Here is a 113,941-nt window from a genome sequence, read left to right on the forward strand (position 1 = left end):
TGCGCACCCTGCTCGCCGGGTTCCCCTCCACGGACGAGGCGGGCGCGGCCGTCTCGGCGATGATAGCCGCCGGAGTCACCCCGGCCGCCGTCGAGATGATGGACGCCCTGTCCATCACCGCGGCCGAACAGGCCGTTCGGTGCGGATACCCGGAAGGCGCCGGCGCCGTGCTCGTCGTCGAGCTGGACGGGCCGCGCCCCGAGGTGGAGCGGACGTTCACCGAGGTGTGGCAGCACTGCGACGAACACGGGGCGTTCGAGATCAGAACGGCCGCTGACGAAACCGAACGCGCGCTGATCTGGAAGGGACGCAAGTCGGCCTTCGCCGCGGTCGGCCGCATCAGCCGCGACTACATCGTCCAGGACGGCGTGATCCCCCGTACCGCGCTGCCCGAGGTGCTGCGGCGCATCGCTGAGCTGTCCGCGGAGTCGGGAGTGCGGGTCGCCAACGTCTTCCACGCGGGTGACGGCAACCTGCACCCGCTGGTGCTGTTCGACGGTTCGGAGCCCGGCGCCGCGGAACGCGCCGAAGAGGTCTCCGGAGCGATCCTGGAGCTGTGCGTGGAACAGGGCGGTTCGATCACGGGCGAACACGGCGTCGGAGCCGACAAGGTCCGCTACATGGGCCGAATGTTCACCGCCGAGGACCTGGACGTCATGCAGTGCGTGCGCTGTGCTTTCGACCCCGCCGGGTTGTGCAACCCGGGCAAGGTCTTCCCCACGCCGCGGCTGTGCGGCGAGGCGCCGGGGCGGCGGCGAGGAGTGCATCCACTGACCGAAGCGGGATTGGCCGAACAGTTCTGATGAGCACAGCTGCTGAGGAAACCGCCCTGAACGCCCTGTGCGGGGCTCTCGGGGACGAGTGGGTCACCGAGTCCTCCGAGGCGGACCGGGTCGGCGCCAGGCGTCCGAAGTGGGTGGTCCACGCGGACGGGACCGAACGGGCCTCGGCGGCGCTGCGCATCGCCGCCGAGCACGGGATGAGCGTGGTGCCTCGGGGCGGCGGCAGCAAACTCGACCGCGGCGAGTCGCCCGAACGAGTGGACCTGTTGCTCGACCTCTCAGCGGCCGACGAGGTCGTCGAGCACGCCGCGGGTGATCTCGTGGTGCGCGCCGAGGCGGGAGCACCGCTGCGGGAGGTGCAGCGCACCGTCGCCGCGGCCGGGCAGCAGTTGTCCGTCGAGGACCCGCACCCCGCGGCGACCCTCGGAGGGGTCATCGCCACCCGCTCCGCGGGACCGTGCCGCCACCTGCACGGCGGTGTGCGCGACCTGATCATCGGGATCACCGTGGTCTGCGCCGACGGAACGGTGGCGAGCTCGGGCGGAAAGGTCGTCAAGAACGTGGCAGGCTACGACCTGGGCAAACTGTTCACCGGGTCCTACGGGACGCTCGGCGTCGTCACCGAGGCGATATTCCGGCTGCACCCCCTGGCGGAAGAGCGCCGCTGGGTCGCGGTGACCCTTCCCGACCCGAGAGCCGCGGCCGAGGCCGCTCGGCTGCTCCGCATCTCCCGGGCGATGCCCACCGCCGTCGAGCTGGACCGTCCGGCGGGGCGGGCCCCGATCACCGTGTGCGCCGAGCTGGAGGGGCGTTCCGGGGTCACCCGTGAACGGGCCGCGGAGCTGGCGAGCTCGCTGGGCGAGGAGCTCGGACAGACGTGCGAGGTGAGCGGGACCGCCCCCGAGTGGTGGGGACGGCTCCCCGGGGAACCGGGTACGGGCACGGGAATCCGGATGGCGAGCAGGCCGGCCGATCTCGCGGAGCTGCTCGAAGGGGCCGGGCGGGTCGAGGACGAAACCGGTGTGGAGCTCCAGCTCCGGGGGGCGGCCGGACTCGGGGTGCTCGACGGCTGGGTCCCCGACGGCTCGCCCGACGAGTCCGTGGCCGCGCTCGTCGAGGGGGTCCGCGCACGAGCGGCGGCGCTCGACGGCTACACGACCGTGTCCCGGGCCCCGGAGAACGTGAAACGGCTCGTCGACGTGTGGGGACCGGTTCCGTCCGGAGCGCTCGCGCTGATGCGCCGCACCAAGGACCAGTTCGACCCCGAGCGCCGTCTCGCACCGGGACGGTTCGTTGGAGGGCTGTGATGACCGACCGAACACCCGAACCGGAATCCGCTCGGCAGGAACGACAACCGGTTCCCCCCACGGAGGCCGCGGCGAACCCGGACGGGGCCTTCGACGCGTTCAACCCGCCGCAGCGGGAGCTGATCGACGACTGCGTGCACTGTGGGTTCTGCCTGCCCTCCTGCCCCACGTACGAACTCTGGGGCGAGGAGATGGACTCGCCGCGCGGGCGCATCCACCTGATGGAGTCCGGCCTGGACGGTGAACCCCTCTCGGGGAGCATGGTCGAGCACTTCGACAACTGCCTCGGCTGCATGGCCTGCGTGACGGCCTGCCCGTCCGGGGTGCAGTACGGACCGCTGATCAACAGGACCAGGGCGCAGGTCGAGCGCAATCACCGCCGCGAACCGGGCCAGCGCTGGCTGCGCCGGCTGATCTTCGGGCTGTTCCCCTACAAGCGCAGGCTGAGCGCGCTGCGGCTGCCGCTCGCGCTGTACCAGCGGCTCCGGATCGACGCGCTGCTGCGCCGGTCCGGGTTGTTCGCCAAGATGCCCGCCCACCTGCGGGCCATGGAGTCGTTGGTTCCACCCGTCCGGCGCGCGTCCCGGTTGCCCGCCCGCGTCCCAGCCAGGGGGAGGCGCAGGGCCGTGGTCGGCATGCTCACCGGGTGCGTGCAGCACGCCTTCTTCCCCGACGTCAACAACGCCACCGCGCGAGTCCTGGCCGCCGAGGGGTGCGAGGTGGTGGTTCCGGAGAAGCAGGGCTGCTGCGGAGCGCTCAGCGAGCACTCCGGCCGCGAGCGGGAGGCCGTGGAGTTCGCGAAGAGGACGGTGGAGGCCTTCGACTCCGCCGGGGTCGACTACGTGGTGATCAATTCGGCCGGCTGCGGATCCACGTTGAAGGAGTACCCGCGGCTGCTCGCCGACGAACCGCGGTACGCCGCTGCCGCCGAACGGCTGTCCGCCAGGGTGCGCGACGTCGCGGAGCTGCTGGTCGAACTCGGACCGTCCGCGCGGCTCAACCCGCTGAACCTGACGGTCGCCTACCACGACGCCTGCCACCTGAGTCACGGTCAGGGAATACGGACACAGCCGCGCGAGCTGTTGCGCGGGATCCCCGGGCTGGAACTGCGCGAGATCAACCGCGGGGAGATCTGCTGCGGCTCCGCCGGGGTGTACAACCTGCTGCAGCCGAGGGCCGCGGCAGAGTTGGGCGACCTGAAGGCGCGGAACGTGCGGGACACCGGGGCCGATCTGCTCGTGACGGCCAACCCGGGGTGCTCGATGCAGATTCGCACCGCGCTGCGCGGGCGAGGAGCGGACCTGCCCGTCGCCCACACAGTTCAGATTCTCGACGCCGCCGTGCGCGGAGAAAGAGCGGAATCCCTGCTGAACCGCTGATGAGGATTCCTTTGATGAGGGTTCCTTTCCCGGCCGTCGTAGGTGCTCGCTGAGCGGAACCTCTCGCGGTCACTCACCCCGGCAGCGTGGATGTCTCGGATCCGCGGAGCCGAAGAAAAACCCCGCACCGCCATGCAGCACATTCCGCAGGTTCTCCGACTGGAATTTTTCCCCGGATCCTTGGAGGGATTCGTGTACCAGCAAACCCTCGATCCGCTCTTCGGATCGCTCGGTTGGAGTGCGTTGGTCGCGGCCTTACCGCTCCTCGTCCTGTTCGCGCTGCTGGGAATTTTCCGCGTGACGGCGTGGAAGGCCTCGCTGATCGCTCTCGCGGTGGCACTGGCGGTTTCGGTCGGAGCGTACGGAATGCCGCCGGGGCAGGCTCTGATGTCCGTTTCGCTCGGTGCGGCCTTCGGATTCTTCCCGATCCTGTGGATCGTCATAAACGCCATCTGGATCTACAACATGACCGTGGTCACCGGTGACTTCGAGGTGCTGCAGCGGTCTTTCGCCAGGGTCAGCGCCGACAGGCGGATCCAGGCCGTGATCATCGCCTTCTGCTTCGGGGCGTTGCTGGAGGCGTTGGCCGGTTTCGGGACCCCGGTGGCGATCACCACGGTCATGCTGCTCTCACTGGGCTTCCGGGCGTTGACGGCGGCCGTGGTCGCGCTGGTCGCCAACACGGCGCCGGTCGCCTACGGCGCCCTCGCGGCCCCGATCGTGACGCTGTCCAGTGTGACCGGACTTCCAATGTCCGAACTCGGGGCCGTGACGGGAAGGCAGACCCCGCTGCTGGCCGTGGTCGTGCCACTGGTGCTGGTGGGGATCATCGACGGGTGGCGCGGGATGCGCCAGACCCTGCCCGCCACGCTGGTCTGCGGCACCACCTTCGCGCTCGCGCAGTTCCTGTCCGCGAACTTCGTCTCGGTGCCGTTGACCGACATAATCGCCGCTCTGGTCTCGGCGGGGGCCACCGTGCTGCTGCTGCGCTGGTGGTCACCCGTGCACACCGCTAACGAGCGCGAGGTGGCCGAGGCCCCCGGAGCGGCCCGCACGGCCGACGGCGGGGGCACCGTGCTGCGAGCCTACGCGCCGTACCTGATCATAATCGCGGTCTTCGTCCTCGCGCAGCTCCGCCCGGTCGCCGACGCCCTGGACGCGGTGACCGTCTCCTTCCGCTGGCCGGGGCTGGAGGTGCTCGACCCCTCGGGGCAGCCCCTCGCGCTCGTCGAGTACGACTTCGCCTGGCTCTCCGGGGCGGGCTCGCTGCTGCTGATCGCGGGAGCGCTCACCACTCCGGTGCTGGGGATCGGCACCCGTACGGCCGCGACCCGGTACCTGGCCACTTACGCGCAGCTCAAGTGGCCGATCGTGACGGTGATGTCGGTGCTGGCCATCGCCTACGTCATGAACACTTCGGGGCAGACGGCCACGCTGGGCAACTGGATGGCGGCCGCGGGCGGCCTGTTCGCGTTGATCTCGCCGGTGCTCGGCTGGCTGGGCGTCGCGGTGACGGGTTCGGACACCTCCTCCAACTCGCTGTTCGGTGCCCTGCAGGTGACGGCGGCGAACAAAGCGGGGATCGACCCGGTGCTCGCCGCGGCCGCCAACGGTTCCGGCGGCGTGCTCGGCAAGATGATCTCGCCGCAGAATCTGGCCATCGCCGCGGGAGCGGTGGGGATGACCGGCGGGGAAGGCGACATCTTCCGCAGGGTGCTGCCGTGGAGCCTCGGGTTCCTGGCCGTGATGTGCCTGCTGGTTTATCTGCAGTCCACCCCGGTGCTGAGCTGGATGCTGCTGTGAACATCCGGCGGTTCGGCTGTCGCGGGCGGTGCCGACCGCGCAGGTGGTGGTTTCGGCTCCGCCCGCGCCGGAAGAAGAACCCGCGGCGGTGCGAGTAGCCCGGGGAGGCGCCGGACTCACCTGCCGAGGGCGACACCCTCGCGAGCGTTCTCCATTGACTGTGACAGTGTTGGTGTCACACTCTTCATGGAGGACCGCCGCAACGAGGAGGCACCCCACACATGTCCGAGGCGTTTGTCTACGATGCGATCCGCACCCCGCGCGGTCGCGGCAAGAAAACCGGTGCGCTGTACGGGACGAAACCCATCAGCCTCGTGGTCGGGCTCGTGGAGGAGCTGCGTCGCCGCCACCCGAACATGGATCCGGAGGTGCTCGACGATCTGGTGCTCGGAGTCGTCACCCCGGTGGGTGATCAGGGTGGCGACATAGCCAAGTCGGCCGCGCTCGCCGCGGGGCTGCCGGAAACGGTGAGCGGTGTCCAGCTCAACCGCTTCTGCGCCTCCGGGCTGGAAGCCGTGAACACCGCCGCCCAGAAGGTGCGCTCCGGCTGGGAGGACGCCGTGCTGGCGGGCGGGGTCGAGTCCATGTCCCGCATCCCGCTGGGCACCGACGGCGGAGCCTGGGCCATGGACCCCGAGACCAATCTCGACACCTCCTTCGTCCCGCAGGGGATCGGGGCCGACCTGATCGCGACCCTCGAGGGCTTCGACAGGGAGAAGGTGGACGCCTTCGCCGCGGAGTCCCAGACCCGCGCCGCCAAGGCCTGGGCGGACGGCCGCTTCTCCGAATCGGTCGTGCCGGTCACCGACCGCAACGGGATGACGGTGCTGGACCGCGACGAGCACGTGCGTCCGAGCACGACGGCCGAAGGGCTCGCCGGGCTGGAGCCCTCCTTCGCCGGGATCGGCGACATGGGCGGCTTCGACGCCGTCACGCTGCAGAAGTACCACTGGGTGGAGCGGATCGACCACGTGCACACCCCGGGCAACTCCTCGGGCATCGTCGACGGTGCCGCGCTCACGCTGGTCGGGGGCAGGCAGTTCGGCGAACGGAGCGGAATGCGCCCACGGGCGCGGATCGTCTCCGCCGCGCTGAGCGGGGCGGACCCGACGATCATGCTGACCGGCCCGGGACCCGCCGTGCGCAAGGCGCTGGGCAAGGCCGAACTGGACATCGGGGACATCGACCTCGTCGAGATCAACGAGGCCTTCGCGGCGGTGCCGCTGAAGTTCATGAAGGACTTCGGAGTCCCGCATGAGAAGGTCAACGTCAACGGCGGGGCGATCGCGATGGGCCACCCTCTCGGCGCCACGGGAGCGATGATCCTCGGCACGCTGGTCGACGAGCTCGAACGCCGCGGTCAGCGCTACGGACTGGCCACCCTGTGCATCGGGGGTGGCATGGGAATCGCCACGATCGTCGAACGAGTCACCGAGTGACGACCCCACGCCGGTGACCCCACGGTCACCGCCGCCCCGTCACGAGCACCAGCAGCCCCGCCCGATTCGCGCGCCGATTCCCGCACCCAGGTGCGGAGTCGAGGCCGCGCTCGGCGCGGACCAGCCAACTCCGAGTCTTCGAAGGACGGACCGATGAGCGAACAGAGCACCATTCGCTGGGACGAGCCCGAGTCCGACGGCATCGTCGTACTCACCCTCGACGATCCCGAACAACAGGCCAACACCATGAACGAGCGCTACCTGCGCTCGATGGAGACGACGGTGCAGCGCCTGGAGGAGGAGCGCGACCGCGTCTCCGGCGTCGTGATCACCTCGGCGAAGAGCACGTTCTTCGCCGGAGGGGACCTGCGCGAGCTGATCAAGGCGCGTCCGGAGAACGTGGACAGAACGGTCGAGACGAGCAACACGGCCAAACAACAGCTGCGCAGGCTGGAAACGCTCGGGATCCCCGTGGTCGCCGCGCTCAACGGCACCGCGCTCGGCGGGGGGCTGGAGATCGCGCTCGGATGCCACCACCGGATAGCGCTGGACGCCCCGAAGGCCCGCTTCGGCTTCCCCGAGGTGAGTCTCGGACTGCTGCCGGGAGCCGGTGGTGTCGTACGCACCGTGCGCATGCTCGGAATAGCCGACGCCCTGCTCGGGGTGCTCACCCAGGGACAGCGGCTGCGCCCGGGCAAGGCCCGCGATCTCGGTTTGATCGACGAGCTCGTCGAGGACACCGACACGCTGATGCGGCGTGCCAAGGAGTGGATCAGGGAGAACCCGGAGGCAAACCAGCCCTGGGACCGGAAGGGCTTCAAGGTACCCGGCGGAACTCCCTCCGACCCGAAGTTCGCCGCGAACCTGCCCGCCTTCCCGGCCAACCTGCGCAAGCAGCTCAAGGGAGCGGACCTGCCCGCCCCGAAGAACATCCTCTGCGCCGCGGTGGAGGGTGCCCAGGTGGACGTGGACACCGCGCTCACGATCGAGGGGCGCTACTTCGTCGAGCTGCTCTGCGGGCAGACCTCCAAGAACATGAGCAAGGCGTTCTTCTTCGATCTCGACCACGTCAACTCGGGCGGGAGCAGGCCGGGACAACAGCCCGAGTGGTCGGCGCGGAAGGTGGCCGTGCTGGGGGGCGGCATGATGGGCGCCGGAATCGCCCACGTCTGCGCCAAGGCGGGCATGGAGGTCGTGCTCAAGGACGTGTCCGCGGCCTCGGCCGCGAAGGGCAAGGAGTACTCGGCCGGAGTGCTCGAGAAGGATCTCGGGAAGGGCCGGATCACCGAGCGGGAACGCGACGAGGTGCTCGGCAGGATCACCCCGACCGAAAGCGGTGACCAGCTCGCCGGGTGCGATCTGGTGATCGAGGCGGTCTTCGAGGACCCCGAGGTCAAGCACCGGGTTTACGCCGAGGCGGAGCAGTGGATCTCGGAGGACGCGCTGATCGCGTCCAACACCTCCACGCTGCCGATCACCGACCTCGCGGAGGGGGTGAGCAGGCGGGAGGACTTCATCGGCCTGCACTTCTTCTCCCCGGTGGACAAGATGCCGCTGGTCGAGATCATCCGGGGCGAGCGGACCGGGGACGAGGCCCTGGCCAAGGCCTTCGACGTCGTCCGGCAGATCAACAAGACCCCGATAGTGGTCCAGGACAGCAGGGGGTTCTTCACCAGCCGGGTGATCGGGACCTTCCTGAACGAGGGCGTCGCGATGCTGGGCGAGGGGGTGTCGGCCGCTTCGGTCGAGCAGGCTTCCGCGCAGGCGGGCTTCCCCGCCCCGGTGCTGCAGCTTTTCGACGAGCTCACCCTGACGCTGCCCCGCAAGATCAGGGACGAGTCGAAGCGGGCGGTCGAGTCCGCCGGTGGCACGTGGACCGGGCACCCGGCCGATTCGGTGCTGGACAGGATGGTCGACGAGTTCGACCGCAGGGGACGTTCCTCCGGGGCCGGGTTCTACGAGTACTCCGCGGACGGCGAGCGCCTCGGCCTGTGGAACGGGCTCGCCGAGCACTTCGCAGCGGGCAGCACGGACCCGTCCGAGATCTCCTTCACCGATCTGAAGGAACGCATGCTGTTCGTGCAGGCGCTGGAGACCGTGAGGTGCCTGGACGAGGGAGTGCTCACCTCCGTGCCGGACGCCAACATCGGGTCGATCTTCGGGATCGGTTTCCCGCCGGCGACCGGGGGAGTCGTGCAGTACATGAACGGCTACCCGGGAGGGCTGCGCGGTTTCGTGGAGCGCTGTCGGCAACTCTCCGCGCGCTACGGCACCAGGTTCGAGCCCCCGGCCTCGCTGGTCGCCAAGGCGGAGTCCGGTGAGGTCTTCGACGTCGGGGAGCCCGACACCGAAGTGGTTTCGGCCACCGCTGGTGTTTGAGTTCGGCGGTGCCGGTTGCTTGGTGGGCCGTTTGACCGGGAGTTCCTGCCTGGGAGTCGGCGGTGCCGGTGACTCAGGCTGAAGCGCTCGCGTCGGATGGAGCCCTTCGGTGGGAAGTTTCGGCGTCGAAAGGGGCGAAACTCCGGACATCCGTTGCGAGGGCGGACGAGCGAGCTCGGGCGCGGACTTCGCCGTCCGCGCCCGAGCGTTTCGCCCGGTGGTTCCCTCAGTTCATCGTTCCCGCGGAACGCAGCACGTCGCCCACGGGCAGCGTGCGTTCGCCGAGGCTGGTGCCCTCACCCATGGAAAGGGTTTCGGAAGGGTTCTTCACCAGACCGGTGACCGCGTCGCGCACGGCCCCGGAGGGGTTGTCGTCCAGCTCGCGAACAGCGGGCACCTGCTTCGCGGCCGGGACCACGTGTCCCACCTCGGGCAGCTCGACCGGTTTCTGCGAGGTGCTCAGCGTGGACTCGCTCGCTGCCCGGGCGAGGGCGCCCACCGGGTTGGTCAGCGGCTTGGCCTCGTAGCCCTGGGCGATGGTGGCGTCCACGGCGGTGTCGGCGGCGGACATGCCCTCGTGGCTCGAACCACGCGGGCCGACCTCGGCGTTGAGCAGTTCGCCCTCGTCGCTCTTGCTCTTCAGGACGCCGGTGTTCTCGGGCCGCACGTTGACCCCGACCTCGGGCCGGGTCTTGCTCAGCTGGTTGACCTTCTTCGCGGCGGTCCCGACCTGGCCGAGCAGCCTGCTCGCCTCGCCGGACTCCAGCGCGGGCTCCTTGTCGCGCACCTCGTTGGCCAGGCCGTGGCTCGTCCTGGTTATCTCCTTGCCGACCTCCTTGAAGAGGTTCGGCGCGTTCGCGTGCAGTGTGGCGTCCGCACAGGGCACCTTCTCCTGTCCGGGAACACCGGGGTTCTGGCAGGTGTCGATCGGGGCGGTGAAGCCGATCTCGTCGGGTACCTGTGAGAGGTCCGGCTTGGTGAGGTCCGGCGTCGTGGGCTCCGGAGAGTCGGCCGTGGCCGTCCCCGCTCCGACTGCGGCGAACCCCGCGGCCACAACAACAGCGTTCAACGTGCGCGTGGTCCAGGGGCGCAAGATCAGTACTCCTTGAAATCCGAGGTAACGGGCTTGGTCATCGACACGCCGAGACCACATCGACCGGAAAGGCGTGTTCGGGCGTGACAATCGACCTACGCGCTCGCATCGGAAGTACCGTTGGCGATCTTGAGCTGTTATTGGCCTCTTACCCCTGATCGTGTGAGCCCGAGGCGGGGTCGTCCTTCTGGGCCAGTTCTCCCGAGAGGCTCGGCCAGATCAGCGCCATCAGGTGGTCGGTGACCGTTTCGGGGGTGATCTCCGGGCGGTTCTCCCGCCACAGCGCCATTCGCTCGCAGGCACCTATGATCGCTTCGGCGAAGGCCTCCAGGCGGGACTCCTCGGTCTCCGGTAGCGAGCTGCGCAGCATGTTCGCCGTGAAGTCGACCTGCTGCCTGCGAATGGCCTCCAGTTCGGTGTCCAGTCCCGTGCCGGGAACGGCCGACTCGTTGCGGAGCAGCGCCCAGGACTGCGCGTGCCCCTCGCCGAAGCGGAAGAAGGCGAGCAGGCCGTCGTGCAGCAGTTGCTCCGGATCGCTCGCGCTGGCGGCCGCGGCCGAGGTGCACTCCAGCAGTTCCCGCTTGGCCCGCTCCAGGCAGGCCAGCAGCAGCCCTTCCTTGGAACCGAAGTACTCGTAGAGCATCGGTTTGGACAGCCCGACCCGCTGTGCGATGTCGTCCATCGACGCAGCCTGGTATCCGCGGGTGGCGAACACCTCCTCGGCGGTTTCCAGGATCTGCTGCTCCCGCTCGGCTCTGGACATCCGTTTGCGACCGGAAGTGGGTTGCTGGGAGATCTCCACGAAAATCACCCTACCGCAAGTAACCCTACTCGTAGTAGCCTACTGGTTAGTAAGATCACAGCGCTCGACTCGGGAGGTATCGGGGGATGGGTAAGCGACAGCGGGAACAGCACCGGCACGACACCTCCGTCGTCATCGTCGGAAGCGGATTCTCCGGGCTCGGCACCGCGATCCGGTTGAAGAAGGAAGGCGTTCACGACTTCGTCCTGCTGGAGAAATCGGACGACCTCGGCGGGACCTGGCGGGACAACACGTATCCGGGCTGCGCCTGTGACGTCCCCTCGTTGATGTACTCCTTCTCCTTCGAGCAGAACCCCGACTGGTCGAGGATGTTCGCCGAACAGGGTGAGATCGAGGAGTACCTGCGGCGCTGCGTCGACAAGCACGGGGTGCACGAGCACATCCACTACGGCGTCGAGTTCACCGGCGCCGAGTGGGACGAGGACGGGCACGAGTGGCACGTGTCCACGGCCGACGGGACCGAATACGTCGCCAGGGCGCTGGTTTCCGGGCTTGGTGCGCTGCACATCCCGAACTACCCCGAGCTGCCCGGCCTGGAGAGGTTCCAGGGGGAGAGCTTCCACTCCGCGGACTGGAACCACGACTACGACCTCACGGACAAGCGCGTCGCGGTGGTGGGCACCGGTGCGAGTGCCATCCAGTTCGTCCCCAAGGTGGCCGAGGAGGTCTCGAAGCTGAACCTGTTCCAGCGGACCCCGCCGTGGATCCAGCCCAAACCCGACCGCCCGCTGTCCGAGCGGGTGCAGCGTGCTTTCCGCAGGGTTCCCCTGCTGCAGCGCGCGGTGCGGTTCGCCATCTACATGACCCTCGAGTTCCGCTCGGTCGCCGTGCTGCGGGAACCACGTCTGCAGCGGATATCGCAGTGGATGGCCAAACGGTTCATCCGCAAGCAGGTGCACGACAGGAAGACCCGCGAGGCCGTCACCCCCGACTACGCCATGGGCTGCAAGCGCATTCTGCTGTCCAGCGACTTCTACCCCGCGCTCAACCAGTCCAACGTGGAGCTCAACACCAGCGGGGTGACCGAGGTCCGCGAGAACTCGGTGGTCGACGGCGAGGGGGTCGAGCACCCGGTGGACGCGATCATCTTCGGTACCGGCTTCCACGTCACCGACGCGTTCGACCACCTGTCGATCGTGGGCCGCGGCGGGCGCAAGTTGCAGGACGCGTGGAAGGACGGCATGGAGGCGCACAAGGGGATAACCGTCTCCGGCTTCCCCAACCTGTACTTCCTGCTCGGACCGAACACGGGTCTCGGGCACAACTCGGTCGTGTTCATGATCGAGTGCCAGATCAACTACGTGCTCAGCATCCTCCGCCCCATGCTGCGCGGCGAGTTCACCCAGGCCGACGTGCGGCAGTCGGCGCAGAACGAGTTCAACTCGCGGATCCAGTCGCGTCTCAAGGGAGCGGTGTGGTCCGCGGGAGGCTGCCAGAGCTGGTACCTGGACGAGAACGGCGTGAACCGGACCCTGTGGCCGGGCTTCACCTGGAACTACTGGTGGCAGACACGCAAGGCCGATCCCAAGGACTACGAGATTCAGCGCGCGGGGGCACGTTGAGCATTCGCACGGACGTTCGATAAACTCGCGTCGTCAGTTCGTGTGAGCCCATTTCGGCAAACTCGCACGCCGCCGCCCGGCGGAGTGGATTCCGTGAGTCGCCGCACTCCGGGATCCACCGGCGTTCGGAGGTTCCGGCGGCTGTCGCGGGCGAATGTCGTTGTCCACTCGGGGGAAGCCGATGTCCGAGGCCCGTGCGCTGTCGTCCGAACAGATTCACGGTCTCCGTGAGGAACTGGATAACGGGACCACGCCGACCGTCTGGTTCACCTCTTCGGCCGTCGGCGTGGACGCCGAGCGCTCCGGCAAGGTCGTGTCCATGGACGAACCGGCCGAGGGCGAATTCCTGCAGGTGCGCCCAGCGGGCTCCAAGGACGTGCTCTCGTTCTCGGCGGCCGAGGTGACCCTGGACAAGCCCGCGCGCAAGCGCAAGGACAAGAGCTCCGGGCAGGCGAAGGACTCCGGGCGGCCGGCGGCGAAGAGCTCGGCGCGGAAGGAGTCCGGGAGCTCGGGGTCCGGTGGTGCGGCGGCAGCTTCCACGAGCGGTGGCTCCGCGGCGGCCAAGTCCGCGACGGCCGGTTCTCCCGGCTCCTCGCCGGCGGGGGCCTCGACGTCCGGGGCCTCGGCCGATTCGGGAGGTTCCACCGGATCCGCGAGCGGGCGGGGGAGTGGCTCGGCCGGTGCGGGACGCAACACCGCGGGCGCCTCCTCCGAGCGGTCGGGAGGGAACGAGGCGGCCGGGACCAAACGTTCGAGCACCTCCCGGAGCGGTGGCGCGGCGGCCAAGAGCGGATCCAGCCGCACCACGGGGGCCTCGGTGACCATGATCGCCGGCTCGAACGGGCAGTGGATGGTCGAGGTGAGCAACGGCAAGAAGCGGGTGCTGCGCCCCACCGAGATCCCCGCCTCGGCGGTGGGGCAGGCCGCCAAGGCGTTGCACGAGGACGTGGCCGCGGCGGTGGAGCCCCTGCTCGAAGCGGAACGGGAGCACCAGCGGGCCCGGGTCGAGCAACTGCAGCGCGAGCTCGAGGAAGCTCAGCGCAAGTTGAACGAACTCACTTGACGGAGAGTGCTCAGCTCGGTTTGCTCGCGGCGGTGCCGGTGACGCAGGCTCAGAGCACCTGCGTTGGAGTGGAGACTTTTTCGGGGACTCGGTCTGCGTGGCTGACCGGGTAGTCGGCACGTGAGTCGGAGCCTTGGGAGTGCTGGACCGCTGGCGAGTAGCGACCGAGTTACCGAGCCCGGCGGAAGCGCAGGTGCTGCCCGGGGCGGGCCTGGGCCGCCCTGTCGACGTCGGCGGAACGAACCACCGCGATGACGGGATAACCCCCGGTTACCGGGTGGTCGGCGAGAAACAACGTCGGTTCGCCCGAAGGCGGGACCTGCAGCGCTCCGGAGACCATGCCCTCGCTGGGCAGCTCCTCGGCACGGGAGCGCTCCAGCAGCGGGCCGTCGAGCCGCATCCCGACCCTGTCGCTCCGCGGAGTCACCCGGTACGTTCCACCGAGCAGCGTGGACAGCGCGTCGTCCGTGAACCAGTCGGCCCGCGGCCCCGGCACCACGGTCAGCACGAGATCCCCGGCGGGTGGCTCCGAAATCGGGGCGACGTCCACGGCGGGAAAGTCCTCGGGAGGAGTTCCCACGGGCAACAGGTCCCCGGTGCGCAGCGGATCCGGCCCCAGACCGGACAGCGTGTCCGTGGAGCGCGAACCGAGCACCGGTTCCACGTCGACACCGCCCCGCACGGCCAGATAAGCACGCGAACCGCGAGCCGGCGTCCCCGTCGTCAGCTCCGAACCGGCGGGCACGCGCAGCACCGCGTTCACGGCGGCTCCCCTTCCGCCCACAGTGATCGGACAGCCGGCTCCGGTCACGGCCACGGTGAGGTCCCGCCGAGCGCGCAGCGCCAGGCCGCCGAGGGTGATCTCGACTCCCGCCGCTTCCTCCCGGTTGCCGACGAGCCGGTTGGCCAGTCGCAGGGATCCCCGGTCGGCCGCACCGGAAACCCCCACCCCGATGTCGCCCACACCGGTGCGCCCCAGGTCCTGCACGGTCGCCAGCGGTCCGGTGGCGAGCACTCTCAAATCGTTCAACGGGCCTCCTCGAACCGCACACGGACCCCGGGCCGGAGCAGGGCCGGTGGTTGCCGGTCCGTGCGCCAGATCTCCAGCTCGGTCCGCCCGATCAGCCGCCATCCTCCGGGGGAGGAACGTGGGTAGATCCCGCTGAACCTCCCAGCCAGTCCGACCGCACCCCGGGGAACCCGGGTGCGCGACTCCGAGCGCCGCGGGACCTCGAGCTCGGGGGGTCCCCCGGCGAGATATCCGAATCCGGGGGCGAAGCCTCCGAAGGCCACCGTCCAGTCGGTGCCGGTGTGCTCGGAGATCACCTCGCGTTCGGTCAGCCCGGTCAGCTCGGCCACCTCGCCCAGGTCGGCCCCGTCGTAGACGACGGGAACCCGCACCAGCTCCTTCTCGGGAACCCCTCCCGGAACGGGGCTGGTCCCGCGCACCACGCGTTCGAGCTCGGCGGGGTCGGCGTGCCGCGGGTCCAGTTGCAGCAGCAGGGTCCGCGCCGCGGGAACGAGGTTCGTCACCCCGGGGAGGCGGGAGCGGGACAACGCGGCGTAGAGCGCGTGCACGCTTTCCAGGTCGTCCAGTTCGACGAGCAGTCCCGCGTCGGCGAGGGGAAGGATTCGCACGGGGTCACCTCCGGGACATCGGTGTCGGGGTGATGCCCTCGGCGGCCAGTCGGTCCCGCACCGCTCGCGCTATGGTCACGGCCTCCGGGGTGTCACCGTGCAGGCAGATCGACTCGGCCGCGACCTCTAGTTCGCTGCCGTCGACGGCCTCGATCGGTTCCGAACGAGCCAGCCGCAGGCAGCGCGCGGCGATGGCATCCGGGTCGGTCAGCACCGCGTTCGGCTCGCCGCGGGGGACCAGCGTGCCCTCGGGCGTGTAGGCACGGTCGGCGAAGGCCTCCCGGAAGGTACGCAGTCCGCGCTCCTCGGCCAGCCGGAGCCACAGCGAACCGGGCAGCCCCAGCGCGGCGAGATCCCGCCCGTAGCCGTGCACCGCCTCGACCACGGCCGCGGCCTGCTCGCGATGGCTCACGATCGTGTTGTAGAGGGCGCCGTGCGGCTTCACGTAGGAGACCTCGGTCCCCTCGGCTCCGGCGAGGGCCTCCAGGGCGCCGATCTGGTAGAGGACCTCGTCGGTGAGCTCGGCGGGTGCGACGTCGACGAAGCGCCGCCCGAAACCCAGCAGGTCCCGGTACCCGACCTGGGCGCCGATCGTGACGCCCTCCCGGGCCGCCCACGCGCACGCTCGCCGGATCACCCCCGGATCGCCGGCGTGGAACCCGCACGCCACGTTCGCGCTCGTGACGACGCGCAGCAGCGCCTCGTCGTCGCCCAGCTCCCAGCGGCCGAAGCTTTCGGCGAGGTCGGCGTTGAGATCCATGGCCAAGGTCCTTTCAGTAGGAGCCCGTTCGGATGGTCGGGGTCCTCGTGGAACTTTTCCACTCGGGCGTTGGTCGAGTCGGGGGTTCTTCGGCGCGGGTGGCGCCGAAACATCCCCCCGTCCGTCGGAGCCGCCGCGGGTTCTCCCGTGGTGCTCTCACGAGGAAGGCCCGACGTTGTGCAGGTGGCCACCCGATGTCGGGGCTCCCGGAGCGAGAGCCCGCGAGAGGTTCCGCCACGCGACCACCTACGGCGGGGGAGCGGAAAACATCGGTCAACTCCACAGGGCGGCTATCCCGCTCAGGGAGCTCACCCCGAGGTACAGCGTCAGCAGCCACGCGAGCACGCCGATCGTCAGCAACCAGCGCGGGTGGTGGTACCCGCCGAGCAGGTCCCGGCGACGGGCCGCCACCCACAGCAGTACCCCGAAACCGACCGGCAGGATCAGCCCGTTGAGGGCTCCGGCCAGCACGAGCAACGTGGTCGGCGCCTGCTCGAGCACCAGGAATATCACCGTGGACAGTGCGACGAAGCCGACCACCAGCCAGGAACGGGCCCGTTCCAGCGAGGGCGACAGGGTGGACAGGAAGGATATCGAGGTGTAAGCGGCGCCGATCACGGAGGTGATCCCTGCGGACCAGAGAATCACCCCGAACAGGCGCGTTCCCACGGCTCCGGCGGCGTGCCCGAAGGCCTCCGCGGTGGGGTTGTCCGTCGTGAGCGTGGCCCCTCCCGCGACCACGCCGAGCAGCGCCAGGAACAGCACGATGCGCATCACGCCTGTGACCAGCAGCGAGGTGACCGAGCTGCGCGTTATCTCCCCTGCGCGTTCGGGCCCGCTGATCCCGGCGTCGACCAGCCGGTGCGCTCCGGCGTAGGTGATGTAGCCGCCGACCGTGCCGCCTATCAGCGTGGTGATCGACAGGAAGTCGACCTGCTCCGGCAGCACCGTCTGCCGCAGCGCCTGCCCGACGGGTGGGGAGGAGGAGACGGCCACGTATCCGGTCAGCGCGATCATCAGCACGCCGAGCACCAGCACGAGGCGGTCCATGGCGACCCCCGCGCGTCTGCTCGCGAAGACGCCGACCGCGATCAGCGCCGAGACGGCGCCACCGATCTTCACGTTCAACCCGAGCAGCGCGTCCAGACCGAGTGACGCCCCGGCGATGTTGCCCACGTTGAACACCAGCCCGCCGAACACGACCAGCACGGCCATGACCGAACCGAGTCCGGGCAGCACCCGGTTCCCCAGGTCCTGCGCGCGTGTCCCCGAGACGCCGATGACCCGCCACACGTTGAGCTGCACCGCGATGTCCAGCAGGATCGACAGCACTATCGCGAAGGCGAACGCGGATCCGAGTCGTACGGTGAACTCGGTGGTCTGGGTGATGAAGCCCGGACCGATGGCGCTGGTCGCCATCAGGAACACCGCACCGAGCAGCGTCCCCCGTTTGGCCGCCGCTCCCGGCCGGCTCGTGCTCTCCTCGGCCACGGCGCTCCCATCCTCGCGTCGCCCGAAAGTGATTACAGCTGAACGAGTGAATTGTTGAACAATTCTGCTGTATGTCAAGAGATCGCTCCGGTAAACTCCCCTCGGTCCGTCGGTGCCGCCCGGCTGCGCACGCGACGGGCGCACCGGGGAGGACCACCACATCCGCTTGGGGGCACGATGGGCACCGCCGAGGACTGGGTGGAGCTGCTCGCCTCCGACCGGGAGTCGCTCGACCGCACGAGCACCGCCGAACGGGTGGCGGACCTGCTGCGTCAGCGCGTTCTCGAAGGGGGTCTGGCCCCGGGAACCCGGCTGTCCGAGGAGAGCGCGGGCCGTGCCCTCGCGGTGTCCCGGAACACGCTGCGCGAGGCGTTCCGGCTGCTGGTGCACGAGCGGCTGCTGGTGCACGAGTTCCACCGGGGAGTGTTCGTGCGGGTGCTGTCCGTCGACGAGGTCGTCGACCTGTACCGCGTACGGCGACTGCTCGAAACCGGTGCGCTGCGGAACTCGGAGGAGCCCGCTCCCGAGCGGGTCGCCGACCTCGGGCGTGCCGTCGACGAGGGGGAACGAGCGGCACGCGACCGCGAGTGGCACGAGGTGGGAACGGCGAACATGCGCTTTCACCAGGCCGTGGCCTCCCTGGCCGGGAGCCCGCGGGTCGACGAGACCATGCGTCAGCTGCTGGCCGAGCTGCGACTGGCCTTCCACGTGATGCCGGGGCTGCGGGAGTTCCACGAGCCCTACCTGGAGAACAACCGCCGGATCGCCGAGCTGGTCGGGGCGGGGCACCGCGCCGAGGCGGCGAACAGGCTCGACGAGTACCTGGACGCGGCCGAAACGCAGCTGGTCGCGGAATACCGCCGTTGTCCGGGGGGACCGCACCGTTGAGCACTCCGGAAGCGGGCACCGCCGGGACGGGCTACGGGCGCTCGTTCGGAATGCTGCTGGTCGTCACCCTGGGGGCTTTCACCGGCTATGTGCTGCTGCTGCCGGTGGTGCCGCTGTGGGCCGTGCGCGCGGGGGAGAACGAGACGGGGGCCGGGCTGACCAACGGCGTTTTCATGCTGGTCACGGTGCTGACGCAGCTGGCCATGCCCTGGCTGCTGCGCAGCTGCGACCCCCGGGTCCTCCTGGGCTGCGGAACACTGCTGCTCGGCCTGGGGGCACCGCTGTTCGGGCTGTTCACGCGACTGCCCGGCTTGCTGGCGATCTCCGGGCTGCGCGGAATCGGTTTCGGACTGCTCACCGTGACCGGCAGCGCGTTGGTGGCCGAGCTGGTGCCCGCGCACCACCGCGGGCGGGCTTCGGGGCTCTACGGATTGGCGGTGGGAGCTCCCCACGCGTTGATGCTGCCCGTCGGGGTCTGGCTGGCCGAGACGCTGGGGTTCGTGCCGCTGTTCTGGATCGCGGCGTCGGTTCCCGCCGTGGCCGCCGCGGCCGCGCTGTGGATCGGCAGGGTCGACATGTCGGCGGGCTCCTCGGGCAGGGCGGTGCGCGGCTTCCCGCTGCGTGGTCTCGCGGCGCCCTGGCTGGCGATGGCGCCGGTCTCGGTGGCCGCGGGCGGTCTCGTGGCCTTCCTGCCGCTCGCGACGGGGTCCGCGACTGGCTCGGCCGGGCTGCTCGCCTTCGGGATCGCCACCGTCGGGTTCCGGTGGGTGGCGGGACACGTCGGGGACCGCCTCGGTTCGGGACGCATACCGCTGCCCGCCATGTCGCTGGCCGCCGCTGGACTTGCCCTGCTCGCGCTGGGAAGCGCGGGCGCGGGCTGGCTCGCGGTGCTCGGGGCCCTGGGGCTGGGGGCCGGATTCGGCGGGCTGCAGAACGCGGCGCTGGTGTTGATGTTCGAACGTGCCGACCCCGGTGCGGCCAGCACCGCGTGGAACATCGCCTACGACGCGGGCAACGGGGTGGGCTCGGTGGGACTGGGGGCGGTCGTGGCCGCGAGCGGCTATCCCGTGGGGTTCGTGGCCTGCGCCGTGCTGGTCGCGGCCGCCTTCCCGGCGGCTGTAGCCGCTCGAAGAGGGGCGCCGCGGCGCGAGCCGGTGTGAGGTTCCGCCGACCAGCACCGCGGAGCGGACCGATCCGGCGAACCCCTGAGGAGCGGCTGAGCTGGGGACTCGCCGCGGTCCTACAATGGCGGTGTGAAGGGCAGGCTGGTTTCGCCGCGCTGGGTGCTGCTGCACCTGGTTTTCCTGGCCGCGGTCGTGGCCGCGGGCTGGTTGGGCTGGTGGCAGTGGGAACGCGCCCACGAGGCGGGCGGCAGTTTCCAGAACCTCGGGTACGCGTTGCAGTGGCCGCTGTTCGGCGGTTTCGCCCTGTTCCTGTGGTACCAGGTGGTTCGAACGCTCAACGGCACCGAGCCGCACGAGGAGGCCGAGCCGGTCGCGGAGTCGGCGGACCCCGGTGAAACCGGCTCCTCCGCGCCGGAGGCGGCTGGCCCACGGCGCTCTCCGGTCCCGCCCCCGGCGCCTCCGGTGACCGAGGACGAGGACCCCCAGCTCGCCGAGTACAACCGCTACCTGGCAGAGCTCAACGCCTCCCGTAGTGAGTGAGTGTTCGAATCGGCGGTGTCGGTTGCTTGGTGGGTCGTTTGGCGGAACCTCAGTCGGTGTCTCGCTGCGGGATCCTCGACATCGGGTAGCCACACCTACACAACGTCGAGGCTGTCCTCGCGAGACCCGCGACTGAGAACCCGCGGCGGTGCCGACTGCTCAGGCTCGTAAGCGCTTGCGTCGGTGTGGAGCTCTTGGTTGGGAGTGCCTGTCCGAGGCTTTGAGCGGCTCGGTTTGCTCGGTGGGTTTCGCAGCGGACCGACCGTTCCGAACGACGTGTCCGGGGCGCACTCGTGCGAGGATCCGGTCCCGGAGCGGGGGCGGGCGTCAGCTGTTGAACTCGATCCTGCCGAACTGCCTGCCCTGAACGACGTTGTTTGCGGTTCCGGAGAACTGGTTGTTGACCGCGTGGTTTCCGGAGGCCGTCAGCTCCTGGTGGATCGGAGCGCCCTCCGAGCGCAGCTTCTCGGAGAACTCGCCGTCGTCGGACTCCAGCCGGTCCAGGCGCCGCGCCAGTGCGGCGACCTTCGGGTGGTCGGCTGGACGGTCCTCGGCCGCTTCCAACGCCGCGGCGGTGTCCGGGTCCTCTTCGGACTTTCCGCGCAGCAGTTCACGCACCTTGGTCAACGCGGCGGAACCGGCGCTGCCGAGCGCCGCGGCCGCCTGTCCGGCGAGCGCGGCTGCGACGGATTCGAGGAACGGGTCGTTCATGCTGCCTCCGACGAGGTGTGCGCACCGGTTGTTCGCCGCCCAACCGGTCCGTTGCGGACGGTGTTGACTCGCTCAGTGTAGCCGCACGTGTGTCCGCCGTGTTCCGTGAAGCGATCACTCCGCACCGTTGACGAGCGCCCGTCGCGCGGTGATTTCGGTCACCGGACCGTGACCGCTCGGTGGTTTTCTCCGGCGCACGGGATCGCGATCGGTGCACAGCGGAGTTCCGGCGGGTCCGGATGTGATATCAAAGTGGCTGAGCGACGACGGGGGGAATCGGGGCGGTGCCCGATCCGACCCGGCGCCACGATCCCTCGTGGGTTCCAGGGTCCTCGCCGGTTTTGAGGACGCGGTTTGTGCCGGAACCCGATGTCGATGCTCTGCTCCGTGGACACGAGTGTGATTGGGGCTGGCGTGCGGCGCGGTGGCGTGCTGTTGAAACTGTTCGGACTTTGCGTGCTCGCCGGGGTGCTGGTGGCCAGCCTGATGCTGCCCGCCGCTCTCGGCGCCGGGGCCGCGGTGAACGAGACCACCTCGGCCATGTCGCGAATGTCCAAATCGCTCCAAAAGGCGCGAATGCCGTTGACCACCAAGGTGTTGGACAGGAACGGCGACCCGATCGCCTACTTCTACGACGACTACCGGATTCCGACTTCCGAGGACAAGATCTCGAAGACCATGAAGTCCGCGATCACCGCGATCGAGGACAAGCGGTTCTGGGAGCACAGCGGTGTCGACTGGCAGGGCACCATGCGCGCGCTCGCCACCAACGTCAGCAGCGGTTCGGTCGAGGAGGGCGCCTCCACCCTGACCCAGCAGTACGTGAAGAACTACCTGGTGCACGTGGTCGCGGACAGCAAGATGGAGCGGCACGACGCGAAGGAGACCACCGTCGCGCGGAAGCTCCGCGAGGCGCGGCTCGCGGTGGAACTGGAGCGCACCATGTCCAAGGAGGAGATCCTGACCTCCTATCTCAACGTGGTGCCCTTCGGGAACCAGACCTTCGGGGTCGGAGCGGCCGCGCAGACCTACTTCGGGACCACGCCGGACGAACTGACCGTCTCGCAGTCGGCGCTGCTGGCCGCGCTGGTCAACGCTCCGGGAGCCCTCAACCCGAACCTGAACCCCGATGACGCCAAGCACCGGCGCAACATGGTGATCGACCGGATGGCCAGTCCGAACAACGGGATCCGCATCACCGAGGAGGACGCCGAGCGCGCCAAGAAGAAACCGCTCGATGTGCTGGATCCGCTCGGGCGCCCGCCGAGCAGCTGCATCGGCGCGGGGGGCAGCGCCACCAACGGCTTCTTCTGCACCTACCTGCGGGACTACCTCAACCGGGCCGGTTTCAGCGACAAGGAACTGGACCAGGGCGGCTACACCATCCACAGCACGCTGGATCCGGAGGCGACCGAGGCGGCCAAGAAGGCGGCCGAGGCGCAGGTGCCCAAGCGGAGCGAGAACATCGCCAACCCGATGGCGATAGTCGAACCGGGCAAGGACAAGCACGAGGTCCGCGCGCTGGTGGCCAACCGGGACTTCGGCAACGACGCCAGCAAGGGGCAGACGGCCTACGACATCGTCAGCAAGGTTCAGACCAGAGGTGCGGGGTCGGTGTTCAAGATCTTCACGGCGGCCGCCGCCATCCAGCAGGGCATGAGCCCGTACGACGAGATCCCCGTGCCCGCCGAGTACACCACCCACCAGTTCGGCGGTGGGAAGCCGTGGACGGTGCACAACGCCGAGGGCGTGAGTTCGGGGTCCAGAACCCTGCAGGAGGCGCTGGCGACCTCGCCCAACACCGGATTCGTGATGCTGCTGGAAAAGGTCGGGCTGGACAACGCCGTGGACATGGCGACCAAGCTCGGGCTGCGCCGCAGCATGACCGAGGTGGACGAGAACGGCCGCTCGTTGGAGGAAGGCGAGCTGACCCAGGCGGAGGCGATCAAGCAGCACGACAAGGGCTCGTTCACGCTGGGTGTGGACTCGGTGAGCGTTTTGGAGCTGTCCAACGTGATGGCCACCATCGCCAGCGACGGCAAGTGGTGTCCGCCCACCCCGGTGACCTCGATGACCGATCGCAACGGTGATCCGGTCGGGATCAAGGGGCAGTCCTGTGAACAGGTGATCTCGCCGCACACCGCTCACGCCTTGGCTCAGGGGCTGGCCGACGACCACAAGCCGGGCGGTACCTCGCACGCGGCCGCCGAGTCCGCGGGGTGGAAGCGCCCGCTGATGGCCAAGACGGGAACCACCCAGTTCTACCGCTCGGCGGTGCTGGTCGGGGCCACCCCGCAGATGGCCGGAGCGGTGATGACTCTCGTGGACGGCCCTCCGTGGGAGGGGATCTGCGTCAACGGCAGCGCCCCGCCGTACCAGTGCGGGGACTCGGCGGGCAATCTCTACGGCGGCACGGTCCCGGCCCGGACCTTCTACCCCGCGATGAAGAAGATCCACGATGGGAAGCCGGTGAAGCAGCTGCCGAAGGTGGGCGAACGCTGACGGCCCCGCCGGCCGCGCCGGACTCGGTGCGGCCGGCGCAACCGGTCCTCCCCGCTCCGACCGGTGCTTTCCGGTGCGAGTTGATGTTGGCTCGGGTCCTTCCCCGGTGCTCCGAGCACCGAAGCGCTCCACCCGAGCAACTCGCACCGCCGCGGGCCCGCTCGTGGTGCTCTCGCGAGGAAGCCCCGACGTTGTGCAGGCCGCTACCCGGTGTCGGGGATCCCGCAGCCGGGCGCCGCCCGAGGTTCCGCCACCCGCACCCCTACGCGAACCGAGCCGGAAAATCGCTGCACATCAGCGGTGGTGGAAGCGGGGGACACCGCGGCTGATCCCCGGCTCGTCCGCCTCGCGTCCGGGGAACCGCACCGGAAGCTTCTGCAGCGCGATCAGCAGCAGGATCAGCAGGCCCAGCACGATCCAACCGGTCCAGCCGAGCAGCCCCACCGAGACGTTGGAAACCGGCTCGCCCGGTGCGTTGAACACCGTGGGCAGGATCGCCGCGGCGTTGAGGAAGCCGTGCGCGATCGCGGCGGGCCAGACGCTGCCGGAGGCCAGCCGCAGCCAGCCCAGCAGCGTGCCGACCAGCACGCAGAAGACGATCATCAGGAGGAAGGCGGCCACGCTGGGCACCGCCGGGTAGTTGTAGCCGAGCAGCAGCAGCGGGGCGTGCCACAGTCCCCACAGCACTCCGGTGACCAGGAACGCTCCCGGCTGTCCCAGCGGAAGCAGTGCCCTGTTCAGGTAACCGCGCCATCCCAGCTCCTCACCGGCAGCGGGAACGACGTTGAGCCACCCGAACACGAACACGTTCACCAGCAGGAGCAGCAGGCCCGTGATCGAGGAGTCCGGGGTCTGGTCGGTCAGGGCGAACTGCAGTTGTCCCGGAAGGTCCGTGAAATCCAGCCAGTGCGCGTCGTAGACGGTCAGCGCCCATCCGACGACCAGCGTCAGCATCATCGCCAGCGGCGCGCCGAACCAACCGAGCAGTCCGTACTTCCACCAACCGCGCAAGCCACGCGGGTGGGTGATGCCGATTTCGCGCAGTACGCGCCGGCCGGGACTGATCCACCTGCTCGTCACCAGGGCGGCGACGCTGGGCATGAACATCATGGCGATCAACAGGGGCGGGTACCAGGTCGAGTTCAACCCCTCCCCGGAAAGCCACAGCGGCAGGGTCAGCAACCACGCCGGGACGTAGGCGATCAGAACGAAGCCGACCGCACCGCGGACGTCCACTCGGTCGTACTCGGAGTCCATCCGCTCAATCATGCCAACCCTCCGACAGCGTGAGTAGCACAACCCTCCGCTTCCGTCCCGTGCCCGCTCGTGAACGTGGGAGCGGGCACGGGACCGGAGGAGCGCGGGATCAGGTGTTCAGCGAGTCACGCACCCGCCGCACCGCGGTGCGCATGTTGATCAGCGCCGCTTTCACCTCCTCGTACCCGCGGGTCTTGAGCCCGCAGTCCGGGTTGACCCACAGACGTTCGACCGGGACGGCTTCCAGCGCCGCGCGCAGCAGCTTCTCGATCTCGCCCACATCGGGAACCCGCGGGGAGTGGATGTCGTAGACGCCCGGCCCCACCCCGTTGGCGAAACCGACGGAGTTGAGGTCGTCCAGCACCTCCATCCTGGACCGCGCGGCCTCCAGGCTGGTCACGTCCGCGTCGAGATCCACGATCGCGTTGATGACCTCGCCGAACTCCGAGTAGCACAGATGGGTGTGAATCTGGGTGGCGTCGGAGACCCCCGAGGTGGCCAGGCGGAAGGAACGCACCGCCCAGTCCAGGTACTGCCCGTGCTGCTCGGAACGCAGCGGCAGCAGTTCGCGCAGCGCGGGCTCGTCGACCTGCACCACGCCGACACCCGCCGACTCGAGATCGGCCACCTCGTCGCGGATGGCCATGGCCACCTGGTTCGCGGTCTCGCCGAGCGGCTGGTCGTTCCGGACGAAGGACCAGGCGAGAATGGTGACGGGGCCGGTGAGCATTCCCTTGACCGGTTTGTCGGTCATGCTCCGGGCCCTTTCCGCCCACCCGACGGTGATCGGTTCGGGACGCGAGACGTCGCCGAACAGGATCGGCGGCCGCACGCACCGTGAACCGTAGGACTGCACCCAGCCGTTCTCGGTGCTGACGAAGCCCTCCATGTGCTCGGAGAAGTACTGCACCATGTCGTTGCGCTCGGGTTCGCCGTGCACGAGCACGTCGAGGCCGAGGGCCTCCTGGAGCTCGATCACACGCCGGATCTCGTCGGTCATCTCGGACTCGTAGGTGGCCCGGTCGATCCGGCCGTTGTTGAACCGCGCGCGTGCCTTGCGCACCTCGGAGGTCTGCGGGAAGGAGCCGATCGTGGTGGTGGGCAGCGGTGGCAGCCCGAGCACCCGCTGCTGATCCGCACGCCGTTTCGCGGGGTCGCCGCGCCGCGCGTGCTCGGGACGCAGCCTCGAGGTGCGCGAACGCACCCGCTCGTCACGCAACCTGGCCGCGGCACGGCGGTCCTCGACCGCGGCACGGCCCCTGTCGAGCTGGTCCCGAACGACATCGCGCCCCTCGTGCAGCGCGCGGTCGAGCAGCACGACCTCCTCGACCTTCTGCCGCGCGAAGGCCAGCCACGACTTGACCTGCGGGTCGATGTCCCGTTCGGCCGAGACGTCGTAGGGAACGTGCAGCAGCGAGCAGGAGGTCCCGATCGAGACCTCGCCCGCGATGCCGAGCAGGGTGGCCGCGGTGGACAGGGCCCCGTCGAGGTCGCAGCGCCAGATGTTGCGGCCGTCGACGAGCCCGGCGACCAGCGTCTTGTCCCGCAGCCCGGTCAACCCGGAAAGCACGTTCGTCGTGGTCGAACCCGCGACGAGGTCCACCCCGACGGCCTCGATCGGAGCCGAGGCGAGCACGCCGAGGGACTCGCCGGGGTCGCCGAAGTAGGTCGGTACGAACAGCTTCGGCCTGGCGGACAGCCCTCCCAGCTCCGCGTAGGCGGTGCGCAGCTTCTCCAGCTCGTCCGGACGGCGGTCCGCGGCGAAGGCGGGTTCGTCCAGCTGCACCCATTCGGCGCCCGCGCGGTGCAGCTCCTCCAGCAGTTCGGCGTAGACCGGCAGCAGGTCGTCCAGCCGGTCCGTGGGGGAGAAGGACGCGGGCGCGTCCTCGGCGCTCTTGGCCAGCAGCAGGAACGTCAACGGTCCGATGACCACCGGCCGGGTGGTGATTCCCAGCTCACCGGCTTCCCGGAACCGCTCGACCGGGGTGCGGTCGGAGAGGCCGAACCGGGTGTCGGGGCCGATCTCGGGGACGAGGTAGTGGTAGTTGGTGTCGAACCACTTCGTCATCTCCAGCGGAGGTGTGGACTCCACTCCCCGTGCCATCGCGAAGTAGGTGTCCAACGGGTCGAGACCGAGCTCGCGGTAGCGCTCGGGGACGGCCCCTAGAGTCACGGCGGTGTCCAGCACCTGGTCGTAGTAGGAGAACGTGTTGCTCGGGACGGATCCGAGTCCGGCCTCGTGCAGCTCCCGCCAGGTTCGTGCGCGCAGCTTCCCGGCCGTTTCGCGCAACCGGGCCCGGTCGGTCTCGCCGGACCAGTAGCTCTCCAGCGCCCGTTTGAGTTCACGGTGCGGCCCGATTCGGGGGTAGCCGAGTACGGTGGATCCGATTTGGCTGGTCAAAGCTCTCTCCTCGCGAGCTCGACGGCATGGTCGGCCGGAGGCCCCGAGGAAAGTGGCACACGTGTCGTGGTCGCGTGGGAGCGTGCGACCCGCCGTCCTGCCGGCCTTCCCGCGAGGCCCCGGACTCGCGCACCGGAGTGCGCGCCGATGGCAGGTCTTCGGACTCGTGGGCGCTACCGGCTCGGCCGGTTCTCCTACTCGCCGTCGGCTTCCCGGGCGGACTTCCCGCCCAGTGCCGTGCTCCGAACGCGGTCTTCATCGGCCGCGTGGGGACGGCGTTCGTTCCCACTCACCGCTGCGGGGCAGTCCCGGACTCGCACCGGGTTCCCTCTTGCCTCACCGGACCGGACGCTTCCGTCGCCGCCGGTGAACCATCGGCGAACGCATGGTTGCGCGCTCGGCGCGGTTTGGCAAGCCCCTCGTGGGTCCGCCCCCAACGGTCGCGGGGCCCCGCGGGACGGTTCGGCAGCGATTTCGACGCTCGGTGTATTTCCGGTCACAGTGCGCCGTACCCGGATCCCGCGCGGGAAATCGGCACCCCGGCAGGGCCGAGCGGCACGCTTTCCGCGGGGGGCGGGGACTCGCGGACGAACTTGCGAACGGGAGCTCCCGCGCGGAAACATGTCCTCATGCCGAGCGAACTGCTGCCCACGACCCGACGTGCGTTGTTGCGGCGACTGGCCGTCGAACAGTCCCACAACCGTGTTCCCTCGTTGATCGCGGGACTGGTCCGAGACGGCGAGACCCTCTGGGTGGACAGCCGGGGGTCGGTGCGCACCGAACCGCCCACCGCGAACACGCAGTACCGCATCGGTTCCATCACCAAGACGTTCGTGGCCGTTCTGGTGCTGCGACTGCGCGACGAGGGGAGGTTGGAGCTGTCCGACCGCTTCGGCGACCACGTCCCGGGGACCGCTGTGGACGATCGCCCGATCTGGCAGCTGCTGGCGCACAACAGCGGGTTGAGCTCCGAACCTGCGGGGCAGTGGTGGGAGCGTGTTCCCGGCGAGGAACCGGAGAGGTTCGTCGCCTCGGTGGACAGCGCACAGCTGCGCGAGGAGCCCAGGCACGTCCTCCACTACTCAAACACGGCTTTCGGGCTGCTGGGCGAGCTCGTCGCGCGGCTGCGCGGCGAGGACTTCGCAGGTGTGCTTCGCAGGGAGGTCCTCGACCCCCTCGGTATGCGGCGCACGACGATGGAGCCCGAGGAGCCCTGCGCCCCCGGGCTGGCCGTGCATCCGTGGGCCGACGTGCTGCAGCCGGAGCCCGCCGAGGACGCGGCCGCGATGGCGCCGGCCGGACAGCTCTGGTCCACGGTGGACGACATGATCCGCTGGCTGCGCTTCCTCGTCGGTGAGACCGGCGACGTGCTGCACCCCGACACGCTGGCGGAGATGCGTCAACCAGCCAGTGTGGACGACGGTTCCGAGTGGAACCGGGGGTTCGGCCTCGGTCTGCAGCTGGCGCGCCACCGGGGGCGCAGGCTGGTCGGGCACGGTGGATCGATGCCGGGGTTCCTCGCGAACGTGCTGGCCGATCCGGAGGAGGCCACCGGAGTGGTGTTCCTGGCCAACACCACGTCCGGAGTGGGAGCGCTGGCCACCGACCTGCTGGACGTCCTCGCCGAGCACGAGCCGCGCATCCCACCGGAGTGGCATCCGAGCACCGAGGTCTCGGAGGGGACGCTGGAACTGACCGGGCTGTGGTACTGGGGGCCGACCCCCCACCTGATGCGGGTGCTTCCGGACGGACTGCTCGAGCTGTCGGCCTGGAAGGGGCCGGGGCGGACCGCGAGGTTCCGCTACGCGGGCGAGGAGACCTGGATCGGCCTGGACGGTTACCACCGCGGCGAACCGCTGCGTGTCGTCCGCTCCGCGGACGGGACACCCGCCCACATCGATCTGAACACCTTCGTGTTCACCAGGGCGCCGTACGACCCGGACGCGCCCGTCCCGGGCGGGACGCTTCCCTGGAAGTGACCGGCTGATCCGACCGAGGGGCCGGGGACCATTCCGGCCCGGGGCACGGCGGCCCCGCATCGGGGCCGCCGTGAATCCTCCACCGGAGCGGGCGGGTCGGGGGCATCCGGTCCGGAATCCCCGCCGAACGGCCGGGACGAGCTTCAACCCGCTGTTCGGTCCGGGAGACTCGCGAAGAGGTCGACGTGGTTGCCGTCGGGGTCGAGCACGGTCGCGTAGCGCTGCCCCCACGGGGCGTCCCAGGGGGAGTGGTGCCCCCGGTGGCCGGCCGCGGTGATCTCCGCGTGCGCGCTGTCGACCCCCTCCGGCGAGCCGCAGTCGAAGGCGAGGGCGATGCGGTGCCCTCCGGAAGGCGGTGTCCACGCGGGATCAACGGCCCGCACCGCCTCCGCGCTGTCCCACATGAGACGGGTCCCCGCCGGAAGGGTCGTCTCCACGTGGGACTCCGTGTCGGCGGAGGCGGGGATGTCCAGGCCGAGCAGCCGGTAGAACGCGAGCGTTCGCGCCATGTCGTCGGCGACCATGCCGACGGCGCTGAATTCGATGGTCATGACGGCAAAGTAGCCGGTCGCCGGCTTCCCCGAGTTGAGCGAATCGGACAGGTCATCGCGAATTCGTTGAGTAATCGCGCGTGTCGGTCGCGTTCGCCGCTTCGACGGTCGAGTCACCTCCGATTTTCGTCGTTCGTGGGTCGGAGTGTCACTCGGGAGGCCGAGCGCCGGCCATGTGTTGACCGTCACCCGATCGTGTCGTAGGTTGTTCGAACAACGTTCGGCATACCGAACATGCGATTGGAGAGCCAACTCGCGGACGGCGACAGGATCGGACGACGATGCACACTCTGGCCGATGGGCTACGGCTGTCGATGAACTGGATGGACAGCCTCATTCTTGTCATCTATTTCGCGGTCGTTCTCGGGATCGCGTTTGCCGCAAAACGAAGCGTGCACACCACCCTGGACTTTTTCCTGTCCGGGCGCTCGTTGCCGGCATGGGTCACCGGACTCGCGTTCGTCTCGGCGAATCTGGGGGCGACCGAGATACTCGGGATGGCCGCGAACGGGGCACAATACGGTGCCTACACGATTCACTGGTACCTGATCGGCGCCATCCCCGCCATGGTCTTTCTCGGCCTGGTGATGATGCCGTTCTACTACAACTCCAAGGTGCGCAGTGTTCCCGAATTCCTGCTACTGCGGTTCAGCCGTTCCTCACACCTGCTGAGCTCGATCCTGTTCGCGGTGGCCTCGGTGCTCATAGCGGGTGTGAACCTCTATGCCCTGGCCATCGTTCTGCAGGCCCTGCTCGGCTGGCCGATTCCGGTCTCGATCGTGGTGGCGGGGCTCTTCGTGCTCGCCTACATCATCATCGGAGGACTCACCTCGGCCATTTACAACGAGGTGCTGCAGTTCTTCGTCATCGTCGCGGCGCTGGTTCCGCTCACCGTGCTCGGGCTGGTACGCGTCGGTGGCGTCGGAGGTCTGCTGGACAAGGTGACCGCCTCGGAGGGGGCGCAGTTCCTGAGCGCCTGGGGCGGAACCGGTTTCGGCCAGGACAATCCCCTGGGAGCGAACTGGCTGACCATCACCCTGGGACTCGGTTTCGCCATCTCGTTCGGCTACTGGACGACGAATTTCGCCGAGGTGCAGCGGTCCCTATCGGCGAAGAACCTCTCCGCCGCGCGGCGCACCCCGTTGATCGCGGCCTTCCCCAAGATGTTCATCCCGCTGATCGTGGTGCTTCCCGGGGTGATCGCGCTGCTCGTGCAGCCGAACATCGGTCAGCCGGGAAGCGAGTACGACTACAATTCCGCGATACCGCTGCTCATGGCCGAGTTGTTGCCGAACGGTGTTCTCGGGTTGGCCGTCACCGGGTTGATGGCCTCCTTCATGGCGGGCATGGCGGCCAACGTTTCCAGTTTCAACACGGTTTTCACCACCGATATCTGGCAGGCCTACATCAAGCCGGCGATGTCGGACGCGCACTACCTGATGATAGGCCGTGTCGTCACCGCAGTGGGAGTGCTGATCGGGATCGGAACGGCGTTCATCGCGTCGTCGTTCAGCAACATCATGAACTACATGCAGACGTTGTTCTCCTTCTTCAACGTCCCGCTGTTCGCCACTTTCATACTCGCCCTGTTCTGGAAGCGGATGACCGCCCAGGCCGGTTTCTGGGGCCTGTTGCTCGGAACGCTGGCCCCGGTCGGTTTCTACAGCCTCTACCGGGTGGGCATCGTGGAGATGGGCAGTGATCAGGCTGTCAACATGACCTCCTCGATCATCGCCTTCGCGGTCGACGTCGCGGTGAGCGTGCCCGTCGCCCTGGCCACCCGGCCGAAACCGGCCGAGGAACTGGTCGGGCTGGTCTACACGAAGGCCGATGCCAACACGCGGGGAGAACTGCAGAAGGGCGACGACGCCTGGTACCGCAAACCGGCTCTGCTCGGTTGGGGAGCGATCGTGCTCGCGGTGTTGTGCTACATCCCGTTCTCCATATGAGGTTTCGTCGCGAGTTCGGCGCGGCCGGGTGTTGCTCACCCGGCCGCGTGTCGGAGTTCCAAGTTTGGAGGTAACCGTTGTCCGAGCAAACGGATTCCGGAGAGGACCGGCGCGAAACCGGAAAGTCGGCCGCGTCGACGAAGTTGTTCGACATCCGGACGATCATCGGCGGACTCTTCGTCGTGTACGGCGTGCTGGTGGGGCTCGCCGGAATGTTTCCCACGGCGGAGGGGCTCGCCAAGTCCCAGGGCATCAACATCAACCTGTGGACGGGCCTGTCGATGCTGGCACTCGGGGGGCTCTTCCTGCTCTGGGTCAGACTTCGCCCGCTCGAAACCCCGGAGATGTCCTCGGAGGAGGGCTGACCTTCAGAGGTCGGCGGGGCCGGTTGCGTAGCGGTGCGGGTGGCGGAACCTCTCGCGGGCTCTCGCTCCGGGCAGGCCCGACATCGGGTGGCCACCTACACCACGTCGGGCCTTCCTCGCGAGAGCACCACGGGAGAACCCGCGGTCGGTCGGGTTGCTCAGGCTCAGCGCACCCGCGTTGAACGGAGCCCCTTGAGCGGGAATTTCGGTCCGAGGTTTCGAGGCGGCTCGAGCCGCTCGTGACCTGGGGTTATCGGTGCGAGCTCCGGCCTTCGGGCCGGGGTGAGCCGATCGGGAGTGTTTGTGGTCGGGCACACTGCGCAGGGCGTCGCTGGTTTTTCACGTACTGCCGGATGATGCTCAGTGGCGTCCCGCCGCATGAGGCTGCGAAGTAGGACGACGACCACAAATGTCCCCGGTAGGTACGTAGTCGGAAGTGCTGCTTCGGTCGCCGCGAGGACACGCCCTTCAGGCTGTTCACCAGCTTCGATACCGCCACCTGCGGCGGGTGTTCCACGAGGAGGTGCGCGTGGTCGTCTTCCCCGTTGCACTCGCTCAGGGTTGCCCCGAAGTCGGCGCAGACTTTCGCGAACACCTCACGGAGGAAGTCGTGGTGCTGTCCGGTGAGCACGTTCCCGCGGTACTTCGTCACGAAGACCAAGTGGGCATGTATCCCGAAAACGCAGTTCCGACCAGTGCGATAATCCTCAGTATTGGCCATAGACCAACATGCTGCAGTGATCAATGGGAGGGAGGTGATCAGCCGATGCAGCTGCGGTACCGATACCGGCTTTACCCGAGCGACGAGCAGCGCCGAGCGCTCGCGCAGGCGTTCGGCAACGCCCGTGTCGTCTACAACGACGCTGTGCGTGCCCGGCAGGACGCCTATGCGGCCGGGGAGACGTTTCCGAGTGGGACGCAGCTGCAGAAGCGGCTGATTGCCGACGCCAAGCACACCGACGAACGGCTGGCTCGGCCAGTGCTCCAACATCGTGCTGCAGCAGGCCATCCGCGACTGCGACCAGGCGTACAAGGACTTTTTCGACAGCTTGAAGAGCAAACGCGTCGGGAAGCGGGTGGGCGCACCCCGGTTCAAGTCCCGTAAGGACAACCGGCAAGCCATCCGACTGCGCACCGGAGGGTTTTCGATTCGAGCGAATGGGAAGCTGCGTCTTGCCCGGATCGGCGATGTCACTGTGTCCTGGTCGCGGGACCTGCCGTCCGCTCCGTCGTCGGTGACCGTGGTGAAAACGGCCGACGACCGGTATTTCGCGTCGTTCGTGGTCGAGGTCGGCGACGAAACCCTGCCGGAAGCTGTCGAGGAACACGGCCAGGACATCGAGGGTGGACTAGACCTGGGGCTGTCGGCGTTCGTGGTGGACCAGCACGGCCGGGTCATCGACAACCCGCGTTTCCTGCGGCGCGCGGAGCGGAAGCTCAAGCGGGCGCAGCGGGAACTCAGCCGCAAGCAGCGGGGCTCGAACAACCGCGCTAAAGCCAGGCGTCGTCTGGCCCGTCAGCACGCCAAAGTTGCCGACACCCGGTCGGACTGGCTGCACAAGGCCACTACCAGCATCGTTCAGGGGAATCAACTGGTCGTGCTGGAAGAGCTGGCCGTCTCCGGTCTCGCCCGAACCCGGCTGGCCAAGAGCGTGCATGACGCCAGCTGGGGCACCTTCCGGCGACTCCTGTCAGAGAAGGCCACGCGGTACGGCCGCGAGCTGATCGTGATCGACCGGTGGCTGCCCACCAGCCAAACGTGCTCCGCGTGCGGTCGCATCGACGGGGCCAAACCGCTATCGGTGCGTACCTGGTCGTGCCCGTGCGGCACGGTCCACGACCGTGACCGCAACGCCGCTATCAACATCCTCGCCGCAGGGCGTGCGGAGAGGCTAAACGCCTGTGGAGACCAGGTAAGACCCCACACCGGGGCACAGGTCGACGAAGCAGGAAGCAGCGCAACCCCGCGAGGGGACGCCGCTCCACGCGCGGCGTAAGCCGCGCCGGAAACCCCGCCGCCCACGGCGGGGAGCACGTCAAGGTGCCGAATGCGCGGGCTGAAGCACCTGCGTTGAGCGGAGCCCTCCGCATCGGGAGCTTTCCGTCATCCCGCGCGGTGCCCCAGGCGTTCGGACAGGTTGGCGGCACCGCGCACCACCGTCCCGGTGAGTTCCCGCTCGACTCGTTCGTCCCACCTGAGGATGGGAACAGCGATGCTCATCGCGGCCACCACCTCGGACGAGTGGTCGTACACGGGCGCCGCGACGCAGGCCACCGAATCGTTGGACTCGCAGTGCTCCCGGGCCTGTCCGGACCGTGCGCGGACCTCGGCGAGCTCGGAGAGCAGACTCCGGTAGTCGGTGATGCTGTTGGCGGTCATCGGCGGCAGGGTGCTCCCGCCGTAGAGCTCCTCTAGCTTTTCCGCGGAGAGCGGTGCCAGCAGAGCCTTGCCGACCGCCGTGCAGTGGGCGGGAAGACGCCTTCCCACCGCAGAGACCATGCGTACCGGGTGCCCGCTGTCCACCTTGGCCACGTAGAGCACTTCGGTGCCCTCGCGGATTCCGATGTGCACGGTCTCGTTGCACTCCCGCGAGGTCTCCTCGGCGGCGAGCTGTCCCTCGCGGGCGAGGTCCAGCCGGTCGGCGTAGGCGGACCCCAGCTGGAAGCCCCGGACACCCAGTCTGTACCTGGAACCGCTGCCGCCCGCGTGGGTGAGGTACCCCCGTTCCACGAGCGTGCCGAGCAGCTCGTGCACCGTCGTGCGGGGAAGTTCCAGCTTGGTGGTGATCTCCGGGGCGCTCAGCTCCGCTTCGTCCAGGAACAGTTCCAGTATGTCGAAAGCCCGCTGCAAAGCGGGTACCGCTCGTGCCACAGCGGTCGCCCCCCTCGGTTCTTCGACGGATGAGCTCCGATCGCACCGGATCCGTGAGCGAGTCCTTGGCCGACACGTGACCGGTATTTCGAACAGCTTACCGGAAATTGGGAGAAGTGGTTCGGGGGACTCGCCTATTGACCTGGTGAGGCATGTGCGGCTAAGTTGTCGAACAACGTCCGATATTTCGAACGGAGTGGGTGTTGGAAGCACGAACGTTCTTGCGATCCCAGGGGCTGCCCGCCGAGGACGCTGAAGAGCCCCCCGCGAGCCCCAAACGCTTCCCGGACGGGGCGCAGTACCGCGTGGAGATCCCGAGTACCGAGGGGCCCGAGGTGCTCGACGCCGTCCTGTCCGAAGCCGCGGACCGGGACGTCCCCGTGCACCGGATATCCCAGGGCAGCGGGGCCATGATGCTCACGGACGGGGAACTCGCCGAGATGGCCGCCACAGCGGGGCGGAACCACGCGGAGCTGAGCCTGTTCGCCCGTCCGCAGGCGGGCTGGCACACCGGGGCGATGGTGGGCTCCCGGGTCGGTGCTTCCATAGCGGCCCAGGCCCGTGGCACCGATCAACTCGCCCACGTGCTGGAGGACGTGCTCCGAGCCTCCGAAGCAGGCGTGCGCAGCGTGCTGATCACGGACCTCGGGGTGCTCTCGATCGCGGCGCGGATGCGGGAGGACGGGCAGTTGCCCGCGGACATGTGCTTCAAGTGCAGTGTCCAGATGGCACTGTCCAACCCGGTCTCCATCGCGATCGCGGAGCGGCTCGGCGCCGACACCTACAACGTGCCGACGGACCTCTCCACCGGTCAGCTGGCCTCCATACGCGCGGCCACCGACCTGCCGCTCGACATCTACATCGAGTCCCCGGACGATCTGGGCGGATTCGTCCGGCACTACGAGATCGCCGAGATAGTCCGGGTCACCGCGCCCGTCTACGTCAAGTTCGGACTGCGCAACGCTCCCGACATCTATCCCAGCGGTGGTCATCTGACCCCCACGGCCGTCGCGCTCGGCCGGGAACGCGTGCGCCGCGCCCGCATCGGCCTGGACATGTTGCACCGCTACATGCCGGAGGCCACGACCTCGGAGCTGCCTGCCCCAGGGCTCGCCGTCCCGCGCGGTGAGTCCGCGACGAGTGAGAAGGCGAGTGATCTCAGGTGAAAATCACGAAGATCGAACCCCTGGTCCTCGGGACTCCCTGGAGGGACCTGACCTACGTCCGCCTGCACACCGACGACGGACTCGTCGGTGTGGGGGAGACGCGGATGCTCGGACACACCGAGGCGTTGCTCGGCTACCTCAACGAGGCCGCGCGCAACCACGTCGTCGGCGCCGATCCGTTCAACATCGAAGCGCTGGTGTGGCGGATGAAGCGCGGCGACTACGGCCGAGCGGGCGAGGTCGTGATGTCCGGCATCGCCTGCGTGGAGATGGCGTGCTGGGACATCATCGGCAAGGCGCTGGGCGAACCGGTGTGGCGGCTGCTCGGCGGCAACGTCCGGGACCGGGTCAAGGCCTACGCCAACGGCTGGTACACGGTGGAGCGTGCTCCGGAGCAGTTCCACGAGGCGGCCCGTTCGGTGGTGGACAGCGGTTACCGGGCGTTGAAGTTCGACCCGTTCGGTCCGGGGCGCTGGGAGCTGGAGCCCGCGGAGTCCCGCCGCTCGGTCGAACTGGTGGAAGCGGTCCGGGACGCGGTGGGGCCCGACGTCGAGATCCTCATCGAGATGCACGGGCGGTTCACCCCGGCCGAGGCGACCCGGATGGCCGGTGAGCTGGCCCGCTTCGCGCCCAGTTGGATCGAGGAACCGGTCCCGCCGGAGAACGTCGAGGCGCTGAGCAAGGTCTCCGCGGAGACTTCGCTGGCGGTCGCGACCGGGGAGCGCATCCACGACCGCTTCGAGTACCGGGAACTGTTCTCCCGCCAGGCGGCCGACATAATCCAGCCCGACATAGGGCACTTCGGGGGGATATCGGAGGCCCGCAAGGTGGCCGCCACCGCGGAAACCCACTACGTGCTGCTCGCCCCGCACAACGTCGGCGGGCCGGTGCTCACGGCGGCGAACCTGCATCTCGCCGCGGTCACCGAGAACTTCAAGATCCAGGAGCACTTCAACGACTTCGCGGACGCGCACGTGAAGCAGGCAGCGCCCGGACTTCCCGAGGTCGAGGACGGTTACTTCGCACTGCCCTCCGGCCCCGGGCTCGGGGTGGAACTCGACGTGGACTTCGTGCGCGAACATCCGGCCAGCGGAGCACGTTTCGACCTTTACGCCGAGGACTGGCAGTTCCGCGGTACGAAGGAGAAGACCTCATGAGCGACTCCGCCCGAGAGGTGCGGATCGAGCGGCCGGAAGGCCTGCGGGTCGTTCCGAGCGAACCCACGCCCCCCGGGCCGCGCGAGGTCGTGGTCGAGGTCGTCCGCAGCGGAATCTGCGGATCGGACCGGGAGGTGTTCACCGGAGGTCGGCCGCCCGAGTTCGTGCGCTACCCGGTGGTCCCCGGGCACGAGTGGTCCGGGAGGGTCGTGGCCGTCGGCGCGGAGGTGGACGAGGGGCTGAACGGCCGCCTCGTCGTGGGCGAGGGCTTCCGGGGCTGCGGCGTGTGCTCGGCGTGCAGGCGCGGGGACAACAACCTCTGCGCCGACCAGTACGACGAAACCGGGTTCACCAGTCCGGGGGCCTGGGCCACCTACCTCACCCTGCCCGCGCGGCTGCTGCACGTGCTCCCCGACGACGCGGACGCACGCAGCGCCGCGGCGCTGGAACCCGCGGCCTGCGCCGCGGCGGCGACCCTCAAGCTCGCGGCGGTGCCCGGTGAACGGGTGGCGGTCGTCGGGGGCGGCAGTCTGGGGCTGCTCGCGACGCAGCTCATCGCATCGACCTCGCCCGCGGAGCTGACCCTGGTCGAGCCGAACGAGGCCCGTGCGGAGATCGCGGAGGCGTGCGGAGCGGGCAGGGTGTGCTCGCCCGAGGAGGCGAAGAGCCGGTTCGCGGGCTACGACGCCGTCGTGGAAGCCGCGGGGGCGTCGGGCACGGCGGACCTGGCCACGCGCCTGGCCCGCCCCGGCGGGCGCGTCGTGCTCACCGGGGTGGCCGCGGCGGACTCCGGACCGCCCGATCCGGCCCACCTGGTCCTGTCCCAGATCACGGTGCACACCGTGTTCGGAGCGCCCTCCCGTGCTTGGGGGCACGCGGTGTCGAGTTTCACCAGTGGTGCCCTCGATCCGGCGCTGATCATCACCCGGGAACTCGATCTCAGCGAGGCCGAAAGAGCCCTTCGGGAGCTGGGGGACGACCGCGGGCGTGATGTGAAGACGCTGCTCCGCCCCTGACCGGGGTTTTCCGTTCAGCGAGCTGTTCGGGTGGTGCTTGGGCGCAGCCTGCGCCCAAGCACCACACCAGAGCCATCAGCACGGCAAGGAAACATCACTGAGAAGCCCTCGTCCGAGAGCTCGCCGACTCCGGGAGGAGCCGGTGGCGTCCGGAGCGGTTCCCGCCGTTGGACGAACCGCCCGGGAAGAGGCCGCCCGTGTGATCCCCGGTCGAACGTTTCGCGCGAAACGTGCCACGAGCTCTCACCGAGGAACCGTCCGACGACGAACGAACCGAGGAGGTCGCGGAACTCCATGACATCGACACGTTCGACTCCGGCTCCGGCCGAGGAACTCGAAACCGTCCTCGACAACGCGAGGGCCGCCTCCGGAGAACTGGAGAGCGCTCGGCCGGGCGAGCTGGCCGGGCTGCTGCGCGGGGTGGCCGACGCGCTGGAAGGGGCCACCGAGGAACTCGTGCCGCTGGCTCAGCGGGAAAGCGGCCTGCCGGAGGGCAGGCTGCGTGGTGAGCTGGTCCGGACGACCTTCCAGCTGCGGCTGTTCGGCGACGTCGTCGAGGAGGGCTCCCACCTGGGGGCGACTCTCGACTCGCCCGCCTCGGACTGGCCGACGGGAGCCCGTCCCGACATGCGGCGCGTTTCCCTGCCGCTGGGTCCCGTTCTCGTGTTCGCCGCCAGCAACTTCCCCTTCGCCTTCAGCGTGGCCGGAGGCGACACCGCCTCGGCCCTGGCGGCGGGCTGTCCGGTCGTGGTCAAGGCACACCCGGGGCATCCGGAACTGTCCCGGCGCACCGCCGAGCTCGTGACCACCGCCCTGCGGGAGGCGGGCGCTCCGGAAGGAACGTTCGCCCTCATCGAGGGGACGGAGTCCGGCCGAGCGGCGGTGCTCGACGGGCGGATCAAGGCAGGCGCCTTCACCGGCTCGAACAGCGGAGGACGGGCACTGTTCGACCTGGCCTGCTCCAGGGCCGATCCCATCCCCTTCTACGCCGAGATGGGCAGCGTGAACCCGGCGTTCGTCACCCCGGAGGCCGCCGAGCAGCGCGGGGGCGAGATAGCACGCGGTTACCTCGACTCCTACACGCTGGGTGTCGGCCAGTTCTGCACCAAACCGGGGTTGCTGTTCGTCCCCCAGCAGGCGCTGCGGGAGTTCGAGGAAACCCTGGTTCCCGAGGTGCGGCAGCGCAACGCGGCGCCGATGCTCAGCTCGGGGATCGAGAACGCCTTCCGCGAGAGCCTGAACTCGCTGCGGGAGCACTCGGCCGTGCGGGAGCTGGTCACCGGTGGTCGTTCCGAGGAGGGCGTGACACCGACCCTGCTGAGCACGACGGCCGAAGAGCTGCTGGCCCACTCCGAGGAACTGATGGGGGAGTGCTTCGGCCCGGTTTCCCTGCTCGTGGGGTATTCGGACACCGACCAGCTGCTCGAGGCCGCCGCCGCCTTCTCCGGAGAGCTGACGGCCACCGTCCAGGGCGTGGAGGACGAGGACGTGGTCGAGTCGCTGTTCGGGGTCCTGCGCAGCAGGGCCGGGCGTCTGGTGTGGAACGGCTGGCCGACCGGGGTGAGCGTCAGCTACGCGATGCAGCACGGCGGTCCGTACCCGGCTACCACCGCTCCGACGCACACTTCGGTGGGCACGGCGGCCGTGGAGCGCTTCCTGCGTCCCGTCTCGTTCCAGAACGCCCCAGGGGCGGTGCTTCCGGAGGCGTTGCGCGACGACAACCCGCTCGGGATCCCGCGCCGGGTGGACGGGAAGCCGCACTCCGCGTGACCGGTCCGTCCGGGTCGACGGATACGGACGCGATCACGTGTGCGCCGGGTACGCGCGGGCGTGCCCGGCGCTGCTCCGTGCATCCGGCTCCGCCCGGTGCCGCGCTCTGTTCCCCCGGAGTTTTTCCCGATCCCGGGCGGGATCCAAGCGGAATCCTGTGGTTCTTTTTACGCATGGCGGCCGACGGTGGGCACACGGAACCGGGAAGCGGTGCGGAACCGGCTCGGCAGTCCCCGGTCGGGGGCGGGGGAGTCGCTGGGCGACGTGGCGATCGTCCGGCGGTGGCGGTGCGGCGGATCGTGCCGGCAAGCGCCCGGCGGGAGCGTCCCTCCGCCGCGCCCACCCGGCGCTCCGCCACGCCGGGTGGGCAGCAGCGGCTCGATCAGGAGCCGTTCGGCATCGATGACATCGGACGGGTGCTCGCGGGGCAGCTCCGCTGAACCGGGCCGACCGGTGGAGCGGTCCGAACCGGACCGGTCCGCCGCCGCTCCCGGTCACGAGCCGGCACCGCGATCACCGGTGAAGACCTCTCCCGTCCCCGGGCCGGGGTTCGGACAGCCCTTCCGCGGTTCCGCTCAGGATTCGCACTTCTTCCAGGAGAAGTGGTAGGTGGTCTCGATGTTTCCGTCGGTCGAGTCCATGGTCATGAAGCTGGTCTCGCCGGAGTCCGAGGTACCCGCGTCCACGCGCAGTTCGGTGTTGATGTTGAAGTTGCGCTGTACGCCGCAGGGCTTGTAGACGATGTCGGCGATCTCGGTCTCGTCGGTGACCTGCCAGTTGTCGCTGTACTCCCCTTCGAACGTCTTGCTGGAGTGCGTTGTTTGGGAGTCGCCCTGGAAGTAGTAACCGGCTTTCTGGGTGCCGGTGGCCCCTTCCGCGAGATGGGCGAAACCGCGGTAGTCGGCCTGGGCGATCCCGTAGGTGAATCCCTGGGGGACGTGCACGACGAGGTTGAGCTGACAGTTGCGTCTGAATGCCGTTGGATCGGAGTCCGGTCCGACTTCGGCGAGGTAGTCGCTGTAGGTGACGGTGAAGGCCTTGTTGTCCGGGGAGACGGCCACTTCTGCCGTGCCCTCGGGGCATCCGGAACCGTTCACGGTGGCGACGTCGATGACTATTTCGTCCGCAGGGGGATTCTCGAACTCGCCCGCGGCGGGAGCGAATAGAGTCGACAGCGCCATTCCGGAGGCGATCATGTGCGTGAGCATTTTTTCATCTCTCCGTTCTCGGAAAATTCCGCTTCTGTCCGCCTTCGTCGTGCGGATTTCTGGTCGCCTCGTTCGGGTGGGCGACCGGGTGTCATTGTATGGGAGCTTTTGCGGGGGTTACAGGTGCTTTCGGGTTAATCACGGTGGTGTGGCGGTGGCGCGGAAGTCGTTCTGATCCGATGGTCGGATGAATCGGAATTCCGGGAAATGTGTTTTCGGCGCGAAGGCCGAGCTGCGCTCTCCGGGGCGCACGGTTTTTCGGGTTCTTCCGCGATATGGGAACGCTTTCTCGCAGTTTCCCGGACGGTCGTTGTCGTGCTCCGCGCCGGTGGACGACGTTCGAGCCGTCCGCGACGGGATCCCGAACGGCTTCCGGGGAGCGGGTGCCGGGACCGGACCGGGGCGGCGGTGGGGATGGCCCACGACGAGGGCCCTGCGGCATCCTCTGGGCGTGCCCGAAGACCTGCGCGTGAACCGGCGAGTGACCATACCGGCCCCCGAGCTCGTGGAGCGCTTCTCCCGCTCCTCGGGGCCGGGGGGCCAGCACGTCAACACCACCGAGTCCCGCGTCGAGCTCTCCTTCGACCTGCGGGGGTCGCGGGCGCTGACGGAACAGCAGCGTGAGCACGCGATCTCCCGGCTCTCCGGGAGGCTTTCCGGGGGAGGGGTGCTCACCGTGGCCGCGGACCGGGAGCGAAGTCAGTTGGCCAACCGGAAGCAGGCCAGGCTCCGCCTCGCGGAGCTGCTGGCCGAGGCGCTGCGTCCCACCCCGCAGCCCCGGCGGCGCTCCGGCCCGAGCGCCGGAGCCAAGCGCAGGCGTCTGGAGGACAAGAGGCACCGCTCGAAGGTCAAGCGGACCAGGGGCAAGGGCCCTCCGGAACGGGAGTGAGATCGAGGGTTCGGCGGCTCGGGGCGCTCGGGTGGAGCTCCTGTGCTGGTGGTGCCGGGGAGGGGGTTCGGCATCTCCGCTGCGAGGCCCCTCGGGCCCGGTAGCCGTGCACCCGGAGCGGGACCGGATATCTTGGTGGCGTGGCCGGTGGGACCTCGCTGTCCCGCTTCGCGGGGTGGCTCCGCCGAGCGAACCCGCACGAACCATTCGAGGACGATTCCCGATGGGAGGGGACGCGGATGACGACGGCGTGGGTTCTTCCGGGCGGATCGACCTTCGGGGCCGTTCAGGCCGGTCTGGTCAGCGCGCTGTTCGACGCGGGGCACGGTCCGGACATGCTGGTGGGCACTTCGGCGGGGGCGTTGAACTCGGCCTGGCTGGCCGGTGACCCGACTCCGCACGGTGCCGAGAAGCTGCGCGACGTGTGGGCGACCATGCGCCGTCGCGATGTCTTCCCGGTCGAACCGACGCGGATGCTGGCGGGCAAGCTCGGCCTGTCGAACCACGTGATGAGCAACCGGGGGCTGGCAGGCTGGCTGCACCGCACGCTGCCGTTCCGCAGGTTGGAGGAGGCGGAACTGCCCCTGACGGTCACCGCGACCGATCTGGACGCCGGTGAGGCGGTGTTCTTCCGGAGCGGCCCGGCCCTGCCCGCTCTCGTCGCCTCGTGCTCCATCCCCGGGGTTTTCCCGCCGGTCGAGATGGACGGCCGCCGGTACGCGGACGGCGGCCCCGCCGCTTTCATGCCCATAAGCCGCGCCGTGGAGCAGGGAGCCGACCGGGTTTACGTGCTGCCGTGCGGTGGTACGTGGCCGCTGGAGTCCGGCGCGGGCGGTTTCGAGCGCCTTCCCGAGCGCAAGGGGTCGAGCAACTCGATCCCTGCGATCAACGGTGCCGCGCTGAGCGCCGCGATGTACGCGGCGTCCAGACTGGACATGCAGCTCAACGCGTCCCGGTGCGAGCTGTACGTGCTGCCCTCTCCGAAGGTCGACCGGCTTTCCCCGTACTCCTTCCGGCACTCGACCGCGCTGATCCGGTGGGCCTGGAACGCCGCTGCCTCCTGGTTGCCCACGGCACTGCCGGTTCCTGCCGAGCCGGTCGACGTGGCCGGGGCGCCGCTCACCTCGCGCGGGTCGGTCGAAGCGGCGGACGTCTGAGCGCGCGCTCCGGACGTTTCGGGCGGTTTTGTTTCGTTGCGGTGAAGTTCGTGTTTTGAGTGGTGCCGAAACTCGTTCGCGATGCTAAAAACGTCTCATGCACCTGGCACCTCAGGAGCGGGACAAGCTGCTCGTCTACGTCGCCGCGCAGCTCGCGCGCAGTCGTCTGGAGCGCGGGCTGCGGATGAACCACCCGGAGGCGATCGCTCTGATCACCGATCACGTGGTCGAAGGGGCCCGCGAGGGCCGCAGCGTCTCCGAACTGATGTCCAGCGGTCGTCACGTGTTGACGCGTGACCAGGTCATGGACGGTGTCCCCGAGATGATCGACGACGTTCAGGTCGAGGCGACCTTCCCGGACGGGACCAAGCTCGTCACCGTGCACTCGCCGATCCAGTAGGAGCTTCAGTGTACCCAGGACAGATCCTCCCGGGAGCGGACCGCGTTCCGTTGAACCCCGGACGCGAACGGGTTCGGCTGGTCGTGCTCAACGAGGCCGACCGGCCGGTGCAGGTCGGCTCGCACTACCACTTCGCCGCGGTCAATCCCGGCCTGCGGTTCGACAGGCGAGCCGCCTGGGGGCTCCGGTTGGACGTGCCGGCCGGAACGGCCGTGCGCTTCGAGCCCGGCGTCGAGCACGAGGTGCGGCTGGTCCCGATAGGGGGCAGGCGCCACGTTCCGGGGCTGCGCGGCGAGAGCGCGGGCGAGCTCGACCGCGTGAGCTGCTCCGAACCCACCGGGGAGGAGCGCGAGCGGTGAGCGGCGAAACCGAGGAACCGGGGATAACCCGCGAACGCTACGTCGAACTGTTCGGGCCGACCACGGGGGACCGGATCCGCCTCGCGGACACCGGCCTGCTGCTGGAAGTGACCGAGGACCGCTGCCGGGGGAGCGGCGGTTCGGGCGAGGAGGCCGTGTTCGGCGGCGGCAAGGTCGTCCGCGAGTCGATGGGCCAGTCGGTGGCCACGCGCGCCGAGGGAGCGCCCGACACGGTCATAACCGGGGCCGTGGTCCTGGACCACTGGGGAGTGGTCAAGGCGGACGTGGCGCTGCGGGACGGCAGGATCACCGGAATAGGGAAGTCCGGCAATCCGGACACCGCCGACGGGGTGGACCCCGGAATGGTGATCGGGCCGTCCACCGAGATAATCGCCGGGAACGGGAAGATCCTCACCGCGGGCGGCATCGACTGCCACGTGCACTTCATCTGCCCCCAGGAGGTCGAGACCGCGCTGGCGTCCGGGGTCACCACCCTGATCGGCGGAGGGACCGGTCCGGCCGAGGGGTCCAAGGCCACCACCGTCACCCCCGGGGAGTGGAACCTCGCGCGGATGCTGCTCGCCGTGGACGACTCGCCGGTGAACATCCTGCTGCTGGGCAAGGGCAACACCGCGGCGGAGGAGCCGCTCCGGGAACAGCTCCGCTCCGGGGCGGGTGGGCTCAAGCTGCACGAGGACTGGGGCTGCACCCCCGCCGCCATCGACACGGCCCTGCGCGTGTCCGAGAGCAGCGGCGTCCAGGTCGCCATCCACACCGACACCCTCAACGAGGCCGGCTTCCTCGAGTCCACCCTGGAGGCCGTGGGGAACCGCTCCCTCAACGCCTACCACGCGGAGGGGGCAGGCGGCGGGCACGCCCCGGACGTGATCAGGGTCGCCGGCCACGCCAACGTCCTGCCCTCCTCGACCAACCCCACGCGGCCGTACACGGTCAACACCATCGACGAGCACCTGGACATGCTGATGGTGTGCCATCACCTGAACCCCTCGGTCCCCGAGGACCTGGCCTTCGCCGAGAGCCGCATCCGGCCGACCACGATCGCCGCCGAGGACGTGCTGCACGACATCGGCGCCATCTCGATGATCGGTTCCGACGCCCAGGCCATGGGGCGTATCGGGGAGGTCGTGACGCGCACCTGGCAGACGGCGCACGCCATGAAGGCGAGCAGGGGCTCCCTGCCGGGTGACGGACGGGCGGACAACCTGCGGGCCAGGCGCTACGTGGCCAAGTACACGATCAACCCGGCGGTGGCGCACGGCATCCACGGGTCGGTCGGGTCGGTCGAGGTCGGGAAACTGGCCGATCTCGTGCTCTGGGAACCGAAGTTCTTCGGCGTCCGGCCGCACGCGGTGCTCAAGGGCGGTTTCGCGGTGCGTGCCGCGATGGGGGACGCGAACGCGTCCATCCCGACACCGCAGCCGGTGCTCTCCCGCCCGATGTTCGGCGCGACGGGGCGGGCAGCGGCTGCCGGTTCGGTCTCGTTCGTGGCCCCCGAGGCGTTGGAAGCCGGGCTGGTCGAACGGCTGGAGCCGAACAGCGAACCGGTGGCGGTGGCCGACACCAGGTCGGTGACCAAGGCGGACATGCGGCTCAACGACGCGACCCCGGACATCGCGGTGGACCCGGACAGCTTCGCGGTGCGCGTGGACGGCGAGCTGATCGACTCCGAACCGGTGGCCGAGGTGCCCATGGCACAGCGCTACTTCCTGTTCTGAGCGGGGGCGGTCGCGATGGACGAGGAAGCGAGGGTGCCGGAACCGGCCGGGGCGGAGCCGGGCGGATCGCTCTCCGTGCTCGCCCTGGCCGATGCCCGCCTGCCCGGAGGTGGGCACGCGCATTCGGGAGGTCTGGAGGAGGCCGTGCACCGCGGAGTGGTCGGGAACGCCGATCAGCTGCGGGAGTTCCTGCGCGGCAGGCTGCACGGCGCGGGGAGCCAGGCGGCCGCGTTCGCGGCCGCGGCGGCGCACGCGGGTGAGCGTGGAGCGGGGAAGGACTACTGGTCGCGCTGGGACTACGAGCTCGACGCCCGCACCCCGTCGCCCGCCCAGCGCGCGGCCTCGCGCGCCCAGGGGCGCGGTACCGCGCGGGCGGGGCGCGCGGCATGGCCCTGCGCGGCCCTGGAGGAACTCCTCGCGGCCACCGGCAGCCCGCATCACCCGGCGGTGGTGGGGGTGCTGATCGGTGCTCGTTCGCTCGGCACCCCGAAGGACGCCGCCGCCGTGGTGGCCTACCTGGCCGTGAGCGGCCCGGCCTCGGCGGCGGTGCGGCTGCTCGGTCTGGACCCGTTCGCGGCCAACGCGGCTGTGGCCGCTTTCGAACGGGACACCGAGCGAATCGCGCGGCGAGCCGCGTCCACGGCCGGTTCGCGGCCGGAGGACCTCCCGGCCGCGGGAGCACCGGCCCTGGACCTGCTCGCCCAGGCACACCAGCGACATCACGAGGAAGAGGTGCGACTCTTTGCGAGCTGAACACCCGCACGAGCACCACGAGCACGAACACCGGCACTCCGTCGACTTCGACCCGACGGCCGCGGGACCGGACCCGTTCACTTCCGGGGGAGTGGCGGACCGTCCGATGCGCATCGGTGTGGGCGGACCGGTCGGCAGCGGCAAGACCGCGCTGACGGCCGCGCTGTGCCGCACGCTCGGAAGCGAGCTGGAACTGGCCGTGGTCACCAACGACATCTACACCACCGAGGACGCCGACTTCCTCCGGAGGGAGGGCGTGCTGGACGGGAGCAGGGTGGAGGCGGTGCAGACGGGGGCCTGCCCGCACACCGCGATCAGGGACGACATCACCGCGAACCTCGACGCGGTCGAGCGGCTCCAGCACGAGCACTCCGCTCTGGACCTGATCCTGGTGGAAAGCGGTGGGGACAACCTCACCGCCGTGTTCAGCAGGGGGCTGGCCGACGTCCAGATCTTCGTCGTCGACGTCGCGGGCGGGGACAAGGTCCCCCGCAAGGGTGGGCCCGGGGTGACCACCGCGGACCTGCTGGTGATCAACAAGGTGGATCTGGCCGAGCGGGTCGGCGCGGACATGGCCGTGATGCGCTCCGACGCGCGGCGGATGCGCGGTGAGCTGGCGGTGATCACCCAGTCCCTGACGGACGACCCCACCGCCGCGCGGACGGCCGCCTGGGTGCGGGAGCGGGTCTCCGCGTGGTCGCCGGCGGAACCGGACGGGAAGTGAGGTCGCGGGCCCGGCTGGTCGTCGAGCGGGACGAGCGGGGGGATTCGGTGGTGCGCGAGCTCCGTTCGCAAGCGCCGTTGACCCTCGTCCCGCGCCGCCCGAGGACCGGAACGAGTCGGCAGGCCGTGGTTCACCTGGTGGGTTCGGCGAGCTCGCCGCTGGGGGGCGATGACCTCGCGCTGCACGTGAGCGTCGCCCCGGGGGCCCGGTTGTCGCTGCGCGGCATCGCCGCGGCTCTCGCCCTGCCCGGCCACGGCCCCGGCGCCAGCCGCGGTTCCATCCGGATCGAGGTGGCCGACGGCGGGATCGTCGAATACCTCCCCGAACCCACCGTGGTGACCGAGCGGGCCGATCACCGTGCCGAACTGTCCGTTCGGCTGGAAGAGCACGCCCGGGTCCGTTGCCGCGAGACCCTCGTCCTCGGCAGGAGCGGCGAGCCGCCCGGGAGGCTGCGCACCGATCTCGAGCTGGAGCGCGGTGGGCGGCGGTTGCTGCGCAACGGTCTCGACATCGGTGATCCGTCACTCGGTGCCAGCCACGGGTACCTCGGCGGAGCGCGGGTGCTGGCCACCGAATCCGTGGTGTGGGACCGCGATCCGGAAGCGCCCGTCTCGGCGCGGGAGTGGACGTTGATGCCACTGGCGGCCGGCGGGTCGCTGATCACCGTGCTCGCCGGGGACACGATCACGGCTGGGCGTTGCCTGGAACGCGCTCGTGCCGCGCATCCGGCCGGAGCCGAGTTCTCCGAGCAGTGATTCCGTTCCCGCGGGACGCCGCGGGGAATCCGCTCTCGGGTCCCGGTTCCGGAGGGGACGCGGGCGCGTGGTGCCGGTGCTCCGTACGGAGTCATGGGAATGGTTCCGTGGCCGGTTGGGGTGCTCGGGCGGGGACCATACGCTGAAAATGAGTTTTATTCATTTTTGATGGCCCTCTTTCCGGAGTGATCGGCATGGTGCGACGGATGGCCGCGTGGACCGCGGCGCTGGGGATGCTGCTCCCACTGACCGGCGGGGAGGCGGTCGCCTCCCCCGCGGCGGAGGAACCGCCCTCCGGAGGTGAGTTCTCCGCGCTCACCTACAACGTCGCCGGACTGCCGGACTGGATCTCGGGGAGCGACCCGGCGACCAACACCCCGTTGATCGGCGAGCGCCTGAACGACTACGACCTGGTCAACGTCCAGGAGGACTTCAACTACCACGACGAGCTCTACGAGCGCGACGAGCACCCCCACCGCACCGAGACCAGCGGACCGGCGATGTTCGGCGACGGGCTGAACACGCTCTCCGAGTACCGCGTCGACGATTTCCGGCGGGTCACCTGGGACGACTGCCACGGCACCGACTGCCTCACCCCCAAGGGGTTCACGTTCGCGCGGATCGAGCTCGCAGCGGGGGCGAGCCTGGACCTGTACAACGTGCACGCCAACGCGGGAACCGCTCCGGGCGACCTCGCGGCCAGGAGGTCCAACCTGGACCAGTTGTCGGAGTTCCTCGGGAACAACTCGGAAGGCAACGCGGTGCTGGTGATGGGCGACACCAACACGCGCTACACCAGGGAGGGCGACAACATCCGCGCGCTGGTAGACGCCAACGGGCTGACCGACGCGTGGGTGACCCTGGAGCGCTCCGGGACCCGGCCCACCCGGGGAGCCGAACCGTTGGTCTGCGACCAGCAGCGTCCGAGCGATTCCTGCGAGGTGGTGGACAAGGTGCTGTACCGCGGCGGCGAGGGTACGGACCTCACCGCGCGGGAGTACGGCAACGAACACACCGCCTTCCTCGACGACGCGGGCGAGCCGTTGTCCGATCACTTTCCGCACGCGGTGCGTTTCACGTGGAGCGCCGCCTAGCGGGGCGGTCGTTCCGGCCCGCAGACAGAGCGGCTCCCGGGGCGTCACGTGCGGCGGTCACCAGCTCCGCCGCCGCTGCTGACCCGGGCCGGGCCAGCAGCCGCTCGGTCGGCGCGTGTTCGACGCACCGTCCCGCGTCGAGCACCAGGATCTCGTCGACAAGCGACGCGACGGCGGGGAGGTCGTGGCTGATGAGCACCAACCCGATCGCGGTGTCCGCGGTGAGCCGGCGCAGCAGTCCGAGCAGTTCGGCCTGACCGACCACGTCCTGGGCGGAGGTGATCTCGTCGCAGACGAGTACGTCGGGCTCGGCCAGCAGGGCCCGCGCCAGCGCCGCGCGCTGCAGCTGGCCACCCGACAACCCCGCGGGGCGTCGCCGTGCGGCCGCCCGGTCCAACCCGACCGAGTTCAGTGTCCGCGTCACCCCCTGCCGGACGGACTCCTCGTCCGCCCTCCCGGCCGGCCGGACCGTCCGCGCCAGTTGTGCACCGATCGCCCGGAACTCGTCGAACGAGGCCCGCGCGTCCTGATGGACGTACTGGACCCGGGTGCGCTGTCTCCGGCTCCTGCGGTTGATATCGCTCGGCAGCGTTTTGCCGTGCAACTCCACCCGCCCGGCGTCCGGGACGGCGAGCCCGGCCAGACACCGCGCCAGCGTGGTCTTGCCGCTGCCGGACCTGCCCACCACGGCGGTGCGGGAACCGGGAGCGACGCTCAGGTCGACACCGCGCAGCAGCTCCGCCCCGGAGGCGGTCCGCTTGCGCAGGCCGCTCGCCCGGAGCCCCCCTGCCGGGGTTCGAGTTCCCCCGGCGGCAGGGGCGCGGACGGTTGCGGGGAGCCGAGGCTCCGCCGCCAGCAGCTCCCCGGTGTGCTCGTGCGCGGGATCGTCGAGTACGCGCTCCGCCGGACCTTGCTCCGCGACGGAGCCCGCGCGCAGCACCAGCACCTCGTCGGCCATCCCGCGCGCCGCCCCGAGGTCGTGGGTGAGCAGCACCAATCCGGTCCCGTTCCGGGCGAGCTCCCGCAGCGTGGCCAGCGTGCCCGCGCGGGTGACCGCGTCCAGTCCTGTGGTGGGCTCGTCGAGCACCAGCAGTTCGGGCTCGGCGATCAGCGCGTGGGCCAGCGCCACCCGTTGTTGCTGTCCCCCGGAGAGCTGGTGCGGATAGCGGCGCAGCAACCGCCGTTCGGGAGTCAGTCCCGCGGTCTCCACGGCACGCACCACGGCGGCGTCGCGCTCGGAACGCGTGGTGCGACACGCCGCGGCGAACTCGTGGAGCACGTTGCCGACGCGGCGCACCGGATTCAGCACCGCCGAGGGGTGCTGCGGCAGATAACCGATCCTTCCCGCGCGCAGCGCCCTGCGCGCTCGCTCGCTCGGGGTCAGCAGTTCCGCACCGTCCAGGCGCACGCTGCCGGACAGCGCGACGTCCGAGCGGTGCTCTCCCTGCAGCGCCAGACCCAGCGTGGTTTTGCCGCTGCCGGACTCGCCGAGCACGAACAGCACGGAACCGTGCCGCACCCGTAGGTCTACTCCTCCGAGCAGCCGGGTGGTCCGCGTGCGTGCCCCCAGTTCGCGCACGTCGAGCAGTGGTCGGCTCATGTGCGTACCGTCCTTCGGCGCGACAGCGCCCCGTCCACCACGAGGTTGACCCCCGCGCACAGCGAGACCAGCAGCATCGCCGGGGCCAGGACCGCCCACGGCTGGACGAACAGCGCGTCCCTGTTGAGCTCGACCAGCACGGCCCAGTCCGTGGCGGTGGAGGACAGGCCGAGTCCCAGGAAGTTGGCCGAGGCCATCAGGTAGAGCACCAGGTTGAGCCGGGTTCCCGCGTCCACCGCCACGGGGCCGAGGATCGATCGTCCAATGTAGATAAACCGGGCCCGCGGGCGCGATTCTCCCTGCATGGTCATCGCCTCGAGCGCGGTTCCGCACCCGGGAGCCAGTGCGGCGCCCTGCGCGATCCGTACCACGGCGGGCAGTTGCAGGACGGCGATCGCGATGACCAGGGTGCCCGTACCGCGCCGGCCGGTGGCAGCCAGCACCAACAGCACCAACAGCCCGGGGAGCGCGAGCAGGGAATCCAGCAGCCGCAGCAGCAGCCGGCTCGCCCATTGCCGCCCTCCGACGGTCAGCAGCGCCAGCGGAACCCCGATCAGATAGGACAGCAGCAACGCCGCACCGGTCATCGTCACGATCGAGGTTCCGCCGCCCAGCGCCAGGGTGAGGACGTCGCGTCCCAGCTCGTCGGTGCCCAGGGGATGGTCGGCGCCCGGGGAGTGCAGCGCGCCCGCATCCGAGCTGGCCGGTCCGGCCAGGAGCGGCCCGATCAGTGCCGTGAGCAGCGGGACGCCGAGCAGTACCCAGCCGGCCGCCGCGATCGGCCCGCCCGTTGCCGAACGCTTCAAGGTGCCACCTCGCGTCGTGGGACGAGTCGTCGTGCGGCGATGTCGGCGAGCAGGTTCACCGTGACCGTCGTGGCGGCGAACATCAGCGCGTACCCCTGCACGGTCGGCAGGTCCCGGGTCCTGACGGCGTCGACGAAACCGGAACCGAGGCCGGGGAGCGCGAACAGCGCTTCCACGACCACCACGCCGCCGAGCAGACCGTCCACAGTGCGCGCGAGTTGTTGCACGGCGGCCCCCGCCGCGTTGGGCAGCACGTGCCGGAACAGCACGACTCGTTCGGGCAGCCCGTGCATGCGGGCGTGACTCGCGTACTCGGCGGTGTGGGCCTCGGCCACCCCGATGCGGATCTGACGTGTCAGGGCGCACAGCTGTTTGCACACCAGCACCACGACGGGCAGCACCAGCACGGCCGGGTACGCCAGCAGCGAGGTTCCCGAGATCCCGGCCGCCGTGGCGGGCAACCAACCCAGCCGGAGCGAGAACAGCCCGACCAGCAGCAGCCCCAACGCGAACTCGGGCACCGAGTCGAGCAGCACCACGACCGAGTTCACGGCACGGTCCAGCGGCGATCCGCGCCGCAGGCCGGTCAGCACTCCGATCGCGAGCGCCAGCGGCAGGATGACCCCGAGCGCGCAGGAGGTGAGCACCACCGTGGTGGCGAGTCCGTCGGCGATCTCCTCGGCCACCGGTTTCCCGGTCAGCAGCGAGGTCCCCAGATCTCCGTGCGCGAGACCGCCGAACCACTCCAGCAGACGACTCGGGAGCGGTTCGTCCAGCCCGAGTCGTTCGCGCAACGCGGCGATCTGCTCCGAGGTGCCGTGCCTGCCCAGGATCACCACGGCGGTGTCGCCGGGCAGCAACGCGCTCAGCGCGAAGACCGCCACGGTGACCCCGAGGACCTGCAGCAGCGCGATCCCGATCCGCCTCATAGAGGTTCTCCGCTCTCCCCCGGCGTAGCTGGTCGCTTGGCGGAGCCCCGCGCGGGCTCGTGAGCGGGTGCCCCGAGCTCGGGCAGCTCGTTCTGCGCGATGTCGGGGCCGTCCTCGCGGGAGCCCCCGCGGCGGCGCCGGTGGATCGCGCGGAAGCTCCGGCGCCGCGGGCGGAGGAACCCCCGGTCGAACCGACAGCCCGGACGGAAAGCACCGATCGGAACGAAGGCACGCATCAGCCCAGCTCGGCCCCGTCGAACCTGGCCCAGTTCAGCGAGTTCGGCGTGGCGGCCTCCAACCCGCCGACATCACTGGAGACGGCGACGTTCCAGTCGCTGAACCCCCACACCATGACGCCGCTGTGGTTGCGCGCGTGTCGTTGCGCGTCGACGAGCAGCTCGGCGCGTTCCCGCTCGTCGGCGGTAGCCACCGCGTCGTCGAACAGCCTGTCGAACTCCGCGGAGTCGTAACCGGTGTAGTTGGCGCTCACCGAGGCCGCGCGCAGGCGCTTGGAGAGGTAGGTGGTGATCGGCAGGGCGGCGGTTCTGGTGTGCCCGGCCACGCCGTGCTTCTTGATGTCGGAGTAGTGGGTCTCCGACGGCCCCACCCTGGGCGTGACCCTCATCCCGATCTCGCCGAGCTGCTCGGCGATCAGGTTCGCCGCCGGTTCGAAGCAGGGATCGGCCGAACTGGTGCGCAGTTCGAAGCTCAGCCCTCGGGCCCCGGCTTCGCGCAGCAGCTTCCGTGCCCGGTCCACATCACGTTCCCGCTGCGGAACGTCCTCCGGGTAGTGCTCCAGTCCCTTGCCGAACAGGTCGTTGCCGAGTTCGCCGCGCTCGTTGAGCACCACCTCGACCAGTGCCTCGCGGTCCACGCCCGACAGCACGGCCCGCAACACGCGGTTGTCGTCGAAGGGCGGGCGGTCGACCTTGAAGGCCACCGCCTGCATGGTGCTGCGGGGAGCGGACAGCACCTCGGCCCGTTCGTCCCTTTCCACCATCTCCACCGCGTTGGCACCGATGTCGTGCGCGTAGTGAACCTGCCCCGCGAGCAGGGCGGACACCCGCGCCTCGGCTTCGTTGACCGGCACGAACTCCAGCTCGGCGGGTTTGGGCGGACCGTCGAAGTGTCCCTCGAACCGTTCGAACACGGCCGATCCGCCGGTTTCGAAGGAGGTGAAGCGGAACGGTCCGCTGCCGACGGGGACGCCGAAGTCCGCGGTGTTCGCGGGAACGATCTCGGTGGCGGGGGCTCCCCAAGCCGCGGGAAAGGCGAAGTCCGGTTCGCCGAGCACCAGTACCAGCTCGCGTTCCGAGACCGCTTCACTGGCTCCGAAGTCCACACCGGAGAACTGGGGCCGCGCCGGTGACCCGGTGGCCGGGTCCGCGATGCGCCGATAGCTGTAGAGCACGTCCTCCGCTGTTACGGGCCTGTTGTCGTGGAACCTGGCCGCGCGCAACCTGATCCGCCAGCGCCTGCCGTCGGCGTCCGATTCCCAGGACTCGGCGAGCCGGGGGACCGGACTCATGTCCTGGGCGTATCCGACCAGCGTGTCGAACAGCGCCTTGGAACGCGCCTGGTCGACGAACAGGGAACCGGTGTGCGGGTCGAGCGACTCCCTGCTGCCCGACACGGAGAAGGCCGCCCGGAGTCTGTTGTCGGATCTCCCGCCCGCACCGCCGCACGCCACGAGCGGTCCCGCGGCGAGCGTGCCCAGCGTTCCGGTGAGCAGTCGTCTCCTGTCGATGTTCGCCGCGGTCATCCGGGGGCTGCCTTTCCTTCGGGGGTGTGTCCGGGTGTTCGATCGAGCAGACCGCGCCGGTTCAGCACGGCCGCGCCCGAGCCGCCTGCCACACCGACCAACAACAGGCAGCACCAGGGCAACCAGCTCAGCGGTGATCCGCCGAACTCGTCGAGCAGCGCCCCGGCGAACCAGCTGACGGCGGCGGCCGCCAGCGCGGAGACCAGGTAGTAGAAGCCGTAGTACGTTCCCGCCAGGCGCGGGTTGCCCACGGCGGGCAGCAGCTCCATCGCGAACGGGTTGGTGATGGCCGTGCCGACGGTGAACAGTGCCGTGCCGACCAGCACGGGAAGGCAGGCGAGCGCTGTCGTCCAGCCACCGGGTCCACCGAGCCCGCCGTCCCCCGCGGGCAGCAGCGGGCTGGCCACCAGGACGGGCAGGAAGGAAACGCCCATGCAGCTCAAACCGATCGCCACCGAGCGTCCGGCCGTCCACCGGCGGCGGCACCATTGGGTGATCCGCACCTGACCGAACACGCCGATCGCGGTGGAGACCACGAACACCCCGGCGATGGACCAGGCGACCCCGGACACGCGTCGGATCTCCAGCGGCAGCATCAGGTAGAGCTGGTTGTACAGCGCGAAGTACGCGGACAGCGCCAGGGTGAAGCCGAGGAAGCGACGGTTGCCGAGGACCTCGCGCCAGCTGCCGAGCACTCCCTTCTCCTGGCGTTCGATCCGTCGGCGCGGCAGCACGAGCAGCTGGGCCACGGTGAGCACCGCGAAGGCCAGGCACGCCAGCAGCGCGATCAGGCGGAAGTCGACGGTGAGCAGCCCGGCTCCGAGCAGCGGCCCGAGCAGGGTGCCCGCGTGCCCGAACACGTTGAACACCGCGAAGGCCTCGGCCTTGTTCTCCCCGGCCTCGTGCATCAGATAGGTCCGCACCGCCGGGTTGAACAGCGCACCGGCGAGTCCGGTCAGCACGGCCGCCGCGATCAGGCCGGGCAGCGTTGTGAACACCCCGAACGATCCGAAGGCCACCACGCGCAGGGCACACCCCGCGATGATCATCGGCCGACAGCCGATCCGGTCGGCGGCCGTGCCGCCCACGAGGAACATGCCCTGCTGGCTGAGATTGCGGATTCCCAGCACCACGCCCACCACGGCCGCGCCGTAGCCGAGCTCTTCGCTCATGTACGAGGCCAGGAACGGCAGCAGCATGTAGAAGCCGACGGTTATCCCGAACTGGTTGACGACCAGCAGTCGCGCCGCGGGGGACAGTCGGCGGAACGCCGCGTAGTTCATGATCGAGCACCGTCCCGTCCGCACACGGGGCACTCGGAGTCACCGGTTCGTTCGGGACACGGGTCCTCCACCCGGCGCGTTCTGCTCCAACCGCGCGCCTCGTCCGCGCGGTACGGGTGCGGTCGGACGCACGGTGGTGCCTCGAGCGCGTTCCGCGCGCGGAACTCCTCGTCGTAGACGGTGTGCCAGTAGCGGTACGGTCCGTCCGGGAACACCGCCGTCACCCGGTCCGAGTCCAGTTCGGCCGAACACCAGGCGGCGGCCAGCGCCACGGCCCCGGTGCTCCACCCGCCCGTGACGAAGACGCTGCCCGCGAGCTCTCGGCAGGCCCACGCGGCTTCGGCGGGGCCGATCCAGTGGACCTCGTCGAACTCCTCGTAGGCGACGTTGTCCGGATGGATGCTGCTGCCCAGGCCACGCATCACCCTTGGCAGTGGTTCCGGGCCGAACAGCGCCGAACCCGGCGAATCGACTCCGACGAGCCGGACACCGGGCCGGTGGGAACGCAGTACCGACGCGATCCCCGAGCTGTGCCCGCCGGTTCCGACGCTGCAGACCACCGCGTCCAGCCGGTCGAACTGCTCCAGGAGCTCACGGCCGAGAGCCGTGTAACCGGCGGCGTTGTCCGGGTTGTTGTACTGGTCCGGCCAGAACGCGTCCGGGTGCTCGGCCAGTATTCGAGCGACCCGGTCGCGCCGCGCGCGTTGCCATCCACCGACGGGAGCGGGCTCGTCGACGACCTCGATCCGTGCACCGTGCGCACGCAGCAGGCTCGCGCTCGGATCGTCGAGTTCACGGTCTGCCACCAGTATCACGGGGTGGCCGAGAGCGATGCCCACGTAACCGAGTCCGATCCCCAGGGTGCCGCTGGTGGATTCCACGATGGTGCCTCCGGGCCGCAGCTCTCCGCGCCGCCTGGCGCCGCGGATCATGGACAGCGCGGCTCTGGCCTTCATGCCACCGGGGGACACTCCTTCGAGCTTGGCCCAGAACCCGGGGTGCTCCTCGGGAAGTGGGGTCGTGACTCGTAGTACGGGGGTGTCGCCGATGAGTTCCAGCAGCGAGCGACACCTGCGTCCCCCCGCGGAGTCCGCGTTCCCGTTCACGAGCGCCCTCCGGATGCGGCCGGGTAGAGGTGGATCTCGTTCTCCTGCCCGGTGAGCCAGAAGAACGGGTAGGGCTCGGCGGAGAGCGCGGTCAGGTGCGTGCCCAACAGCTCCCTGAACACCGCGCTGCCGGTCTGGGCGAACACCACCAGTGGGACGGCATTGGTCCGGCAGTGTTCGGCGATCCCGTCGAACGTCCCGTTGCCCAGGGTCATACCGGACGCGAGCACCGCTCGGGCCCCGGACAGCGCCTCGGAGTGGTTCCGCAGCACGGTTTCTCCCCGCTCGGTGCGGCCGCCCTTGAAGTCGCACGGAACGTGTTCGAGGTTCCGGTCCTCCAAAGCGGACAGCAGCGAGTTCACCACTCCGATGACCGCGACCGGGCCTTCGTTCCCACGGGGGATCAGGTCCACGACCTCGCGGGCGCGTGCTCGTGACTTGACCGACGAGTCACCGCGTGGAAGGCGCACGGTGCGGGAGTCGCTCCGTTCGCCGTGTGGTGCGAGGTGGGCGAGGTAGGCGTCCAGCGCGGCTGTACGAACGACCGGGTCCGGGTGGTCCAGCAGCTCGTCGACGGTGGAACCGGCCAGACCGGGCAGTCGCGCGGTGTCCTGGCTCTCCGGTTCGGTGGCGCAGGAGCCGACCGCCTCCCCCACCCGGATGCTCAGCACCGAGTTGGCGTAGCCCGTGACCCTGCCCGCGTGCCGTGCGTTCTGCTCGGTTCGGAAGGCGACCGTGGCCGGGAGGGCGGTAGGCGGGCCCTTTCCGCCGTGGAGGCGCGAATCGGCGCGGACCCGCTCGACGAGCTCGTCCAGGACGGTCGGTTTCGTTGCAGGGGGGTCCGAATGAGTTTCTACAATGGACACACGTGTCTCCGCGGGTCTGATCGCTGTGGAAGAGCGGTCGGTGATGCGTTCCGCCGGAACGCCGGGGACTCAGGGGGTCGCGGCGGACGGGACGTGGGTCGGGACCGGATCCCGGTGCGTACCCGCGGGGGAGCGGTGGAAAGCGAATGCGCGCGCGGTTCGGTGCGGCACCGTCGTTACCTCCTCCGGGGCTCCGCGACCCCGTACGAATCGGTACGACGACGGCAGTCTCCTGACTCGTGGATCGACGTTGTCCGCCGCCTTCCCATCGGATCACCGACAGTGGCGTGTTGGCGGCAACTCCCCACACACAGTGGCGGGACCGTGCCGGGCTCGCACCGGCTTCCTGCGTGTCGTCGCGTTGGCTCCGCACGGAACGTTCACACCCCGAACGTGCGGTGTCAAGGCGCCGTTGATCACCCGCTTCGCGGCGGTTTCGGCTTCATCGCAGTTCATCGGGGTTTTTCGGGGCGGTTATCCCGCCGGGACAGTTGCCAGTGATGTGCAGTGGATCTCTGGTCGCAACTGTGGAACCGCGGAGCGGAGTGCGAGAACGGGTGAGAGGCGCGCGTGGACGAGGGCCGTGTTGAACACCTGGAGTGTTCACCGCGGTCCGCGTGTCCCGGGGGAACCCGAAGGAGCGCGTTCCCCCGGCGCACTTCGGGGGCCCGATCCCGGAACGGGCGGCGGGCTCCCACGGGAGCGGGGAGCCTTCCGAGGCCCCGCTCGAGCGCACGCGCCGTGCGCGGGTCGTGGTAGTGACAGACACTTGGTCGGGAGCGGATGTCCGGGCGGGGGCGTTCGTCACCGGAGGGGTGGGGTCGTTGTCCGGGTGCGGGGCCCACCGCTTCGGAAGGGGAGTCGGCCGGGAAGACGAGCCGATCGCGACTCTGTAGCCGGAGCAGGTACATGAGCGGTGAGCAGGATCGACGTGGGGTGGGAGCGGACGAGGAGGAGCTCGTAGGAAAACTCGTCGCCTCGCTGCGGGAATACGCCGTGTACACCCTCGACCCGGACGGAGTGGTTTCGAGCTGGAACCCCGGTGCCGAGCGGATAACGGGGGCTTCCGCCGCGGAGGTGGTCGGCGAGAACATCTCGGTCTTCTACACGACCGAGCAGGTGGCCGCGGGGGAACCGCAGGAGCTGCTCCACAGGGCCGTGCAACGGGGCAGCTGCGTCGACGAGGGGTGGAGGATCCGCAAGGACGGAACCCGGTTCTGGGCCAATGTGGTCACGACCGCGCTGTGGTCCAGCGGCGGAGAGCTGCGTGGCTTCGTGCGGGTCACCAGGGACGACACGGAACTGCACTCCCGGCTGGAAAGCTCGCTGCGGCAGTTCCGCGACCTGTTCGGCATCGCCCCGGTGGGCATAGGCGTGTTCGACCGGTACGGCTACGCGCTCGACACCAACCACGCGCTGTGCGAGCTGCTCGGTTACGAGCCTGCCGAGATTCGCGGTACGCACTTGACGAACATGGTCCATCCGGACACCCCGGGAGGGGAGGGGCTGCGGGAGAGCTTCCGGGACGGGATTTTCCCGGACCGGGAAAGCGTCCAGGAGTGGCCGCTGATCCGCGCGGACGGCACACGGGTCATCTGCGAGCTGCACATGGCCAAGTCGGTGCGTTCCGACGGGGAGGAGTTCTGGTTGGTGATCTTCCAGGACGTCACCGAGCGTCACCGGACGGTCGAGGAGTGGCGCTACTGGGCGACGCACGACGAGCTGACGGGGCTGCCGAACCGGAGCGCGGTCACCCAGTGGCTGGCCGATACCGATATGGACCGGTTCGCGATGCTCTACTGCGACATCACGAACTTCCGCCGGATCAACGAGTCCCTCGGGCTGAAGGCCGGGGACGATCTCCTCGTCGAGATGGCAAAGCGGCTGCGCAACGATCTGCCCGAGGAATGGCTGGTCGGCCGGATGGCGGCGGACGAATACCTGATCGTGTGTCCCGACGTCGTCGCAGCGGGCGGTGTCGACCGGATGGCCACGTTCGTGCTCGAGCTGTTCCACAAGCCCGTCTACCTGCGCGGACATCCGCCGATCCAGGTCTCGGCCTCCGTAGGGGCTGCCGTCGCGGAGAGCAACACCACCGTCGAGGACCTGCTGCGCTCCGCGAGCGCGGCGGTGATGGACGCGAAGTCGGGCGGGAAGAACCGGGTAGCGGTAGCCGACCCCGAGCTCATCACCTCGATGGACCGCCAGCTCCAGCTGGAGAGCGAACTGCGTTCGGCCATCGAGGCCGAGGAGTTGACCCTGCACTACCAGCCGATCCTGGACGAAACCGGAAGGATCCTCGCGGCCGAGGCGCTGGTGCGCTGGGATCATCCCGAACTCGGCCTGCTCCTGCCGGGGCGCTTCCTGCCCGTGGCCGCACGGGGGGACCTGATACGTGATCTGGACCTCTGCGTGCTGCGCTCGGCGATGCGCGACGCGGCGACCTGGCCCGTGGGGGAGGACGGAAGACCCGTGGTCACGTTCAACCTGGGGGAGCTCTCCCCGGCTGACCGTGATTTCGTGGAGGTGCTCGGATCCGCCGTCGCGGAGACCGGGGTCGACTGGGAACGCATCGTCATCGAGCTGGTGGAGACTTCGCTGATCAACATCACGGACCGGGGAGCCGAGGCGATGCACGAGGTGACGGGGAACGGGGCGCGGTTCGCGCTGGACGACTTCGGCACTGGCTACTCGTCCCTGGACCGGCTGAAGGAGTTCCCCATCGGAGTCATCAAGATCGACCGGAGCTTCGTGGCGGAGATCACGAATCCTTCCGGGCTCTCCGTGGTCAAGGCCATCGCGGACCTCGCCGAGGCGCTCGGCTGCACCTGCACGGCCGAGGGAGTGGAAACCGTCGAGCAGTTCGAGGCACTGCGCGGCATGGGGGTGCGGACCTACCAGGGGTGGTTGTTCTCCCGTGCTGTCTCCTCCTCCGAACTGAGGGAACTGCTCGGCGCGGGAGCGTTGCTTCCCCCCGGGCAGTGAGCGGGCTCCCCGGCAGCGCGGGGCCCGCCCACCCGGCACGACTCCGCCCTCCTCCCGGTTCCCGGGACATGGGGTTGAGCGGGGTCTCCCGCCGCCGCGGGAGCGGGAGACCCCGACATCGGATGAGCACTGCAACGGGCGGGTCAGCACTCGGGCCGTTCGGCCTCATCCGGGTTCAGCGCGTTGAGCACCAGTTGCTGAGCGGCTGAGTTGTAGGAGATGCCCACGTGTTCGGTCAGGTCAGCCGGGCAGAAGTCCTGCAGGGTCCGGTTGGTGACGTTGGGGGCTTCCTCGAGGAAGGACGAGGTGTGCGGGGTGACCACCTCGTCGTACTCGGTCGCGATGTTGGTGTACTCCACGGTGGGATCGGTCTCGCCGCCCGAGTTGAGTTCCGTGATGAAGTCGGAGTCCTTGAGCTGCTGGGTGCACGAGGCGCACGGTGGTGTCCCCTCGGGAAGGAAGGATCCCAGCTTGTCGAGCCCGTGCAGGGTGGTGCCGTGGTTCGACGGGACGAGTCCGATCAGCGAGTCGACCTTCGGGGCACCACCGAGGTTCTTCAGGTAGTACCGCGGCATCATCCCGCCCTGGGAGTGCCCGACCAGGTCCACCTCGCTCGCGCCGGTGGCTTCCAGAACCCGGTCCACGAATCCGCTCAGTTCCCGCGCGGACCCCGTGATGTCCTCCGTTCCCCGGATCGGGTTGCCCGCCTCGCCACCGTAGTTCAGCGCGAACACGCAGTACCCGCGTTCGGAGAGTTCCGGCGCGAGTCCGGCCCAGTTGTCGTAGCGGTTCTCGAAGGTTCCGTGCACCAGGACGACCGGGTCGGGACGTGCGGGACCCGGTGCGCACGAGAAGTCGTTGGCCCCGGGGGGAACGGCGTTCGGGTGCTGTTGCGAGTAGAAGAAAGCGGACAGGAAATCGTCCTGCCGCGGCCCGGTCTCCCCGGCCACTTCCGCGGAGGTGGCTCCCGCCGCGCCGGCCCCCGTGATCGTGGCCAGAGCCAGTGCGCCGACACCGGCCACGAGCCCACGTAAAACGCGCTTCGATCGATTCATGATCACTCCTGTCGAGCGGAGGAACGACGGATTTCCGCCCTCGGCGGGTTTTCGTCGCCCGGTTCTTCGTGGGGGATCAGCCTCCGGGGGCGAGTCGTGCCGCTCAATACTCCAAAAGTGTGTATCGGCTTTCGGGGGCCGTTTTTTCCGGAAACGGGTCGGGGAATTGCTCGCCGTGTTCAGAGGTCGACCTCCCCGGTTTGTCAACGAAGTGAGGGACGCGTTTCGGCGCGGGGCCGGTTCTCCCGCGGGCGAGCTCGCTTCCGGGGGGCTGCGCGGAACCGAGGGCGGACACCGTGCTCTGCGAGTGCCACCGGGAGATCGGCGAGTGCCACCGGAGGACGTGGCAGGGGAGGAAATCGGTCGGCATCGGTGAGCGTGGTCGCTCCGTGCTCGGACGGCCGTTTCCGCGCAGTGCGGTGAGTCGTTCGGTCCCGCGTTTTGTGAGCGGGTTTATGAACGAGACGACGTTCGAATTTTCGTTCTTGTGCTCGGGGGGCGGGCGCAGTAGTTTAACGCGCCAATGCTTTTCGGGGGATGAAGTCGGCCGTTTTTCGCGTCGAGGACGGGTGGAAATTCCGTGGTCTTTTCCGGGCGGTTCTCGTTCACCCTCCCCGGTGGAGTGCTCCCGCTTTCCGGTCCGCTTCCCCGGAAGCGCGGCGGAGCGACTCGTCCTCCGGAACAGCGGGGCCGGGAGCGACGTGGTCCCGGAGTCGAGCGGAGCTCCGATCCGGCATGAACGGAACACACCCGCCCGGACGCGGCCCTTCGCGGCATCCCGCCGTCATCCTGATCGTCGTGGCGTCCGTCGGCTTCGTCACCGCGCTGGACAACACGGTCGTCGCGGCGGTCGTTCCCTCCATAGGTCGCGACCTCGGTGTGGGGGTGGCCGCCCTCCAGTGGGTGAGCATCGCCTACATGCTTCCGTACGCGGGGCTGGTACTCGTGGCGGGAACGGTTCTGGACCGGGTGGGGGGACGCGCCCTGCTCGCCGGATTCGTCCTGTTCGCTTCCGGGGCCGTGCTCTGCGGTGCGGCGTGGAACGCTTCGCTGCTGCTGGTCGGACGGGTGGTGCAGGGGACCGCGGCCGCCTTCATCGTTCCGGGGACGCTGCGCCTGCTCCGCACCGAACTGTCCGGAGGGTGGCGGGCGACCGCGGCAGCGACGTGGACGGCCGCGCTGGCCGCGGCGCTGGCGCTGGGCCCCTGGCTGGGAGGTGTCGTCGCGCGGTACTCGCACTGGAGCTGGATCTTCCACGGCAACGTCCCGTTCGTGGTTCCCGCGGCGTTGCTGGTCCTCCTGAGGGGTGTTTCCCCCGGAGAGCGCCGGAGCGCCCCGGTGCGGCTCAGCGCGGCGCTGGCGGTGACGGTAGGTCTCACGATGTTGACGGCGGCCCTGGTGACCGCTGCCGAACGGCCCGGGGGCCTCTCGTGGGCGGTGCCGCTGGGGGTGCTGGGCGGGGCGGTGCTGCTCGGTTTCCTGCTCGGCGAACGGCGCAGCACCGCCCCGCTGCTCCCGGGCCGGCTGTGGCGGAACCGGGTCTTTCGCGGGGTGAACGTCCTGCTGCTGCTGTGGGGGCTGGGGGCGAGCGGAGTGGTGTTCTTCACCCCGCTGCTGCATCAGCGATATCTGGGGCTTAGCCCGGACACGGCCGGACTCCCGCTGGTGGCCGTGGCGCTCGGTGTCGTGGCGGCCACCCCGTTCGTGGGGCCGCTGATCCGCGCGTTCGGAACGCCCCGCGTGGTCGCGGGCGGTCTCGGGGCCGTGGCGGCGGGGTTGTTCGGCCTCGCGGCCGTCAACCACGTCCCGGCTCTGGCGCCGCGGATCCCGGTGCTGCTGCTGGTCGGAGCGGGCTCGGCCTTCACGGCCCCGCTCACCTCCCACGCCCTGGAGGAGTCGGGGGAGTCCGAGGCCGGGACGGCTTCCGGAGTGCTCACGGCCGCGCGCGAGGTCTCCTCAGCCCTCGGGGTCGCGTTGATCGGTCTGGTCGTCTCGACGGCTCACGCGCGGGAGGTCGCCACCGGTCTCGCGCGCCCCGAAGCGCTCGCGACCGGCTACGCCCGCGGTGTCGCGGTGGCCGCCGCGCTCCAGGTGGTCGGGGCCGTGCTCGCGCTGTCAGTGCTGCGCCCGAGCGCCTCCGCGCGGGGAGCGGGCGCACCCGAAGCGCGGGACACGGAAGTCACTCGTGCCCGGCGGGGTGATTGATGTTCGTCCCGGGGTCGTGCGTTCGTTCGCGGAAGTGGTGATCGGTCTTGCTGTTGAGAAGAGTGCTGTCCGGGCTCGGGAGAGTGCTGCTCGTGGTGCTGCTGCTACCGGCCTTTCACTTCTCCGCCCAGGGAGTCGCGGCATCCGCGCGGGGGCCGTGGGCGGGGCACGCCTTTCCCGATCTCTCCGGGGACTACTGGGCCGACCGGACCGCCGACAACGGCGCGCGGATAACCGCGCGGACCAGGGTGGACAAGCGGACGCTGGACCTGGCCATCGACTCTCCTTCGCTGGGGCGGACCGGGATGGTGCGCGTGCTTCTCCCACCGGGCTGGGAGAGTCAGCCCCTGCGCGAGTGGCCGGTCGTGTACCTGCTGCACGGCTGCTGCGAACCGGCCGATTACGAGTCGTGGACCAGGTTCACCGATGTCCGCGAGTTCACCGCGGACGAGGAGGTGATGGTCGTCATGCCCAGCGACGGGCCCGCGGGGATGTACAGCGCGTGGCACAACTACGGGATGGTCGACATACCGGACTGGGAGGCCTTCCACCTCACCGAGGTCAGGCAGCTGCTCGAACGGAACTACCGCGCCGGTGAGCGGCGTGCGGTGGCCGGGGTGTCCATCGGGGGATTCGGGGCGATGCACTACTCCTTCCGGCATCCGGACATGTTCGAGGCGGCGGCTTCCTACAGCGGGGTGCTGCACACGATGGGGCCGCTCGTGCCGGCAGTGGTCAAGGGGATCCTCATCCGCGAGGGGTTCCACGACTGGAGGGCGCTCTGGGGCGACGAGCGGGTCACTCCCGAGCTGTGGCGCGCGCACAACCCCCATGACAACGTGACCGAGCTCAGGGGGACGAGCCTTTACGTCTCCGGCGGGAACGGGTTGAGCGGGCCGCTGGACAGCGGCTCCGGTATCGACGTGCTGGAACCGGCCGCGCTGCACACGTCGAAGGCCTTCGTGGGCAGGCTGCGCGGCGCGGGGATTCCGGTTACCACGGACTTCTACGGACCCGGTACGCACAGCTGGCCCTACTGGGAGCGCGCGCTGCACCGCTCCTGGCCGATGTTGACGCGGGAGCTGCGGCGGTAGCGGCGAGGGGAACGGGTCACGGCCGAGTTCGACGGGCCTCGTCCGGTGTCGATCGTCCCGTTCACGGGTAAGCACCGGAGTGCGGGTTCGCCCGGAACGGCGTCGGTCGAGGATCAACGGGGGAGGAGCCGGTCGATGAACAGGTCGGAGGCGACGGAGCTGGTTCGCGAGGCCAGGCGGAGGAAGGGGTCCGGCTACACCGATCTCGCCGAGCGCCTGGGGGTGGACAGGGCCTGGCTGACAGCGGCGCTGCTCGGGCAGCACCCGCTGGACGCCCGGCAGGCCGAACAACTCAGGGAGCTGCTCGAGTTCCCCGAGGAGGTGGTTCCGGTACTCGCGGAGATCCCCCACCGGGGGTCGCTGGAGTCGGTCCCGCCGACCGACCCGACGATCTACCGCATCTACGAGGCGCTCCAGGTGTACGGCACCACCATCAAGGAGCTGATCAACGAGGACTTCGGTGACGGGATCATGAGCGCGATCACGTTCAACCTCGACGTCCAGCGGCAGGAGACCGAGGAGGGGCCGCGCGTCCGGATCGTGCTCGACGGCAAGTTCCTGCCCTACAAGTGGTGACTGCCGCGCGGGGCGAGGAGGTCGAACGAGGGGCGAGGCCCTCCGCTGCTGCGCTCGTCCCCTACCGGTGGGAAACCCGCTTCGGCTGCCGAAGCGCTCAGCTGCCGACGCGCCGCACCTCGAACAGGAAGCAGCCGAACTCCACCGCGCGAACGTGCACGAGGGCGACCGCGGGGTCCGCCAGCAGCTCGTCGGCGGTGCGTTCCGCCAGCTGTGTCCGTTCGCGCGTGTCCAGCAGGCGCCCACCGAGTATTCGACCCCCTTCCGAGTAGGCCCGGAGTACTCGGCGGTCGCCCCGCAGTTCCTCGGGCCACGGTGCGCGGTCGGGGCCATCGCACGGTTCGGCGTGGACGAACACGGGACCGACCTCGTCGTAGGCCCCGACGTCGGCTCCGGTTGCGCGGGACCACCTGCGCAGCGGTGCGTACGAGAGCAACGCGATCCGCTCGCCGGGGCGGCCACGGCGTAGGCAGCAACGCAGGGGCGCTCCGCGCTCCTGCGTCTCGGTCACCACGCGGGGGACTCGTCCCGCGTCGTCGCGCTCGCGCAGTTCGTTCAGCACGGCGGGGTCGAGGGGGCGAACCTGGAAACGAGCTGTCGTCGTCATGTGTTCAGCGTCGCCCGGAGGGGGCTGCCGTGCCGGCGGAAATCCGACGTCGCGGCGAGTTCCACGTGCAGGGGCTCTTCGTGGACGACGTGCTGATGGCTCTCGAGCTGTCCGCCTAGCCTCGGTGCGCGCTGGTCGTGGCGCGCGGTCGCCTTGATCACTCCTCCTGCGTGGGTGATACTTCCCGCATGCCGAGCCGCATAGCCGTCCTCGCCATCGACGCCGTCGAGCCCGCGGTGGTCGCCGACTTCTGGTGCCGGGTGCTCGATTGGGGGATCGTCGAGGAGTCCGCCGAGGGGATCACGATCGGGCCGTCGAGCGGTGCGTGGCCACAGGTCGACGTCTTCCCGGTACCCGAGCACAAAGCGGGCAAGAACCGCCTGCACCTCGATTTGCGCGCTGACGGCGTCTCCACGGCGGACGAGCTCGAACGGCTGGTCGGACTGGGAGCTCGGCGTGTGGACGTCGGTCAGGCGTCCGACGTGACCTGGGTGGTGCTCGCCGACCCGGAGGGAAACGAGTTCTGCCTGCTCTCCCGTTCCGTGCAGGACCTCGAGAAGTCCGAGACGTCTCCGAGCTAGTTACGGGACTCCCGCTGCGGCCGGTGGTTCGCCCCGTGGTGTCGGGTGAGACTTCTTCACGTCCAGCGGCGTGACCGCCCAGGTTCGCCGGGGTTCTCCGCCCGCCCTCACGGGATGGTGGGGTCCGCTCCGCTGTCGGTACGGTCCTGTCATGTCACGATCAGCCGAGAGCGAATCACCCGCCTCGCCCATCACCGCGGACGACCTCGACCGCGCCCTGCGTCTCGCCGGGGACGTGCTGCGCGGAGCGGACTCGGAGCTCTGGGGAAACAAGGCCGGTTCCCTGGAATGGGACTGCTGGGAGACCGTCGAGCACCTCAGCGACGACCTGTTCGCATACGCCGTCCAACTGGGGCCCCGAACACCGCCACAGGACGGTGAGGTGCCCTTCGCTCTGGAGAGCCGCCGTCCCGGCGGCCCGGAAAAGACCGTTCACGCGGACCGGGCGGCAGGGCCCGCCGGCCTGTTGCAGGTGCTGGAGGCGAGTGGTGCGCTGCTTGTCGCCATGGTGCGCACGACACCTCCGCAGGTCCGTGCCTACCACGTCTTCGGCGTCTCGGACCCCGAGGGCTTCGCCGCGATGGGCATCGTGGAAACCCTGGTGCACACGCATGACCTGGCGCAAGGTCTCGGGCTCGTCTGGAGCCCGCCCGCCGACCTGTGCTCACGAGCGCTCGCCCGGCTGTTTCCACACGCACCGGAGCACACGGATCCGTGGAGCACTTTGCTGTGGGCCACGGGGCGGGCCGAACTCTCCGGGCGCCCTCGGCTCACCACGTGGCGCTGGGACGGCACACCCCGGGCGTAGTCCGGGGGCTCGCAGCGGAGGGGCGGGGCCGATGATCAGGCCGCCGCTGTCACGACACCAGCATTCCCCTGGAGGGGCTGTTCCGGCGAGTTGCCCGATTCGCGGTCCGGCCATCGCGCCGGTGCTTCTCGTCGCTCTCACGTCCGAGGCGGACCGTGACACGCATCGGGACGAGCTCGTGGAGATCGAGGACCGCCACGGTCCTCGGGAAAACGTCCGAGGATTTTTCGGCGCCCTCGGCAGGACCCGAACCTGCGACACCCGCCTCCGGAGGGTGTTTCAGACATCGCGCTGCCCTGGAACGATCCGGATTCCGCGCAGGTCAGGACGGATTTTCGTTGACGTCGTTTGACGTGGGTTGCCGCTGTTTCTCGGCCTTGTGTCCCCAGATGCGCCCCCACCGGAGAGGAACCTTTTCGCCATCCCGGCGACCTGCCCGTCCGGCGAGGACTTCTGGTTCGTGACCGGTTGCGGGGCAGTGCTACGAACTGCGGGCGCCCCAGGCGAGAGTCGGCTGAAGGACGGCCTCGGCAAGCGCCCGGGCGCGCAGACTCGCGATCTCCTGGTATTCCGGGTCTGCGACCATGCGGGTGAACGCCTCGCGGTCGGGGTACCGGACGAGCAGAACTGCGTCCCAGTCCTGCCCTTCCTCGGCCACCAAGGGCGTCGTCCCGTCGCCCGCGTAGAGGAGCTCGCCCCCGTACCGCTGGAGCAAGGGTCTCGCCTTCTGCGTGTACTGGTTGTACAAGGAGCGGCCGTCCGAGGCGAACCTCAACAGGTTGAGCATCACGATTGGGCCATCCGGAAGCTCGTTCAACATACTTCTGAGGTCGGATCCTGAGGGCTCGACTGCCATCGGTGACTCCCTTTGGTAGTTGGATGCTCGTACTGCACGCAGACGGCACGAGTTTAGGCACCGTCCATCGACCTGCATACCGTCCGGTCGGTATTTTCCTCCTCGCTCGGAGCGGACCCGGAGGGGCCGCCCCTCGATCCTGTAGAGAAATGCTGAACACCAGCACTGCGCGTGCTCGTCGCCGTCAACGATCGGAAGGGCGGTGACACAGGCGAGTTCGTATTCGTGTTCCTGCCTGGTCCGTTCGACGACGGTGCTGACCAGACCTCGGCGTGTGTGGAGTGCGGCGCGGGCTTCGGTGGTGTCGTTGACTTCTCCGCCCGCCTTCGAGGTCTGCCATGAAGCCGACCAGTCGCCGGACAGATCCAACCGGTCGGCGGTGTTGCCCGCCGGTTCGGCGACCGAGACGTCGAGAGCGTTCGCGATCGCTACGGCAGCCGAGGGGATCGGCTGCCGTTCACCGGCTTCGTAGCGCCTGAACGGCGGGTGCACGTGCTCGGCTCCGGCGGGCACTTCCTGCCCAGGTCCAAGTACTGCTCCACCACCTTCACCGAACTCCGCCACGTGCGGGCCGAGCACCAACGCGGCGCGCACCTGGCCGAACTCGGCATCGACGAAACCGACTCGATCGAAGTGCTCGGCGACTGGAGCACACCTGGCGGCCTCGACGTGCGCCCGCCACGAGGTCGCGGTCAACACGCACATCCTGCCGAAGTGGGGCCACGTCTACCTCACCTCGATCAAGCACGCCGACGTGCGGCAGTGGGTGTCGGCCTTGGCGCGGTCGTGCTCGCCCGCGTCGGTGGTGAAGGTCCACCGGGTGTTCTCGCAGGTCTTGGCGTGGGCGGTGCGGGACGCTCGGTTGACGTCGAATCCCGCTGAGGGCGTGCGATTACCTCGACCGGCTGGGACGGATCACCGTTACCTCGATCACTCGCAGGTGGCGAAGCTGGTGGACCGGTGCGGCTCCTGCGGACTCATCGTGCGGGGAGACCCAAGACGCGCGAACGCCGTTCGGTGCCGCTGCCGCGCTTCCTGGTCGAGGAGTTGGCGAGCCGGGTCAACGGCCGTTCCTCGGAGGCCCTGCTGTTCACGGCTCCGCAGGGTGGGGTCCTGAGGGTGCGCAACTTCCGCCGTGCGGTTTTCGACGCCGCCGTTCGCGATGTCGGACCGGAGGGATTCCACCCGCACGAGCTCAGGCACACCGCGGCATCGTCGGCGATCGCCTCCGGCGCGGACGTGAAACTCGTCCAACAGATGCTCGGGCACGAGACCGCCACGATGACGCTCGACCTCTACGGGCACCTGTTCCCGGACCGACTCAACGAGATCGCCGATCGGATGGATGAAGCCGCGTGTGCCCCGAACGTGCCCCACGAGGAATCTTCGTAGGTGTGGCACACGGCTTGATCTGGGTGCCCTCGGCAGGACTCGAACCTGCGACACCCGCCTCCGGAGGGCGGTGCTCTATCCGCTGAGCTACGAGGGCTCTTCTGTTGAACTGACTACAGCCTAACCCACGCCCGGTTCGACCCGTGCGGCGGGGGTGATCGCGGCGCGCGGCGGTGAGGGGCGCGGGGCCACCCCCCGGTGCGGGCGCTGCTCGGGGTGGGAACGCCGCGGGGTAGTTCTCGGGTAGGGGCGGCTTCGCTCGGGGTGTTCCCGGTCGTTTCCGAGGAAAAAGGTGAGCGTTTTCTCGAATTCTGGGAAACGGTCCGGTCGCGGGGGCGTGTGAGTTCTTCGTGCGGCACCCGCTGGATAACCAGCGGGATTGCTTTTTTAGACTTCATCGGGTGACACCAGCAGCGCTTGCCGAACTCGTCCGAACGACCGCCGTAGACGTGCTGTCCGCCCGAGGGGTGGACACCTCGGTGCTGCCGGAGAACGTCACGGTCGAGCGACCCCGGAACCCGGAACACGGCGACTACGCCACCAACCTGGCCATGCAGGTCGGGAAGCGGGCCGGAGTGGCACCGCGCGAGCTGGCCGGCTGGCTGGCCGAATCGCTCGCGCAGCGCGACGAGATCCACTCGGCCGAGGTGGCCGGGCCCGGTTTCCTGAACCTGCGGCTGGCAGCGGACGCGCAGGGCGCCATCGTCCGGGACGTGCTCACCAGGGGCGAGACCTTCGGATCCGGTGACCTCTACCAGGACCTGCGGGTGAACCTCGAGTTCGTGTCGGCCAACCCCACCGGGCCGATCCACCTCGGCGGGAGCCGGTGGGCCGCGGCCGGCGACGCCCTCGGACGTGTGCTGCAGGCCCAGGGGGCCGAAGTCACCAGGGAGTACTACTTCAACGACGCGGGCGCGCAGATCGACCGGTTCGTGAGCTCGCTGGTGGCCGCCGCCAAGGGGGAGGGGACTCCCGAGGACGGCTACGGAGGGGCCTACATCGGCGAGATCGCCTCCGAGGTCCTCCGCCGCGAACCCGGCGCGCTCGAACTCCCGGCGGCCGAGCGCGACGAGGTGTTCCGCCGCACCGGCGTGGGGCTGATGTTCGACGAGATCAAGCGCAGCCTGCACGAGTTCCGCACCGACTTCGACGTCTTCTTCCACGAGGACTCGCTGCACAACTCGGGCGCGGTCACCGAGTCCCTGGAACGGTTGAAGGAGTCGGGCAACCTCTACGAGGCCGAGGGCGCCTGGTGGCTGCGCTCCTCCGAGTTCGGTGACGACAAGGACAGGGTCGTCATCAAGAGCGACGGCGCCCCGGCCTACATCGCAGGCGACATCGCCTACCTGAAGGACAAGCGCGACCGCGGCTTCGAGCTGTGCCTGTACATGCTCGGAGCCGACCACCACGGCTACATCTCACGGTTGAAGGCCGCGGCCGCCGCGATGGGCGACGACCCGGACTCGGTGGAAGTGCTGATCGGCCAACTGGTCAACCTCGTCCGCGAGGGCGAACCGGTCCGCATGAGCAAGCGCGCTGGTACCGTGGTGACGCTGGAGGACCTGGTCGAGGCCGTGGGGGTCGACGCGGCGCGCTACTCGCTGATCCGCTCCTCGGTCGACTCGCCGGTGGACATCGACCTCGACCTGATCAGCAAACACACCAACGACAACCCGGTCTTCTACGTGCAGTACGCACACGCCAGGCTGTCCTCCCTGCAGCGCAACGCCGTTTCGCTCGGAATCGACAGGGGAAGCGTCACCGAGGCCGACCTGGGGCTGCTCACGCACGACAGGGAGGGCGACCTGATCCGCACGCTCGGAGAGTTCCCCCGGGTCGTGCATTCGGCGGCCGAGCTGCGGGAACCGCACCGCGTCGCCCGCTACCTGGAGGACCTGGCCAGCGCCTACCACCGGTTCTACGACTCCTGCCGCGTGCTGCAGCCCGGTGACGACCGGGCCGGGCCGTTGACGATCGCCCGGTTGCAGCTGTGCGAGGCGACCCGTCAGGTGCTCGCCAACGGTTTGTCCCTGCTCGGCGTCAGTGCCCCCGAACAGATGTAGAGGAGGCGCACCATGCGCGCCCATCCAGCGGGCCCGAGGCACGCCGCCGACGCGGCCGCGTCACCGGCTTCCGGGCCCGCAGCCCCGTCCTCCGTGGAGGAGGTCAATCAACTTCATCCGAAGGTGTGGCCGCGCAACGCCGCCCGCCGTTCGGACGGGGTGACCACGCTCGCGGGCAACGATGTGCGCGAGCTGGCCGAACGGTACGGCACCCCGCTGTTCGTGCTGGACGAGGACGACTTCCGCTCCCGCTGCAGGGACTACGTGGCCGCCTTCGGCGATCCGTCCGCCGTGCACTACGCGGCGAAGGCGTTCCTGTGCACCGAGATCGCCCGGTGGATCGACCAGGAGGGTCTCGGCCTGGACGTCTGCACCGGCGGTGAACTCCAGGTCGCCCTGCGCGCGGAGTTCCCCCCCGAGCGGATCGCGATGCACGGCAACAACAAGTCCACCGCCGAGCTCGCGGCCGCCCTGGACGCCGGAGTCGGTTCGGTGGTGCTCGACTCGTTCCACGAGATAGCGCGGCTGGAGCACCTCGCGAGCGAACGCGGGGTGACCCAGCCGGTCATGATCAGAACCACCGTCGGGGTGGAGGCCCACACCCACGAGTTCATCGCCACGGCGCACGAGGACCAGAAGTTCGGTTTCTCGTTGGCCGCCGGGGACGCGGCCGAGGCAGCGGGGCGGGTGCTGAAGTCCGGCTCGTTGAGGCTGGTCGGACTGCACAGCCACATAGGGTCGCAGATCTTCGACGACGACGGTTTCGAGCTCGCCGCGCATCGGGTGATCGGTCTGCTGGCCCAACTGCGGGAGGAGCACGGCCCGGACGCCCTCGACTCGGTCACGACCGTGGATCTCGGAGGTGGGCAGGGGATCGCCTACACCCAGGAGGACGATCCGCTGCCGCCCGCGACGTTGGCCGAGAGGCTGAACGGCATCGTGCGCAAGGAGTGCGCAACTGCCGGTATCCCCCCGCCGCGTATCGCCGTGGAACCGGGGCGGGCGATAGCCGGCCCCGGGACCGTCACGGTCTACGAAGTGGGCACCATCAAGGACGTCGCGCTGGACGGCGGGGCCTCGCGGCGTTACGTCAGCGTCGACGGCGGGATGAGCGACAACATCCGGACCTCGCTCTACGACGCGTTTTACGACTGCCGTCTGGTCTCCCGCGAGGGGGAGCGCCCCGGGGTGCTCTCCCGCATCGTGGGCAAACACTGCGAATCCGGCGATGTGGTGGTGCGGGACAACTGGATGCCCGAGGATATTGCCCCGGGCGATCTGGTGGCCGTGGCCACCACGGGCGCGTACTGCTACGTCATGGCCAGCAACTACAACCGGTTGCCGAAACCGGCCGTCGTGGCTGTGCGCTCCGACGAGTCGCGGTTGTTGCTACGCAGGGAGACCGAGGACGACCTGCTTCGGCTGGAGGTGTGAGTGATCGAGGATCGGGAACCGATCAGGGTGGCGCTGCTGGGCTGCGGCACGGTGGGCACCGAGGTGCTGCGACTGCTGCACGAGTACCCCACCGAGTACGCCGCTCGAACCGGTGCTCCGGTGCACGTCACCGGTGTGGCGGTGCGCCGCCCCCACAAGCACCCCGAGGTGCCGGAGCAGCTGTTGACCACCGACGCGGAGTCGCTCGTCGAGGGTGACGCCGATGTCGTCGTGGAGCTGATCGGCGGTATCGAACCAGCTCGCTCGCTGCTGTCGCGGGCGTTGCACGCGGGCAAGTCCGTCGTGACGGCCAACAAGGCCCTGCTGGCCGAGCACGGTTCGGAGCTGTACGCGGCCGCCGACGCGAACGGCGCGGACATCTACTTCGAGGCCGCCGTCGCCGGGGCGATACCCCTGCTGCGCCCGCTGCGGGAGTCGCTGGCGGGCGACCGCATCAACCGCGTCATGGGCATCGTCAACGGCACGAGCAACTACATCCTCTCCGCGATGGACTCCACGGGGGCGGGCTACGCCGAAACCCTGGAGGAGGCGGGTCAGCTCGGTTACGCCGAAGCGGACCCGACGGCCGACGTGGACGGGTTCGACGCGGCCGCCAAGGCCGCGATCCTCGCCTCGCTGGCCTTCCACACCAGGGTCACCGCCTTCGACGTCCACCGGGAGGGGATCTCCGAGGTGGGGGCCGGGGAGATTCAGGCCGCCCGCGCGCTCGACCGGAGGGTCAAGCTGCTCGCGATCTGCGAACGAGTGGTCGACGAGGACGGTTCCGAGTCGGTCTCCGCGCGCGTCCACCCCGCGATGATCCCGCGGGACCACCCGCTGGCCGGGGTGTCCGGTGCGTTCAACGCGGTGTTCGTCGAGGCGGAGTCCGCCGGGCAGCTGATGTTCTACGGGCAGGGCGCCGGTGGAGCCCCCACGGCCAGCGCGGTGCTGGGCGACCTCGTCGCCGCGGCGCGCAACGTCGTGGTCTCCGGGAAGGGGCCGCGCGAGTCGGCCCACGCGCAGTTGCCGGTCCGCTCGATGGACCGCACTCCGACGCGGTACCACATCAGTCTGGACGTCGCGGACAAGCCGGGAGTGCTGTCCCAGGTGGCCTCGATGTTCAACGAGCACGACGTGAGCATCTCGGTGGTGCGTCAGCAGGGGCGCGGCGCGGACGCCAGCCTGGTCGTGGTGACGCACACGGCGAGCGACGCGGCGTTGCGCAACACGGTGGAGAAGATCGCGGGACTGTCCGCGGTGCTCGAGGTTGTCAGTGTTATGCGGGTGGAAGGGGAACCGTCGTGACCTCGGAAATGCAACTCGCCCCCGCCCACTCGGGCGCGGGATGGCCGGGGATCGTCGAGGCCTACCGTGATCGGGTCGCGGTTCCGGACGGGGCCGAGGTGGTGAGCCTGCGGGAGGGGAACACCCCGCTCGTCTTCGCGCCTCACCTGTCCGAGCTGACCGGGTGCCGGGTCCACGTGAAGGTGGAGGGCGCCAACCCCACCGGTTCCTTCAAGGACCGCGGTATGACCGTGGCGATGACCCACGCGAAGGCCGCGGGGATGCAGGCCGTCATCTGCGCCTCGACCGGGAACACCTCGGCTTCGGCCGCCGCCTACGCGGCCCGTGCCGGGATGGGGTCCGCTGTGCTGGTGCCGCAGGGCAAGATCGCGATGGGCAAGCTGGCGCAGGCCGTGGTGCACGGTGCCCGGATCCTGCAGGTGCGGGGCAGCTTCGACGACTGCCTCGAACTGGCGCGCAAGACCGCGGCGAGCTACCCGGTGACACTGGTCAACTCGGTGAACCCGGTGCGACTGGCCGGGCAGAAGACCGCGGCCTTCGAGATCTGCGACACGCTGGGAGCCGCTCCGGACGTGCACTGCCTGCCCGTGGGCAACGCGGGCAACATAACCGCCTACTGGACGGGTTATTCGGAATACCTCGCCGACGGGCACACCGACCGGGCCCCGGCCATGTTCGGGTTCCAGGCGGCCGGTGCGGCCCCGCTGATCTCCGGCGAACCGGTTTCCGAGCCGGAGACGGTGGCCACGGCCATCAGGGTGGGCAGCCCGGCTTCCTGGGACGGCGCGGTCGCGGCCAAGACGAGCTCGGGAGGTTTGTTCTCCGCCGTGACCGACGAACGGATCCTGGAGGCGTACCGCCTGCTGGCCTCTCGCGAGGGGATCTTCGTGGAACCCGCCTCCGCGGCGAGCATCGCCGGCCTGCTCGCGACCTCCGCGGAGGGGAAGCTGCCCGTCGGCTCCGACGTGGTGTGCACCGTCACGGGGCACGGCCTCAAGGACCCGGACACTGCCCTGGCCGACATGGTCGAGGTGCAGCCGCTGCCGGTCGATCCCGAAGCCGTGGCGACGGCATTGGAGCTGGCGTGACCCGGGAGCCGCTCGCCGGGGAGCGGTCCGCGGAGTCCGCCGTGAACGGGCGGGGCCCGAACCGGGTGGAGGTCACGGCCCCCGCTTCCACCGCGAACCTCGGTTCCGGGTTCGACACGCTCGGGATGGCGCTCGCGCTCCACGACACGGTGGAGATCACGCGGAACGGGCAGGAACCGGGCAGCGCACGCGTCAGCGTCAGCGGCCCCGGCGCGGGGGAGGTTCCCGAGGACGAGCGGCACCTGGTGGTCCGGGTGCTGCACCGCACCCTCGAACGGTTGGGGCTCGCTCCGCTCGCGGTCGACGTGCGCTGCACCAACGCGATACCGCACGCGCGGGGGTTGGGATCCTCCGCGGCCGCGATCGTCGCCGGGGTGACGGCCGCCTACCGCTTCGCCGGTCTCGATGTCCGCGCCGGGGAAACGTGCGAACGGGCCCTTCGGGAGGCCGCCTCCGCGGAGGGCCATGCCGACAACGTGGCAGCGAGTCTGTTCGGCGGTCTGGCTGTTGCCTTCAGTACGGAAAATCGTTATGAAGCCGTTCGTTTGGAGCCGCACGAGGAACTGGCTCCGGTGGTCTTCATCCCCCGTTCGGAGTCCGAGACTCATACGATGAGGGGGCTGTTGCCCGCGAACGTTCCGCATGCCGACGCGGTGTTCGCGGCCGGGCGTTCCGCGCTGGCCGTGCACGCCCTCACCGCGCGGCCGGACCTGCTGCACGTGGCGACCGAGGACCGGATCCACCAGGATTACCGGGAGCCCGCGATGCCGGCGACGCTCGAACTCGTTCGGCGACTCAGGAATACCGGGGTGCCCGCCGCCGTTTCCGGGGCAGGCCCCACGGTGCTGGCGCTGCCCCCTTCGGGGGAGCCTCCGCGGGAGGTTCACGCGGAGGGTTTCGAGGTCACGCGGTTGAGTGTGGACCGGCTCGGTGTGCGGGTCCGGGAGCTCGACTGATCCGGCGAGTACGCACGGGCGGGGCTGTTGGCCGGGATGCCGCCGGTCCCGTCCCTGCGGGGGCGTCGGTGAGCTCTTCCCGGCGGGGGTGAACGTCCGCCGAGCTCCCGGTGGTATAAAGGTGGTGTCGGCATCGTGGTTGTCGAACCCTCGTTTCCGTCGGTCGGCCCACGATTCGACGGGAGATCCGACAGGATCGTGACCGAGTAGGGACGTTCCCCCGTGGGCGTGTCGTGCTCTTGGTTGTTGCACCGGAGTGACTCGGCGTATACCCTCAAGGTCAATCAGTCACCGGGCGCATCGGCGCCGGTGCCTTGCCCGGGAGATCTCCCGGGATGCATCCCTCGCTGTGAATCGACTGCATCCTCCGGATGGAGAGCAGGACGGCGGGTAGCCGATCGCGGTGGCCGAGTCAGGAGTTGTCAACTCAAGGGGTTCGCTTCGTCGGGTCGAACTTCAGGTAGTTGCCGGTGTCGGACTGGGAGCTCTGGCGTTACGGATTGTGGTTCCGCACGGCATTCGCGAATAACTCGGTGACCAAAGTGGAGGCTTCGGTTTTCCCGGGCACCGTGCTCGGTAACCGTGTCGGACCGTGCTCCGGACGCACGGTGTCGGCCTTGTCGACATCGGCCGGTTCGGTGAGTCCGGTAACGATCAGGCAGCGAGGCACGCACCAGCGATTGGTGGACGGACACGGTCATGATCACTCCGGTAGGTGGTCACATCGCCGTGGACGGGTGATATCACCAGAGGTGCGCGAGTCAGGCGCCTCCGCTGCCCGGTGCTGCCGGATTTCGAGTGGGTGCCGACACCACGCGCGCCGGGTGTCCTCGTCGAGTTCATTCGATACAGGGGCCGGTAGCACTACAAGGCCGCTCGTGTTCGTAACGAGCGGGGAATCCGCTGGGCCGCGTAGGAGGCGCGGATCCGGTCAGGAAGGACATTCGTGAGCAACACCGATCTGTTGAGCAGCGAGACGGCCAACGGCGTCTCTCCGTCCGGCGGGCAGGAGTCCGAGTCGTCGCAACAGGCAGCTTCCGGTTCGGGGGCCAACGGCAACACACGTCGTCGGGGCGGCCTCTCGGGCATGGTGCTGGCCGAACTGCGGCAGCTCGCCGGCGAATTGGGGATCGACACCGCGGGTCTGCGCAAGGGCGACCTGATCGCCGCAATCAAGGAACGCCAGGGAAGTTCGGCACCGCAGCAGTCGGACTCGTCCGCAAGCCGGCAGCCGACTCTCGACCAGCAGGCGGACCAGGACAACACCAACAACAAGGGCCGGAGCACCAAAGGGGCGAACGCCAAGAACAGGGACACCAAGGAGAAGTCCGGCAAGCCCCAGGCGGAGTCGGCACCTTCCGGCACGGAATCCTCCGCTCCGGCCACCGAGGGAACTCCGGGATCCGACAAGCGTTCGAACGGCCCGTCCCCGAACCGTGGGCCGCGCCGTGCGGGCAACGACGGTTCCGGCGAGGACGGGCGTCGTGGGAACCGGCGCCGCCGCTCCTCGGGACGTTCCGGGCAGCAGGACCAGCACTCGGACGACCGGGGCGACCGCAACGACAGGGGCGGCTCGGACAAGAACGAGCGCACCGACGGCGGGAACGGCGACCGGCAGGACAACCGCAGGGACAACCGCCCCGACAACCGTCACGACAACGGCCGTGGAGACAACTCGCGGCAGCAGGACGACGACGAGCGCGGCAACAGGCGCAGTCGTCGTTTCCGGGACCGGCGGCGCAACCGTGGGCGCGGGGACAACGAGCCGGAGGTGCGCGACGACGACGTGCTGCTTCCGGTCGCGGGGATCCTCGACGTGCTGGAGAACTACGCGTTCGTCCGCACCTCGGGCTACCTGGCCGGCCCGAACGATGTGTACGTCTCCCTGTCGCTGGTCCGCAAGTACGGGCTGCGGCGCGGTGACGCCATCAAGGGCGTCGTCCGGCAGCCCCGCGAGGGCGAGCAGCAGCGCCAGAAGTTCAACCCGCTGGTGCGGGTCGACGGAATCAACGGCCTGGAGCCCGAGGCGGCCAAGCGCCGCTCCGAGTTCCACAAGCTGACGCCGCTCTACCCGAACGAGCGGCTGCGCCTGGAAACCGAGCCCCAGAGCATCACCAGCCGGGTCATCGACCTCGTGATGCCGGTCGGGAAGGGACAGCGCGCCCTGATCGTCTCCCCGCCGAAGGCGGGCAAGACGATGGTCCTGCAGTCGATCGCCAACTCGATCACGACCAACAACCCCGAGTGCCACCTGATGGTCGTTCTCGCCGACGAACGGCCGGAAGAGGTCACCGACATGCAGCGGTCGGTCAAGGGTGAGGTCATCGCATCCACATTCGACCGTCCGCCGTCCGATCACACCACTGTGGCCGAGCTTTCCATCGAGCGGGCCAAGCGGTTGGTCGAGATGGGACACGACGTGGTGGTGCTGCTGGATTCGATCACACGCCTCGGCAGGGCCTACAACCTTTCCGCTCCCGCATCGGGGCGGATCCTGTCCGGTGGTGTCGACTCCACGGCGCTGTACCCGCCGAAACGCTTCCTCGGCGCGGCGCGCAACATCGAGAACGGCGGCTCCCTGACCATCTTCGCCACCGCGCTGGTGGAGACCGGGTCCGCTATGGACACGGTCATCTTCGAGGAGTTCAAGGGAACCGGCAACGCCGAGCTCAAGCTCGACCGCAAGCTGGCGAACAAGCAGCTGTTCCCCGCCGTCGACGTCGACAGTTCGAGTACCCGCAAGGACGAACTGCTGATGTCCTCGGACGAGCTGGCCGTTCACCACAAGTTGCGCAGGGTGCTGGCCGCGCTGGACTCCCAGCAGGCGCTGGAGCTTGTGCAGGACCGACTGCGCAAGACACGCACCAACATCGAGTTCCTCACCCAGGTGGCCAAGACGACTCCGGGTAAAGAGGAGGAGTGAGTGCCCGGCCCGGACCGACCTCGCGGCGAGGACGTCCTCGTCGGATCGTTCCGGGCGGGGCAGGCACCGTTCGTCAACGGGTGAACGGTTCGGATCCCACGCGATCCGCTCTTTTCCGAGTGGGCGTTCCACCGTGACCGCGAGTCCGGTCGCCCGCCGTCCGCGCCGTCGAACTCCGCACGCACGACCCCTGCGGGGAGGGAATACGTGGTGCGCACCCTGCGTTGCAGGTCAACGGTCTCGGTCTGGCAAAATCGGGACCCGTTCCGGCTCCGGTTCACCTCTGGTCGACACCACGAGGACCCGGTGCCACGAGGAGAGGATTGATCATGAAGAGCGGCATTCACCCCGAATACGTGGAAACGCAGGTCACCTGCAACTGCGGGGAGACTTTCACCACGCGGAGCACCAAGACCGAGGGCCACATCAACGTCGATGTCTGCTCGAACTGCCACCCGTTCTACACGGGCAAGCAGAAGATCCTGGACACCGGCGGCCGTGTCGCCAAGTTCGAGGCTCGTTACGGTCGGCGTCCGCAGAACGCCCGCACCAAGAAGTAGCCGAGTCCGTGGCGCCCGTCTCGTTCCGTTGGCGGGCGCCGTTCTCGTATCGGACTCGCAGCGAGAGTGGGGAGCACCGTGGAGACCTCGAGGGTCGAGGAGCTGCTCGCCGAGTACACCGAGCTGGAGGGACGGCTCGCGGACCCGGACGTGCACGCCGACCAGGCGCGGGCACGGAAACTCGGCAAGCGGCACGCCGAGCTCACACCGATTGTGCGCACGGCGCGTGAGCTCGACCAGGTCCGCTCGGACCTGTCCACCGCGCGGGAACTGGCGGGGGAGGACCCCGCCCTGGCGCGGGAAGCCGAGCAGCTCGAGTCCCGGATTCCCGAGCTGGAGGAACGGCTCGCCGAACTGCTGGCCCCGCGTGATCCGCGGGACGGTTCCGACGTCGTGCTCGAGGTGAAATCCGGGGAGGGCGGCGAGGAATCCGCGCTGTTCGCCGGCGACCTGCTTCGCATGTATCTGCGCTTCGCCGAGCGGCAGGGGTGGCAAGCCGAGGTTCTCGGCGCCACCGAATCCGAGCTCGGCGGGTACAAGGACGTCATCGCCACTGTGAAATCGAAGGGCGAGCCCGGGATCGAGGGTGTCTGGGCCAAGCTCAAGTTCGAGGGTGGCGTTCACCGCGTTCAGCGAGTCCCGGTGACCGAGTCCCAGGGGCGGGTGCACACCTCCGCCGCTGGCGTTCTGGTGTACCCGGAGCAGGAGGAGGTCGAGGTGGAGATCGACGAGAAGGACCTCCGCATCGACGTGCACCGCTCTTCCGGCCCCGGAGGGCAGAGCGTGAACACCACGGACTCCGCGGTGCGGGTCACACACCTGCCCACGGGAATCGTGGTGGCCTGCCAGAACCAGAAGTCCCAGCTGCAGAACAAGACGCGGGCCATTCAGGTGCTGCGCGCGCGGCTGCAGGCCATGGCCGAGGAGGAGGCCGAGCGCGAAGCCGCCGAGACCCGGCGCAGTCAGGTTCGCACCGTGGACCGCTCGGAGCGGGTGCGCACCTACAACTTCCCCGAGAACCGGATCTCGGACCACCGCGTCAACTTCAAGGCCTACAACCTCGACCACGTGCTGGACGGCGAGCTCGACTCGGTGCTGGCGGCGTTGCGCGAGGCCGACCGGAAGGAACGGATGGAAGCCGGGGTCTGACGATTGATCTCCCGGCTCGTTCCGCGTGGCGGTGCCGACCGCGTGGGTGGTCGCGAGCGGCCGGCGCCGCTTCAAGGGCTCCTTCGGAGTTCCGGGCGCTCCCGAGGAGCGCTTTTACGTGGCTGACCAGCCTGGTCTCGCAAACGCATCCGACTCACGCGCCGGATCCCCTCGGCCCGAGCCCGGAAGGGGTTTCGGCGGGCAGCGCCGAGGCGGCCCGCTTCATCCGGTGGAGGGACTCTAGGCTACGACTGTGGACCGAAAGCCGTTGCGGTTGGCGATTCTGGAGGGCGAGCGCGTCCTCACGGCGGCGGGGATCCCCTCCGCACGTGCGGAGGCCGAGATGTTGGCTGCTCACCTGCTCGGAGTCGAACGCACCAAGTTGATGATGTTTCCCCTGGTGGACCAGTCCGTGGTCGACTCGTTGGAGCAGCTCGTCCGGCAACGGGCCTCCAGGACTCCGCTGCAGCACTTGACCGGTACGGCCGCGTTCGGACGGGTGACCCTGGCGGTGGGGCCCGGGGTTTTCGTCCCACGGCCGGAGACGGAACAGCTGCTGGAGTGGGCGTTGAGCCGGCTGCGCGGTCTCCGGAATCCCGTCGTCGCCGATCTGTGCACCGGATCGGGGGGCCTCGCCCTGGCGCTCGCCCACGAGCGCCCGGACGCCGAGGTGCTCGCGGTGGAAAACGACCCGGCTGCGTTGACCTGGGCGCGGGGCAACGCCGAACGGCGGCGGCAGGCCGGTGACACCTCGGTTCACGTGCTCGAGGGGGACGTCACCGATCCGGGGCTGCTCGCGGAGCGGGAGGAGGGTGTGGACCTCCTGGTCTGCAACCCCCCGTACGTCCCGGAGGGAACCCCGGTCCCGCCCGAGGTCGGTGATCACGACCCGCCCGCGGCGGTTTTCGCGGGCCGGGACGGGTTGGAGGTGCTGCGTCACGTGGTGGCCCACGCCGCCCGGCTGCTGCGCCACGGTGGCGGGGTCGCCGTGGAGCACGACGACACGCACGGAGGGTCGGTGCCTGCTTTGCTGGCGGCTCGCCCCGCGTTGACCGACGTCAGGGCACACAACGACCTGGCGGGACGGCCGAGGTTCGCCACGGCCCGTCGTGAATCCGGGGAGGAGCCGCCGAGCGGTTGATCCCGGCCGGGAGCGGTTCGGGTGATGACGGCGCGCGGGCGTTCACAGCGTGCCGTTGACGAACTCGCGCACGGCCGCGTTGAACTCGTTGGGCTTTTCGCGGTGGCACCAGTGCCCCGCGCCGGGCAGTACGCGCAGTGTGGAACCCGCTACCGCCGCGGCTGCCTCGTTCGCCGTCGAGAGCGGAACACGTTCGTCGCGCTCCCCGTGCACGAACATGACGGGGCAGCGGAGGTTTCCCAGGTAGGGCAGATGATTGATCCGCATGCCACGGCGCTCCACGGCCTCGGAGTACCAGTCGGAGAACAGCGACGCGCTCCCGCGCAGCTCCTCGTGAAACTCGTCCACCAGCTGCTCGTGGTCGATCACCTCGCCGGGATCGTTCAGGACTCCGCTGAGGAGGTGGCGGCGGGACAGTCCGCGGTGCAGCCCGAGCACGTTGGCCGCCGTCGTGCCGAAGAACCGTGAGCGCAACTTCAGATAGGTGGTGAGCTGTCCGGGAGCGCGGTGCTGCAGTCCCTCCGAACCCGCGAGCACGAGGCCACGCACCCGGTGCGGGTGCCGCAGCGCGAACCCGATCGCGGCGCTGCCGCCGACCGAGGCTCCGATCAGCACGGCGCGTTCGACCCCCCAGGCGTCGAGCAGCCAGCGCAGCACTTCCTCCAGCGTGCGCTGGCCGACCCTGCCGTACCAGTTCCTGCTTCCGCCGTGCCGGGGGAGGTCGGGAAGGTAAACCCGGTGGTCGACGGCGAGCGGGGCGATGGCGTGCCGCCAGCTGAGCAGCGCGTTGTCGATGCCGCCACCGTGCAGCAGCACGACGGCGGGGCCCGTGGTGCCCGCGTGGTGGTAGCGGATCGTACCTGCCTGAAACCCGAGCTGTTCGGTCTGGACACCCTGCGGCGGGGCGGTCATCGCTCGTCCTCCAGAAACGGGAGCCCCGGGGCTCGCCCCCGGAGGTCACCCCGGTGATCAGTAGTGCTTCGTCGGCTCGGTCGTCGTGGGCGGTCGCTCGGCGGGACCTCCCGCCGTCTCGCGGGCGTGCCCGACATCGGGTGGTGTGGTCCGCACGACGTCGGGGCCGTCCTCGTGAGAGCACGGTCGGGAGCTCCCGCGGCGGTGCGGACCGCGGGAGTGGTCGTTTCGGCGCTGCCCGCGCCACGGGACGCCCTCGGAACTGTCGAACGAATACCCCCGGTGAAGTCCTGTCAGTGCTCGTGCGGCGAAGCGGTGCGAAAAACACGCGTCCGGGGAGTTCCGGACGGAGGAGTTCGACGCGGTGGTGGTTCGCCGATCGCCGTGAACATGTTGCCCGAAGGCCTCGGGGCGTACCACTCGCACCCGCCGCGGGCGGTCGTGCCAGGATTTGATGCCGTGAGCACGGTCTACGATTGCAACAGTCCGGACAGTCGCAGTGCCGGACTGAACAGGGCCGCGAGTTCGCTGCGTGGTGGCGGACTCGCCGTTCTTCCCACGGACACGGTCTACGGAGTCGGGGCGGACGCGTTCGATCCCGAGGCCGTTCGCGCGTTGCTCTCGGCAAAGGGGCGAGGTCCCGACATGCCGGTTCCGGTGCTGGTCGGTTCGTGGAACACGGTCGACGGGTTGGTGATGTCGGTTCCCCGGCAGGCCAGGGCGCTCATCGAAGCGTTCTGGCCCGGTGGCCTGTCGCTCGTGCTGCCGCAGGCGCCCTCGTTGTCCTGGGACCTGGGAGAGACCCGCGGAACGGTGAACCTGCGGATGCCGCTGCATCCGGTCGCGCTGGACCTGCTGCGCGACGTCGGTCCGCTGGCTGTCTCGAGCGCCAACACGACGGGGAACCCGCCTGCCACGACGGTGGAGCAGGCCCGGGAGCAGTTGGGGGAGTCCGTACCGGTGTACCTGGACGGCGGCCCCTCGGGCGAACCGGTCGCCTCGACCATCGTGGATCTGACCGGACAGCGTCCCCGAGTGCTGCGCGAGGGGGCCGTCAGCCGTGCGGAGCTGGCCTCCGAGCTGGGAGTGGAACTGCCGGTCGAGTAAGGGCTTTTAATAACTCATAACAGAACTTTGTTGAGCCGGTCGGGTAGCCGTCACGTGAGTCGGCGCCTTGCTGCGTTGGAGGGCACCTCGAGTAGCGGCCCACGCCACGTGCCCTCCCGCCTCGCAATGCATCCGACTCACGCACCGGATCTCCTCGGCCCGCGTAGGCTCCAAGCGCTCGGGCAGGAAACAGCCTCTCGTTAGAGGTTCTCAGCGGGCCCGGGGACCGGTTCGTGCGGCGGTGCCGATGGGCAGGGTGAGTACAGGCGGCTTCGGAACTTACCCGGCGACCGGGTCCGACCGAGCGAGTGCTACCCCGATTCGCACGAGCCCCGAGCACGGGCCCGCGCGGCCCGCGGCGGTGTGGCCTCGTCCGAACGGGTGAGTCCGTTCGTCGGGTGTCGTTACGGACCCGTTCGGTCGACGGATCGAGCGCTCGGTAGCGTGAACCACCGAATGCGACTCGTGGGCGACGCTGCCGGTTTCCCGACACCCGGTGTTCGGTGACGACCGCGGGCGTGCCCAGTTCCAGCTCTTTCTGCCCGCCGGAGATATTCGCGAGGAGCCGCCAACAGTGACTGTGTCGCCGTGGGATTCGGACGTTGCCGTGCACCGCTCGCCCGCGCGTGGTTGAGGCGGCGGCCATGGACACCGTTCCAGCCTGGGCACCCGCCGGGGTGCCCGCACGGGAGTACCTGCTCGTCTGCCTCACCGCCGCCGCGGTGACCTTTCTGCTCACCGGCCTGACCAGATTGCTGGCCGTCCGGATCGGAGCGGTCGCGCACCCGAGGAACCGTGACGTGCATCGCACCCCGATCCCCCGCATGGGGGGAGTCGCGATGTACGCCGGTGTGCTCGGCGGGATGTTCCTGGCGGGGAACCTGCCCGCGCTCTCGCGCGGATTCGACTACTCGAACGACGCGCTGGCCGTGGTGATCGCGGGCGGGCTCATCACCCTGGTGGGGGCTCTGGACGATCGTTTCGAACTGGACTCGTGGACCAAGCTGGCCGGGCAGGTCACGGCGGCGGGGATCCTCGTGCTGATGGGGCTGCAGTGGTACATGCTGCCGGGCGGCCAGGGCGGTGAGTCGGGTTCGGTGCTGGTGCTCAGCGGGAACCAGGGGCAGCTGCTGACGGTGGTGCTGACCGTGGCGATGGTCAACGCGATGAACTTCGTGGACGGGCTGGACGGTCTGGCTTCCGGGATCGGCCTGATCGCCGCGAGCGCGACCTGCGCGTTCTGCCTGGGGCTGCTCAGCGACCAGGGGGGTGACGTCACCGCGTACCCCCCCGCCCTGATCGCGGCGACCATAGCCGGGGCCTGCCTGGGGTTCCTGCCCTACAACTTCCAGCCGGCCAGGATCTTCATGGGGGATTCCGGGTCGATGCTGATCGGTTTGATGCTGGCTTCGGCGAGTACGACGGCGGCGGGCAAGATGGACCCGACCAGTCTGGACGCCTTCGGACTGTTCGCCCCGTTGCTCGTGGTCGCGGCCGTGCTCTTCGTTCCGCTGCTGGACCTGAGCCTCGCGGTGGTTCGCAGGACCAGGGCGGGCAAGAGCCCGTTCCACGCGGACAAGATGCACCTGCACCACCGCCTGCTCGAACTCGGGCACTCGCAACGACGCGCCGTGCTGCTGATCTACCTGTGGGCCGGCGTGGTCGCGTTCGGCGCCGTGTCGCTCACGTTGTTCGAGGATGTGGCTCTGGTGGCGTGGGCTATCGGGGTCGCGGTGGTCGTGGCGGGTATCGTGTCCGCGATACCCCGAATGAGGACCAGGTAGTGCTTCCGGGCGGGAGAAGCGATGAGCGAAGCAACCGAAGTGGCCGATGAGTCGCCCCGGCGGGCGGAGTCGAACCCGCATGCCTCCGCGGTCCGCAAGCTCGCCGACGCGATGCTGCGCACGGCCGTCTGGCCCGCTGTGGCGACCGTGCTGGTCAGTGCGGTCGTCGGGGCTTTCTGGGTGGGCGCCCAGGGGCTGGTCGGCGCGCTGGTCGGTGGGGTGGTCGCTTCCGCTTCCTCGCTGCTGACCCTGTGGCTGATGCGGGCGACGGCGGATTCGCACCCGATGTTCGTCATGGTCGCCGCGCTCGGTGGCTACCTCGGGAAGATGATCGTGCTGTTCGTGGTGGTGACTCTGCTCCGGGTCTTCACCGCTGTTCACGTTCCCGCTGTGGCGATCACCATACTCGCCACCGTTCTGGTTTGGGCATTTGCCGAGGTATACGCTTTTCGCAAGACCAAGATTCCCACGATCGCCTTAGCGAACGACTCCTGATGGAGTAGCGACCACCCCCCTCAGGTGTGAAATGGTGGGTATACCCTTTTTGTTACCAAATGGTAGGGTTTGTCGCGCAAGAAGCTCGGGTCGTTGAGCAGGGGATTTTCGTCGCGGGAAGCTCCGGCTCGCCCGTGCGGACCTCGCCTGGCGGACCTCGCCCTGAGGGAGGGCCCCTACGTCCTCGATCGTGTATCAGGTACGTTGAGTGCAAATCGTGACGATTCCCCCGGTGGAGTTAGCTCCAACCGGGAGAACCGGAAGGAGCCCAGTTGGGCGCGCTGGTGTTGAGCCAGGGCGGCACGTTCGAGCCGCCCGGTGTCGATAGCTTTTTTCTCCCGCCGATCTTTGGTGGAGTCACCAAGCCGATCGTGCTTGTAGTGCTCTCGGCTGTCATCGTCGGTGCGTACTTCTTGATCGCCACACGCAACCTCAAGTTGGTGCCTGGCAAGGGCCAGTTCGCGGCGGAGTACCTTTACGACTTCAGCAGGAACACGATCGCAAGGGATCAGATCGGTGCGAAGGATTTCCAGCGGTTCATCCCGCTGATCTTCGGGCTGTTCACGTTCATCCTGGTGAACAACCTCTTCGGGATCATCCCGTTGATCCAGTTCCCCACGATGGCCAAGATCGGCTTCCCGATCGCCCTGTTCATCATGGTCTACATCGTGATCCACACGGTCGGGTTCAAACGCCACGGCTTCTTGGGTTACCTCAAGCACGTGATGTTCCCTCCCGGAGTCCCCAAGCCGGTCTACATCCTGCTTTCTCCGATCGAGTTTCTGCAGAAGTTCCTGTTCCAGCCAGTAGCGCTGGCCATCCGAGTCTTCGCGGCGATGTTCGCCGGCCACCTCATCCTGCTGGTGTTCGCCCTCGGCGGGCACTACCTGCTGATCGAGGCGAGCGCGCTGCTCAAGCCGGTTTCCATCGTCAGCTTCGCCTTCGCGATCATTCTGACCTTCGCCGAGGCCTTGATTCAGGTCTTGCAGGCGTACATCTTCGCGGTGCTCACCGCCAATTTCATCGGTGCTGCACTCGCGGAGGAGCACTGAGGACAGATCGGGACCTCCGATCCGCGTTAAGCGGACCGAGTTGAAAGGTAGTAACAGTGAGCAACATCGTTCTTGCACAGGCCGCGGAAAGCGCAGCCAACATCAACCCGGGTCTCGCCGCCATCGGCTACGGCGTCGGTGCGATCGGTCCCGGTGTCGGCGTCGGTCTGATCTGGGCAGCTGTCATCAACGGAACCGCTCGCCAGCCGGAGGCCCAGGGCCAGCTGATGGGCATCGCCTGGATCTCCTTCGTCCTCGTCGAGGTGCTGGCGCTGATCGGCCTGGTCATCTACTTCATCGCCTCCGCCGCTTGAGTTTGACTGCTTGACGCGTTGGGAGAAGTCCAGATGAAGAAACACCTGGTGCTGGCGGAATCGGAGCACAATCCGATCCTGCCCGCCCCGACCGAGATAATCGTCGGGTTCGTCGCCTTCGCCCTCCTGCTGTTCGTCCTGCACCGGTACGCCGTTCCTCGCTTCGAGAAGCTCTACAAGGAGCGCAGCGATCGGATCGAGGGCGGCATCGCGCGGGCGGAGGAGGCGCAGGCCGAGGCCCAGCGCACGCTGGAGCAGTACAAGGCGCAGCTGGCCGAGGCCCGTGCCGAGGCCGCCCGGATCCGGGACGACGCACGCGCCGAGGGACAGCAGATCCTGGACGAGATGCGGTCGCAGGCCCAGGAGGAAAGCGACCGGATCATCAATCAGGGCCAGGCTCAGCTCGCTGCTCAGAAGGCCCAGGTCATCGCGGAACTGCGAGCCGATCTCGGTCGGCACGCCGTGGATCTGGCGGGCAAGGTCGTCGGTGAGTCCCTCGAGGACGAGGACCGGGCTCAGCGCACGGTGGACCGGTTCCTCGACGAGCTGGAGTCCACCTCCGCACCGTCGACGTCGACCAGCAGCTGAGCGGTGCCCACCGGTCGGCCCTAGGTCGAAGGGATTTGAGTGATGGGCCCAGGAGAGAAAGGCGTGCAGAGTTGAGCACCCTCGTGAACGCCGCGAGTCGTGATGCACTGGCAGCCAGCGAGCTGCAACTGTTGCAGGCCACCGATGGGGCCGGACCCGCGGAGATCACCGGGCTCGCCGACGAGTTGTTCGGAGTCGCCGCGTTGTTGCGCGGCGAGTCCGCTCTCCGGCGCGCTCTCGCCGATGCCGCCACCCCCGTCGAGTCCAGGCAGGGGCTGGTCCGCGAGTTGCTGGGCAACCAGCTCGGCGCCCGTTCACTGCCGGTGGTGGTGGAGGTAGCGGGCGCTCGTTGGTCCAACCCCGGTGATCTGGTGCACGGCCTCGAACGGCTCGCCCGTACCGCCCTGCTTGTTCAGGCGGAGCGTGCGGGCAGGTTGGACGCGGTGGAGGACGAGCTGTTCCGGCTGGGCCGCATCATCGGCGGTCAACCGGAGCTGGAACGGTTGCTGTCGGATCCCACCGCCGATTCCGCGGGCAAAGGGGCCGTCGTCGGGCAACTGGTCGGCGGCAAGGTCGAGGATGTGACCGAGCGCCTGGTGCGGCAGTTGGTCGAAAGGTCGCCGGGCGGCCACCTCAGTGAGGGGCTGGAGGAACTGGCCGAGCTCTCCGCGAAGCGCAGGGAACGCTCGGTCGCCCACGTTCGTTCGGCGGTCGCGCTCAGTGACGAGCAGCAGGAGCGGCTGGCCAACACGCTGCAACGCATATACGCGCGGCCGATTGCGGTACACCTGGAAGTGGACCCCGAAATCGGTGGCGGATTGGTCATTCGGGTCGGTGAGGAAGTCATCGACGGCAGCACGTCCGGACGGCTGCAGGCATTGCGGCGCGACCTCTCCGGTTGACGGGCGGCAGTCACCGCTCGCGGCCGGACAGGGGGCCGCCCCTTTTTTCCACAGAACGAAGCGAGAGCAGGAACGAGACATGGCGGAGCTGACGATCTCGTCGGACGAGATCCGCAGTGCGATCGAGAAGTACGTCTCCAGCTACTCACCCGAGGTCAGCCGCGAGGAGGTCGGGGTCGTCACGGACACCGGTGACGGCATCGCCCATGTCGAGGGTCTGCCTTCGGTCATGACCGAGGAACTGCTGGAGTTCCCCGGCGGCATCTACGGCGTCGCGATGAACCTCGAGGCGCAGTCGATCGGCGCGGTCATCCTCGGTCAAGCCGACCAGATCGAGGAAGGCCAGGAGGTCAGGCGCACCGGCAGGGTGATGTCCGTGCCGGTCGGCGACAACTTCCTCGGCAGGGTGATCAACCCGGTCGGCGAGCCCATCGACGGTCTCGGTGAGATCGAGTCGGAGAAGGAGCGCGAGCTGGAGCTGCAGGCCGCTTCGGTGGTCCAGCGCCAGGGCGTGAACGAGCCGTTGCAGACCGGCATCAAGGCCATCGACTCGATGACCCCGATCGGTCGCGGTCAGCGGCAGCTGATCATCGGCGACCGCAAGACGGGCAAGACCACGATCGCCACCGACACGATCATCAACCAGAAGAGCAACTGGGACAGCGGCGACCCCGAGAAGCAGGTGCGCTGCATCTACGTCGCGATCGGCCAGAAGGGCTCCACGATCGCGGGGACGCAGCGTACCCTTCAGGAAGCCGGCGCGATGGAGTACACCACCATCGTGGCCGCCCCGGCCGCCGACTCCCCGGGTCTGAAGTGGCTGGCCCCCTACGCGGGTTCGGCCCTCGGGCAGCACTGGATGTGGCAGGGCAAGCACGTCCTGATCGTGTTCGACGACCTGACCAAGCAGGCCGAGGCCTACCGGGCGATCTCGCTGCTGCTGCGGCGCCCCCCGGGACGTGAGGCCTTCCCCGGTGACGTTTTCTACCTGCACTCCCGCCTGCTGGAGCGCTGCGCGAAGCTCTCCGACGAGATGGGCGGCGGTTCGATGACCGGACTACCGATCATCGAGACCAAGGCCAACGACGTGTCGGCCTACATCCCGACCAACGTCATCTCCATCACCGACGGGCAGTGCTTCCTGCAGTCGGACCTGTTCAACTCCGGTCAGCGCCCCGCCATCGACGTCGGCACCTCGGTGTCGCGTGTCGGCGGTTCCGCGCAGATCAAGGCGATGAAGAGCGTCACCGGTTCGTTGAAGATCGAACTGGCGCAGTACCGCGAGCTGGAGGCGTTCTCCGCGTTCGCCTCGGACCTGGACGCCGCGTCCAAGGCTCAGCTGGACCGCGGTGCCCGGTTGATGGAGGTCCTCAAGCAGGGTGAGGGAGTGCCCTTCCCGGTCGAGGAGGAGGTCGTTTCCCTCTACCTCGGCACCAAGGGATTGATGGACGACCTCCCGACCGGCGACGTGGCCCGCTTCGAGTCGGAGTTCCTGGCGCACATGCGGCGCAACCAGGAGACCGTGCTCAAGGACATCGTCGAGAGCAAGAAGCTCTCCGACGACGGTGCCAAGGCCATCGACGATGCCGTCACGGAATTCAAGAAGCAGTTCACCACGTCCGAGGGCGGCGCGGTTCTCCCGCAGCACGAGGAAGCGGGCACCGTCGAGGCCGACCAGGTCGAGCAGGAGACGGTGAAGGTCAACCGCCCCGCCTCCGGGGACAGCGAGAAGTGACCGGATAGCCATGGCTCAGCTTCGCGAACTACGCAATCGCATCCGGTCGGTGCAGTCGACCCGCAAGATCACCAAGGCGCAGGAGCTCATCGCCACTTCGCGCATCATGAAGGCGCAGGCGAGGGTGGAGGCCTCCAGGCCCTACGCCGAGGAGATCACCAGGGTGCTGACGGCACTGGCCGATGCCAGCCCGCTCGACCATCCGTTGCTGACGGAACGGGACAGCTCCAAGCGGTCCGCCGTGCTGGTGGTTACCAGCGACCGCGGTTTCTGCGGTGCCTACAACGCCAACGTGATCCGTGCCGCCGAGGACTTGCAGAACACGCTGCGGCAGCAGGGCAAGACCCCGGTGCTGTACGTGATCGGACGCAAGGGCGAGACGTACTACCGGTTCCGCAACCGGGAGATCACGCAGAGCTGGGGCGGCTTCACCGATCGTCCGGACTACGCGAACGCGGCGGACGTGGGTGAGACCCTGGTGAAGGCGTTCATGCAGGGCACCGAGGAGGCGAAGAAGGAGGGGAGCTCGGAGGACGACGAGGGCGTGCTCGCGGTGGACGAGATCCATCTGGTGCACACCGAGTTCGTCTCGATGCTCACCCAGCGGCCGGTCATCCGACGGATCGCTCCGCTGGAGGTGGAGTACACCCAGAGCGAGGGGGTGCGGCCGGCCTACGATTTCGAGCCGGACGCGGAGACCCTGTTCCGGGCACTGCTCCCGAAATACATCAACACTCGCCTGTTCGCCGGACTGCTGGATTCAGCGGCGTCCGAGCACGCGGCACGTCGGACCGCGATGAAGTCGGCCACGGACAACGCGGACGAGATCGTGCAGAACCTCAGCCGTGAAGCCAACCGTGCTCGCCAGGCCCAGATCACCCAGGAAATCAGCGAGATCGTCGGTGGTGTCGAGGCGCTCTCGTCTGCAGGAAGTGAGTGACATGACTGCTACTGCCACTAGCACGGCTACTGGCACCGGTCGCGTCGTCCGGGTCCTCGGCCCGGTGGTGGACGTCGAGTTCCCCCGTGACCACGTGCCGGAGCTGAACAACGCGCTGACCGTCGAGATCACGGCAGCGGAGATGTCCAACAGCCTCACGTTGGAGGTTGCCCAGCACCTCGGTGACAACGTCGTGCGCGCCATCTCGATGCAGCCCACGCAGGGGCTGGTGCGCGGCGCCCCCGTCACGGACAGCGGAGCACCGATCTCCGTGCCGGTCGGGGACCAGGTCAAGGGCCACGTCTTCAACGCGCTCGGCCAGTGCCTGGACGCCCCGGGCCACGCGGCGGAGGCGGAGCGGTGGAGCATCCACCGCAATCCGCCGTCCTTCGACCAGCTCGAGGGCAAGACCCAGATGCTGGAGACCGGCATCAAGGTGATCGACCTGCTCACGCCCTACGTCCAGGGCGGCAAGATCGGTCTCTTCGCGGGTGCCGGTGTCGGCAAGACGGTGCTCATCCAGGAGATGATCCGCCGTGTCGCCAGGAACTTCGGTGGCACTTCGGTGTTCGCCGGTGTCGGTGAGCGCACCCGTGAGGGCAACGACCTCTGGGTCGAGATGGAAGAGTCCGGTGCGCTGGACAACACGGCCCTGGTCTTCGGCCAGATGGACGAGCCGCCGGGGACCCGTATGCGGGTCGGCCTGTCGGCGTTGACGATGGCGGAGTACTTCCGCGACGTGGAGAACCAGGACGTTCTGCTGTTCGTCGACAACGTCTTCCGGTTCACCCAGGCGGGCCAGGAGGTTTCCACCCTGCTCGGCCGGATGCCCTCCGCCGTCGGTTACCAGCCGACGCTGGCCGACGAGATGGGCGCGCTGCAGGAGCGGATCACCTCGACGCAGGGGCGTTCCATCACGTCGATGCAGGCGGTCTACGTGCCTGCCGACGACTACACGGACCCGGCCCCGGCCACCACGTTCGCGCACCTCGACGCGACGACGGAGATGGCCCGTTCCATCGCGCAGAAGGGCATCTACCCCGCGGTGGACCCGCTGACGTCCACCTCCAACATCCTGGAGCCCCGGATCGTCGGCGACGACCACTACAGGGTGGCCCAGCAGGTCAAGCAGATCCTGCAGAAGTACAAGGAGCTGCAGGACATCATCGCCATCCTCGGCATGGACGAGCTGTCCGAAGAGGACAAGGTCACGGTCAACCGGGCTCGCCGGATCGAGCGTTACCTTTCGCAGAACTTCTTCGTCGCCAAGCAGTTCACCGGCCAGGAGGGCTCCTTCGTTCCGTTGAAGGAGACCATCGAGGCGTTCGACAAGCTCTGCAACGGCGAGTTCGATCACTACCCGGAGCAGGCGTTCCTGTCCATCGGTGGTCTCGAGGATCTGCAGGCGGCCTACGAGAAGTACACCAAGGAGTGAATTTCTCCGCTCCTTTCGAGTGGAAGTCGGGTGCCGTCCTCGGCAGAGGGCGGCACCCGTTCCGCGGTTGCCCTGCTCAATCGTCCGCATGCCTGTGTTCGGACGTGCCCGATCCATCGGATAGACTACGACGACACACCGACAAAGGAGACACGCGTGGCCGAGATGTCCGTCGAGCTGGTCGCCGTGGAGCGCCGCCTGTGGTCCGGTAAGGCGACCAGTGTGGTAGCCCAGACGACCGAGGGTGTAATCGGCATTCTTCCTGGACACGAGCCGATGCTCGGTCAACTGGTCGAAGGTGGGGTCGTGAAGATCACCACCCCGGAGCACGAGACCGTCACGGCCGCCGTGCACGGTGGTTTCCTCTCTGTGGCCAGCGGTGTGGTCAGCGTTCTCGCGGAGTCCGCCGAGCTGGCGCAGGAAATAGACGTCGCTGCCGCGCGCCGTGAGGCCGAGGGTGATGATGAGCAGACCAGGGTACGAGCCCGGTCCAGGCTACGAGTGGCGGGCTACTCCGTCTGACGGTCGTAGTAGATGAGCGCCTCGATCGTGCTGGTCGCCGTTCTGCTCGCTTTGGCTGTTCTCGCCGTGCTCCTCGTGCTCGGCGGGATGCTTCTCGCGCGTAGGCGGTTGCGCAATCTGCGCGCCGGCGGGATCGAGGTCGCGCTTCGCGTGCATCGCGGTGAGCCCGGTCGGGGATGGCATCTGGGAGTGGCGCGTTACCGGGGTGAGGAGTTCGCCTGGTATCGCGCGTTGAGTCTGCGTTCCGGTCCCGACTGGGTGCTCAACCGCGGCAACATAGTGATATCCGACCGACGTCACCCCACCAGGGCAGAGGCCTACACGATGCCGGCGGGGTCGCTCGTGCTGCACCTGGGCAGGTCGCAGGAGGACATCGAGGTCGCGATGGGCGACGACGCGTTGACCGGTTTCCTGTCGTGGTTGGAGTCCGCCCCGCCGAGCAGTGTCGCGCCTTGGGCGTCGTGAGTCCGCGCGGCTGTGCCGGTCACCAGGGCGCTCCGGGAAGCGTCGAGACGACGCCCGGAGGGGGTTTCCCTCGAGCGCGACCCGGGGATCCCCATATTGTGGCGGGGTGCGTATCGAGACCGGCGCCTACGATCACCCCGATGCCGTTGAGCTGATCGAACAGCTCCAGCAGGAGTACCTCCACCGCTACGGCGGCCCGGACACCACCCCGCTGACCCCTGCGGACTTCCTGCCACCGAGGGGGTTGTTCCTGATCGGTTACCACGCGGAACTGCCGGTGGCCATCGGCGGCTGGCGCGGGCAGGAGGCGAGCACCGACGGGTTCCGGGACGGTGACGCCGAGCTCAAGCGCATGTACGTGGTCCCCTCGGCGCGTGGTCTGGGCTGCGCCCGCGCCCTGATGGCGGAGCTGGAGCGTGAAGCCGCCTCCGCCGGGCGGAGGCGGATGGTGCTGGAAACCGGGTTGCAGCAGCCGGAGGCGATCGGCCTGTACCGTTCCTCCGGCTACCACGAGACGGCGAAGTTCGGTGTTCACCGCTGCGAGCCGGACAGCAGGTGCTTCGCCAAGGAACTGCCGGTCTCCGAGCGCTCCTCGGACCGGTCCCGCCTCACGTGCCGGTAGCCGAGCCCGCCACGAGGGCCGCACGCAGGACTCCCCCGGAGAGTCCGCTCACCGCTTACTCGTTCCCGCCCGGGCGCCACAGCACGTCCCCGTTCGGGTTGGCCGTGCGCGCGAGGATGAACAGCAGATCGGACAACCGGTTGAGGTACTTGGCCGGTAGTTCGTTGGTGTTGTCGGGGTCCTCCGCGATCAGGGTCCATGCGCAGCGTTCGGCTCGTCGTGCCACGCAGCGCGCCTGGTGCAGCAGGGCTCCCCCCGGAGTGCCGCCGGGGAGTATGAACGAGTTCAGCTTCCCGAGGCGCTCGTTGTACTCGTCGCACCAGCTCTCCAGCTGTTCGACGTAGTCCGCGGTCACCCTCAGCGGGGGGTGTTCCGGGGCCTCGACCACGGGGGTGGCCAGGTCGGCGCCGACGTCGAACAGGTCGTTCTGCACGGAACGCAGTATGTCGTGGACGTCCGCGTCGAACGTGGCCGTGGCCAGGGCTACTCCGATCGCCGAGTTCGTCTCGTCGACGTCGGCGTACGCACCGATCCTGGAGTCGGACTTGTGCACCACCGAGTTGTCCGAGAGCCGAGTGGTTCCCGAGTCGCCGGTGCGTGTGTAGATCTTGGTCAGATGCACGCTCATGGGCACAACCCTAGGCGGTGTCCGCGCGTTCCCCGTCCGTGCCGTGACGGCGAACACGCGGGCGGGGGCGAGCGCGTCGTGCGGGTGCCGGGCGGAGGTGGTGCTCGGGGGAGTCCCGAGTTCTCGCTGTGCGGACCGTTACCCTCCAGAGCCGAACGCCTCCTTAACGCCACCCACCCGGATGTCAAGCGCACCGCGGCCGTAACCTGGCTGCCCGTGAGTGAGCATTTCCGGGTACACGGCGGAGCCCGGCTCGTCGGCGAGGTCGGCGTGGCCGGCGCGAAGAACAGCGTGTTGAAGCTGATGGCTGCCTCCCTGCTGGCCGAAGGCACCACGACCATCACGAACTGCCCGGAGATCCTGGACGTCCCGCTGATGGCCGACGTGCTGCGCAGCCTCGGCTGCTCCGTCGAGATCGAGGGGGCGACCACCACGGTCACGACGCCTCCCGAGATCAGCCACGAGGCGGTCTCGGTGTACATGAGCAGGCTCCGCGCCTCGGTGTGCGTTCTCGGTCCGCTGGTGGCGCGCTGCCGCCGCGCCGTGGTCACTCTGCCCGGTGGCGACGCCATCGGATCCCGTCCGCTGGACATGCACCAGAGCGGGCTTCGGCAGCTGGGTGCGGACAGCCACATCGAGCACGGAGCCGTGGTGGCCGAGGCGGAGAATCTGCACGGGGCCCAGATCTGGCTGGACTTCCCCAGCGTCGGAGCCACGGAGAACATCCTGATGGCCTCGGTGCTGGCCGATGGCACCACGGTGATCGACAACGCCGCGCGCGAACCCGAGATAGTCGACCTGTGCGTGATGCTGCAGCAGATGGGAGCCAAGATCGAGGGAGCGGGCACCTCCACGTTGACCGTGCACGGCGTCGCGTCGCTGGAACCGGTGCACCACCAGGTCATCGGCGACCGCATCGTTGCGGCGACCTGGGCGTTCGCCGCCGCGGCCACGCGTGGTGACGTCACGGTGCACGGGGTGGACCCGAACAACGTCAACCTCGTGCTGGAGAAACTGCGCGCCGCGGGTGCCGAGATCTCCTCCTCGGCCGAGAGCTTCCGCGTGGTGATGGGCTCCCGCCCCAGCGCGGTCGACTACGTCACGTTGCCCTTCCCCGGTTTCCCGACCGATCTCCAGCCCATGGCGCTGGCGCTGTCGGCCGTGGCCGACGGCACTTCCATGATCACCGAGAATCTTTTCGAGTCGAGGTTCCGCTTCATCGAGGAGCTGGTGCGCATGGGAGCCGACGCCCGTACCGACGGGCATCACGCAGTGGTGCGCGGTCAGGAGCGGTTGTCGAGCGCGCCGGTGTGGGCCTCCGACATTCGCGCCGGGGTCGGGCTGGTGCTCGCCGGGCTGTGTGCGGACGGTGTCACCGAGGTGTGGGACGTCTTCCACATCGACCGCGGTTACCCGGAGTTCGTCGAGCAGCTGCGTGAGCTGGGAGCCGAAATCGAGCGGGTCGCCGACTGATTAACAACTCGTGCCAGAGCCTTGCCCGGGTGCTCGCTTGGCGGGACCTCCCGCGGTCGGTCCGGCTGCGTAGCGGGTCGTTCTCGGCGCCAGTGGCGTTGGTGGGCGTTTCGGCGTCGGGAGCGCCGTGAGGAATCCCGCCCCACCTCGGTACACACTTACGTGTGGTAGTCGACCGTGCACGTCAAGTAGTCGCACGAGGGTGGCCGATGATCTTGACGTGGTTGGCGGCCTCGCTACGGGAGTTCGTGGAGTGATGGAGCACGGTATGGAGACTCCGCAACGGGACCTCGGTCGTCCGGGTGCGATCCGGTCGGCTCCACCCGAGTGCACGCATCCTCGTGAACGACTGCGTTGGGTGGGCGATTTCTCCGGGGAGCCCGACCACTGGGTGTTCCGGGTCGACTGTCTACGGTGTGGGGGTTCGTGGGACCACACCTCCGAGGACGACAACGCTCCTTGGGACCAGGTGACCCGGATGCTCGAGGAGGGCAGGTTCAGCAGGTTGTACCCCGGCCTCGGCCCCGCACGGGGCGCGACCCGCGCGACCGCGGCCGTGGCCGAGCGCACGACCGAGATCATGCGCGATCTCGAGAGCATGGGGGACACGAAGTTCCCCATCGACTGATTGGAGTTCTCCGTTCGGGGCGGGGCACGCAGCGGGCTTTCCGGCGCGGTGGCGCCGGACGGACACCACGGCCCGGCCATCGATCCGGCCGGAGGACCTCAGTGAGAGACCGTGACCGGAGAAACTCTCGACGGTGTAACGGAGTTTCGTCCGCTCGTCCCGTTAGGAGTGGATTATGCCCATCGATTGGTCGCAGGTGACGTTTCACAAGGCGAATGCGTCGAGCGTCGAGGGTACGGAGTGCGTGGAAGTAGCACGAATAGGCGACACCTTCGGGGTGCGGAATTCCCGGGACCCGCACGGCCCGGTACTCGAGTTCACGCACGCCGAGATGGCGGCCTTCGCCGAAGGCGTCCGCAACGGTGAGTTCGGGGTCTGACGGGAAGCCGTCGGCTCCGTCCGCGGGGACCGGCCCGGCGACCCCGCTCACCGGCTGCGCTGAGCGGTGTCCCGCCCTCCCGGGCCCGCGGTTTCGCGCGAAACGTGTCTTCCGGAGCGGTTCCGGATCGAACGTTTCGCGCGAAACGTTCCCGGTGCGTGACGGGGACCTCCGCTCGGGCCCCGCGGCCTCGTCGGCGACCGCCGGGTCCCCGGCGCCGAAGCAGGGCGTCGGACGGTTCTCTCAGGACCCGCCGGTCAGAATGTTGCCCGCTTCGGTGCGAACCGGAACGGAAGGCAGGGGGTCCCGGGCCGGGCCGCTGACGACCTCTCCGGAGGAGGACTCGAAAACCGAGCCGTGGCAGGGACAGCGCAGTTGGTCCCCCGCGGCCTCGACGGTGCACCCCATGTGCGTGCACACGGCGCTGTGCGCGGTCACTTCGCCCTCCTGCGGGCGGGACAGCGCGATTTTCTCCTCGGGGCCGTCGACGATCAGCGATCCGCCCACCGGCACCTCGCTCATCCGGGCGAGCCGCTTTCCGGCCTCGGGGGGCTGCTCTCCCGAGGGATCAGGGCGCTCGGTGGAGGTGAGCGAAGACCCCTGGTAGGAGTCGTCGGCGCATCCACCCGATACGACGAGGCCCGCGCACGCCCCGCCCACGGCCAGTGCGCGACGTCGCGTGGTCGACCTTTCGACGTCCATGTTCCCTCCGTGGATGACTCGCTGCGATCCGTTCCGATCCGGACAATACCGGCACGGGGACGTAGTCGCCCAGTACGTCCTCCGGGAGCACCGCCCTCCGCGGTGCCGGATCAGTCGAGTGTTGGAGTACGGATGGTTACGAGCTTTTCGAGCGGTCCCGGACACATCGTCGCGGAGCTGCTCCGAGCGTTGGTGGCGGCGGGGCTGCTCATGTCGGCTGTGGTCCACTTCGAACTGTGGGCACAGGGGGTGAGCGAAGTGGCGGTGATAGGCCCGCTGTTCCTGCTCAACGCGGTCGCCGGGCTGGTGCTGGCTCTGGTGCTGCTCGCCTGGAAGCACTGGTTGCCCGCCGTGGGGGCCCTCGGATTCGGTGCGCTGACGCTGGCGGCCTTCGTGCTGGCCGTCACCGTCGGTCTGTTCGGCTCGCACGAAGTGGCGACGGGCGTTCCGCAGCTGTTGGCGGGGGTGGCCGAGGTCGTGGTGGTGGTCGGGGCGATTCCCCTGACCATTCTCGGCGCCCGTTCCCGGTAGGAGTTCGGTGGCTTGGCTGTCGTGGTTGGTCACTCGGCGGGACCTCTCGCGGGCTCTCGCTGCGGGGAGGCCCGGCATCGGCCTGCGCAACGCCGGGCCCTCCTCGCGAGAGCACCACGGGAGAACCCGCGGCGGTGCCGACTGCGTAGCGGGCGTTTCGGCGCGGCCGCGCCGAAGAGCACCAACCTCGAACAACCGAACGAACACGCCTGACAGAGCACTACCGGCTTTTTCGCCGGAAGCTCCCAACAGGACTTCCGGGCGGCCCGGTTCGGTCGGGGGCGTGCGGGGCGGTCACCGGCCCGCCGCCCTCCAGGCCCCGAGGGCGACCCGCAGTCCCAGCGCGATCAGCACCGTGCCGGTGATGCTTTCCAGGGCCGACCGGAACGCCCTCCTCTGCAGCAGACCGTGCAGGCCGGCCAGGAGCCAGGAGAAGAGCCTCCACCAGAGCAGTCCCGTCACCACGAAGGCGAGGACCAGCTGCAGTGAGGTGACCGTGTGCGGCTCGTCGTTTCCGACGAACTGCGGCAGCATGGTCAGGAAGAGTACGGCGATCTTGGGGTTCAGCAGGTTGCTGATCAGCCCTTGGCGGTACGCGGCGGACAGGGCGAGCTCCGGTCCGCCACGTACCGTCGTGGTGCTGCTGTCGGCATCCGTGCCGACGGATCCGTGCCCGCCGCGCAGGCTGGAGACCAGGCTGTGGACGCCGAGCCAGACCAAGTAGCAGGCTCCGGCCACCTTGAGCACGGTGTAGGCGGTCGCCGAGGCGGCCAGCAGCGCGGACAGACCCGCGACCGAGACGACCGCGTGTATCACGACACCGGTGCAGCACCCGAGTCCGGTCCACCAGCAGGCGGAGGAGCCGCCGCGCAGGCTGTTGCGGATCCCGAGGGCCATGTCGGCGCCGGGAGTTATCGTGATCAGGACGGTCAGCAGCAGGAACGGAACGAGCTGATCGGGCACGTCCGCACGGTACTTTCGCCGGGGACGAGGGGGAAGGGCGCTTCTCGCGGAACGAGCGGGCTCGGCGGTGCGCCGGGCCCGGACTCACGAGTCGTTGGTCCGGGGGCGGCCGCGCTCGTGCAGCAGCAGCAGGGTGTAGGCGGCGATCGACTGGGCGTCGGTCATCTCGCCCCCGGCGATCATGCTCTCGACCTCGGCGCGGTCGAACAGGGCCGCTCGCATGTCCTGCTCCTCGAGTTCCCGTTCGTGCGCCCCGTGGGTGAGTTCGGTGGCGAGAAAGGCCCTGCCCCGTTGGCTGGACATTCCCGCCGCCACATCCAGCATCCCGAGTTCGGTCATCCGCTCGGCGCGCAGTCCGGTCTCCTCGCGAAGTTCCCGCTCCGCCAGGCCGGTCGGCTCCGCCGCGGCGAGCCCGGGGGCCGTTCCCTGGGGGAACTCCCATCGGCGCATTCCCAGCGGGTAGCGGTACTGCTCGACGAGCCAGAGTCCCTCCCGCCGACCGGCCGCGCCGTCGGCGTTCCGTTCCAGCGGGATGATCAGCGCGTAGTCGGGCTTGTCGACCACGCCGTAGATCCCGTCCGACCCGTCCGCCCGACGTATCTCGTCCTCACGCACCGTCATCCACGGATTCGCGTAGACCTGCCTGCTGTTCGCCGTCCACATGTGTTCGGGCCTCTCCGGGGCGGGGCGTCGTCGCGCTGGACCGAGCGGGAGCTCTCGTCGGAACCGCAGGGTACAACCCGCGGAGTTCCACGACGCTTCTCGGCCGAGTCCTTCCGGGGCGCCTACCGCAGGGCGGTCTCGACACTCTCGGCAGGTGGTTGTCGATGTTGGTGGGGCTTGCCCTTACGCTTTGTCGAGTGCGTCTTGTAATCGCTACCTGCAAGGTTGACTACATCGGCAGGCTGAACGCCCATCTGCCGTTGGCCACCAGACTGCTGTTGATCAAGGCCGACGGTTCCGTTTCCGTGCACTCGGACGACAGGGCCTACAAGCCGTTGAACTGGATGAGTCCACCGTGCTGGTTGATCGAGGACCCCGACGTGTGGACGGTGCAGAACAAGGCGGGCGAGAAACTGGTCATCGCCGTCAAGGAGATTCTGCACGATTCCAACTACGAGTTGGGATCGGAACCGGGGTTGGTCAAGGACGGAGTCGAGTCGCACCTGCAGCAGCTGCTGGCCGAGCACGTCAGCACGCTCGGTGAGGGCTGGACGCTGGTGCGGCGGGAGTACCCGACCCCGATCGGTCCCGTCGATCTGATGTGTCGCGACTCCACCGGGGGCAATGTCGCGGTCGAGATCAAACGACGCGGCGAGATCGACGGTGTCGAGCAGCTGACCCGTTATCTGGAACTGCTCAACCGCGATCCGCTGCTGGCTCCCGTCGGTGGAGTGTTCGCAGCCCAGCAGATCAAGCAGCAAGCACGCACTCTGGCGGAGGACCGCGGTATCCGCTGCGTGACGCTGGACTACGAACAGCTGCGCGGGATCGATCCTGACGAGTACCGGTTGTTCTGATCGGGGTTTCCCGCCCGCCCCTTCCTGGGCGCCCACCTGGTGGTGCCGACTGCTCGGGCGGATTCCCCGGCGTTGCCGGGCCGAGAGCACACGCCGGTCCGCGACACGACGGGAAAACCTCGGTGAGGACTCACAGCAGAACTCCGCCCGGGTGGTCGGCTCCCGGTGCTTGGGTCGGTGCCCCGCCGCGTTCGCGGGCAGCAGCTCGAGCGGGCACCTACGCCGCTTCGGGGCTCGCGCAGCGGAGAGCGGTGCTTCCGTCCCGGGACCTGCGCAGTCCGTCCAGGACGCGGGCGAGCAGCGGCGGGTCCGGCGGAGTCCACTGTGAAACGGGGACTCCGAGCGAGGCCACGGGACGATGTCCTCCCCGCCGTCCTTCCCGCACCGGCAGTTCTCCGTGGAACGCGAGCACGTAACCGGGCGTTCTGGGGGCGGGTTTGCGGGGCGAGTCCGACCGGGGGATCGGAGGGGCCGTCACGATCTCACTCCTTCACGACGGGAATCGACGTCGGACGGGTCCGTGGCAGGACGGGGTGCTCGAACTTCGAGGCGGGAACGGGCCGTTCAGCCGTGTGGAACACCGCTGCGTGGTGGTTCGTTCAGCCAACGCAGCAGCAGCCACGGGCCGAGGACCAGTGTCACGGCGAGCAGCGCGAGTATCTCCGCGATCCCCATGCCATCACCTCCTGTGTTCGTGGTGATGCTATGTGTGCACGGTCGATCGGCGATAGAAGTGGGCGGATCACTGCACCACTCGAGCTAACAGATCGCCCCGGAAGGGGCTCGTTCGGCGGTTGTGCTTGTTCGTCTCGCTACGACGAGTAGTCAAATTCGTGTGCGGCGGCGCGGTGGCCGCCGGGGCGGGGTCGCGTGGACCGGTTCTGCTCACCGAGCGTTCCGGGGGCGGCGCCGGGTCGCGGTGCCTTCGCGTGCGAAGCCGTCTCTTCTGCGGGGCGGGCGGTTCCACCGGCGGTTGTCCGCGCCGAGGCATCGGGGCGCGGAAGGAACGAGGAAATCGTGTCGAATTCGGTCTGATCGGCACGAAGCGAACGCATCCGGTCACTCGGTGAGCACAAAAGAAACGCTCCGGCCCTCGAAATCAACGAATTGATATCACCCTCTCTGTGACCCGCCCCACTGTGCGGTATTGTTCGTCTGTTTTTATGACTGGTGATTACCGTTTGACGTTGTTGATTTTGGAGGTGGGGCGACGTGCATGCGTTAGCCCAGGAGCAGCTTCGACTGGACGCGGGACCGGTCGACTATCTGCTGCTCGCGCTCTACTTCTTGTTCGTGCTGGGAATCGGCTACCTCGCACGGCGCTCGGTCTCGAGTAGCCTCGACTTCTTCCTGTCGGGGCGTTCCCTGCCCGCCTGGGTGACCGGGCTCGCGTTCGTGGCGGCCAACCTCGGTGCCATCGAGATCATCGGGATGTCCGCGAACGGGGCCCAGTACGGCATGCCGACCATGCACTACTTCTGGATCGGCGCGATTCCGGCCATGCTGTTCCTCGGCGTGGTGATGATGCCGTTCTACTACGGTTCCAAAGTGCGCAGCGTCCCCGAGTTCATGCTGCGCCGCTTCGGGAAACCGGCGCACCTGGTCAACGCCATAAGCTTCGCCCTGGCACAGTTGTTGATCGCGGGAGTGAACCTCTTCCTGCTGGCGAGCATCGTCAACGTGCTGCTCGGCTGGCCCCTCTGGGTTTCGGTGCTGATGGCCGCGGCGATCGTGCTCAGCTACACCGGACTCGGCGGACTGTCGGCGGCCATCTACAACGAGGTGCTGCAGTTCTTCGTGATCGTGGCCGCCCTGCTGCCGCTGACCATCGTCGGCCTGACCAAGGTCGGTGGCTGGCAGGGACTGGTGGACAAGGTGTCGGCCCAGGCCGGTGCGCACCAGCTCTCCGCGTGGCCCGGAAACGAGCTGACCGGTTTCGGCAGCAACTTCCTGTCCGTGCTGGGGATCGTGTTCGGACTCGGTTTCGTGCTCGCCTTCGGCTACTGGACGACCAACTTCGTCGAGGTCCAGCGTGCGATGGCCTCCAAGAGCATGTCCGCGGCCCAGCGCACGCCGATCATCGGGGCGTTCCCGAAGATGCTGATCCCGTTCCTGGTGATCGTCCCGGGCATGATCGCCGCCGTGTCGGTGCAGGACATGGTGGTGTTCAAGCAGCAGGGCGAGGGAAACGTCGACTACAACGACGCGATCCTGCTGTTGATGCGGGACCTGCTCCCGAACGGGATCCTCGGTGTCGCCCTGGCCGGGCTGCTCGCCTCCTTCATGGCCGGGATGGCGGCGAACCTGAGCTCGTTCAACACGGTGTTCACCTACGACATCTGGCAGGCCTACGTAGTTCGGAACCGTTCGGACGGCTACTACCTGAGCATGGGCCGGTGGGTGACGGTCGGGGCGACAGTGGCCGCGGTCGGCACCGCCTTCATCGCATCCGGCTACTCGAACCTGATGGACTACCTGCAGCAGCTCTTCTCGCTGTTCAACGCTCCGCTGTTCGCGACGTTCATCCTCGGTATGTTCTGGAAGCGCATGACCCCCACGGCGGGGTGGCTCGGTCTGGTGCTGGGCACCTGCGCCTCGCTGAGCATCTTCCTGCTTGCCGAGACCGGGGTGCTGGAACTTCCCGGTCAGGGGGCGAGCTTCGTCGGGGCCGGCGCCGCGTTCGCGGTCGACATCGTGGTCAGCGTGGCCGTCAGCGTGGTCACCACTCCCAAGCCCGCGGCCGAGTTGACCGGCCTGGTCTACGGGCTGACGCCGAAGGCGGACCGGACGGCGGCGACCACCGGCGAGGACGCGGGCTGGTATCGCAGGCCCGGTGTGCTCGCGGGCATAGTCCTGGTGCTGATCGTAATCCTCAACATCGTTTTCGGGTAACCGCGTTCACCGCTTCGGGAGGCAATCATGAGCGAGGAAAACGGCTCCGGTACCCAGCAGGGACAGCGTGCGGGGGCTTTCGACATCCGACTGGTCATAGCGGCCCTCTTCGTCCTGTACGGGGCGATCTGCACGCTGATGGGGCTGCTGGGCACGAGTGAGGAGGACATAAGACAGGCCGCCGGGATCAACATCAACCTCTGGAGCGGTCTGGGCATGCTCGTCTTCGCGGGCGCGTTCACGATCTGGGCCAGAGCGCGGCCGATCGTCCTCCCCGCGGACTCGGAGACGCCGAGCTCCTGAACCGGCGGTCCCCTCGCGGCCCGGTCGAAAGGCCCGGTCACGGGAGCGTGCCCTCGAGTGGCGGTCCGCGCCGCGGGCGCGCTGTCCCGGCCTGGCGCCCGCCCGGGAACCCGCGGTGGTGCGGGTGCCCGGGCGGGCGCGACCGTTCACCGGCGACCCGGCCGATTCGTCGCACGGCCCCTGGGCTCGCGTCGGCGCGCAACTGTTGCCCGGCCGACTCGTTGTTCCCACGGGTGGGACGTGTGAACGTCGCGCACCCGGGGCGCCGATGTCGTGCCGACCCAGGCGCGTCGTCGCTTCGCGCGAGCTGAGCGTCGATGACATCGCGACCCGGCGACACAGGATCCGGTGGGGAGGCCGAGCATGACCCAGACCGCTCGTGGCAGTGCCGAAGAGCATACCGGGACGGTGATCTCGGAGACGTCGTCCGAACCGGCCGACTTCGACTCGCTCGACCCGAGAACGGGTGAGACCGTCGGTACGCACCCGGTCCACGATCAGTCCCGGGTCCAGCGGGCGGTCGACACCGCGCGAACCGGGCAGCGGTGGTGGGAGGAGCTCGGCTTCGAGGGGCGGAAACGGCGGCTGGACGCCTGGCGGAGGCTGCTGGCCGCGCGGTTGGACGAAGCGGCGGAGCTGATCTCGGCCGAGACCGGCAAACCACGGGACGACGCGCGGCTGGAACTGGTCCTGGTCGTCGACCACCTGCACTGGGCAGCGGCCAACGCGCCCAAAGTTCTCGGCAGGCGCAGGGTCTCGCCCGGGGTCCTCATGTCCAACCAGGCCGCGACGGTGGAGTACCGTCCCTTCGGAGTGGTGGGGGTCATCGGACCGTGGAACTACCCGGCCTTCACCCCGATGGGGTCCATAGCCTACGCGCTGGCCGCGGGCAACGCGGTGGTGTTCAAACCGAGCGAGCTCACCCCGGGAGTCGGCGAGTGGTTGGCGAGCACCTTCGCCGAAGTCGTGCCGGAACACCCGCTGCTCCAGGTAGTCACCGGTTTCGGTGAGACGGGAGCGGCGCTGTGCCGCGCGGACACGGACAAGGTCGCCTTCACCGGATCCACCGAGACGGGGAAGCGGGTCATGGCCGCCTGCTCCGAGTCGCTGACCCCCGTGCTGGTGGAGTGCGGCGGAAAGGACGCGCTGATCGTCGACTCGGACGCCGATCTGCGCGCGGCCGCCGAGGCCGCCGTGTGGGGCGCGGTCTCCAACGCGGGACAGACCTGCATAGGCGTGGAGCGCGTCTACGTGGTCGACTCGGTGGCCGACAGGTTCGTCCAGCTCGTCTCGGACCGCGTGGAGAAGTTGCGTCCCGGTGGGCAGCCCACGGCCGACCTCGGCCCCATCACGATGAGTTCGCAGGTCGACGTGATCCGCGAGCACATCGCGGAGGGAGCACGGCGCGGCGGGAGGGCCGTGGTCGGTGGTGACGACTCGGTGCGACCCCCCTACGTCGACCCGGTGGTGCTCACCGATGTCCCCGAGGACTCCGCGGCGGTGACCGAGGAGACCTTCGGCCCCACGATCGTGATCAACAGGGTGCGCACGGCGGACGAGGGGATCGAACGCGCCAACGCGGGCAGGTACGGCCTGGGCGGGACCGTGTTCTCCCGGGCCCGCGGCAACGAGCTCGCCAGGAGGATGCGCAGCGGGATGGTCGCCGTGAACTCGGTGATCTCCTTCGCCGCCGTTCCCGCCCTCCCGTTCGGCGGAGTGGGCGACTCCGGGTTCGGCCGGATCCACGGCGCGGACGGGCTGCGCGAGTTCACCAGAGCCCAGGCCGTGACGCGCACCAGGTTCCCCATGCCGATCAACCCGATGACCTTCGGGCGCTCCGCGCGGACCGTTCGGCGTCTCGTCGCGTTGATGCGGCTGGTACGCGGACGCTGAAGCGGGCCTCCCCCGGGGGGCTCGCTCCGCTCGGCGGCGCGGGTGGCCGAACCCCTCGCGGTCTCGTGAGCGGGCGCCCCGACACCGGGTGGCGGTGCTCCCACGACGGCGGGACCGCCCTCGTGGGAGCACCACGGGAAACCCGCGGCGGTGCCGACCGCGCAGGTGGAGGCAAGCGGCCTCGGCGCTCGCCCGAGGGCCGGCCCGGCCGAGCGAGTGCTCGCCCGATCCGCGCGGGCGCTGAGCCGGGGCATCCGAGCCGGGCGAACCACGACGTCCGGAAGCGGTCGGGTGTGGGAGGCGACGATGTCGATGATCCGCCGTATGGTGGCCTCATCGGCGCGGACGGTTTCGTGCGGAGCCATCGCGCTGAAACGCTTTCCACGGGAATCCGTACGCATCGGAGCCCGTTTCGGATTCCTTCGGTTCGGCTCAGCCGAGGCCGTGGCACGTGCCGTTGAGGAGGCCCTGCGTGAAAAAGATCATCAATGCTCCCGCCGACGTCGTGGTCGACGCGCTCCGCGGGATGGCGGCGGCTCATCCGGACGGACTCCGGGTGCAGACCGATCCGGCTTTCGTGACACGTTCCGACGCGCCGGTGACGGACAAGGTTGCCCTCGTCTCCGGAGGGGGCTCGGGGCACGAGCCGTTGCACGTGGGGTTCGTCGGTTCGGGGATGCTGGACGCCGCGGTCCCGGGGCCGGTCTTCACCTCGCCCACCCCGGACGCCGTGCAGGCCGCGATCGGCAGGGTGGACGCGGGGGCGGGAACGCTGCTGGTGGTCAAGAACTACACCGGTGACGTCCTGAACTTCGAAACCGCCGCCGAACTCGCCGAGGCAGCTGGCGTCGGAACCCGCACGGTGGTGGTGCAGGACGACGTGGCGGTCCAGGACTCGACGAACACGGCCGGCCGCCGGGGCGTGGGAGGAACCGTCCTGGTGGAGAAGATCGCGGGCGCGGCCGCCGAACGTGGTGACGACCTCGCGACCTGCCACGAGATCGCAGAGCGGGTGAGCGCCAACGTCCGCTCGATGGGGATGGCGCTGACCGCTCCGACCGTTCCGCACGTCGGCGAGCCGAGTTTCACCCTCGCCGACTACGAGATGGAGATCGGGGTCGGCATCCACGCCGAACCGGGCAGGGAACGGGTGGAACTGGAATCGGCCGACGGCATAGTGCGCCGCCTGCTGGACCCCGTGCTGGAGGATCTGCCCTTCCGGGAAGGTGACGAGGTGCTGCTGTTCACCAACTCGATGGGAGGGACCCCCGCGACCGAGCTGTACCTGGCCCACGGCATAGCGGAGAGGATGCTCGCCGACCGCGGGCTGCGCGTGACCCGCAGGCTGGTCGGCCCGTACATCACGAGTCTCGAGATGCAGGGGATGAGCCTGACGCTGCTGAAACTCGACGACGAACTCAGGCGGTTGTGGGACGCACCGGTGCGGACCTCGGCGCTCACCTGGTGATCCCCGAGCCGCCCCACGAGATCGACAGGACTTCTTGCGGAGTGGTCCGCGTGGGGGCGGTCGGGGGAACCTCGGCAGGCCCTCGCTGCGGGAACCGGGACATCTGGCGGCCACCCGCGCAACGCCCCGGCCGTCCGCGCGAGGCCCGCGCCCGAGCACCCAGGCCGTGCCGACCGCTCGGGTGACGGTTTCGGCGCTGCCTGCGCCGAAGGGGAAGCCCTCGGATCCATGCCGTCAGCTCGGCCGGGGCCCCGGTGGGAGTCCGGGCTCTGCGCCGACGGGGACCACAGCCACAGTGGATCGTGCCGGAAGGCCTTCGAAAGATTGGTAAAGACCACATGTCTTGTACGACGCAGCACGTAGTAGAGGCGATGCGCAGCGCGGCGAACTCGGTCTCCGAGCACCGCGACGAACTGGTGGAACTGGACAGGGCGATCGGGGACGGCGATCACGGGGAGAACATGGAACGGGGGTTCCTCGCCGTCCGGAACCAGCTCGAGCTCACCGTGCCGGAGAGCCCGGCGGCGGCGCTGAAGTCGGTGGCGACCAGCCTGATCTCCTCCGTCGGCGGGGCAGCCGGGCCGCTGTTCGGCACGGCCTTCCTCCGCGCCTCCACGGCCGTGGGGGACGCCGAGACCCTGGACGGCCCCACGGTGGCCGCCGCGCTGCGTGCGGCCCTGGACGGGGTCACCGCACGCGGGAAGGCCGAGCGCGAGGACAAGACGATGGTCGACGCGCTGGCGCCCGCGGCGGAAGCCGCCGAGGCCGCGAGCACGACCGCCGGCTCCGGCCCGTCGGCGGTGCTGCGCGCGGCGGCGGAGGCGGCGGAGACCGGCGCGCGAACGACCGTTTCGTTGATCGCCAAGAAGGGCAGGGCCTCGTACCTGGGCGACCGCAGTGCGGGGCACCTGGATCCGGGGGCGCGTTCCGTGGTCCTGTTGTTGAACGCCTTCGCCGATGTGACGGGAGCCGAGTGATGCGAGTCGGTTTGGTGATCGTTTCCCACAGCGGTCCGCTGTCCGACGGGGTCGTCGAGCTCGTCGGGCAGATGGCTCCGGAAGTCCGGGTCAACGCGGCCGGGGGAACCCCGAGCGGGGGTGTGGGAACGGACTTCGAGGCCACCTCCGCAGCGCTGGCCGCCGCGGAGACGGGGTCCGGTGTCGTGCTGCTCTACGACCTGGGCAGCGCCCGGATGACGGCGGAACTGGCCGTGGAGTCCCTGGCTGAGCCCAACACGGCAGTGGTGGTCGACGCCCCGCTGGCCGAGGGGGCGGTCGCGGCCGCTGTCGCGGCCCAGAACGGGGACGATCTCGAGGCCGTGGCCAGAGCGGCCGAACAGGCCGCGGGCGCGGGCGGGGCGGAGGAGTCCGAGGAGGCCGCGGCGACCTCCGCCGCGGAAGGCGCCTCCGTGGCGACCAGAGCGGAAAGCGAATTGACCCTGGAGAACGAGGTGGGGCTGCACGCCAGGCCCGCAGCGTTGCTCGCGCGTTCGCTGACCGGGCTCGACGCCGCCGTGACCGTCTCCTTCGGTGAGAGCACGACCGACGCGCGCAGCGTGCTCGGCGTGATGGGGCTCGGGGCGCGCAAGGGGGATCGGATCGGTTTGCGGGCCACGGGACCGGACGCCGAAACCGCGTTGCGGCGGATCACCGAGCTGGTCGAACGCGACTTCGACGAGTGAGGCGATCGGAGGAATTCTCCTCCGCGCCGTCGTGCGCGGAGGAGAGGTGCGCGGTCCCGGAGGTAGGCTGATCATCGTGCCGTCGCGCTGCTCACTCTCCGGGGTCGCGGTACTGCTCGTCTTGCTGACGGGGCTCGCCGGGTGCGTGGCCTCCCCTCCGGGCACCCCGGACTCCGGCGATCGGAAGGGCGCGTTGTCCAGCGAGGTGCTCGGGAACCCGCGCACCGTTGATCCGTGCGGCCTCGTGAGCCCGGAGCGGTTGGAGCGGTTCGGCGCGGCCGAGCGCGCCGGTACGGTCTCGCTCGGATACTGCCTGCTGCACGTGCGTCCGGAGCCGGATCAGCTGGTCCAGCTGGCTGTCGGACGGCTGCGTTACGTGGATCCCGAACAACTGACCTCGGACAACCCCGTGCGGCGGAGTGGCGGACTGCGTCTGGTTCGCGAACCCCCGGTGCCCGAGCACTGCACGTGGCGGATCCTCTTCTCCGACGGGGTCGCGATGAGCGTCGACGCGGACTCGCTGTCCGGGGAGACCTCGGTGGGGCTGTGCTCGCTCGCCGAGGCCGGGGCGCGCGAGGCCGCGGAAACCATCCGGGAGCGGGAGGTGGAGCACCGGAGCTTCCCGGAGGGATCGCTGGCCCGTGCCGATCCGTGTGAACTGCTGTCCACGGAGACCGTGCGCCGGGTCCCCGGCCTGGAGCGGGCCGACCCCCGGGAGACCCCCTCGCGGCACAAGTGCAGCTGGGGCGGGGAGGACATCCGGGTGCCCAGCGTCGAGTTGACCCACACGGCGGGCGAGCCACCGCGCAGCCGGGACGCCACGTCAGTGACCGAGCGCACCGCGGGCAGGAGAACCGTGGTGGACATCGTCGGCGACGACCCGAAAGTGGGGCTCTGCTCGGCGGAGACCGCTCACATCCCCTTCGGCTCCCCGCGCTCGGGGGACGTGGAAGTGGCGATGCTGGTGGTCTTCCTTCCCGAAGCCGACGGTCTGCGGGCGTGCGAGTTCGCCCGCGGGCTGGCCGAGCACGTCTGGCCGCGCCTGCCGGAGCGGTGACCGCCCCGCGTGGCGGGCGGGGAGATGCTTTCCGGGGAGTAGGGGTGCGGTTAACGTTGGCGGCGTGCCTCGTCGAAACCGCCCCAAGCGTCCAGGCAAGCCGGAGTCAGCGGCTCCCCGTCCGCTCGGCTCCGGCTTCGGTTTCGCGCGTACCGAAACAGCACCGGACGGTGACTGGATCGTACGAACCGTTCCAGCCGCGCAGGCGCAGAAGATGTACAGATGCCCCGGCTGCGACCACGAGATCCGACCCGGGGTCGGTCACGTGGTGGCTTGGCCCGCCGAGGACTACGGCACGGTACAGGACCGGCGGCACTGGCACACCGGCTGCTGGCACGGCCGCAAGCGGAGCGGCCGGGGACTCGGCCCGAGGTGAATTCCACCGTGTCCTGCGCTACTCCCGAGAGGGCGCGGGGACGCTGGCTCACTCGTCCGTGGCAGGATCGCGACGATGAGCACCGAAATTCGCGCGAACACCGTGCTGCCCGGCCGTCGGGAGGACGTCACCCTGCACACCGCGGACGGGCTGAGGCTGGTGGGGGAGCTCGCCCTTCCCGAGCACAACGCCCCGCGAGCTACCCTCGTCTGCCTGCACCCGCTTCCCACCCACGGTGGGATGATGGACTCCCACCTGTTCCGCAAAGCCGCCTGGCGCTTGCCCGCGCTGGCCGATCTGGCGGTGCTGCGCTTCAACACCAGGGGGACGGCGAGCGAGGCCGGGCGCAGCGAGGGCTCCTTCGACAACGGTGATTCGGAACGTTTCGACGTGGCGGCCGCGCTGGAGTACGCGGAGTTCCACGACCTCCCGGAAGTGTGGTTGCTCGGGTGGTCCTTCGGGACCGACCTCACGCTGGTGCACGGTCTCGATCCGCTGGTTCGGGGGGCCGTGCTCATCTCGCCCCCGTTGCGCTGGAGCACCGAGGACCACCTGCGCGCCTGGGCCGAGTCGGGCAAACCGGTGCACGCCCTCGTCCCGGAGTTCGACGACTACCTGCGTCCCGAGGCGGCCGAGCGCGCGTTCGCCCCGCTGACCCAGGCCGAGGTGACCGGTTTCCCGGACACCAAGCACCTGTGGGTGGGCAAGGCCGAGCAGGCACTCGACGCCGTCGTGCGGACGGTGGCTCCCGAGGTCCCGACGCCGCTCCCACGGCACTGGGAGGGCGAGACGCGGACGCACCAGGTCACCATCGTGGACTCCTGAGGAGGCGGGCGGATCGGTTCGGCCCGGTGTGCTTCCGGAGCCCGCATGAGAGCGCTACGCACTCCGAGCGGGACCTTTGTTCGTGGGCAGGCGGTAGACCCACTCCCTGTGTCTCCCGTGGCCGTGTTCGGAGCGGAACTCGAACCCGAGCTTCTCGGCCACGCGACGTGCCGCGAGGTTGTCCGGACGTGTCCGGATCAGTACCGGTGTTCCGGCCAGGTGGGTGTTCGCGTGGTTCACTGCCGCGCCGACCATCTCCGACGCGTATCCCCTGTTCCACGCGCTCGGGCGGAGCCGGTAGTAGAGGTTGAGCACCGATTCTCCGGACCACTCGGCACGGCGCAGGCCGCCGAACCCGATCAGCTCCGAGTCGGAGCGAGTCTCGATCGCCCAGTAGCCGATCCCGTACTCGGCCCACTGCTCGACCCATTTCCGCAAATCGGAACTTACCCGACCGCCGTGCGGAGTGCCCTCGGGTCGATGGCGGTTGGTCGCGGGGTCGGTGTGGACAGCGAGCATGGCGGGCTCGTCAGTGAGCTCGACCGGACGCAGGAGCAGTCTTTCTGTGGATATTCGTGCGGGGATGCCCATCCGGGGCGATGATATTGCTTCGCCGGGGACCGTGTCTGCGGACGTGCTCCACCGTGACTGATCAACGCACCGCGCGGAGCGTGATCTTCTGCGGCACCATGGGGACGTGCACTACATCGAATCGGGAACCGGACCGCCGCTGGTGCTGCTGCACGCCTTCCCGGTGGACGCGCGGATGTGGCGAGGTGTTCGGGCCGAGCTCGAGGAGCACTGCAGGGTCATCACGCCGGACCAGCGCGGACTGGGGCGCAGCCCGCTGGACGGTTCCGCCGCTCCGAGTCTCGAGCTGGTGGCCGACGACCTGCTCGCCCTTCTCGACCGGTTGGAACTCCCGCGGGTCCGGCTGGGCGGGTGCTCCATGGGCGGGTACGTCGCCATGTCCGTGCTGCGCAAGGCGCCGGAAAGGGTCGCGGGACTCGTCCTCACCAGCACCAGGGCCGATGCCGACGGTGCGCAGCAACGGGAGAACCGGCTGCGGACCGCCGAGCGCGCGGAGAGCGAGGGGACGGCCGGGTGGCTGGCCGAGAACAACCTTTCCGGGCTGCTCGGTGAGACGACCCTGCGGCAGCGCACGGACGTGGTTGACGAGGCCCGGGGGCTGATCGAGGAGCAGCCCCCGGACGGAGTCGCCTGGGCGCAGCGAGCCATGGCCGCGCGGCGCGACAGCTTCGACGTGCTGCGCGACTACGCGGGACCGGCCCTGGTGCTGCGCGGCGCGGAGGACGGTCTTACCCCGTCGGAGCCCGTACGGGACATGGCCGTGTCGTTGCCGAACGGTCGGCTGGTGAGCCTGCCCGGGGCGGGACACCTCGCTCCGCTGGAGACACCGGCCGGCTTCGCGGGCGAACTCCGGGAGTGGCTGGCCGAAACGGGCTGAAGGACCGGGGCACGGCCCGGGCCCTCAGGTCTGCCGTACCTGCTGCTCCGGATCGGGCTGTCCGGGTCCCGCCGGTGAAGCGGCGGTGTTCTCCCCGGTGGGCACGGTGATCTTCCGGGTGGGCGGGTCCGTTTCGTCGCTCTCCAGCTCCTCCGAGCGGGGGAGCTGGGACAGGTCGATCTTCTTCGTCGCCGGGTCCACTTCCGCGGCCGAGGGGGTCGAACTCCCGGCCCCCTCCGGCTCCGGCCGCTCCGGCGTGTCCGAGCCGTCCGGGGAGCCGCCGTCCGCGGGGGCGGTCTCGCTCTTGCC

The 113,941-nt window shown here is 69.1% G+C and carries 105 protein-coding genes, 1 tRNA gene, 2 pseudogenes and 2 riboswitches (2 of these 110 only partly in view); of the genes and pseudogenes, 75 read left to right on the forward strand and 33 right to left on the reverse strand.

What is annotated here, in order from left to right; translation table 11 throughout:
- The 6 genes from FHR84_RS13710 to FHR84_RS13735 form a co-directional block, all read left to right on the forward strand.
- Positions 1-803, forward strand: the 3' portion of a protein-coding gene (locus FHR84_RS13710; protein WP_179535919.1) for an FAD-linked oxidase C-terminal domain-containing protein. Its footprint begins 700 nt before the window's first position; the window shows 803 of its 1,503 coding nt (coding positions 701-1,503); the start codon falls outside the window, past its left edge; the stop codon is at positions 801-803.
- Positions 803-2,089 carry an FAD-binding oxidoreductase gene (locus tag FHR84_RS13715; protein WP_179535920.1) on the forward strand — a complete coding sequence of 429 codons (1,287 nt, stop codon included), beginning with the start codon at positions 803-805 and terminating at the stop codon, positions 2,087-2,089. Before FHR84_RS13710 ends, FHR84_RS13715 begins: the two co-directional genes overlap by 1 nt.
- Positions 2,089-3,468 (forward strand): (Fe-S)-binding protein, encoded by a 1,380-nt coding sequence (locus FHR84_RS13720; RefSeq protein WP_179535921.1) that lies wholly within the window; start codon positions 2,089-2,091, stop codon positions 3,466-3,468. The genes FHR84_RS13715 and FHR84_RS13720 overlap by 1 nt, the downstream gene beginning before the upstream one ends.
- 192 nt (positions 3,469-3,660) lie before the next feature.
- Entirely contained in the window at positions 3,661-5,271 is a 1,611-nt protein-coding gene (locus FHR84_RS13725; RefSeq protein WP_179535922.1) for a lactate permease LctP family transporter, read from the forward strand.
- 221 nt (positions 5,272-5,492) lie between these two features.
- Positions 5,493-6,710 carry an acetyl-CoA C-acetyltransferase gene (locus tag FHR84_RS13730; protein WP_179535923.1) on the forward strand — a complete coding sequence of 406 codons (1,218 nt, stop codon included), beginning with the start codon at positions 5,493-5,495 and terminating at the stop codon, positions 6,708-6,710.
- A 153-nt stretch (positions 6,711-6,863) separates the two neighbouring features.
- Complete coding sequence (locus tag FHR84_RS13735; protein ID WP_179535924.1) at positions 6,864-9,089, forward strand: 3-hydroxyacyl-CoA dehydrogenase NAD-binding domain-containing protein; 2,226 nt, start codon at positions 6,864-6,866, stop codon at positions 9,087-9,089.
- Between the two features lie 226 nt (positions 9,090-9,315).
- On the opposite strand, the gene FHR84_RS13740 is transcribed toward FHR84_RS13735, so the two are convergent.
- A complete protein-coding gene (locus tag FHR84_RS13740; RefSeq protein ID WP_179535925.1) occupies positions 9,316-10,182 on the reverse strand; it encodes a hypothetical protein in 867 nt (288 codons plus the stop codon).
- A 148-nt stretch (positions 10,183-10,330) separates the two neighbouring features.
- Positions 10,331-10,945 (reverse strand): TetR/AcrR family transcriptional regulator, encoded by a 615-nt coding sequence (locus tag FHR84_RS13745; protein ID WP_179536238.1) that lies wholly within the window; start codon positions 10,943-10,945, stop codon positions 10,331-10,333.
- A gap of 125 nt (positions 10,946-11,070) precedes the next feature.
- On the opposite strand from FHR84_RS13745, the gene FHR84_RS13750 reads away from it, so the two are divergent.
- Both FHR84_RS13750 and FHR84_RS13755 read left to right on the forward strand, forming a co-directional pair.
- Positions 11,071-12,567 (forward strand): flavin-containing monooxygenase, encoded by a 1,497-nt coding sequence (locus FHR84_RS13750; protein ID WP_179535926.1) that lies wholly within the window; start codon positions 11,071-11,073, stop codon positions 12,565-12,567.
- 181 nt (positions 12,568-12,748) lie between these two features.
- Positions 12,749-13,630 carry a DUF6319 family protein gene (locus FHR84_RS13755; RefSeq protein ID WP_179535927.1) on the forward strand — a complete coding sequence of 294 codons (882 nt, stop codon included), beginning with the start codon at positions 12,749-12,751 and terminating at the stop codon, positions 13,628-13,630.
- Between the two features lie 169 nt (positions 13,631-13,799).
- On the opposite strand, the gene FHR84_RS13760 is transcribed toward FHR84_RS13755, so the two are convergent.
- The 4 genes from FHR84_RS13760 to FHR84_RS13775 all read right to left on the reverse strand — a co-directional run bounded on the left by FHR84_RS13760 (position 13,800) and on the right by FHR84_RS13775 (position 17,519).
- Positions 13,800-14,660 (reverse strand): 5-oxoprolinase subunit C family protein, encoded by an 861-nt coding sequence (locus tag FHR84_RS13760; RefSeq protein WP_179535928.1) that lies wholly within the window; start codon positions 14,658-14,660, stop codon positions 13,800-13,802.
- Entirely contained in the window at positions 14,657-15,268 is a 612-nt protein-coding gene (locus FHR84_RS13765) for a carboxyltransferase domain-containing protein (RefSeq protein WP_179535929.1), read from the reverse strand. Before FHR84_RS13765 ends, FHR84_RS13760 begins: the two co-directional genes overlap by 4 nt.
- Before the next feature lie 4 nt (positions 15,269-15,272).
- Complete coding sequence (locus FHR84_RS13770; protein WP_179535930.1) at positions 15,273-16,028, reverse strand: LamB/YcsF family protein; 756 nt, start codon at positions 16,026-16,028, stop codon at positions 15,273-15,275.
- A 273-nt stretch (positions 16,029-16,301) separates the two neighbouring features.
- Positions 16,302-17,519: a divalent metal cation transporter gene (locus FHR84_RS13775; RefSeq protein ID WP_179535931.1), complete on the reverse strand. Its 1,218-nt coding sequence runs from the start codon at positions 17,517-17,519 to the stop codon at positions 16,302-16,304.
- A gap of 177 nt (positions 17,520-17,696) precedes the next feature.
- Here FHR84_RS13775 and FHR84_RS13780 point away from each other — a divergent pair, with 177 nt between their 5' ends.
- From FHR84_RS13780 to FHR84_RS13790, 3 genes are all read left to right on the forward strand, one after another.
- Positions 17,697-18,407 (forward strand): GntR family transcriptional regulator, encoded by a 711-nt coding sequence (locus FHR84_RS13780; RefSeq protein ID WP_179535932.1) that lies wholly within the window; start codon positions 17,697-17,699, stop codon positions 18,405-18,407.
- The gene (locus FHR84_RS13785; protein WP_179535933.1) at positions 18,404-19,567 is read left to right on the forward strand and encodes an MFS transporter; all 1,164 of its coding nucleotides are present in this window, start codon (positions 18,404-18,406) and stop codon (positions 19,565-19,567) included. Before FHR84_RS13780 ends, FHR84_RS13785 begins: the two co-directional genes overlap by 4 nt.
- Before the next feature lie 93 nt (positions 19,568-19,660).
- The gene (locus FHR84_RS13790) at positions 19,661-20,071 is read left to right on the forward strand and encodes a hypothetical protein (protein ID WP_179535934.1); all 411 of its coding nucleotides are present in this window, start codon (positions 19,661-19,663) and stop codon (positions 20,069-20,071) included.
- Between the two features lie 327 nt (positions 20,072-20,398).
- Here FHR84_RS13790 and FHR84_RS13795 read toward each other — a convergent pair whose 3' ends face one another.
- Complete coding sequence (locus FHR84_RS13795) at positions 20,399-20,782, reverse strand: hypothetical protein (protein ID WP_179535935.1); 384 nt, start codon at positions 20,780-20,782, stop codon at positions 20,399-20,401.
- A 429-nt stretch (positions 20,783-21,211) separates the two neighbouring features.
- Here FHR84_RS13795 and FHR84_RS13800 point away from each other — a divergent pair, with 429 nt between their 5' ends.
- Entirely contained in the window at positions 21,212-23,284 is a 2,073-nt protein-coding gene (locus FHR84_RS13800; RefSeq protein ID WP_343075276.1) for a transglycosylase domain-containing protein, read from the forward strand.
- A 294-nt stretch (positions 23,285-23,578) separates the two neighbouring features.
- On the opposite strand, the gene FHR84_RS13805 is transcribed toward FHR84_RS13800, so the two are convergent.
- Together FHR84_RS13805 and metE are read right to left on the reverse strand one after the other, a co-directional pair.
- Complete coding sequence (locus FHR84_RS13805; RefSeq protein ID WP_246300573.1) at positions 23,579-24,553, reverse strand: CPBP family intramembrane glutamic endopeptidase; 975 nt, start codon at positions 24,551-24,553, stop codon at positions 23,579-23,581.
- Positions 24,554-24,650: 97 nt separating this feature from the next.
- Entirely contained in the window at positions 24,651-26,942 is a 2,292-nt protein-coding gene (gene metE / locus FHR84_RS13810) for a 5-methyltetrahydropteroyltriglutamate--homocysteine S-methyltransferase (RefSeq protein ID WP_179535937.1), read from the reverse strand.
- Positions 26,943-27,074: 132 nt separating this feature from the next.
- Positions 27,075-27,333: riboswitch (cobalamin riboswitch) on the reverse strand.
- 238 nt (positions 27,334-27,571) lie between these two features.
- On the opposite strand from metE, the gene FHR84_RS13815 reads away from it, so the two are divergent.
- On the forward strand, positions 27,572-28,921 hold the full coding sequence (locus FHR84_RS13815) for a serine hydrolase domain-containing protein (RefSeq protein ID WP_179535938.1): 1,350 nt from the start codon (positions 27,572-27,574) through the stop codon (positions 28,919-28,921).
- Positions 28,922-29,064: 143 nt separating this feature from the next.
- On the opposite strand, the gene FHR84_RS13820 is transcribed toward FHR84_RS13815, so the two are convergent.
- Entirely contained in the window at positions 29,065-29,472 is a 408-nt protein-coding gene (locus tag FHR84_RS13820; protein ID WP_179535939.1) for a VOC family protein, read from the reverse strand.
- Between the two features lie 281 nt (positions 29,473-29,753).
- Between FHR84_RS13820 and FHR84_RS13825 the strand changes: the two genes are divergently transcribed.
- Both FHR84_RS13825 and FHR84_RS13830 read left to right on the forward strand, forming a co-directional pair.
- A complete protein-coding gene (locus FHR84_RS13825; protein ID WP_179535940.1) occupies positions 29,754-31,421 on the forward strand; it encodes a sodium:solute symporter family protein in 1,668 nt (555 codons plus the stop codon).
- 77 nt (positions 31,422-31,498) lie between these two features.
- A complete protein-coding gene (locus FHR84_RS13830) occupies positions 31,499-31,786 on the forward strand; it encodes a hypothetical protein (RefSeq protein WP_179535941.1) in 288 nt (95 codons plus the stop codon).
- Between the two features lie 250 nt (positions 31,787-32,036).
- On the opposite strand, the gene tnpA is transcribed toward FHR84_RS13830, so the two are convergent.
- Positions 32,037-32,507 carry an IS200/IS605 family transposase gene (gene tnpA, locus FHR84_RS13835; RefSeq protein ID WP_179535942.1) on the reverse strand — a complete coding sequence of 157 codons (471 nt, stop codon included), beginning with the start codon at positions 32,505-32,507 and terminating at the stop codon, positions 32,037-32,039.
- Positions 32,508-32,552: 45 nt separating this feature from the next.
- On the opposite strand from tnpA, the pseudogene FHR84_RS13840 reads away from it, so the two are divergent.
- Positions 32,553-33,783 (forward strand): annotated as a pseudogene (locus FHR84_RS13840) (RNA-guided endonuclease InsQ/TnpB family protein).
- 107 nt (positions 33,784-33,890) lie between these two features.
- On the opposite strand, the gene FHR84_RS13845 reads toward FHR84_RS13840, so the two are convergent.
- On the reverse strand, positions 33,891-34,658 hold the full coding sequence (locus tag FHR84_RS13845) for an IclR family transcriptional regulator domain-containing protein (protein ID WP_179535943.1): 768 nt from the start codon (positions 34,656-34,658) through the stop codon (positions 33,891-33,893).
- A 203-nt stretch (positions 34,659-34,861) separates the two neighbouring features.
- Here FHR84_RS13845 and FHR84_RS13850 point away from each other — a divergent pair, with 203 nt between their 5' ends.
- The 5 genes from FHR84_RS13850 to FHR84_RS13870 all read left to right on the forward strand — a co-directional run bounded on the left by FHR84_RS13850 (position 34,862) and on the right by FHR84_RS13870 (position 40,207).
- Positions 34,862-35,824 (forward strand): U32 family peptidase, encoded by a 963-nt coding sequence (locus tag FHR84_RS13850; RefSeq protein WP_218862890.1) that lies wholly within the window; start codon positions 34,862-34,864, stop codon positions 35,822-35,824.
- Entirely contained in the window at positions 35,821-36,981 is a 1,161-nt protein-coding gene (locus FHR84_RS13855; RefSeq protein WP_179535945.1) for an enolase C-terminal domain-like protein, read from the forward strand. The genes FHR84_RS13850 and FHR84_RS13855 overlap by 4 nt, the downstream gene beginning before the upstream one ends.
- Positions 36,978-37,997, forward strand: a complete 1,020-nt coding sequence (locus FHR84_RS13860; RefSeq protein WP_179535946.1) for a zinc-dependent alcohol dehydrogenase — start codon at positions 36,978-36,980, stop codon at positions 37,995-37,997. The genes FHR84_RS13855 and FHR84_RS13860 overlap by 4 nt, the downstream gene beginning before the upstream one ends.
- A gap of 294 nt (positions 37,998-38,291) precedes the next feature.
- A complete protein-coding gene (locus FHR84_RS13865) occupies positions 38,292-39,767 on the forward strand; it encodes an aldehyde dehydrogenase (NADP(+)) (protein ID WP_179535947.1) in 1,476 nt (491 codons plus the stop codon).
- A gap of 299 nt (positions 39,768-40,066) precedes the next feature.
- The gene (locus tag FHR84_RS13870; protein ID WP_179535948.1) at positions 40,067-40,207 is read left to right on the forward strand and encodes a hypothetical protein; all 141 of its coding nucleotides are present in this window, start codon (positions 40,067-40,069) and stop codon (positions 40,205-40,207) included.
- 135 nt (positions 40,208-40,342) lie between these two features.
- Here the strand turns inward: FHR84_RS13870 and FHR84_RS13875 are convergent, their stop codons facing one another.
- Positions 40,343-40,975, reverse strand: a complete 633-nt coding sequence (locus FHR84_RS13875) for a DUF4360 domain-containing protein (RefSeq protein WP_179535949.1) — start codon at positions 40,973-40,975, stop codon at positions 40,343-40,345.
- 451 nt (positions 40,976-41,426) lie between these two features.
- Here FHR84_RS13875 and arfB point away from each other — a divergent pair, with 451 nt between their 5' ends.
- The 9 genes from arfB to FHR84_RS13920 all read left to right on the forward strand — a co-directional run bounded on the left by arfB (position 41,427) and on the right by FHR84_RS13920 (position 48,842).
- Positions 41,427-41,864 carry an alternative ribosome rescue aminoacyl-tRNA hydrolase ArfB gene (arfB, locus tag FHR84_RS13880; RefSeq protein WP_179535950.1) on the forward strand — a complete coding sequence of 146 codons (438 nt, stop codon included), beginning with the start codon at positions 41,427-41,429 and terminating at the stop codon, positions 41,862-41,864.
- A 239-nt stretch (positions 41,865-42,103) separates the two neighbouring features.
- Positions 42,104-43,021, forward strand: coding sequence for a patatin-like phospholipase family protein (locus tag FHR84_RS13885; RefSeq protein ID WP_179535951.1), 918 nt, complete (start codon positions 42,104-42,106; stop codon positions 43,019-43,021).
- A 97-nt stretch (positions 43,022-43,118) separates the two neighbouring features.
- Positions 43,119-43,421 carry an urease subunit gamma gene (locus FHR84_RS13890; RefSeq protein ID WP_043576948.1) on the forward strand — a complete coding sequence of 101 codons (303 nt, stop codon included), beginning with the start codon at positions 43,119-43,121 and terminating at the stop codon, positions 43,419-43,421.
- Between the two features lie 8 nt (positions 43,422-43,429).
- Positions 43,430-43,780: an urease subunit beta gene (locus FHR84_RS13895; protein WP_179535952.1), complete on the forward strand. Its 351-nt coding sequence runs from the start codon at positions 43,430-43,432 to the stop codon at positions 43,778-43,780.
- Entirely contained in the window at positions 43,777-45,516 is a 1,740-nt protein-coding gene (locus FHR84_RS13900; RefSeq protein WP_179535953.1) for an urease subunit alpha, read from the forward strand. Before FHR84_RS13895 ends, FHR84_RS13900 begins: the two co-directional genes overlap by 4 nt.
- 15 nt (positions 45,517-45,531) lie before the next feature.
- Positions 45,532-46,269, forward strand: a complete 738-nt coding sequence (locus FHR84_RS13905; protein ID WP_179535954.1) for an urease accessory protein UreF — start codon at positions 45,532-45,534, stop codon at positions 46,267-46,269.
- Positions 46,259-46,993: an urease accessory protein UreG gene (gene ureG / locus FHR84_RS13910; RefSeq protein ID WP_179535955.1), complete on the forward strand. Its 735-nt coding sequence runs from the start codon at positions 46,259-46,261 to the stop codon at positions 46,991-46,993. The genes FHR84_RS13905 and ureG overlap by 11 nt, the downstream gene beginning before the upstream one ends.
- Positions 46,990-47,748 (forward strand): urease accessory protein UreD, encoded by a 759-nt coding sequence (locus tag FHR84_RS13915; RefSeq protein WP_179535956.1) that lies wholly within the window; start codon positions 46,990-46,992, stop codon positions 47,746-47,748. The genes ureG and FHR84_RS13915 overlap by 4 nt, the downstream gene beginning before the upstream one ends.
- Positions 47,749-47,954: 206 nt before the next feature.
- A complete protein-coding gene (locus FHR84_RS13920) occupies positions 47,955-48,842 on the forward strand; it encodes an exonuclease/endonuclease/phosphatase family protein (protein ID WP_246300575.1) in 888 nt (295 codons plus the stop codon).
- Here FHR84_RS13920 and FHR84_RS13925 read toward each other — a convergent pair.
- The 7 genes from FHR84_RS13925 to FHR84_RS23280 all read right to left on the reverse strand — a co-directional run bounded on the left by FHR84_RS13925 (position 48,823) and on the right by FHR84_RS23280 (position 57,194).
- Positions 48,823-50,442: an ABC transporter ATP-binding protein gene (locus tag FHR84_RS13925; RefSeq protein ID WP_179535958.1), complete on the reverse strand. Its 1,620-nt coding sequence runs from the start codon at positions 50,440-50,442 to the stop codon at positions 48,823-48,825. The two genes, FHR84_RS13920 and FHR84_RS13925, sit on opposite strands and share 20 nt — an antisense overlap.
- Positions 50,439-51,248 carry a hypothetical protein gene (locus tag FHR84_RS13930; protein WP_218862891.1) on the reverse strand — a complete coding sequence of 270 codons (810 nt, stop codon included), beginning with the start codon at positions 51,246-51,248 and terminating at the stop codon, positions 50,439-50,441. The genes FHR84_RS13925 and FHR84_RS13930 overlap by 4 nt, the downstream gene beginning before the upstream one ends.
- Positions 51,245-52,177: an ABC transporter permease gene (locus tag FHR84_RS13935; RefSeq protein ID WP_179535959.1), complete on the reverse strand. Its 933-nt coding sequence runs from the start codon at positions 52,175-52,177 to the stop codon at positions 51,245-51,247. Before FHR84_RS13935 ends, FHR84_RS13930 begins: the two co-directional genes overlap by 4 nt.
- A 235-nt stretch (positions 52,178-52,412) precedes the next feature.
- On the reverse strand, positions 52,413-53,939 hold the full coding sequence (locus tag FHR84_RS13940) for an ABC transporter substrate-binding protein (protein ID WP_179535960.1): 1,527 nt from the start codon (positions 53,937-53,939) through the stop codon (positions 52,413-52,415).
- A complete protein-coding gene (locus FHR84_RS13945; RefSeq protein WP_179535961.1) occupies positions 53,936-55,222 on the reverse strand; it encodes an MFS transporter in 1,287 nt (428 codons plus the stop codon). Before FHR84_RS13945 ends, FHR84_RS13940 begins: the two co-directional genes overlap by 4 nt.
- Positions 55,219-56,328, reverse strand: a complete 1,110-nt coding sequence (locus FHR84_RS13950) for a pyridoxal-phosphate dependent enzyme (RefSeq protein ID WP_179535962.1) — start codon at positions 56,326-56,328, stop codon at positions 55,219-55,221. Before FHR84_RS13950 ends, FHR84_RS13945 begins: the two co-directional genes overlap by 4 nt.
- Positions 56,325-57,194, reverse strand: a complete 870-nt coding sequence (locus FHR84_RS23280; RefSeq protein WP_218862892.1) for a Rossmann-like domain-containing protein — start codon at positions 57,192-57,194, stop codon at positions 56,325-56,327. Before FHR84_RS23280 ends, FHR84_RS13950 begins: the two co-directional genes overlap by 4 nt.
- Before the next feature lie 205 nt (positions 57,195-57,399).
- Positions 57,400-57,591: riboswitch (cobalamin riboswitch) on the reverse strand.
- Between the two features lie 512 nt (positions 57,592-58,103).
- Here FHR84_RS23280 and FHR84_RS13960 point away from each other — a divergent pair.
- Positions 58,104-60,179, forward strand: a complete 2,076-nt coding sequence (locus tag FHR84_RS13960; protein WP_179535963.1) for a putative bifunctional diguanylate cyclase/phosphodiesterase — start codon at positions 58,104-58,106, stop codon at positions 60,177-60,179.
- Between the two features lie 143 nt (positions 60,180-60,322).
- Here FHR84_RS13960 and FHR84_RS13965 read toward each other — a convergent pair whose 3' ends face one another.
- A complete protein-coding gene (locus tag FHR84_RS13965) occupies positions 60,323-61,234 on the reverse strand; it encodes an esterase/lipase family protein (RefSeq protein WP_179535964.1) in 912 nt (303 codons plus the stop codon).
- Between the two features lie 735 nt (positions 61,235-61,969).
- Between FHR84_RS13965 and FHR84_RS13970 the strand changes: the two genes are divergently transcribed.
- The 3 genes from FHR84_RS13970 (at position 61,970) to cynS (ending at position 65,109) form a co-directional block, all read left to right on the forward strand.
- Positions 61,970-63,439: an MFS transporter gene (locus tag FHR84_RS13970; RefSeq protein ID WP_179535965.1), complete on the forward strand. Its 1,470-nt coding sequence runs from the start codon at positions 61,970-61,972 to the stop codon at positions 63,437-63,439.
- A 47-nt stretch (positions 63,440-63,486) separates the two neighbouring features.
- A complete protein-coding gene (locus FHR84_RS13975; protein ID WP_218862893.1) occupies positions 63,487-64,533 on the forward strand; it encodes an alpha/beta hydrolase in 1,047 nt (348 codons plus the stop codon).
- 135 nt (positions 64,534-64,668) lie between these two features.
- Positions 64,669-65,109: a cyanase gene (gene cynS / locus FHR84_RS13980; RefSeq protein ID WP_179535966.1), complete on the forward strand. Its 441-nt coding sequence runs from the start codon at positions 64,669-64,671 to the stop codon at positions 65,107-65,109.
- A 97-nt stretch (positions 65,110-65,206) separates the two neighbouring features.
- On the opposite strand, the gene FHR84_RS13985 is transcribed toward cynS, so the two are convergent.
- Positions 65,207-65,716, reverse strand: coding sequence for a DUF1203 domain-containing protein (locus FHR84_RS13985; RefSeq protein ID WP_179535967.1), 510 nt, complete (start codon positions 65,714-65,716; stop codon positions 65,207-65,209).
- Between the two features lie 188 nt (positions 65,717-65,904).
- Here FHR84_RS13985 and FHR84_RS13990 point away from each other — a divergent pair, with 188 nt between their 5' ends.
- Positions 65,905-66,297, forward strand: coding sequence for a VOC family protein (locus FHR84_RS13990; RefSeq protein ID WP_179535968.1), 393 nt, complete (start codon positions 65,905-65,907; stop codon positions 66,295-66,297).
- Positions 66,298-66,448: 151 nt separating this feature from the next.
- On the forward strand, positions 66,449-67,105 hold the full coding sequence (locus FHR84_RS13995) for a maleylpyruvate isomerase N-terminal domain-containing protein (RefSeq protein WP_179535969.1): 657 nt from the start codon (positions 66,449-66,451) through the stop codon (positions 67,103-67,105).
- Between the two features lie 481 nt (positions 67,106-67,586).
- On the opposite strand, the gene FHR84_RS23285 is transcribed toward FHR84_RS13995, so the two are convergent.
- Together FHR84_RS23285 and cutA are read right to left on the reverse strand one after the other, a co-directional pair.
- Positions 67,587-67,961, reverse strand: coding sequence for a DUF1330 domain-containing protein (locus FHR84_RS23285; RefSeq protein WP_343075297.1), 375 nt, complete (start codon positions 67,959-67,961; stop codon positions 67,587-67,589).
- Positions 67,962-68,129: 168 nt separating this feature from the next.
- Positions 68,130-68,555, reverse strand: a pseudogene (gene cutA / locus FHR84_RS23290) (divalent cation tolerance protein CutA); the annotation flags it as partial.
- On the opposite strand from cutA, the gene FHR84_RS23570 reads away from it, so the two are divergent.
- Positions 68,454-68,843: a replication initiator gene (locus FHR84_RS23570; protein ID WP_484456047.1), complete on the forward strand. Its 390-nt coding sequence runs from the start codon at positions 68,454-68,456 to the stop codon at positions 68,841-68,843. The pseudogene cutA and the gene FHR84_RS23570 sit on opposite strands and share 102 nt — an antisense overlap.
- A gap of 135 nt (positions 68,844-68,978) precedes the next feature.
- Positions 68,979-69,353, forward strand: a complete 375-nt coding sequence (locus tag FHR84_RS22040; RefSeq protein WP_218862894.1) for a tyrosine-type recombinase/integrase — start codon at positions 68,979-68,981, stop codon at positions 69,351-69,353.
- Positions 69,354-69,377: 24 nt separating this feature from the next.
- On the opposite strand, the gene FHR84_RS14010 is transcribed toward FHR84_RS22040, so the two are convergent.
- Positions 69,378-69,450, reverse strand: a tRNA-Arg gene (locus FHR84_RS14010).
- A 304-nt stretch (positions 69,451-69,754) separates the two neighbouring features.
- On the opposite strand from FHR84_RS14010, the gene argS reads away from it, so the two are divergent.
- From argS to prmC, 9 genes are all read left to right on the forward strand, one after another.
- Positions 69,755-71,416, forward strand: coding sequence for an arginine--tRNA ligase (gene argS / locus FHR84_RS14015; RefSeq protein WP_179535971.1), 1,662 nt, complete (start codon positions 69,755-69,757; stop codon positions 71,414-71,416).
- 12 nt (positions 71,417-71,428) lie between these two features.
- Positions 71,429-72,850, forward strand: a complete 1,422-nt coding sequence (gene lysA, locus FHR84_RS14020; RefSeq protein WP_179535972.1) for a diaminopimelate decarboxylase — start codon at positions 71,429-71,431, stop codon at positions 72,848-72,850.
- Complete coding sequence (locus FHR84_RS14025; protein ID WP_179535973.1) at positions 72,851-74,155, forward strand: homoserine dehydrogenase; 1,305 nt, start codon at positions 72,851-72,853, stop codon at positions 74,153-74,155.
- An 8-nt stretch (positions 74,156-74,163) separates the two neighbouring features.
- Positions 74,164-75,243: a threonine synthase gene (gene thrC / locus FHR84_RS14030; protein WP_179536243.1), complete on the forward strand. Its 1,080-nt coding sequence runs from the start codon at positions 74,164-74,166 to the stop codon at positions 75,241-75,243.
- Entirely contained in the window at positions 75,240-76,199 is a 960-nt protein-coding gene (gene thrB / locus FHR84_RS14035) for a homoserine kinase (protein WP_343075277.1), read from the forward strand. Before thrC ends, thrB begins: the two co-directional genes overlap by 4 nt.
- A 946-nt stretch (positions 76,200-77,145) precedes the next feature.
- The gene (rho, locus tag FHR84_RS14040) at positions 77,146-79,122 is read left to right on the forward strand and encodes a transcription termination factor Rho (RefSeq protein ID WP_179535974.1); all 1,977 of its coding nucleotides are present in this window, start codon (positions 77,146-77,148) and stop codon (positions 79,120-79,122) included.
- Positions 79,123-79,451: 329 nt separating this feature from the next.
- The gene (gene rpmE / locus FHR84_RS14045) at positions 79,452-79,682 is read left to right on the forward strand and encodes a 50S ribosomal protein L31 (protein ID WP_142075280.1); all 231 of its coding nucleotides are present in this window, start codon (positions 79,452-79,454) and stop codon (positions 79,680-79,682) included.
- A 78-nt stretch (positions 79,683-79,760) separates the two neighbouring features.
- On the forward strand, positions 79,761-80,831 hold the full coding sequence (gene prfA, locus FHR84_RS14050; protein ID WP_179535975.1) for a peptide chain release factor 1: 1,071 nt from the start codon (positions 79,761-79,763) through the stop codon (positions 80,829-80,831).
- A gap of 253 nt (positions 80,832-81,084) precedes the next feature.
- Positions 81,085-81,972, forward strand: a complete 888-nt coding sequence (gene prmC / locus FHR84_RS14055) for a peptide chain release factor N(5)-glutamine methyltransferase (RefSeq protein ID WP_179535976.1) — start codon at positions 81,085-81,087, stop codon at positions 81,970-81,972.
- A gap of 42 nt (positions 81,973-82,014) precedes the next feature.
- Here prmC and FHR84_RS14060 read toward each other — a convergent pair whose 3' ends face one another.
- Positions 82,015-82,884, reverse strand: a complete 870-nt coding sequence (locus FHR84_RS14060; RefSeq protein WP_179535977.1) for an alpha/beta fold hydrolase — start codon at positions 82,882-82,884, stop codon at positions 82,015-82,017.
- A gap of 459 nt (positions 82,885-83,343) precedes the next feature.
- On the opposite strand from FHR84_RS14060, the gene FHR84_RS14065 reads away from it, so the two are divergent.
- From FHR84_RS14065 to FHR84_RS14125, 13 genes are all read left to right on the forward strand, one after another.
- Entirely contained in the window at positions 83,344-83,991 is a 648-nt protein-coding gene (locus FHR84_RS14065; protein ID WP_179535978.1) for an L-threonylcarbamoyladenylate synthase, read from the forward strand.
- A 644-nt stretch (positions 83,992-84,635) separates the two neighbouring features.
- Positions 84,636-85,775, forward strand: coding sequence for a glycosyltransferase family 4 protein (locus FHR84_RS14070; RefSeq protein WP_179535979.1), 1,140 nt, complete (start codon positions 84,636-84,638; stop codon positions 85,773-85,775).
- 21 nt (positions 85,776-85,796) lie between these two features.
- On the forward strand, positions 85,797-86,270 hold the full coding sequence (locus FHR84_RS14075; protein ID WP_179535980.1) for a Cg1360 family ATP-synthase-associated protein: 474 nt from the start codon (positions 85,797-85,799) through the stop codon (positions 86,268-86,270).
- A gap of 272 nt (positions 86,271-86,542) precedes the next feature.
- Positions 86,543-87,322, forward strand: a complete 780-nt coding sequence (gene atpB, locus FHR84_RS14080) for a F0F1 ATP synthase subunit A (RefSeq protein WP_026152132.1) — start codon at positions 86,543-86,545, stop codon at positions 87,320-87,322.
- 56 nt (positions 87,323-87,378) lie between these two features.
- Complete coding sequence (locus FHR84_RS14085; protein ID WP_017973627.1) at positions 87,379-87,636, forward strand: ATP synthase subunit c family protein; 258 nt, start codon at positions 87,379-87,381, stop codon at positions 87,634-87,636.
- Between the two features lie 33 nt (positions 87,637-87,669).
- Entirely contained in the window at positions 87,670-88,224 is a 555-nt protein-coding gene (locus tag FHR84_RS14090) for a F0F1 ATP synthase subunit B (protein WP_179535981.1), read from the forward strand.
- 71 nt (positions 88,225-88,295) lie between these two features.
- Positions 88,296-89,126 (forward strand): F0F1 ATP synthase subunit delta, encoded by an 831-nt coding sequence (locus tag FHR84_RS14095; RefSeq protein WP_179535982.1) that lies wholly within the window; start codon positions 88,296-88,298, stop codon positions 89,124-89,126.
- A 79-nt stretch (positions 89,127-89,205) separates the two neighbouring features.
- Positions 89,206-90,861: a F0F1 ATP synthase subunit alpha gene (gene atpA, locus FHR84_RS14100; protein ID WP_179535983.1), complete on the forward strand. Its 1,656-nt coding sequence runs from the start codon at positions 89,206-89,208 to the stop codon at positions 90,859-90,861.
- Positions 90,862-90,871: 10 nt separating this feature from the next.
- Entirely contained in the window at positions 90,872-91,801 is a 930-nt protein-coding gene (locus FHR84_RS14105; protein ID WP_179535984.1) for a F0F1 ATP synthase subunit gamma, read from the forward strand.
- A gap of 1 nt (position 91,802) precedes the next feature.
- Positions 91,803-93,236 (forward strand): F0F1 ATP synthase subunit beta, encoded by a 1,434-nt coding sequence (gene atpD, locus FHR84_RS14110; RefSeq protein ID WP_179535985.1) that lies wholly within the window; start codon positions 91,803-91,805, stop codon positions 93,234-93,236.
- 156 nt (positions 93,237-93,392) lie between these two features.
- Positions 93,393-93,758, forward strand: coding sequence for a F0F1 ATP synthase subunit epsilon (locus tag FHR84_RS14115; protein ID WP_017973633.1), 366 nt, complete (start codon positions 93,393-93,395; stop codon positions 93,756-93,758).
- 12 nt (positions 93,759-93,770) lie between these two features.
- Complete coding sequence (locus FHR84_RS14120; RefSeq protein WP_179535986.1) at positions 93,771-94,223, forward strand: DUF2550 domain-containing protein; 453 nt, start codon at positions 93,771-93,773, stop codon at positions 94,221-94,223.
- Positions 94,224-94,329: 106 nt separating this feature from the next.
- Positions 94,330-94,845, forward strand: a complete 516-nt coding sequence (locus FHR84_RS14125) for a GNAT family N-acetyltransferase (RefSeq protein WP_179535987.1) — start codon at positions 94,330-94,332, stop codon at positions 94,843-94,845.
- Between the two features lie 55 nt (positions 94,846-94,900).
- Here the strand turns inward: FHR84_RS14125 and FHR84_RS14130 are convergent, their stop codons facing one another.
- Positions 94,901-95,473: a cob(I)yrinic acid a,c-diamide adenosyltransferase gene (locus FHR84_RS14130; protein WP_179535988.1), complete on the reverse strand. Its 573-nt coding sequence runs from the start codon at positions 95,471-95,473 to the stop codon at positions 94,901-94,903.
- A 216-nt stretch (positions 95,474-95,689) separates the two neighbouring features.
- Between FHR84_RS14130 and murA the strand changes: the two genes are divergently transcribed.
- The 3 genes from murA to FHR84_RS14145 all read left to right on the forward strand — a co-directional run bounded on the left by murA (position 95,690) and on the right by FHR84_RS14145 (position 97,953).
- A complete protein-coding gene (gene murA / locus FHR84_RS14135) occupies positions 95,690-96,946 on the forward strand; it encodes a UDP-N-acetylglucosamine 1-carboxyvinyltransferase (RefSeq protein ID WP_179535989.1) in 1,257 nt (418 codons plus the stop codon).
- A 268-nt stretch (positions 96,947-97,214) separates the two neighbouring features.
- A complete protein-coding gene (locus tag FHR84_RS14140) occupies positions 97,215-97,574 on the forward strand; it encodes a hypothetical protein (RefSeq protein WP_179535990.1) in 360 nt (119 codons plus the stop codon).
- Positions 97,575-97,749: 175 nt separating this feature from the next.
- Positions 97,750-97,953 (forward strand): DUF397 domain-containing protein, encoded by a 204-nt coding sequence (locus FHR84_RS14145; protein ID WP_179535991.1) that lies wholly within the window; start codon positions 97,750-97,752, stop codon positions 97,951-97,953.
- A 243-nt stretch (positions 97,954-98,196) separates the two neighbouring features.
- On the opposite strand, the gene FHR84_RS14150 is transcribed toward FHR84_RS14145, so the two are convergent.
- The gene (locus FHR84_RS14150) at positions 98,197-98,655 is read right to left on the reverse strand and encodes a Rieske (2Fe-2S) protein (RefSeq protein WP_179535992.1); all 459 of its coding nucleotides are present in this window, start codon (positions 98,653-98,655) and stop codon (positions 98,197-98,199) included.
- A 132-nt stretch (positions 98,656-98,787) separates the two neighbouring features.
- Between FHR84_RS14150 and FHR84_RS14155 the strand changes: the two genes are divergently transcribed.
- Complete coding sequence (locus FHR84_RS14155; RefSeq protein ID WP_179535993.1) at positions 98,788-99,186, forward strand: hypothetical protein; 399 nt, start codon at positions 98,788-98,790, stop codon at positions 99,184-99,186.
- Positions 99,187-99,480: 294 nt separating this feature from the next.
- Here the strand turns inward: FHR84_RS14155 and FHR84_RS14160 are convergent, their stop codons facing one another.
- On the reverse strand, positions 99,481-100,149 hold the full coding sequence (locus FHR84_RS14160) for a LysE family transporter (protein WP_179535994.1): 669 nt from the start codon (positions 100,147-100,149) through the stop codon (positions 99,481-99,483).
- Between the two features lie 84 nt (positions 100,150-100,233).
- A complete protein-coding gene (locus FHR84_RS14165) occupies positions 100,234-100,812 on the reverse strand; it encodes an NUDIX domain-containing protein (protein WP_179535995.1) in 579 nt (192 codons plus the stop codon).
- Positions 100,813-101,009: 197 nt separating this feature from the next.
- On the opposite strand from FHR84_RS14165, the gene nucS reads away from it, so the two are divergent.
- The gene (gene nucS / locus FHR84_RS14170; RefSeq protein ID WP_179535996.1) at positions 101,010-101,669 is read left to right on the forward strand and encodes an endonuclease NucS; all 660 of its coding nucleotides are present in this window, start codon (positions 101,010-101,012) and stop codon (positions 101,667-101,669) included.
- Between the two features lie 217 nt (positions 101,670-101,886).
- Here the strand turns inward: nucS and FHR84_RS14175 are convergent, their stop codons facing one another.
- On the reverse strand, positions 101,887-102,147 hold the full coding sequence (locus FHR84_RS14175; protein ID WP_179535997.1) for a hypothetical protein: 261 nt from the start codon (positions 102,145-102,147) through the stop codon (positions 101,887-101,889).
- A 734-nt stretch (positions 102,148-102,881) separates the two neighbouring features.
- Between FHR84_RS14175 and FHR84_RS14180 the strand changes: the two genes are divergently transcribed.
- The 9 genes from FHR84_RS14180 (at position 102,882) to FHR84_RS14215 (ending at position 112,164) form a co-directional block, all read left to right on the forward strand.
- Entirely contained in the window at positions 102,882-104,561 is a 1,680-nt protein-coding gene (locus FHR84_RS14180) for a sodium:solute symporter family transporter (protein WP_179535998.1), read from the forward strand.
- Between the two features lie 27 nt (positions 104,562-104,588).
- Positions 104,589-104,864, forward strand: coding sequence for a hypothetical protein (locus tag FHR84_RS14185; RefSeq protein ID WP_179535999.1), 276 nt, complete (start codon positions 104,589-104,591; stop codon positions 104,862-104,864).
- A 363-nt stretch (positions 104,865-105,227) separates the two neighbouring features.
- A complete protein-coding gene (locus tag FHR84_RS14190) occupies positions 105,228-106,757 on the forward strand; it encodes an aldehyde dehydrogenase family protein (RefSeq protein WP_179536000.1) in 1,530 nt (509 codons plus the stop codon).
- 472 nt (positions 106,758-107,229) lie between these two features.
- Positions 107,230-108,225 carry a dihydroxyacetone kinase subunit DhaK gene (gene dhaK, locus FHR84_RS14195; RefSeq protein WP_179536001.1) on the forward strand — a complete coding sequence of 332 codons (996 nt, stop codon included), beginning with the start codon at positions 107,230-107,232 and terminating at the stop codon, positions 108,223-108,225.
- A 338-nt stretch (positions 108,226-108,563) separates the two neighbouring features.
- Positions 108,564-109,202: a dihydroxyacetone kinase subunit DhaL gene (gene dhaL / locus FHR84_RS14200; protein WP_179536002.1), complete on the forward strand. Its 639-nt coding sequence runs from the start codon at positions 108,564-108,566 to the stop codon at positions 109,200-109,202.
- Positions 109,202-109,906, forward strand: coding sequence for a dihydroxyacetone kinase phosphoryl donor subunit DhaM (dhaM, locus tag FHR84_RS14205; protein WP_179536003.1), 705 nt, complete (start codon positions 109,202-109,204; stop codon positions 109,904-109,906). Before dhaL ends, dhaM begins: the two co-directional genes overlap by 1 nt.
- Before the next feature lie 46 nt (positions 109,907-109,952).
- Entirely contained in the window at positions 109,953-110,963 is a 1,011-nt protein-coding gene (locus tag FHR84_RS14210) for a DUF3558 domain-containing protein (RefSeq protein ID WP_343075278.1), read from the forward strand.
- Between the two features lie 64 nt (positions 110,964-111,027).
- A complete protein-coding gene (locus FHR84_RS23305) occupies positions 111,028-111,339 on the forward strand; it encodes a hypothetical protein (RefSeq protein ID WP_343075279.1) in 312 nt (103 codons plus the stop codon).
- A 75-nt stretch (positions 111,340-111,414) separates the two neighbouring features.
- Positions 111,415-112,164, forward strand: coding sequence for an alpha/beta hydrolase (locus FHR84_RS14215; protein ID WP_179536005.1), 750 nt, complete (start codon positions 111,415-111,417; stop codon positions 112,162-112,164).
- 54 nt (positions 112,165-112,218) lie between these two features.
- Here the strand turns inward: FHR84_RS14215 and FHR84_RS14220 are convergent, their stop codons facing one another.
- On the reverse strand, positions 112,219-112,755 hold the full coding sequence (locus tag FHR84_RS14220) for a GNAT family N-acetyltransferase (RefSeq protein ID WP_179536006.1): 537 nt from the start codon (positions 112,753-112,755) through the stop codon (positions 112,219-112,221).
- Between the two features lie 106 nt (positions 112,756-112,861).
- Between FHR84_RS14220 and FHR84_RS14225 the strand changes: the two genes are divergently transcribed.
- The gene (locus FHR84_RS14225) at positions 112,862-113,632 is read left to right on the forward strand and encodes an alpha/beta fold hydrolase (protein WP_179536007.1); all 771 of its coding nucleotides are present in this window, start codon (positions 112,862-112,864) and stop codon (positions 113,630-113,632) included.
- A 24-nt stretch (positions 113,633-113,656) separates the two neighbouring features.
- Here FHR84_RS14225 and FHR84_RS14230 read toward each other — a convergent pair whose 3' ends face one another.
- On the reverse strand, positions 113,657-113,941 hold the 3' end of the coding sequence (locus tag FHR84_RS14230; RefSeq protein WP_179536008.1) for a coiled-coil domain-containing protein. Its footprint extends 1,359 nt past the window's final position; 285 of the gene's 1,644 nt are visible here — the last part of the coding sequence; its start codon lies off the right edge, out of view; the stop codon is at positions 113,657-113,659.

The organism is Actinopolyspora biskrensis (assembly GCF_013408175.1).
In the GTDB taxonomy this organism is placed as follows: domain Bacteria; phylum Actinomycetota; class Actinomycetes; order Mycobacteriales; family Pseudonocardiaceae; genus Actinopolyspora; species Actinopolyspora biskrensis.

What these genes read in the sequence shown, in the direction of transcription:
- FHR84_RS13715 (WP_179535920.1), top strand. Translation starts at nt 803, where the DNA reads ATGAGCACAGCTGCTGAGGAAACCGCCCTGAACGCCCTGTGCGGGGCT.
- FHR84_RS13720 (WP_179535921.1), top strand. Translation starts at nt 2,089, where the DNA reads ATGACCGACCGAACACCCGAACCGGAATCCGCTCGGCAGGAACGACAA.
- FHR84_RS13730 (WP_179535923.1), top strand. Translation starts at nt 5,493, where the DNA reads ATGTCCGAGGCGTTTGTCTACGATGCGATCCGCACCCCGCGCGGTCGC.
- FHR84_RS13735 (WP_179535924.1), top strand. Translation starts at nt 6,864, where the DNA reads ATGAGCGAACAGAGCACCATTCGCTGGGACGAGCCCGAGTCCGACGGC.
- FHR84_RS13745 (WP_179536238.1), bottom strand. Translation starts at nt 10,945, where the DNA reads ATGTCCAGAGCCGAGCGGGAGCAGCAGATCCTGGAAACCGCCGAGGAG.
- FHR84_RS13750 (WP_179535926.1), top strand. Translation starts at nt 11,071, where the DNA reads ATGGGTAAGCGACAGCGGGAACAGCACCGGCACGACACCTCCGTCGTC.
- FHR84_RS13755 (WP_179535927.1), top strand. Translation starts at nt 12,749, where the DNA reads ATGTCCGAGGCCCGTGCGCTGTCGTCCGAACAGATTCACGGTCTCCGT.
- FHR84_RS13770 (WP_179535930.1), bottom strand. Translation starts at nt 16,028, where the DNA reads ATGGATCTCAACGCCGACCTCGCCGAAAGCTTCGGCCGCTGGGAGCTG.
- FHR84_RS13780 (WP_179535932.1), top strand. Translation starts at nt 17,697, where the DNA reads ATGGGCACCGCCGAGGACTGGGTGGAGCTGCTCGCCTCCGACCGGGAG.
- FHR84_RS13795 (WP_179535935.1), bottom strand. Translation starts at nt 20,782, where the DNA reads ATGAACGACCCGTTCCTCGAATCCGTCGCAGCCGCGCTCGCCGGACAG.
- FHR84_RS13805 (WP_246300573.1), bottom strand. Translation starts at nt 24,553, where the DNA reads ATGATTGAGCGGATGGACTCCGAGTACGACCGAGTGGACGTCCGCGGT.
- FHR84_RS13815 (WP_179535938.1), top strand. Translation starts at nt 27,572, where the DNA reads ATGCCGAGCGAACTGCTGCCCACGACCCGACGTGCGTTGTTGCGGCGA.
- FHR84_RS13820 (WP_179535939.1), bottom strand. Translation starts at nt 29,472, where the DNA reads ATGACCATCGAATTCAGCGCCGTCGGCATGGTCGCCGACGACATGGCG.
- FHR84_RS13825 (WP_179535940.1), top strand. Translation starts at nt 29,754, where the DNA reads ATGCACACTCTGGCCGATGGGCTACGGCTGTCGATGAACTGGATGGAC.
- tnpA (WP_179535942.1), bottom strand. Translation starts at nt 32,507, where the DNA reads ATGGCCAATACTGAGGATTATCGCACTGGTCGGAACTGCGTTTTCGGG.
- FHR84_RS13860 (WP_179535946.1), top strand. Translation starts at nt 36,978, where the DNA reads ATGAGCGACTCCGCCCGAGAGGTGCGGATCGAGCGGCCGGAAGGCCTG.
- FHR84_RS13865 (WP_179535947.1), top strand. Translation starts at nt 38,292, where the DNA reads ATGACATCGACACGTTCGACTCCGGCTCCGGCCGAGGAACTCGAAACC.
- FHR84_RS13875 (WP_179535949.1), bottom strand. Translation starts at nt 40,975, where the DNA reads ATGCTCACGCACATGATCGCCTCCGGAATGGCGCTGTCGACTCTATTC.
- FHR84_RS13885 (WP_179535951.1), top strand. Translation starts at nt 42,104, where the DNA reads ATGACGACGGCGTGGGTTCTTCCGGGCGGATCGACCTTCGGGGCCGTT.
- FHR84_RS13890 (WP_043576948.1), top strand. Translation starts at nt 43,119, where the DNA reads ATGCACCTGGCACCTCAGGAGCGGGACAAGCTGCTCGTCTACGTCGCC.
- FHR84_RS13905 (WP_179535954.1), top strand. Translation starts at nt 45,532, where the DNA reads ATGGACGAGGAAGCGAGGGTGCCGGAACCGGCCGGGGCGGAGCCGGGC.
- FHR84_RS13920 (WP_246300575.1), top strand. Translation starts at nt 47,955, where the DNA reads ATGGCCGCGTGGACCGCGGCGCTGGGGATGCTGCTCCCACTGACCGGC.
- FHR84_RS13925 (WP_179535958.1), bottom strand. Translation starts at nt 50,442, where the DNA reads ATGAGCCGACCACTGCTCGACGTGCGCGAACTGGGGGCACGCACGCGG.
- FHR84_RS13935 (WP_179535959.1), bottom strand. Translation starts at nt 52,177, where the DNA reads ATGAGGCGGATCGGGATCGCGCTGCTGCAGGTCCTCGGGGTCACCGTG.
- FHR84_RS13940 (WP_179535960.1), bottom strand. Translation starts at nt 53,939, where the DNA reads ATGACCGCGGCGAACATCGACAGGAGACGACTGCTCACCGGAACGCTG.
- FHR84_RS13945 (WP_179535961.1), bottom strand. Translation starts at nt 55,222, where the DNA reads ATGAACTACGCGGCGTTCCGCCGACTGTCCCCCGCGGCGCGACTGCTG.
- FHR84_RS13960 (WP_179535963.1), top strand. Translation starts at nt 58,104, where the DNA reads ATGAGCGGTGAGCAGGATCGACGTGGGGTGGGAGCGGACGAGGAGGAG.
- FHR84_RS13965 (WP_179535964.1), bottom strand. Translation starts at nt 61,234, where the DNA reads ATGAATCGATCGAAGCGCGTTTTACGTGGGCTCGTGGCCGGTGTCGGC.
- FHR84_RS13970 (WP_179535965.1), top strand. Translation starts at nt 61,970, where the DNA reads ATGAACGGAACACACCCGCCCGGACGCGGCCCTTCGCGGCATCCCGCC.
- cynS (WP_179535966.1), top strand. Translation starts at nt 64,669, where the DNA reads ATGAACAGGTCGGAGGCGACGGAGCTGGTTCGCGAGGCCAGGCGGAGG.
- FHR84_RS13985 (WP_179535967.1), bottom strand. Translation starts at nt 65,716, where the DNA reads ATGACGACGACAGCTCGTTTCCAGGTTCGCCCCCTCGACCCCGCCGTG.
- FHR84_RS13990 (WP_179535968.1), top strand. Translation starts at nt 65,905, where the DNA reads ATGCCGAGCCGCATAGCCGTCCTCGCCATCGACGCCGTCGAGCCCGCG.
- FHR84_RS13995 (WP_179535969.1), top strand. Translation starts at nt 66,449, where the DNA reads ATGTCACGATCAGCCGAGAGCGAATCACCCGCCTCGCCCATCACCGCG.
- FHR84_RS23285 (WP_343075297.1), bottom strand. Translation starts at nt 67,961, where the DNA reads ATGGCAGTCGAGCCCTCAGGATCCGACCTCAGAAGTATGTTGAACGAG.
- lysA (WP_179535972.1), top strand. Translation starts at nt 71,429, where the DNA reads ATGCGCGCCCATCCAGCGGGCCCGAGGCACGCCGCCGACGCGGCCGCG.
- thrC (WP_179536243.1), top strand. Translation starts at nt 74,164, where the DNA reads ATGCAACTCGCCCCCGCCCACTCGGGCGCGGGATGGCCGGGGATCGTC.
- rpmE (WP_142075280.1), top strand. Translation starts at nt 79,452, where the DNA reads ATGAAGAGCGGCATTCACCCCGAATACGTGGAAACGCAGGTCACCTGC.
- FHR84_RS14060 (WP_179535977.1), bottom strand. Translation starts at nt 82,884, where the DNA reads ATGACCGCCCCGCCGCAGGGTGTCCAGACCGAACAGCTCGGGTTTCAG.
- FHR84_RS14070 (WP_179535979.1), top strand. Translation starts at nt 84,636, where the DNA reads ATGGACACCGTTCCAGCCTGGGCACCCGCCGGGGTGCCCGCACGGGAG.
- FHR84_RS14075 (WP_179535980.1), top strand. Translation starts at nt 85,797, where the DNA reads ATGAGCGAAGCAACCGAAGTGGCCGATGAGTCGCCCCGGCGGGCGGAG.
- FHR84_RS14090 (WP_179535981.1), top strand. Translation starts at nt 87,670, where the DNA reads ATGAAGAAACACCTGGTGCTGGCGGAATCGGAGCACAATCCGATCCTG.
- atpA (WP_179535983.1), top strand. Translation starts at nt 89,206, where the DNA reads ATGGCGGAGCTGACGATCTCGTCGGACGAGATCCGCAGTGCGATCGAG.
- FHR84_RS14105 (WP_179535984.1), top strand. Translation starts at nt 90,872, where the DNA reads ATGGCTCAGCTTCGCGAACTACGCAATCGCATCCGGTCGGTGCAGTCG.
- atpD (WP_179535985.1), top strand. Translation starts at nt 91,803, where the DNA reads ATGACTGCTACTGCCACTAGCACGGCTACTGGCACCGGTCGCGTCGTC.
- FHR84_RS14120 (WP_179535986.1), top strand. Translation starts at nt 93,771, where the DNA reads ATGAGCGCCTCGATCGTGCTGGTCGCCGTTCTGCTCGCTTTGGCTGTT.
- FHR84_RS14130 (WP_179535988.1), bottom strand. Translation starts at nt 95,473, where the DNA reads ATGAGCGTGCATCTGACCAAGATCTACACACGCACCGGCGACTCGGGA.
- FHR84_RS14140 (WP_179535990.1), top strand. Translation starts at nt 97,215, where the DNA reads ATGGAGACTCCGCAACGGGACCTCGGTCGTCCGGGTGCGATCCGGTCG.
- FHR84_RS14145 (WP_179535991.1), top strand. Translation starts at nt 97,750, where the DNA reads ATGCCCATCGATTGGTCGCAGGTGACGTTTCACAAGGCGAATGCGTCG.
- FHR84_RS14150 (WP_179535992.1), bottom strand. Translation starts at nt 98,655, where the DNA reads ATGGACGTCGAAAGGTCGACCACGCGACGTCGCGCACTGGCCGTGGGC.
- FHR84_RS14155 (WP_179535993.1), top strand. Translation starts at nt 98,788, where the DNA reads ATGGTTACGAGCTTTTCGAGCGGTCCCGGACACATCGTCGCGGAGCTG.
- FHR84_RS14165 (WP_179535995.1), bottom strand. Translation starts at nt 100,812, where the DNA reads ATGTGGACGGCGAACAGCAGGCAGGTCTACGCGAATCCGTGGATGACG.
- FHR84_RS14185 (WP_179535999.1), top strand. Translation starts at nt 104,589, where the DNA reads ATGAGCGAGGAAAACGGCTCCGGTACCCAGCAGGGACAGCGTGCGGGG.
- FHR84_RS14190 (WP_179536000.1), top strand. Translation starts at nt 105,228, where the DNA reads ATGACCCAGACCGCTCGTGGCAGTGCCGAAGAGCATACCGGGACGGTG.
- dhaL (WP_179536002.1), top strand. Translation starts at nt 108,564, where the DNA reads ATGTCTTGTACGACGCAGCACGTAGTAGAGGCGATGCGCAGCGCGGCG.
- dhaM (WP_179536003.1), top strand. Translation starts at nt 109,202, where the DNA reads ATGCGAGTCGGTTTGGTGATCGTTTCCCACAGCGGTCCGCTGTCCGAC.
- FHR84_RS14215 (WP_179536005.1), top strand. Translation starts at nt 111,415, where the DNA reads ATGAGCACCGAAATTCGCGCGAACACCGTGCTGCCCGGCCGTCGGGAG.
- FHR84_RS14220 (WP_179536006.1), bottom strand. Translation starts at nt 112,755, where the DNA reads ATGGGCATCCCCGCACGAATATCCACAGAAAGACTGCTCCTGCGTCCG.